At 51.2% G+C, this 115,343-nt stretch carries 100 protein-coding genes, 14 tRNA genes, 4 rRNA genes and 1 other annotated feature (2 of these 119 running past the window's edge); of the genes, 15 read left to right on the top strand and 103 right to left on the bottom strand.

The features are described 5' to 3' along the window. On the top strand, positions 1-477 hold the 3' portion of the coding sequence (locus NST04_RS08070) for a carbohydrate ABC transporter permease (protein ID WP_341183831.1). The gene continues 360 nt to the left of window position 1, outside the view; 477 of the gene's 837 nt are visible here — the last part of the coding sequence; its start codon lies beyond the left edge, outside the window; it ends in the stop codon at positions 475-477. A gap of 124 nt (positions 478-601) precedes the next feature. Beyond that, positions 602-1,918 carry an ABC transporter substrate-binding protein gene (locus tag NST04_RS08065; RefSeq protein WP_341183830.1) on the top strand — a complete coding sequence of 439 codons (1,317 nt, stop codon included), beginning with the start codon at positions 602-604 and terminating at the stop codon, positions 1,916-1,918. A 672-nt stretch (positions 1,919-2,590) separates the two neighbouring features. On the opposite strand, the gene NST04_RS08060 is transcribed toward NST04_RS08065, so the two are convergent. From NST04_RS08060 to NST04_RS08050, 3 genes are all read right to left on the bottom strand, one after another. Next, on the bottom strand, positions 2,591-3,895 hold the full coding sequence (locus NST04_RS08060; protein ID WP_445667908.1) for an Nramp family divalent metal transporter: 1,305 nt from the start codon (positions 3,893-3,895) through the stop codon (positions 2,591-2,593). A 450-nt stretch (positions 3,896-4,345) separates the two neighbouring features. Beyond that, a complete protein-coding gene (locus tag NST04_RS08055) occupies positions 4,346-6,061 on the bottom strand; it encodes a glutamine--tRNA ligase/YqeY domain fusion protein (protein ID WP_341183828.1) in 1,716 nt (571 codons plus the stop codon). Positions 6,062-6,138: 77 nt separating this feature from the next. Beyond that, positions 6,139-6,402 (bottom strand) — a binding site (T-box leader). Positions 6,403-6,474: 72 nt separating this feature from the next. Beyond that, positions 6,475-8,043: a tetratricopeptide repeat protein gene (locus NST04_RS08050; RefSeq protein ID WP_341183827.1), complete on the bottom strand. Its 1,569-nt coding sequence runs from the start codon at positions 8,041-8,043 to the stop codon at positions 6,475-6,477. Between the two features lie 116 nt (positions 8,044-8,159). Between NST04_RS08050 and NST04_RS08045 the strand changes: the two genes are divergently transcribed. Then, positions 8,160-9,362, top strand: coding sequence for an oxalate decarboxylase family bicupin (locus NST04_RS08045; protein ID WP_341183826.1), 1,203 nt, complete (start codon positions 8,160-8,162; stop codon positions 9,360-9,362). 290 nt (positions 9,363-9,652) lie between these two features. Here NST04_RS08045 and NST04_RS08040 read toward each other — a convergent pair whose 3' ends face one another. Continuing rightward, positions 9,653-10,942: an arsenic transporter gene (locus NST04_RS08040; protein WP_341183825.1), complete on the bottom strand. Its 1,290-nt coding sequence runs from the start codon at positions 10,940-10,942 to the stop codon at positions 9,653-9,655. Between the two features lie 956 nt (positions 10,943-11,898). Here NST04_RS08040 and NST04_RS08035 point away from each other — a divergent pair. Continuing rightward, complete coding sequence (locus NST04_RS08035) at positions 11,899-12,969, top strand: LLM class flavin-dependent oxidoreductase (protein ID WP_341183824.1); 1,071 nt, start codon at positions 11,899-11,901, stop codon at positions 12,967-12,969. 132 nt (positions 12,970-13,101) lie between these two features. Here NST04_RS08035 and NST04_RS08030 read toward each other — a convergent pair whose 3' ends face one another. The 6 genes from NST04_RS08030 to NST04_RS08005 form a co-directional block, all read right to left on the bottom strand. Continuing rightward, complete coding sequence (locus NST04_RS08030) at positions 13,102-13,584, bottom strand: cysteine hydrolase family protein (protein WP_341183823.1); 483 nt, start codon at positions 13,582-13,584, stop codon at positions 13,102-13,104. Continuing rightward, positions 13,581-14,102: a GNAT family N-acetyltransferase gene (locus tag NST04_RS08025; RefSeq protein ID WP_341183822.1), complete on the bottom strand. Its 522-nt coding sequence runs from the start codon at positions 14,100-14,102 to the stop codon at positions 13,581-13,583. Before NST04_RS08025 ends, NST04_RS08030 begins: the two co-directional genes overlap by 4 nt. A 151-nt stretch (positions 14,103-14,253) precedes the next feature. Continuing rightward, a complete protein-coding gene (locus NST04_RS08020; protein ID WP_341183821.1) occupies positions 14,254-15,108 on the bottom strand; it encodes a carbohydrate ABC transporter permease in 855 nt (284 codons plus the stop codon). Beyond that, positions 15,098-16,081: a carbohydrate ABC transporter permease gene (locus NST04_RS08015; RefSeq protein ID WP_341183820.1), complete on the bottom strand. Its 984-nt coding sequence runs from the start codon at positions 16,079-16,081 to the stop codon at positions 15,098-15,100. The genes NST04_RS08020 and NST04_RS08015 overlap by 11 nt, the downstream gene beginning before the upstream one ends. A 62-nt stretch (positions 16,082-16,143) precedes the next feature. Further along, positions 16,144-17,562 (bottom strand): ABC transporter substrate-binding protein, encoded by a 1,419-nt coding sequence (locus NST04_RS08010; protein WP_341183819.1) that lies wholly within the window; start codon positions 17,560-17,562, stop codon positions 16,144-16,146. 185 nt (positions 17,563-17,747) lie between these two features. Beyond that, positions 17,748-18,227: a site-2 protease family protein gene (locus NST04_RS08005; protein ID WP_341183818.1), complete on the bottom strand. Its 480-nt coding sequence runs from the start codon at positions 18,225-18,227 to the stop codon at positions 17,748-17,750. 270 nt (positions 18,228-18,497) lie between these two features. Here NST04_RS08005 and NST04_RS08000 point away from each other — a divergent pair, with 270 nt between their 5' ends. After that, positions 18,498-21,152: a cation-translocating P-type ATPase gene (locus tag NST04_RS08000; protein ID WP_341183817.1), complete on the top strand. Its 2,655-nt coding sequence runs from the start codon at positions 18,498-18,500 to the stop codon at positions 21,150-21,152. A gap of 82 nt (positions 21,153-21,234) precedes the next feature. Here NST04_RS08000 and NST04_RS07995 read toward each other — a convergent pair whose 3' ends face one another. The 8 genes from NST04_RS07995 to NST04_RS07960 form a co-directional block, all read right to left on the bottom strand. Next, positions 21,235-23,061 carry an APC family permease gene (locus NST04_RS07995; protein ID WP_341183816.1) on the bottom strand — a complete coding sequence of 609 codons (1,827 nt, stop codon included), beginning with the start codon at positions 23,059-23,061 and terminating at the stop codon, positions 21,235-21,237. Positions 23,062-23,232: 171 nt separating this feature from the next. Then, complete coding sequence (locus tag NST04_RS07990; protein ID WP_341183815.1) at positions 23,233-23,943, bottom strand: DUF4386 domain-containing protein; 711 nt, start codon at positions 23,941-23,943, stop codon at positions 23,233-23,235. Between the two features lie 65 nt (positions 23,944-24,008). Then, the gene (locus NST04_RS07985; RefSeq protein WP_341183814.1) at positions 24,009-26,150 is read right to left on the bottom strand and encodes a LuxR C-terminal-related transcriptional regulator; all 2,142 of its coding nucleotides are present in this window, start codon (positions 26,148-26,150) and stop codon (positions 24,009-24,011) included. Positions 26,151-26,210: 60 nt separating this feature from the next. After that, positions 26,211-27,146: a metal-dependent hydrolase gene (locus tag NST04_RS07980; RefSeq protein WP_341185207.1), complete on the bottom strand. Its 936-nt coding sequence runs from the start codon at positions 27,144-27,146 to the stop codon at positions 26,211-26,213. A gap of 134 nt (positions 27,147-27,280) precedes the next feature. Beyond that, positions 27,281-27,889 (bottom strand): hypothetical protein, encoded by a 609-nt coding sequence (locus tag NST04_RS07975; protein ID WP_341183813.1) that lies wholly within the window; start codon positions 27,887-27,889, stop codon positions 27,281-27,283. Next, a complete protein-coding gene (locus NST04_RS07970) occupies positions 27,886-28,365 on the bottom strand; it encodes a hypothetical protein (protein ID WP_341183812.1) in 480 nt (159 codons plus the stop codon). Before NST04_RS07970 ends, NST04_RS07975 begins: the two co-directional genes overlap by 4 nt. Before the next feature lie 208 nt (positions 28,366-28,573). Further along, positions 28,574-29,320, bottom strand: coding sequence for an SAM-dependent methyltransferase (locus NST04_RS07965; protein WP_341183811.1), 747 nt, complete (start codon positions 29,318-29,320; stop codon positions 28,574-28,576). A 207-nt stretch (positions 29,321-29,527) separates the two neighbouring features. Next, the gene (locus NST04_RS07960; RefSeq protein WP_341183810.1) at positions 29,528-30,193 is read right to left on the bottom strand and encodes a VOC family protein; all 666 of its coding nucleotides are present in this window, start codon (positions 30,191-30,193) and stop codon (positions 29,528-29,530) included. Positions 30,194-30,374: 181 nt separating this feature from the next. On the opposite strand from NST04_RS07960, the gene NST04_RS07955 reads away from it, so the two are divergent. The 3 genes from NST04_RS07955 to NST04_RS07945 all read left to right on the top strand — a co-directional run bounded on the left by NST04_RS07955 (position 30,375) and on the right by NST04_RS07945 (position 34,205). Then, the gene (locus NST04_RS07955; RefSeq protein ID WP_341183809.1) at positions 30,375-31,781 is read left to right on the top strand and encodes a hypothetical protein; all 1,407 of its coding nucleotides are present in this window, start codon (positions 30,375-30,377) and stop codon (positions 31,779-31,781) included. Between the two features lie 263 nt (positions 31,782-32,044). After that, positions 32,045-32,638, top strand: a complete 594-nt coding sequence (locus tag NST04_RS07950; protein ID WP_341183808.1) for an RNA polymerase sigma factor — start codon at positions 32,045-32,047, stop codon at positions 32,636-32,638. Then, positions 32,619-34,205, top strand: a complete 1,587-nt coding sequence (locus NST04_RS07945; protein WP_341183807.1) for a DUF4179 domain-containing protein — start codon at positions 32,619-32,621, stop codon at positions 34,203-34,205. Before NST04_RS07950 ends, NST04_RS07945 begins: the two co-directional genes overlap by 20 nt. A gap of 178 nt (positions 34,206-34,383) precedes the next feature. Here the strand turns inward: NST04_RS07945 and NST04_RS07940 are convergent, their stop codons facing one another. The 12 genes from NST04_RS07940 to NST04_RS07885 all read right to left on the bottom strand — a co-directional run bounded on the left by NST04_RS07940 (position 34,384) and on the right by NST04_RS07885 (position 45,454). Beyond that, a complete protein-coding gene (locus NST04_RS07940) occupies positions 34,384-35,139 on the bottom strand; it encodes a class I SAM-dependent methyltransferase (protein WP_341183806.1) in 756 nt (251 codons plus the stop codon). A 14-nt stretch (positions 35,140-35,153) separates the two neighbouring features. Next, the gene (locus NST04_RS07935) at positions 35,154-35,402 is read right to left on the bottom strand and encodes a hypothetical protein (protein ID WP_341183805.1); all 249 of its coding nucleotides are present in this window, start codon (positions 35,400-35,402) and stop codon (positions 35,154-35,156) included. A gap of 39 nt (positions 35,403-35,441) precedes the next feature. Beyond that, entirely contained in the window at positions 35,442-36,557 is a 1,116-nt protein-coding gene (locus tag NST04_RS07930; protein WP_341183804.1) for a WG repeat-containing protein, read from the bottom strand. A gap of 150 nt (positions 36,558-36,707) precedes the next feature. Then, on the bottom strand, positions 36,708-38,117 hold the full coding sequence (locus tag NST04_RS07925) for a glycoside hydrolase family 1 protein (RefSeq protein WP_341183803.1): 1,410 nt from the start codon (positions 38,115-38,117) through the stop codon (positions 36,708-36,710). Between the two features lie 24 nt (positions 38,118-38,141). Beyond that, positions 38,142-40,016 (bottom strand): beta-glucoside-specific PTS transporter subunit IIABC, encoded by a 1,875-nt coding sequence (locus NST04_RS07920; RefSeq protein ID WP_341183802.1) that lies wholly within the window; start codon positions 40,014-40,016, stop codon positions 38,142-38,144. A gap of 191 nt (positions 40,017-40,207) precedes the next feature. Beyond that, positions 40,208-41,065, bottom strand: coding sequence for a BglG family transcription antiterminator LicT (licT, locus tag NST04_RS07915; protein ID WP_341183801.1), 858 nt, complete (start codon positions 41,063-41,065; stop codon positions 40,208-40,210). A 439-nt stretch (positions 41,066-41,504) separates the two neighbouring features. Beyond that, positions 41,505-42,380, bottom strand: a complete 876-nt coding sequence (locus NST04_RS07910; protein WP_341183800.1) for a stalk domain-containing protein — start codon at positions 42,378-42,380, stop codon at positions 41,505-41,507. A 176-nt stretch (positions 42,381-42,556) separates the two neighbouring features. After that, positions 42,557-42,925: a VOC family protein gene (locus NST04_RS07905; RefSeq protein WP_341183799.1), complete on the bottom strand. Its 369-nt coding sequence runs from the start codon at positions 42,923-42,925 to the stop codon at positions 42,557-42,559. 108 nt (positions 42,926-43,033) lie between these two features. Further along, the gene (locus NST04_RS07900; RefSeq protein WP_341183798.1) at positions 43,034-43,432 is read right to left on the bottom strand and encodes a GNAT family N-acetyltransferase; all 399 of its coding nucleotides are present in this window, start codon (positions 43,430-43,432) and stop codon (positions 43,034-43,036) included. Next, entirely contained in the window at positions 43,429-44,016 is a 588-nt protein-coding gene (locus NST04_RS07895) for a chloramphenicol phosphotransferase CPT family protein (RefSeq protein WP_341183797.1), read from the bottom strand. The genes NST04_RS07900 and NST04_RS07895 overlap by 4 nt, the downstream gene beginning before the upstream one ends. Beyond that, complete coding sequence (locus NST04_RS07890; protein WP_341183796.1) at positions 44,009-44,635, bottom strand: hypothetical protein; 627 nt, start codon at positions 44,633-44,635, stop codon at positions 44,009-44,011. The genes NST04_RS07895 and NST04_RS07890 overlap by 8 nt, the downstream gene beginning before the upstream one ends. A gap of 81 nt (positions 44,636-44,716) precedes the next feature. Beyond that, on the bottom strand, positions 44,717-45,454 hold the full coding sequence (locus NST04_RS07885) for an SDR family oxidoreductase (RefSeq protein WP_341183795.1): 738 nt from the start codon (positions 45,452-45,454) through the stop codon (positions 44,717-44,719). Positions 45,455-45,634: 180 nt separating this feature from the next. Here NST04_RS07885 and NST04_RS07880 point away from each other — a divergent pair, with 180 nt between their 5' ends. Beyond that, on the top strand, positions 45,635-46,543 hold the full coding sequence (locus NST04_RS07880; protein WP_341183794.1) for an AraC family transcriptional regulator: 909 nt from the start codon (positions 45,635-45,637) through the stop codon (positions 46,541-46,543). A 47-nt stretch (positions 46,544-46,590) separates the two neighbouring features. Here the strand turns inward: NST04_RS07880 and NST04_RS07875 are convergent, their stop codons facing one another. The 3 genes from NST04_RS07875 to NST04_RS07865 all read right to left on the bottom strand — a co-directional run bounded on the left by NST04_RS07875 (position 46,591) and on the right by NST04_RS07865 (position 49,852). Then, complete coding sequence (locus NST04_RS07875) at positions 46,591-46,965, bottom strand: hypothetical protein (RefSeq protein ID WP_341183793.1); 375 nt, start codon at positions 46,963-46,965, stop codon at positions 46,591-46,593. 27 nt (positions 46,966-46,992) lie between these two features. Then, positions 46,993-47,361 carry a GNAT family N-acetyltransferase gene (locus NST04_RS07870; protein ID WP_341185206.1) on the bottom strand — a complete coding sequence of 123 codons (369 nt, stop codon included), beginning with the start codon at positions 47,359-47,361 and terminating at the stop codon, positions 46,993-46,995. Between the two features lie 424 nt (positions 47,362-47,785). After that, positions 47,786-49,852: an ATP-binding protein gene (locus NST04_RS07865; RefSeq protein WP_341183792.1), complete on the bottom strand. Its 2,067-nt coding sequence runs from the start codon at positions 49,850-49,852 to the stop codon at positions 47,786-47,788. Positions 49,853-49,966: 114 nt separating this feature from the next. On the opposite strand from NST04_RS07865, the gene NST04_RS07860 reads away from it, so the two are divergent. Next, a complete protein-coding gene (locus tag NST04_RS07860) occupies positions 49,967-53,794 on the top strand; it encodes an S-layer homology domain-containing protein (protein WP_341183791.1) in 3,828 nt (1,275 codons plus the stop codon). A 165-nt stretch (positions 53,795-53,959) separates the two neighbouring features. Here the strand turns inward: NST04_RS07860 and NST04_RS07855 are convergent, their stop codons facing one another. Continuing rightward, on the bottom strand, positions 53,960-55,246 hold the full coding sequence (locus NST04_RS07855) for an adenylosuccinate synthase (protein WP_341185205.1): 1,287 nt from the start codon (positions 55,244-55,246) through the stop codon (positions 53,960-53,962). A gap of 111 nt (positions 55,247-55,357) precedes the next feature. Between NST04_RS07855 and NST04_RS07850 the strand changes: the two genes are divergently transcribed. Further along, positions 55,358-56,236, top strand: coding sequence for a LysR family transcriptional regulator (locus NST04_RS07850; RefSeq protein ID WP_341183790.1), 879 nt, complete (start codon positions 55,358-55,360; stop codon positions 56,234-56,236). A gap of 123 nt (positions 56,237-56,359) precedes the next feature. On the opposite strand, the gene glmS is transcribed toward NST04_RS07850, so the two are convergent. The 31 genes from glmS to NST04_RS07695 form a co-directional block, all read right to left on the bottom strand. Next, complete coding sequence (gene glmS / locus NST04_RS07845; protein WP_341183789.1) at positions 56,360-58,192, bottom strand: glutamine--fructose-6-phosphate transaminase (isomerizing); 1,833 nt, start codon at positions 58,190-58,192, stop codon at positions 56,360-56,362. A 656-nt stretch (positions 58,193-58,848) separates the two neighbouring features. Further along, a complete protein-coding gene (gene glmM / locus NST04_RS07840; RefSeq protein WP_341183788.1) occupies positions 58,849-60,189 on the bottom strand; it encodes a phosphoglucosamine mutase in 1,341 nt (446 codons plus the stop codon). Between the two features lie 111 nt (positions 60,190-60,300). Continuing rightward, complete coding sequence (locus NST04_RS07835) at positions 60,301-61,752, bottom strand: CdaR family protein (protein ID WP_341183787.1); 1,452 nt, start codon at positions 61,750-61,752, stop codon at positions 60,301-60,303. Continuing rightward, on the bottom strand, positions 61,745-62,578 hold the full coding sequence (gene cdaA, locus NST04_RS07830; protein ID WP_341183786.1) for a diadenylate cyclase CdaA: 834 nt from the start codon (positions 62,576-62,578) through the stop codon (positions 61,745-61,747). Before cdaA ends, NST04_RS07835 begins: the two co-directional genes overlap by 8 nt. Positions 62,579-62,788: 210 nt before the next feature. Further along, positions 62,789-63,403 carry an anti-sigma factor family protein gene (locus NST04_RS07825; protein WP_036696243.1) on the bottom strand — a complete coding sequence of 205 codons (615 nt, stop codon included), beginning with the start codon at positions 63,401-63,403 and terminating at the stop codon, positions 62,789-62,791. A gap of 99 nt (positions 63,404-63,502) precedes the next feature. Further along, the gene (sigW, locus tag NST04_RS07820; protein WP_341183785.1) at positions 63,503-64,069 is read right to left on the bottom strand and encodes an RNA polymerase sigma factor SigW; all 567 of its coding nucleotides are present in this window, start codon (positions 64,067-64,069) and stop codon (positions 63,503-63,505) included. A 551-nt stretch (positions 64,070-64,620) separates the two neighbouring features. Further along, positions 64,621-67,413, bottom strand: a complete 2,793-nt coding sequence (gene ppc, locus NST04_RS07815; RefSeq protein WP_341183784.1) for a phosphoenolpyruvate carboxylase — start codon at positions 67,411-67,413, stop codon at positions 64,621-64,623. Between the two features lie 300 nt (positions 67,414-67,713). Next, positions 67,714-67,992: a holin gene (locus tag NST04_RS07810; RefSeq protein WP_341185204.1), complete on the bottom strand. Its 279-nt coding sequence runs from the start codon at positions 67,990-67,992 to the stop codon at positions 67,714-67,716. Continuing rightward, positions 67,992-68,702, bottom strand: a complete 711-nt coding sequence (locus NST04_RS07805) for a M15 family metallopeptidase (protein WP_341183783.1) — start codon at positions 68,700-68,702, stop codon at positions 67,992-67,994. The genes NST04_RS07810 and NST04_RS07805 overlap by 1 nt, the downstream gene beginning before the upstream one ends. Then, positions 68,674-69,066 (bottom strand): hypothetical protein, encoded by a 393-nt coding sequence (locus NST04_RS07800; RefSeq protein WP_341183782.1) that lies wholly within the window; start codon positions 69,064-69,066, stop codon positions 68,674-68,676. The genes NST04_RS07805 and NST04_RS07800 overlap by 29 nt, the downstream gene beginning before the upstream one ends. Next, positions 69,053-69,274 carry a hypothetical protein gene (locus NST04_RS07795; protein ID WP_341183781.1) on the bottom strand — a complete coding sequence of 74 codons (222 nt, stop codon included), beginning with the start codon at positions 69,272-69,274 and terminating at the stop codon, positions 69,053-69,055. The genes NST04_RS07800 and NST04_RS07795 overlap by 14 nt, the downstream gene beginning before the upstream one ends. Then, the gene (locus tag NST04_RS07790) at positions 69,252-69,563 is read right to left on the bottom strand and encodes a hypothetical protein (protein WP_341183780.1); all 312 of its coding nucleotides are present in this window, start codon (positions 69,561-69,563) and stop codon (positions 69,252-69,254) included. The genes NST04_RS07795 and NST04_RS07790 overlap by 23 nt, the downstream gene beginning before the upstream one ends. Positions 69,564-69,795: 232 nt before the next feature. Then, on the bottom strand, positions 69,796-69,927 hold the full coding sequence (locus tag NST04_RS07785; protein ID WP_339220485.1) for a hypothetical protein: 132 nt from the start codon (positions 69,925-69,927) through the stop codon (positions 69,796-69,798). 56 nt (positions 69,928-69,983) lie between these two features. Further along, positions 69,984-70,457 (bottom strand): XkdW family protein, encoded by a 474-nt coding sequence (locus NST04_RS07780; RefSeq protein ID WP_341183779.1) that lies wholly within the window; start codon positions 70,455-70,457, stop codon positions 69,984-69,986. 13 nt (positions 70,458-70,470) lie between these two features. Further along, positions 70,471-71,940, bottom strand: a complete 1,470-nt coding sequence (locus NST04_RS07775; RefSeq protein WP_341183778.1) for a hypothetical protein — start codon at positions 71,938-71,940, stop codon at positions 70,471-70,473. Between the two features lie 11 nt (positions 71,941-71,951). Continuing rightward, entirely contained in the window at positions 71,952-72,563 is a 612-nt protein-coding gene (locus NST04_RS07770) for a YmfQ family protein (protein ID WP_341183777.1), read from the bottom strand. A 2-nt stretch (positions 72,564-72,565) separates the two neighbouring features. After that, the gene (locus NST04_RS07765; protein ID WP_341183776.1) at positions 72,566-72,901 is read right to left on the bottom strand and encodes a hyaluronate lyase N-terminal domain-containing protein; all 336 of its coding nucleotides are present in this window, start codon (positions 72,899-72,901) and stop codon (positions 72,566-72,568) included. Positions 72,902-72,913: 12 nt separating this feature from the next. Beyond that, positions 72,914-73,930: a DUF2793 domain-containing protein gene (locus NST04_RS07760; protein WP_341183775.1), complete on the bottom strand. Its 1,017-nt coding sequence runs from the start codon at positions 73,928-73,930 to the stop codon at positions 72,914-72,916. A gap of 1 nt (position 73,931) precedes the next feature. After that, a complete protein-coding gene (locus NST04_RS07755) occupies positions 73,932-74,345 on the bottom strand; it encodes a phosphoglucomutase (protein ID WP_341183774.1) in 414 nt (137 codons plus the stop codon). Positions 74,346-74,347: 2 nt separating this feature from the next. Continuing rightward, positions 74,348-75,406, bottom strand: coding sequence for a baseplate J/gp47 family protein (locus NST04_RS07750; RefSeq protein ID WP_341183773.1), 1,059 nt, complete (start codon positions 75,404-75,406; stop codon positions 74,348-74,350). After that, on the bottom strand, positions 75,399-75,827 hold the full coding sequence (locus NST04_RS07745; RefSeq protein ID WP_341183772.1) for a DUF2634 domain-containing protein: 429 nt from the start codon (positions 75,825-75,827) through the stop codon (positions 75,399-75,401). The genes NST04_RS07750 and NST04_RS07745 overlap by 8 nt, the downstream gene beginning before the upstream one ends. Then, positions 75,824-76,117, bottom strand: coding sequence for a DUF2577 domain-containing protein (locus NST04_RS07740; protein ID WP_036696221.1), 294 nt, complete (start codon positions 76,115-76,117; stop codon positions 75,824-75,826). The genes NST04_RS07745 and NST04_RS07740 overlap by 4 nt, the downstream gene beginning before the upstream one ends. 5 nt (positions 76,118-76,122) lie before the next feature. Further along, complete coding sequence (locus NST04_RS07735; RefSeq protein ID WP_341183771.1) at positions 76,123-77,085, bottom strand: XkdQ/YqbQ family protein; 963 nt, start codon at positions 77,083-77,085, stop codon at positions 76,123-76,125. Positions 77,086-77,097: 12 nt separating this feature from the next. Continuing rightward, entirely contained in the window at positions 77,098-77,844 is a 747-nt protein-coding gene (locus NST04_RS07730; protein ID WP_341183770.1) for a LysM peptidoglycan-binding domain-containing protein, read from the bottom strand. Between the two features lies 1 nt (position 77,845). Further along, the gene (locus NST04_RS07725) at positions 77,846-79,801 is read right to left on the bottom strand and encodes a hypothetical protein (protein ID WP_341183769.1); all 1,956 of its coding nucleotides are present in this window, start codon (positions 79,799-79,801) and stop codon (positions 77,846-77,848) included. Between the two features lie 192 nt (positions 79,802-79,993). Further along, a complete protein-coding gene (locus NST04_RS07720; RefSeq protein ID WP_036696211.1) occupies positions 79,994-80,416 on the bottom strand; it encodes a phage tail assembly chaperone in 423 nt (140 codons plus the stop codon). Positions 80,417-80,583: 167 nt separating this feature from the next. Next, positions 80,584-81,054 (bottom strand): phage tail tube protein, encoded by a 471-nt coding sequence (locus NST04_RS07715; RefSeq protein ID WP_340937760.1) that lies wholly within the window; start codon positions 81,052-81,054, stop codon positions 80,584-80,586. A gap of 1 nt (position 81,055) precedes the next feature. Further along, entirely contained in the window at positions 81,056-82,378 is a 1,323-nt protein-coding gene (locus NST04_RS07710; RefSeq protein WP_341183768.1) for a phage tail sheath family protein, read from the bottom strand. After that, a complete protein-coding gene (locus tag NST04_RS07705) occupies positions 82,378-82,584 on the bottom strand; it encodes a hypothetical protein (protein WP_341183767.1) in 207 nt (68 codons plus the stop codon). The genes NST04_RS07710 and NST04_RS07705 overlap by 1 nt, the downstream gene beginning before the upstream one ends. After that, positions 82,581-83,003: a phage tail terminator family protein gene (locus tag NST04_RS07700; protein WP_341183766.1), complete on the bottom strand. Its 423-nt coding sequence runs from the start codon at positions 83,001-83,003 to the stop codon at positions 82,581-82,583. The genes NST04_RS07705 and NST04_RS07700 overlap by 4 nt, the downstream gene beginning before the upstream one ends. A 468-nt stretch (positions 83,004-83,471) precedes the next feature. Then, on the bottom strand, positions 83,472-83,960 hold the full coding sequence (locus tag NST04_RS07695; RefSeq protein WP_445667907.1) for an ArpU family phage packaging/lysis transcriptional regulator: 489 nt from the start codon (positions 83,958-83,960) through the stop codon (positions 83,472-83,474). A gap of 301 nt (positions 83,961-84,261) precedes the next feature. Between NST04_RS07695 and NST04_RS07690 the strand changes: the two genes are divergently transcribed. Then, the gene (locus NST04_RS07690) at positions 84,262-84,702 is read left to right on the top strand and encodes a helix-turn-helix domain-containing protein (protein WP_341183765.1); all 441 of its coding nucleotides are present in this window, start codon (positions 84,262-84,264) and stop codon (positions 84,700-84,702) included. Between the two features lie 45 nt (positions 84,703-84,747). After that, positions 84,748-85,161 (top strand): ImmA/IrrE family metallo-endopeptidase, encoded by a 414-nt coding sequence (locus tag NST04_RS07685; protein ID WP_036696270.1) that lies wholly within the window; start codon positions 84,748-84,750, stop codon positions 85,159-85,161. A gap of 79 nt (positions 85,162-85,240) precedes the next feature. Here the strand turns inward: NST04_RS07685 and NST04_RS07680 are convergent. The 20 genes from NST04_RS07680 to NST04_RS07585 form a co-directional block, all read right to left on the bottom strand. Beyond that, a tRNA-Pro gene (locus tag NST04_RS07680) sits at positions 85,241-85,314 on the bottom strand. Positions 85,315-85,331: 17 nt separating this feature from the next. Next, positions 85,332-85,405 (bottom strand) — tRNA-Gly (locus NST04_RS07675). Positions 85,406-85,421: 16 nt separating this feature from the next. Next, positions 85,422-85,495 (bottom strand) — tRNA-Pro (locus tag NST04_RS07670). A gap of 22 nt (positions 85,496-85,517) precedes the next feature. Next, positions 85,518-85,594 (bottom strand) — tRNA-Arg (locus NST04_RS07665). 9 nt (positions 85,595-85,603) lie between these two features. Further along, positions 85,604-85,678 (bottom strand) — tRNA-Gly (locus NST04_RS07660). Between the two features lie 7 nt (positions 85,679-85,685). Further along, positions 85,686-85,769, bottom strand: a tRNA-Leu gene (locus NST04_RS07655). A 15-nt stretch (positions 85,770-85,784) separates the two neighbouring features. Next, positions 85,785-85,857, bottom strand: a tRNA-Lys gene (locus NST04_RS07650). A 5-nt stretch (positions 85,858-85,862) separates the two neighbouring features. After that, positions 85,863-85,936: transfer RNA gene (locus NST04_RS07645), tRNA-Gln, on the bottom strand. Between the two features lie 53 nt (positions 85,937-85,989). Next, a tRNA-Val gene (locus tag NST04_RS07640) sits at positions 85,990-86,065 on the bottom strand. A gap of 140 nt (positions 86,066-86,205) precedes the next feature. Further along, positions 86,206-86,280: transfer RNA gene (locus tag NST04_RS07635), tRNA-Glu, on the bottom strand. A gap of 13 nt (positions 86,281-86,293) precedes the next feature. Then, positions 86,294-86,369, bottom strand: a tRNA-Thr gene (locus NST04_RS07630). 1 nt (position 86,370) lies between these two features. Beyond that, positions 86,371-86,446: transfer RNA gene (locus NST04_RS07625), tRNA-Asn, on the bottom strand. A gap of 9 nt (positions 86,447-86,455) precedes the next feature. Further along, positions 86,456-86,572, bottom strand: a 5S ribosomal RNA gene (gene rrf, locus NST04_RS07620). A gap of 145 nt (positions 86,573-86,717) precedes the next feature. Continuing rightward, positions 86,718-89,644, bottom strand: a 23S ribosomal RNA gene (locus NST04_RS07615). Positions 89,645-89,848: 204 nt separating this feature from the next. Beyond that, a tRNA-Ala gene (locus tag NST04_RS07610) sits at positions 89,849-89,924 on the bottom strand. A gap of 29 nt (positions 89,925-89,953) precedes the next feature. Then, positions 89,954-90,030: transfer RNA gene (locus NST04_RS07605), tRNA-Ile, on the bottom strand. A 47-nt stretch (positions 90,031-90,077) separates the two neighbouring features. Further along, positions 90,078-90,194, bottom strand: a 5S ribosomal RNA gene (gene rrf, locus NST04_RS07600). A 124-nt stretch (positions 90,195-90,318) separates the two neighbouring features. After that, positions 90,319-91,879 (bottom strand): 16S ribosomal RNA (locus tag NST04_RS07595). The 16S, 23S and 5S rRNA genes sit together here with 14 tRNA genes alongside, the layout of an rRNA operon. Positions 91,880-92,226: 347 nt before the next feature. Continuing rightward, on the bottom strand, positions 92,227-92,457 hold the full coding sequence (locus NST04_RS07590) for a hypothetical protein (protein ID WP_036692450.1): 231 nt from the start codon (positions 92,455-92,457) through the stop codon (positions 92,227-92,229). Positions 92,458-92,693: 236 nt separating this feature from the next. Beyond that, positions 92,694-93,290, bottom strand: coding sequence for a stage II sporulation protein M (locus NST04_RS07585; protein ID WP_341183764.1), 597 nt, complete (start codon positions 93,288-93,290; stop codon positions 92,694-92,696). A 133-nt stretch (positions 93,291-93,423) separates the two neighbouring features. On the opposite strand from NST04_RS07585, the gene pdaB reads away from it, so the two are divergent. Then, positions 93,424-94,227 carry a polysaccharide deacetylase family sporulation protein PdaB gene (gene pdaB, locus NST04_RS07580; RefSeq protein WP_341150182.1) on the top strand — a complete coding sequence of 268 codons (804 nt, stop codon included), beginning with the start codon at positions 93,424-93,426 and terminating at the stop codon, positions 94,225-94,227. 21 nt (positions 94,228-94,248) lie between these two features. On the opposite strand, the gene NST04_RS07575 is transcribed toward pdaB, so the two are convergent. Together NST04_RS07575 and NST04_RS07570 are read right to left on the bottom strand one after the other, a co-directional pair. Further along, positions 94,249-95,070, bottom strand: a complete 822-nt coding sequence (locus tag NST04_RS07575; protein ID WP_341183763.1) for a PPK2 family polyphosphate kinase — start codon at positions 95,068-95,070, stop codon at positions 94,249-94,251. A 135-nt stretch (positions 95,071-95,205) separates the two neighbouring features. Further along, entirely contained in the window at positions 95,206-95,796 is a 591-nt protein-coding gene (locus tag NST04_RS07570) for a KinB-signaling pathway activation protein (protein ID WP_341185202.1), read from the bottom strand. A 127-nt stretch (positions 95,797-95,923) separates the two neighbouring features. On the opposite strand from NST04_RS07570, the gene gerD reads away from it, so the two are divergent. After that, complete coding sequence (gerD, locus tag NST04_RS07565; protein ID WP_341183762.1) at positions 95,924-96,631, top strand: spore germination lipoprotein GerD; 708 nt, start codon at positions 95,924-95,926, stop codon at positions 96,629-96,631. A 72-nt stretch (positions 96,632-96,703) separates the two neighbouring features. Here gerD and NST04_RS07560 read toward each other — a convergent pair whose 3' ends face one another. The 16 genes from NST04_RS07560 to NST04_RS07485 form a co-directional block, all read right to left on the bottom strand. Further along, positions 96,704-97,813, bottom strand: coding sequence for an Mrp/NBP35 family ATP-binding protein (locus tag NST04_RS07560; RefSeq protein ID WP_341183761.1), 1,110 nt, complete (start codon positions 97,811-97,813; stop codon positions 96,704-96,706). 96 nt (positions 97,814-97,909) lie between these two features. Further along, positions 97,910-98,656 (bottom strand): N-acetylmuramoyl-L-alanine amidase CwlD, encoded by a 747-nt coding sequence (gene cwlD, locus NST04_RS07555; RefSeq protein WP_341183760.1) that lies wholly within the window; start codon positions 98,654-98,656, stop codon positions 97,910-97,912. A gap of 85 nt (positions 98,657-98,741) precedes the next feature. Continuing rightward, positions 98,742-99,917, bottom strand: a complete 1,176-nt coding sequence (gene sat, locus NST04_RS07550; protein WP_341183759.1) for a sulfate adenylyltransferase — start codon at positions 99,915-99,917, stop codon at positions 98,742-98,744. A gap of 33 nt (positions 99,918-99,950) precedes the next feature. Further along, the gene (locus NST04_RS07545) at positions 99,951-100,643 is read right to left on the bottom strand and encodes a phosphoadenylyl-sulfate reductase (RefSeq protein WP_340937748.1); all 693 of its coding nucleotides are present in this window, start codon (positions 100,641-100,643) and stop codon (positions 99,951-99,953) included. A 458-nt stretch (positions 100,644-101,101) separates the two neighbouring features. Then, complete coding sequence (locus NST04_RS07540) at positions 101,102-101,212, bottom strand: CD1375 family protein (protein WP_268748425.1); 111 nt, start codon at positions 101,210-101,212, stop codon at positions 101,102-101,104. Next, complete coding sequence (locus tag NST04_RS07535; RefSeq protein ID WP_341183758.1) at positions 101,205-101,756, bottom strand: hypothetical protein; 552 nt, start codon at positions 101,754-101,756, stop codon at positions 101,205-101,207. The genes NST04_RS07540 and NST04_RS07535 overlap by 8 nt, the downstream gene beginning before the upstream one ends. Before the next feature lie 76 nt (positions 101,757-101,832). After that, entirely contained in the window at positions 101,833-108,060 is a 6,228-nt protein-coding gene (locus NST04_RS07530) for a phage tail-collar fiber domain-containing protein (RefSeq protein ID WP_341183757.1), read from the bottom strand. Positions 108,061-108,072: 12 nt separating this feature from the next. Then, entirely contained in the window at positions 108,073-108,624 is a 552-nt protein-coding gene (locus tag NST04_RS07525; RefSeq protein WP_341183756.1) for a phage tail protein I, read from the bottom strand. Continuing rightward, positions 108,617-109,744: a baseplate assembly protein gene (locus tag NST04_RS07520; RefSeq protein WP_341183755.1), complete on the bottom strand. Its 1,128-nt coding sequence runs from the start codon at positions 109,742-109,744 to the stop codon at positions 108,617-108,619. Before NST04_RS07520 ends, NST04_RS07525 begins: the two co-directional genes overlap by 8 nt. A gap of 3 nt (positions 109,745-109,747) precedes the next feature. Beyond that, positions 109,748-110,077: a GPW/gp25 family protein gene (locus NST04_RS07515; RefSeq protein WP_341183754.1), complete on the bottom strand. Its 330-nt coding sequence runs from the start codon at positions 110,075-110,077 to the stop codon at positions 109,748-109,750. Next, a complete protein-coding gene (locus tag NST04_RS07510) occupies positions 110,074-110,514 on the bottom strand; it encodes a phage tail protein (RefSeq protein WP_341183753.1) in 441 nt (146 codons plus the stop codon). The genes NST04_RS07515 and NST04_RS07510 overlap by 4 nt, the downstream gene beginning before the upstream one ends. Then, on the bottom strand, positions 110,511-110,924 hold the full coding sequence (locus tag NST04_RS07505; protein WP_341183752.1) for a phage baseplate assembly protein V: 414 nt from the start codon (positions 110,922-110,924) through the stop codon (positions 110,511-110,513). Before NST04_RS07505 ends, NST04_RS07510 begins: the two co-directional genes overlap by 4 nt. 3 nt (positions 110,925-110,927) lie before the next feature. After that, positions 110,928-111,959, bottom strand: coding sequence for a phage late control D family protein (locus tag NST04_RS07500; protein ID WP_341183751.1), 1,032 nt, complete (start codon positions 111,957-111,959; stop codon positions 110,928-110,930). A gap of 5 nt (positions 111,960-111,964) precedes the next feature. After that, the gene (locus NST04_RS07495; RefSeq protein WP_036721798.1) at positions 111,965-112,165 is read right to left on the bottom strand and encodes a tail protein X; all 201 of its coding nucleotides are present in this window, start codon (positions 112,163-112,165) and stop codon (positions 111,965-111,967) included. Next, complete coding sequence (locus tag NST04_RS07490; protein ID WP_341183750.1) at positions 112,162-115,134, bottom strand: phage tail tape measure protein; 2,973 nt, start codon at positions 115,132-115,134, stop codon at positions 112,162-112,164. Before NST04_RS07490 ends, NST04_RS07495 begins: the two co-directional genes overlap by 4 nt. Positions 115,135-115,283: 149 nt before the next feature. Next, positions 115,284-115,343 carry the end of a phage tail assembly protein gene (locus NST04_RS07485; RefSeq protein WP_341183749.1) on the bottom strand. The gene runs 261 nt beyond the window's last position, so the window shows 60 of its 321 coding nt (coding positions 262-321); its start codon lies off the right edge, out of view; it ends in the stop codon at positions 115,284-115,286.

Here is a 115,343-nt window from a genome sequence, read left to right as displayed (position 1 = left end):
TCGCTCATGCTGCAATTAGTCCGGGTGACCAGCCTGCTGGAGCTGCGCGGCGAGCTGTACGGCATTGTGGCCTGTTATCTCGGCTTCGGGATGCCGCTGTCGGTCTTCCTGTTCCACGGGTTCATTAAGACGGTGCCGCTGGAGCTGGAGGAAGCCGCGCGGGTGGACGGCTCGAATCCGTACGGCGTGTTCTTCCGGATCGTCTTCCCGCTGCTGCTGCCGATTATTGTAACCGTCATTATCCTGAATACGCTATGGATCTGGAATGACTATCTGCTGCCTGTCCTGGTGATCGGCGGGAATAAGGATCTGACGACCCTGCCCGTAGCTGTGACCAAGTTCTTCGGACAGTACACCAAGAAGTGGGATCTGGCTCTTGCCGGTCTCGTCATGGCGATTACGCCAATTCTCTTGTTCTTCCTGTCGCTCCAGCGTTATATTGTGGAAGGCGTGACGGCAGGCTCCATTAAGGGATGATCTTAGGATCGGCTTTCCTTTGCAGCAATAATATCCACTTTTTCGAGCAACATATGAAGTGTAAGTCATCTATCAATTCCATTACGCTCTAAGAGCAGGAACCACAGACCAGGGAGGTTATTCTATGAAAAGAAAGTTCGCGTTCATCATGGCAACCGTTTGCACCCTCATTATCGCAGGTTGCGGGAACAGCGGCAATACGAATTCCGCAGGCAATGGAAGCGCCACTATTGCTCCTAACGCGTCAACCGAATCTGCAGCACCGGAAGCCAGCAAAGCGCCTGCCAAGGATGTTACGATCAAGATGTTCCAGTTCAAGGTGGAGATTGCCGAGCAGCTGAATGCACTCGCCGAAGAATATGAGAAGGAGACAGGCGTGAAGGTGGAGGTCGAAACGCACGGCGGCGGTGAGGATTACGGCGCACTGCTGAAGGCGGAGATCGCTTCCGGCTCTGAGCCTGAGATTTTCAATAACGGGGGGTATACAGCCCTTGTTCCTTATATGGACCGCGCCACTGACCTGAGCAATGAGCCTTGGGCCACCCAGCTGATCCCGACCGCCAAGACACCGGCAACCGTAGACGGCAAGCTTTATGGCATGCCTATGAATGTAGAAGGCTACGGGCTGATCTACAACAAGGATCTGTTCGCCAAAGCCGGCATAACGGAAGAGCCCAAGACGCTCCCGCAGCTCAAGGACGCTGTAGCCAAGCTGAAGACTGCTGGCATCACACCGTTTGAAGCCACCAATGAGTGGTGGTCGATGGGGATTCACCTCGTGAACGTAGGAATGGCGCACCAGCCTGATCCGAAGCAGTTCATAGACGATGTGAAGGCGGGCACACAGACCATCAAGGGCAATGCTATCTTCAAGCAATGGCTGGATCTCGTAGATGTGATCTTCGACAATGCCCAGGACAACAAGATGACTACCGATTATGCGACTCAGGTGGCTGAATTCGCCTCCGGTAAAGCTGCCATGATGCTGCAAGGGAACTGGACACAAGGCGATATCGACAAAATCGACCCGGCCCTGAACCTGGGCCTCCTCCCGCTCCCGATTAACGGCGAAGAAGGCACCATCCTGGTAGGCGTGCCTAACAACTATATCGTGAACAGCAAATCCGCACATCCGGAGGAAGCCAAGGCCTTCCTGAACTGGATGGTCAGCTCGGAAACGGGCCAGAAGTATCTGACCAAGGAATTCAAGTTCATCCCGGCGGAAGCGAACATCACCGCAGACGCCGCCGATATCGGCCAGGTCGCCGTTGCCGTGCAGGAGAAATCCGGGAACGCGCTGGGCTGGAACTGGGATATGTTCCCTGACGGCGTCACCCAGGGCTTCGGTGCAGCCATGCAGGAATACCTCGGCGGCCAGCTGAACCATGACCAGCTGCTGGAGAAGCTGGACAAAGCAGTGCAGGATATTGTGAAGCAATAGCAGCTGGCTGATCCTTTAACAGAAAAGAGGTGTCCCAGAAGCCGGCAAACGGCAAATGAGACACCTCTTTTGTTATGCGCATGATTTACGTACGACGCCTGGTAAGCACGCTCCGCAAACGGAATGTTGTTCCAATCGCTCTTATATCCAGATTTTTTTCATTCCCCTAATCGGTGAAAATCCGGATACAAAGGCGAACGCTCCGCTTCTCCGCGGGTCATTCCGCCCGCTCCGCTGTTTAAGAGTGGGAGTTACAAACTCTAATTCAAATGCACATCTGCTCTTCATTTACGTTCGCCTCCCACCTCCGGCGGGTTCAGGTGAACTGTACGTGGCATCCAATGTAGCTTCTTCCTTTCCTGGAGGTGCTCCACCTATCTCCCGCCAATTCCGAGACTTTCCGCTCACGGATCGCTTGTATGGATCGCATTGTTGCACATTTGCAGGATTCCTCTAAAAAAAGTTACGGGCTACGGTAGATTGTTGCATCTTTTGCAGGAATTCTGGTGTTTATAGCAAGTTAGCGCTGAATTTGTTGCATTTCATGCAGGATTTCAGCATAAGTCGCTTCTATGGGGCAGTATTGTTGCACATCTTGCAGGATTCCTCTATAAATGTTACTGGCCGTGGAGCATAGGGCCCACACTTCAAATAATCAATTCCCTGCACAGCTTACACAAACATCTCCACTACCAGGAACAGGTTCAACGCGACCACCAGGGCGGAGATGATCCAGCCGAGGATGGTGGTGATCCGGTGGTTCACCAGCCCCTGCATGATCCGGCGGTTACTGGTGAAGATGACGAGCGGAATCAGGGCGAAGGCAATCCCGAAGGAAAGGACAACCTGGCTCATGACCAGTGCGCTGGTTGCATTAACGCCTAAGGCGATGATGGCAAGCGGCGGAATGATGGTGATCGACCGGCGTAGGTAGAGATTGATCTTTTTATTAATGAAGCCCTGCATGACCACATCACCCGCCATTGTGCCCACCGACGAGCTGGACAGACCTGCAATCAGCAGGGCGAGGCCGAAGGAGATTGCCGTAACAGGCCCCGCCAGATTGCGGAACTGCCCGAAGGCGATATCCAAATCCTCGACCACCAGACCGTTCTTGAAGAACAGTGCGGCTGCTACAATGACCATAGCCATATTTACTGCACCGGCAATCAGCATAGCAATCAGAATGTCGATGAATTCCAACCGGAAGATCTGCTTCTTCTCACGCTCATCAATTCCGATTACACGGCTCTGGGTCAGCGAAGAATGCAGATAAATTGCATGGGGCATGACTGTTGCACCGAGAATTCCGGCAGCCAACAGCACGCTATCCACGCCTTCGAATCTGGGAGTGAACATTCCGGTCAGGACACTTCCTGCATCCGGCTTCGCCATAATGACCTGGAATGCAAAAGCCAGCACAACAATCATCACCATACCGGCGATTCCGGCCTCAAGCGTGCGGTAACCGCGACGCTGCAGCTCCAGAATGGCAAATGACCCTACAGCAGTAATCAGTGCAGCCGGAAGCATCGGTATGCCGAATAACAGATAAAGCCCGAGCGCCGCGCCGATGAATTCAGCAAGATCGGTGGCGATAATGACGATTTCACTCTGAATCCACAGGAAGATCGATACGCCCTTCGGGAATTGCTCCCGCGCGATCTCAGGCAGATTCTTGCCGGTAGCAATGCCAAGCTTGGCGGATAAGGATTGAATTAGTACGGCCATCAGATTCGAGGCGAAAATGACCCAGAGCAGCAGATACCCGTATTTCGAGCCTGCGGTAATATTAGTGGCGAAATTGCCGGGGTCCAGATAAGCTACGGAAGCTATAAATGCCGGGCCCAGAAAAGGAAGAAGTCTCTTCAGTCCTTTGACATCTCCGTTAAGCACCGATTGTGCCGAATGTTTGTTAGTATGAACTGCATGACCCTTTAGGATAGGGGATGATTCTACTGCGGTATTTTGCTCCATCATGTTCTGTCCTCCTCTTGCCCGGAAAAAGTTGTCTATACACACGAAAGTTTCCCTGGTGCAACATTTGATTTGTTTTTATTATAATCCTCAAGATGAGAATTGTAAATGTATTTTCACTGGGTTTTCATACGCTGCCTGAGCTTATGCCTGCACGCCTAATCCTTCACCCATATTATGTGATTCAGCCCTATAAAGTGAGGCTTATGCCTTATGTTATTACCCGCTCCCATTATCGAGTTGACTCCTCTGCTGGAGTGATTGTACTTTGTGCAAATGCAATCTAATGTACAAAGTGCAGGCAGCTTGGCAGACGCATCACGCAAATCAGCGATGCTCCTATAACAGGGGCATCGCTGATTGTGTAACTCTTTAAGCTTTTAATAAATTGCCTTGGCGCAGCCAGTCTGTACAGCGTTCGCAGAATGTGTGAGAAAGGTCTTGTATTTATTACGCTTCAGCTGATGGTGTTGCGTTGCCCTTCCAGGTGTCCTTAAGCGGGACGATTCGGTTAAACACCAGCTTCTGAGCTGTGCTATGCCTGCTGTCGATGCAGAAATAGCCGTGACGCAGGAACTGGTAGGTATCCCCGGGCTGAGGGTTACCCGCAAGCGGCTCCAGCAGGCAATCCTTAAGCAGAGTTACGGAACCCGGATTGATGTATTCCTCCCAGCTCTCGCCTTCCTCCTTCGGCCCGTTGTTATCCGTCAGCAGTTGCTCATACAGGTATACGTCACTCTTCAGCGCATGAGCAGCGGAGACCCATTGCACGGTTCCCTTCACCTTCCGGCCGCTGAGTGCACCGCCGCTTTTGGTCTCCGGGTCGTAGCTGCACCGCAGTTCGAGGACGGCTCCTGTCTGCGCATCCTTAATGACCTCATGGCAGCGGATAATATAACCGCCCTTAAGCCGCACCTCGCCGCCTGGAACCAATCTGCGGAAGCCCTTCACAGGCACCTCCATGAAATCGGCCCGCTCGATATAGAGCGTGCCGGAGAACGGCACCTCTCTTGAACCCATCCCGGTATTCTCAGGATTGTTAGGGATCGGAAGCAGCTCGGAGACCCCGGCTGCGTAATTGGTAAGCACGACCTTCAGCGGGTCAAGCACAGCCATAACAGCCGGCACCCTGGCCTTAAGGTCCTGTCTCAGGCAATGCTCCAGCAGCGAGAAATCCACCATGGCCGTATTCCGGACCATCCCGATCTCCCGGACGAAATCCCTGATGCTCTCCGGCGTGAATCCCCGTCTGCGCAGCCCGCTGAGCGTAGGCAGCCGCGGATCATCCCAGCCGTCTACATAGTTCCCGGCAACCAGCTCCCGGAGATACCGCTTGCTGGTGACCACTCCCGTCAGGTTCACCCGGCCGAATTCTTTTTGCCTCGGGGCTTCCGGGATTTCCAGCTCCCGCAGCACCCACTCATACAGCGGCCGGTGATCCTTGAACTCGATTGAGCACAGTGAATGCGTCACCCCTTCCAGCGCATCCTGAATCGGATGAGCGAAATCATACATGGGATAGATACACCAGGCACTGCCTGTACGGTAATGCTCTGCATGAATAATCCGGTACAGCACCGGATCACGCAGATTCATGTTCGGCGAAGCCATGTCAATCCGCGCCCGCAGCACTTTGGCCCCGCTCGGGTATTCCCCCTTGCGCATCGCCCGGAACAACCGCAGGTTCTCTTCCGGCGTGCGGCTGCGGTAAGGACTATCTGTCCCCGGCCCGGTTAATGTCCCCCGGTAAGCCGTTATCTCTGCTGCCGTCAGATCACAGACATAGGCCTTGCCCTTCAGAATGAGCATCTCTGCCCTGCGGTAGATTTCCTCCGAATAATCGGAGCCGTAGTAGATATGTTCCCCCGGACTGCGGCCGAGCCATTCAAGGTCACGGATGATCGCCTCCACATATTCCATATCCTCCTTGAGCGGGTTCGTGTCATCGAAGCGCAGATGGAAGCGTCCGCCATACTTACGGGCGATCCCCATATTCGTGTGGATGGCAAAAGCACTCCCGATATGCAGATAGCCGTTGGGCTCCGGCGGAAACCGGGTGCAAATCTCCCGGCTGAAGACTCCGGCCTCCACATCCTCTCTAATCAGCTTATCCATATAATTCTCCGGCAGAGCCGGTTCATTCGTATTAACAATATCGTCAGTCATTCGATCTCCTCCTGTAAATGGGTGGTATACTGCCTTCCCGGACAACAAAAAAGAACCTCACCTCCAAGACGTATGGTCTTGGGGACGAAATTCTCGCGGTACCACCCCAGGTTTATTAATATGTCACCATATTAATCTCATCAAGTACGGCGCTGCCGTCCGGCAGGGCTTATACTCTAGCTCTATAACAGGAGCTCCTGTCGTACCATCCCCGGCTGCTGCCTGGTTCCGGTAAGCCGCTCAGAGGCTTGTTTCCATTCAGTCCTCCCTGCTCCTTCACACCAGCCGGAGCTCTCTGTGAGGGAAGAACCTGAATGTACTCTTCTCGTCATCGCGTTTAAATTATTGGATACAGAATATCAAATCTCACGCCGGGTGTAAAGTACTTACGCCGGGCTGCCGGGAGCAGCAGCCTAAGCGTCTGCCGGGTCCAGGCTCAATGCAGCCAGCAGCTCCAGCGCTTCCTCATGCTCCGGCTCGATCAGCAGGGACCTGCGCGTATAATCCAGCGCCGCTTCATCATCCTCCTGCTCATAGCTGCAGATTGCCAGGCAGTACAGCACGGTAATTATCGGCTCCTCCCTACTTGTCGCCAGCGAATGCTCCAGGAAACGGCGGGATTCCCCGTACTGCTCCATCTCGAACAGCAGCAGGCCGCAGTCCAGCGCCAGATCATACTTTTGCGGCATCGGGTAGAAGCCCCTCCACATCCGGTCGATCCCCCGCTGAAGGTCCAGCAGCTCCTCGTCGCTGGCATCCGGCAGCAGCGCTGAGATGCGCTCGGCGCTCTGAATGAACAGCTCCGCGTCATATCCCCCCAGCCGCCAGAAGGCCAGAATCTGCTGCATGCCGATGGTGTCGTAATTCTTGTCGATCCATACCTTCAGGCTGAAGAAATCATCCGGCCCGAACCGCTCGACAAACCGCCGGTAGGCCAGCCGGGTATGCGGATGCAGCATCGGCTCCTCCAGCATCAGGATGCAGCCCACATTGAGATTTTTATAATGATGCTGTGTGAACTGGGAATGTGCGCCCTTCCGCTCAAAATAATGCACCAGCGCATGATAATTCGCCGTAAGCGAGATGCTGCCGTGGTGCATCAGCTTCGGCGGCTCGATAAACTCCCAGTTCTCCAGCCGGTGATCGCCCTTATCGGCAGTGAGCAGCAGGAAGCTTCCCCGGGACAGTGCACCCAGACGCTCCATGCAGGACAAAGCTGCCTCCGGGAACAGCACATGTGAATCCTCCAGCTTGTCCAGATAGAAGGAAATCACTTCATGATACGGATACGAGCTGTCTTCATAGCCCGCTGCGCGCTTGTAATGGTATTCCGGCACCAGATCACGAAGCACCTCGGATGGCCCCATCGTAGCGGACTGCTCAGGATATTTCAGCGAGACCTCGCATTCATAGATCTTGCCTTCATCCACATAGAGCAGCTCCTGCGGGATACTGTCGAAGAAGTAGTTGGCGATCACCATCAGCGGCTGCCCCAGCTCCCCGGGCTTAATCACCAATCCGCTCTGCGTTAAGGAGAGTTCCGTATCCCGGACCGCATCGAAGCGGGCAAAGTCAAGCATTCCCTGCTCTACAAAAGGCTTCAGACCCTCATGCTGCTGCCAGCCCTCAATGTTCTTCCACGGCAGATCGCTCATCACGTAACGGAACGGCGGCAGCAGCACGCCCGCATACTGGATTAGCTCACACAGCTGCTGGAGCACATGGAACGCCAGACGCCCCACTCCTGCACCCAGTTCCAGCACCACTACCGGCTCTGTAGTGAATCCCTTCTGTGCACGGTCCTGAAGAAAGCCGAAGATGATCTCCGCATACGCCGTTCCAATCATCGGATTGCTTGTAATATACTGCGGAACCTGGTCATTGGCCCAAGCCTGGAGGCCCAGCTGTTCATAATAGGTGCGCTGCAATTCCCATATAGGCGCTTCGCTGAAGCGGTAGCGTTCTTGTCCACTTAATGTCATTGGTTCTAACCCTGCTCTCTGATTATCGTACGGATCTTTGTCCGGTAGTCAAATATTATCACATTTGCGCATATATTTTCTTGAAATGCTGTGCGTTCCAGAAAGGAGCCTATGTGATGAATCCTGAGCATCCCCGTTCTCCAGGCCAGCCCGTCATTCCCCAGCCCATACGCAGTGACGGTGCAGGCAATATCGACCTGGGTCCACGTGACATCATGCGCGACCGGGAGAATCCCGATATGTTCGTTCCTCCGGTCACGGACAACGGGCTGATCCCGAATCTGAAATTCTCGTTCTCCGACGCCCATATGCAGCTGAATCATGGCGGCTGGTCCCGTGAAGTGACGGTCAGGGAGCTGCCGGTGGCCACTACACTTGCGGGCGTAAATATGAGTCTGACGCCGGGCGGTGTACGTGAGCTGCACTGGCATCAGCAGGCGGAATGGTCCTACATGCTGCTGGGCAGCGCAAGGATTACAGCTGTAGACCAGAATGGCCGCAACTTCATTGCCGATGTCGGTCCCGGCGATCTGTGGTATTTCCCTCCAGGCATCCCGCATTCCATTCAGGGTCTGGCTGAGGGATGTGAATTCCTGCTTGTGTTCGACGATGGAGGCTTCTCGGATTTGAACACCCTGTCCATCTCCGACTGGTTCGCCCATACGCCGCGCGAAGTCCTGTCCGCGAACTTCGGTGTACCTGAATCTGCATTCGCCTATCTTCCCAAGGAGCAGGTGTATATCTATCAGGATCAGGTGCCAGGCCCGATTGCAAGCCAGCGGATCGAATCGCCTTACGGGGAGATTCCGCTGAGCTTCAAGCACCGGCTGATGGCTCAGCCGCCGCTCAAGACACCGGGAGGCAGTGTGCGGATTGTCGACTCCAGCAATTTTCCCATCTCCCGGAATATCGCCGCAGCCCTGGTAGAGATTGAGCCCGGGGCGATGCGGGAGCTGCACTGGCACCCGAACAATGACGAGTGGCAGTATTACCTCAGCGGGCAAGGACGAATGACCGTCTTTGGAGGGGACGGCGATGCCCGCACCTTCAATGTCAGGGCTGGGGATGTCGGCTATGTGCCTTTTGCACAGGGGCATTATGTTCAGAATACCGGCACAGAGACGCTCTGGTTCCTGGAGATGTTCCGCAGCGACCGGTTCGCCGACGTCTCCCTCAACCAGTGGATGGCGCTCACGCCAGGGGAACTGGTCAGCAGCAATCTGCATGCCGGTCCGGAGCTGATGAACGCCCTGCGCAAGGTGAAGTGGCCTGTGGTGAAGTACCCGGATCAGGAACAGGGGAAGCAGAAGGAAGGATAGGCTTAGATTTCAAAATACCCCCACAAAGTGGGGCTTTAGCGTAGGTGATGACTCAGGTACTTTGCGGGGACCCCAAAACATATAAATTCTACAAGTGGAAACGGCTTTGCCGTCCTTTTGAAAGGACGGTACCGTTTCAGCGAGAAATAGAAGGATAAGTTATCGTGTGCAACATATAAATTCTTATATTTTCAAAAAAAAGAGCGGTCAGACTAAGGTCTGCACCGCTCCTTGTATATTATGAATTGTACACGGGATCGTGGCCCCTTGTTAGCTTATACGGCTCATGATTAGAGCCACTTCAGTTCCAGGTATAGACCCAGCAATGTGATGAACAGTGTGGGAACCGTCAGGATAATCCCAATTTTAAAATAGGTGCCCCAGGAGATCTTCACACCCTTGCCGGACAGCACATGCAGCCACAGCAGGGTAGCCAGTGAACCAATCGGTGTAATCTTTGGCCCCAGATCCGAACCAATAACATTGGCGTAGATCAAAGCCTCCTTCACCAGACCCGCGGCATGTGCGGTATCAATGGCCAGCGATCCGATCAGCACCGTCGGCAGATTATTCATCACCGAGGAGAGCAGCGCAGCCAGGAAGCCCATGCCCATTGTGGCGGCGAACAGCCCGTGCTTCGCAATTCCGCCGATCATCTCTGCAAGCACATCCGTCAGTCCCGCATTACGCAGACCATACACCACTACGTACATGCCAATGGAGAAGAAAACAATCGCCCAAGGCGCCCCCTTGACCACTTCCATCGTCTTCACGTAAGGACTTCTGCGGGCCATCAGCAGGAAACAGATTGCGATTACTCCAGCAACTACGGATACCGGAATGTCCAGGAATTCACTGACGAAATATCCGGCTACCAAAAGCGTGAGTACGAACCAGGATAGCCGGAACATCCGCTGGTCCTTGATAGCATCCCCCGGGAGCTTCATTCCGGCGGTATCATACGCCTTCGGGATGCTGCGGCGGAAGTACAGATACAGAACCAGGATACTCGCACCCAACGAGAATAAAGTCGGCAGCCACATATGGCCCGCATATTGCATGAAGGTAATGCCGAAGAAATCGGCGGAGACAATATTAACCAGATTGCTGACGGTCAGCGGCAGCGAGGTGGTATCGGCAATGAAGCCGCTGGCAATAATAAAAGGAAAGACCTTGCGCTCGTCAAGATTCAGCGCCCGGACCATCGCCAGCACGATCGGTGTCAGAATCAGCGCTGCCCCGTCATTGGCGAACAGCATCGCCACGACTGCACCCAGCACGATCACATAGATAAACATCAGCGTGCCGTTGCCGCGTGCCGCCGCCGCCATATGCAGCGCCGCCCACTCGAAGAAGCCGACACGATCAAGAATTAAGGAAATTAGGATAATCGCTACGAAGGCAAGCGTCGCATTCCATACAATCAGCGTCACATCACGGACATCGCCAAAGCTGACCACTCCTGCCGCAAGCGCGAGAATCGCCCCTCCGCAGGCGGACCAGCCAATCGATAAATTCCGCGGCTGCCAGATCACAAAAACCAAAGTCACAACAAAAATCAGGCAGGCTATCACAACCATAATTCAGCCCCCCATTTGATCTGCAGCATTCCCCGATGCACTCCTTACAGTAGATATAAATATAAGCCAATTTATATATACTAAAGCAGCCTTATCCGAAGTACAAGATAAAAATTGCTGGAAGGATCACCTGCGTTACACAAGGCTGTTCAGAGGCATTGCCGCCCCGCCCGTCAGCCGTCTGCTGCAATAATATTTATATGCTTAAGTACTAAGTGTATGTATGAATACATAGGCTGGATTATGGGGAATAAGCAGCTTCTTGGAGAGGAGACGCAGGTCCGGAAGAGCCATCCTTGTTGAGGGATTGGAGGTTCGGACTACCATGAGTACAGACCAGCTCATCGCACTGCTCGTTCTTGTGATTATGATTGTACAGCTTGCCGTCAAGAAGGATAAATCCTGAATCCTGAAGACAGCAGGCCGCCAAAGAGGCCGGGGCAACCCGGTCTTTTTGGCGTAGGAAGATGCGTAGACCGCAGGTACCAATCCAATTGTAATCGGTTTTTCGATTACATTTGGCCTACACACCGCGTCCGATCCAATTGTAATCGGTTTTTAGATTACATTTCACCTACGCGCCGCACCCGGTCCAATTGTAATCGGTTTTTCGATTACATTTGGCCTACACACCGCGTCCGATCCAATTGTAATCGGTTTTTCGATTACATTTCGCCTACGCGCCGCACCCGGTCCAATTGTAATCGGTTTTTCGATTACATTTGGCCTACACACCGCGTCCGATCCAATTGTAATCGGTTTTTAGATTACATTTCACCTACGCGCCGCGTCCGGTCCAATTGTGTTGGGTTTTTCGCATACATCGCTTCGATCTGCTAAAACTATAGTTTCCCTTACAATAAGAAATTAATAAAAGTCCCCCATTTCACTTACTAAAGTTGAGAAACATTAAAAAGTATAGTAGAATGATGACATGAAGAAAGGGGCGGATTATTATGGCCGAAGATAAGAAGATTATGGAAATTGGGATAAGCACGTTTTTGGAGACTACACCTGACCCGGTGACAGGGCAAACGATCAGCCATGCAGAACGTCTGCGGGAAGCTGTAGAGGAGATTGTGCTCGCTGACCAAGTGGGCCTGGACGTATATGGAATAGGCGAGCATCACCGTAAGGATTATGCAGGGAGTGCCCCGGCTGTAGTCCTCGCCGCAGCGGCAGCAACAACCAAGCGGATTAGACTGACCAGTGCGGTCAGCGTCTTGTCTTCGGATGACCCGGTGCGGGTCTACCAAGATTTCGCTACGCTGGACGGCCTCTCGAACGGCCGGGCAGAGATTATGGCCGGACGCGGCTCGTTCACTGAGTCCTTCCCGCTGTTTGGTTACAGTCTGGAGGATTACGATGAATTGTTCGAGGAGAATCTGGAGCTGCTGCTGGCGATCCGCGCCTCCGAGAAGGTCACCTGGCGCGGCGGGCACCGTCCGGCTATAAATAATCTGCCGGTCTATCCCCGCGCTGTTCAGGACCCGCTTCCGGTCTGGATCGCCAGCGGCGGCAACCCCGAATCTGCCGTGCGGGCCGGAACCTTGGGTCTGCCAATTGCCTTCGCCATTATCGGCGGAATGCCGGAGCGGTTCGCTCCGCTGGTGAACCTGTACAAGGAAGCCGCAGCACGCGCCGGGCATAATCCGGACAAATTGCAGATCGCTACACACTCCCACGGCTTCGTAGGTGAGACTAACGACCAGGCGGCAGCCTTGTTCTACCCGTCCACCCAAGCCCAGATGAATGTCATCGGCCGCGAACGGGGCTGGGGCGGAACCTACAACCGCGCAGCCTTCGACGATGCCCGCAGCTTACGCGGGGCACTCTATGTCGGTGACGCGGAGTATGTCGCCGAGAAGATCATTCTGCTGCGTAAGAATCTCGGCGTGACCCGGTTCTTCCTGCATGTAAATGTCGGCTACATGCCGCACCATGAGGTCCTGCGTGCCATCGAGCTGCTGGGCACCAAGGTGGCCCCTATCGTGCATGCGGAGTTAGCCCGAACTGAGGGAAAATAACTGCGCGCAAGCACAGCAAATCATACCCAAAGCACCTCAAGGCCCACTCTGCGCCTGAGGTGTTTTTTTGTGACGTCATCTGAAGCTTCTTATCTTATCTTCGTATCGTCCGGCGTTCATTCTCAGCCAAGATTACACCAGGGCCTGAATCACAGGATACGAAATCAGATTCCGGTCTCTGTACGCCGCGGTGATTACATCCTGATGCGAGCTTAGAATCCCATTCTGCAGCAGCACCGCCTTAATTCCCCTCTCGGCAGCGCCGTTATAGGTGAACAGAACACAATGCTCAGCGGCATAGCCGGAGAGGATCAGCAGATCGATCCCCTGCTCCCGCACAAGCTTTTCCAGATCCGTCTTCCAAAAGGCATTCGAGTATTCCTTCTTCACGTTGAAATCCGTCTCCTGAACCTCGACTTCGGGGATGATCGCGAACTTCGCTTCCTCCGCCGGCTGCATGCCCTCAATGTCCTGAATATGAATGACGGCATGTCCCTTGGCGCGCAGCAGTCCCGAGACAAAATTGATATACTCGCAGGCGCGGTCAATTTCCTTCTGCTCTACCCCGCTCACATGGACCTCTTGCAGATCGATAATTAACAATCCGATTTTCACTGCTGCTTCCCCCTATCCGTTGATCCTTCCACCTTACCTGATGCCGGATGTTCATTCAACCGCTTCTGCCAATCGATTCTTGTATATGTGGTCTCATACGCTGTACCGTCTTCTTTATAAAAAATCGCTGTTTTCAAATATGGCTCCGTAACCGCCTGATAACCGAGCCTGGTAACCAGTTGTATCATTCTGGGATTCTCCAGCGGATCAACACTGGTAAACAGTTCAGCATAGCCCAGCTTGCGGGCCAGTTCCTCATGGTAACGGATCAGAGCGGAGCCTACACCTTGTCCCCGGCTGGCTTCTTGTACATAGAGGTCACTTAATTTGGCACCGCTCTTTCCATTTAACTTCAGCAGCCCGAACCCGGCAATCCTCCCATCCTTCTCAGCGGCAATAAAGCAGATGTCCCCGTGCTTCTGCTGGTCCAGATACTTGCGGAATAAGCCCTCGTGATTACGGATTGCACATAGACTACCCAGATCGCTCCCGCTGGCGGCTCTTATGTTATATTCCATTGCTGCCTCCTCTCACAGATCTTATCCCTAGAATTGTAGCATCAATTGGCACTGAACCGGAATCTCCCAACACAAAAAACTGCAGTAGAATGATCCACCGGAATGGACCTTCTCTGCAGTATGTTTTGTCTTCACAGCTATCCTGATCCGGTTATTCTTTGACTCCGCCCAGTGCTACACCTGCGATAATATAACGGGACAGCAGGAAGTAGACTACGAACAGCGGCAATGCGGTCAGCGCAAGGCCCATGTAAATCGAGCCGAAGGAGGTCTTGTATATATCCCCCCGGAGCAAGCTGACCATGATCGGCATCGTATACTTCTCCTTCTGAGTAAGGAGGATTAACGGCATGAACAAGTTGTTCCAGTTGCCCACGAAGGCGAAGATGGCCTGCGTTGCAACTGCCGGAACCATCAGCGGCAAGATGATACGGTTAAAGGTTTTGAACTCACCGGACCCGTCCACGCGTGCTGCTTCCACAATCTCTATCGACAGCGTAGCCAGCAGATACTGGCGCATGAAGAACACTACCGCCGGCGCGGCAATTGCAGGAAGAATCAGTGGAAGGAAGCTGTTCGTCCAATGAATTTTATACATAAACTGATAGAAACCAATGGCACTTGCCTGAGAGGGAATCATCATTACACACAAAATAAAGGTAAAGAATGCACCGCGCAGCTTCCAGCTATAAGTCACTAGACCGTACGCCGCAAGGGATGAGAAATAGACAGTCAGTAGAGTGGCCGAAGCCGAGATAATAAATGAATTCATAAACCCCTGAATCGGATCGAAGCTCTTTTCGAGCAGCACCTTCAGGTTGTCCATCATATGGGATGAAGGCAATAGTGAGAGACCGGCTTGAATTTGTGCGGAAGAGCGGGTGGCGTTAACAAACATGATCCAAAACGGTAAAATGCTGAGCACCGCCAGGCTGATACAAACGATATAGATAATCGTTTTATTGATCGTCCGGGTGACATTTCCGCCTTTTTGATTATTGTCCATGTGCTACGCCCCCCTTTTGGCTGCTCTTGGTGGATTTCCGGTGCATTTTTTCGATTTTTTTAAGTCTTGCCGCGTCACGGTCACGCATTAGATAGAACACAAATGCAGACAATATCCCCGAGATCAAGAACATAATCATACTCGCAGCAGCTGCACGGTTGTACAAATAGCTTCCTTTAAAGGCTTGTCCATAAATAAACATCGACGTGGTAAGCGTAGAGTCATCCGGTCCGCCTGCAAGGAAGAGCTGCGGGATATCAAACATGGTCAAGCCACCGACCATCGATGTAATCAGCGTGAATAACATAATGGTACGTAAACTTGGCAGCGTGATCCGGAAGAACGTCTGAACTCCGTTTGCACCGTCAATCGCCGCAGACTCGAAGAGCGCAGGATTGATACCCATAACACCTGCGATAAGGATGATCATGGTATTTCCGTACCACATCCAGAACTGGATGAATGCCACAATGCCCCGCGCTACCGTCTTATCCTGAAGGAAGTAGATTGGAGCGTCGGACCAGCCCATCATTTGAAAAAAGCTGTTTACCGGACCCATCGGATAGCCAAACAGAGTACTGAATAGCAAGGCGATTGTGCCCGCAGTAATAACATTTGGCATATAGAGCAGAACCTTGAAAAAGCCTTGTCCCTTAATTTTAAGACGCTGGTTAGTGAACCATGCAGTGAGTAAGAGCGCCAGAAGGATCTGGGGAACGAAGTTAAGGAACCAGAGCAACCCGGTGTTGATCAGAGATTTCCGGAAAGAGGCGTTACTAAAGAGCAAATCTTTGAAATTCTGAAAAGGATTATCCAAAATATGTATTGGTTTTGGTATTAATCCCTGCAAATCGGTGAACCCGATGAATGCGGTGTATAAAATCGGATAGAGTGAGAAGATCAGAAAAGCCAAAACAAACGGAAACGTAAAAATATAGCCAAATTTAGAGTAGTTCACACCTTTGCGGCGCATGCTCTCACCCCTTTAGTTGATATGAAGGGGCGGGATGACTCCCCCGCCCCTTCGTTTGATTGTTATTCGCTATCGATATTAAGTTGATCTTTGACCTGCTGCTTGAAGGTTTCGATTGCCTTATCACGGGTCTTATTACCTGCAGTATATTCGCGTACTTGATCACGCCAGAGCTTGTTGATCGTTTCGTCGAATGCAGTCAGGTTCTTACCGGAAGCGTTGGCATTCGCCGGAACAAAGATATCGAAGATGTTCTGTCCGCCAACGAGTTCCAAGTCACCTTTTGACTTATCCATTACAACGGAGGAAGCAACGCTGTCCTTCGCGCCTTGCTCGCCCTCATTCAACGTTCCGTTAGCCCAGTAGTACTGGAGTCCGGTTTCGGAGGTGTCGAGTGTTACCCACTTGATAAAGTCCGCAACAGCCTTTTTCTTAGCTTCGTCCTTGACTACATCTTTGTTAGCAAGCAACCAAGTGCCTCCCCAGAAGAATCCTGTTGGGGATTCAGTAACTGCCCAGTCACCCTTTGTATCTTTGGCATGTTCGCTCAACGTATAGTTAATGAGCCAAGCGGGACCGAAGAAACCGAAGACTGGTTTTTCACCAGTGCCGTTCATATCAGCGAACCAGGCTTCTTGCCAATCTGTCGTATCGTTGTAGTAGTTATTGTCTTTAAGCTTCTTGGAGAGATCAAGGAATTCTTCACGCTTCGGATCAATATGCAGCTTGCCATCGACAATCCAGCCTTTATCAGAACTGTTTTCGATCGCGTGCCAGATATCGCCGTCACCGGAAACTGCGGCATATCCTTTAGCTTTCAGCTTTTCTGCTGCACTGAAGAATTTATCCCAGCCGGGTCCAACCTCTGTCTTGATCTTGGCCGGATCATCAGTTCCAAACACATCCTTGGCAAGCGAGCGACGATAGATAAAGGCTCCGCCTGTTGCCTGATAGCCGAGACCCTTCAGCTGTCCGTCAGTGCTGCTGCCGATATCTACAGAATACTGGGCGATGCCTGCATCCTTAACCATTTGATCAGTAAGGCCGAGGTCCGCATAGTTGGCTGCAAAAGTGGATGCATCACCTTGTGTATATTTGAGTACGAATGCGCCTTCAGTAGCATAAATATCAGGTGCATCTTTGCCGCCGGCAGCTAGCGCCTGGTCAAGCGCAGGCTGATATGCGCCGTCTGTAGTTGCTACAATCGTAGTTTTGAACTCCACATTTGCCTCTGGATGGATTTCCAAATACTTCTTAGTCATGTTCGGAATTTCATCGGTGAAGCTCCACAGATTGATCGTTACCTTCTCACCGCTACCTGCATCCGGAGCTTTGGTTGCCTCTGCCGCATTCGATGCCGGAGCCGTTGTTGCAGCTGCGCCGGACGAGTTATTACCCGAGTTCCCGCCGCATCCTGCCAGAGCAGATGACACCACGAGTACTGTTGAGAGTCCCGCTAAAACACGCTTCATACTTTTCATACTTTGCCTCCCCTTTTATATTCATCCTCGGTTTTTTGTAACCGCCTTCATATTATAGTGCCTGTCCCTTTCCGGCATAAGGAACCCTCATTGGGAAAAATACCACTTTTTATGGGTTCTGCTCTAAAAGTACAAAAAAGACGCCTGGGCTATATGCCGAAGCGCCTTAATACGCAGGAGAAGAATCAATCGTGATGGATCTCTCTACTCTTAATGATTCTTGCCAGAAGCAGGCCGTCGCTAAAATAGTATGCCTCATTTCTGGAAATGATAGCTGGATACAGATTGACCGCGATGGTCCATCCATTCAGAATGATGAAAATCAGGGGAAGGAAGTAGTTGTCTTCGTTGCCGATTCCCATTGTAATATAAACCAGAATTATTGCAGCAAGCTGGAACATTACCCCGCCAAGAGCAAATATGGTAGAACGCAGCCTGCTGAATTTTTCACTGCTCCCCATAAGTGTTAACCCGCCGAAGCCATAGCAGAAAATAAATAAAGTTCCGCAAAATGATACACGCCAGAACGGCTTTCGTTCTCCAAGTGTTACTATTGGTACAGGATAGCCCACGAGTTTCCCGGCCAAATAATGCCCAAGTTCATGAATGAACGTGACCAGATATTTTAACAATGTCACCATAACCGTAAGGAACACCGTATTCACCACTGACGGCTCCTTAATGGATAACAGGAGAATAAAGACGATAAACAGCATCACATATGCAAATGTCCGATTCAAGCAGAACCCTACCTTTACGATATATTTTTCACCGTTAACGAATAATTATCTGAATTCATTCTATCTAACTATGGCCCTTTGGGGTATAAGTAATTAGCCGCCCGGGCTGAAAATCTTGAAACTTGTCATACTATATAACGTAAATTTGGACCATACAGACTAAAGAATAACTAACGGGAGAGGAGCTTGTATCTGATGGAGTATTACCGCCGCAATATATCAGACACCTTGAAAGAAGTCGACAGTTCCGCAAGCGGGCTTACGTCTGCTGAAGTAGATAACCGGCTGGCCAAGGAAGGCTACAATGAGTTGAAGGGCAAAGCGAAGGACCCGCTCTGGAAGCTGTTTCTGGAGAATTTCAAAGATCCTATGGTCATTGTGCTGCTCATCGCGGCTACCGTTCAGATCGTAATGGGACATATTATGGAGTCTGTTATCATCTTCGTCGTGCTGATTCTGAATGCTGTAATCAGTGTGGTGCAGACCCGGAAGGCGGAGAGCTCACTGGACACCCTGCGAAAAATGTCCGCACCCGAAGCCAAGGTCATGCGGGACGGGGCCTTACTGTCGATTCCGGCAAGGGAGCTTGTCCGGGGAGACATCGTCTTCCTGGAGGCTGGTGATTATGTGCCTGCGGATGGACGGATTATTGAATCCGGGAGTCTGCGGATTGATGAAGGCATGCTGACCGGCGAATCTGAAGCCGTAGATAAGCATACCGATCCTATCCCGCAGGATGCTCCGCTGGGCGACCGGCGCAATATGGCCTTCAGCGGCTCGCTGGTCGTCTATGGCCGGGGAACCCTGGTCATTACAGGAACGGCGCTCGGTACTGAGCTAGGGAAGATTGCCGGGCTGATCGAGAGTGCCGAAGCCAAGCAGACGCCCCTGCAGCGCAAGCTGGAGAGCTTCGGCAAAAAGCTGGGGATCGCCGTCCTGCTGCTATCCGTGCTGATCTTCTCCATTCAGGCCGCACGCGTCTGGCTCTCGAATGACACGGTGGATACCACCGAAGCCATCCTGAATGCCCTGATGTTCGCTGTAGCAGTAGCCGTCGCCGCTATCCCCGAGGCGTTATCTTCTATCGTAACCATTGTACTCTCCGTGGGCACGAATAAGATGGCCCGGCAGCATGCCATTATCCGTAAGCTGCCCGCTGTAGAGGCACTGGGATCAACGAGCGTCATTTGTACGGACAAGACCGGGACGCTGACCCAGAATAAAATGACGGTTGTCGATTATTTCCTCCCCGGAGGCCCGAAGGAGCAGTTCAAGCTGAAGGCCGATGACTGGTCGGAAGAAGCCCGCAAGCTGCTGCATATCGCCGTACTCTGTAACGACTCCAATATTAATGAAGAAGGCAAGGAACTGGGCGACCCGACCGAGGTAGCACTGATTGCCTTCAGTAATAACAAGGACAGGGATTACCGCGAGATCCGCGATAACTTCCCGCGCGAGGCCGAGCTGCCGTTCGATTCGGAACGCAAGCTGATGACCACACTGCATACGTTCGAAGGACAGAAGGCCCTGCTTACCAAAGGTGGCCCGGATGTTCTGTTCAGCAGATGCTCCCATGTCCTGCTGGAGGGCCAGGAGGTTCCGCTGTCAGAGGAGGTGCTGGAATCCTTCAATGAAGCAAACGAACAGTTCTCCAGCAGAGCTCTGCGCGTGCTTGCTTATGCCTATAAAAACGTGCCGGACACGGTGACTGAGGTGGGCCTTGACGATGAGCATGACATGGTTCTGGTCGGCCTGTCGGCGATGATTGACCCGCCGCGCGAGGCCGTATATGGCTCTATCGCCGAGTCGAACAAAGCAGGCATCCGTACGATTATGATCACCGGGGACCATAAGACCACCGCCCAGGCCATCGGCCGCGACATCGGACTGATGGCGGAGCATGAGATCGCCGTTACCGGCCAGGAGCTGGATGCCATGTCCGACGAAGAGCTGGACAACAGACTGGAACAGATTGGCGTCTACGCCCGCGTCTCCCCGGAGAACAAGATCCGGATCGTCCGGGCCTGGCAGCGCAAGGGCAAAATCACCGCCATGACCGGTGACGGTGTCAATGATGCCCCGGCACTGAAGCAGGCCGATATCGGGGTTGCGATGGGCAGCGGAACCGATGTTGCCAAGGATTCGGCGGCTATGATCCTCACCGATGATAACTTCGTGTCTATTGTCAATGCAGTGGCCGTTGGCCGGACAGTGTTCGATAACATTAAGAAGGCGATCGCCTATCTGTTCGCCGGCAATCTGGGTGCGATTATCGCCATCCTGTTCGCCCTGATCTTCGACTGGATCAATCCGTTCACGGCCATTCAGCTGTTGTTCATTAACCTGGCGAATGACTCCCTCCCGGCGATTGCGCTAGGCATGGAAAAGGCCGAGCCGGATGTAATGAGCCGCAAGCCGCGGGACATCAGCGAGGGTATCTTCGCAGGCGGGATGATGCAGGCAGTGATCACCCGTGGTCTGCTGATCGGGATTGCCGTGATTATCTCCCAGTATATCGGACTGCAGCATTCGGATGAAATGGGGATTGCGATGGCCTTCACCACGCTGATTCTGGCGCGCACCCTGCAGACCTTCGCCGCCCGCTCCAACAGCCAGACCTCTGTGGAAGCCGGATTCTTCAGCAACAAATATGTAATCGGCGCAGTCATGATCTGCTTCGCCTTCTACGGCATTGCGGTCCTGCCTGGTGTCCGTGAGATCTTCTCGATCCCTGCCACGTTCGGCATGAACCACTGGCTGACCGCCACCGGACTCGCCCTAGGCGCAGTCATTGTGATGGAGCTGGCGAAGCTGGTCCGCCGCCTGCTGCCTGCGAAGCAGGCTGCTTAAGCCAGGCTAAGTTAACAAACCTTGATAACAGCAAGAAGCCTGCACGCCCTGTATAGAGGGGTGCAGGCTTTTTTATAATCCATCACTTCTTCAAATGATAAGGCACTGTAGTGACAATCACATCGCTGCGGAACAGCAGACGGGCGCGTATCAGCAGACTCGATTGATTATGAAGGATATTATGCCAGCCTTTCTTCGGAATGAACTGTGGAATGATTACTGTTACCCTATGGTTCAGCTCAGCGGCCTTCCAATTCACTTTATCAATAAACTTGGTCAATGGCTGTACGATGCTTCTATAAGGAGTATATAGGGTTACTAACCTTACGTCCGGCTGCCACTTTCTCCACTTCTCCTCGAACACCGCTTCATCTTCCCGCTCGAAGGGCACGTAGACGGCTATAATCTGCTGCGGAGACAGCGACTTGGCATATTCCAGGGAGTTCATCACGACATGAGTGATCCCGGCCACCGGCACGATAATCACATTGCCTTCAATCTTGATCGTCTCCTCACAGGTCGAAATTCTAAGCTGGTCCGCAATGGCCTCATAATGCTTATGAATCCGGTGGAACACCAGGAGCAGAATCGGCAGGAAGACAAATACCGGCCATACCTGAGTAAACTTGGTCATGAAGAACATCATCGTTACCACGAAGCTGATTAGAGCGCCAACCGTATTGATGATGAACTTTTGCACCCAGCCCGCAGGCTTTTCCCGGAGCCATTTCACCATCATTCCGCTCTGCGACAATGTAAAGGGAATGAACACACCTACAGCATATAAAGGAATCAGCTGCTCCGTTTTCCCCTCAAAGACATATATCAGAACCATGGACAGAACACCCAATATGATAATACCGTTGGAGTATCCCAGCCGGTCCCCCCGCATGGTGAACATTCGCGGAATGAATTTATCCTTGGCAAGGTTCACAGCCAGCAATGGGAAGGCGGAATAACCGGTATTGGCAGCCAGGATCAAGATTAATGCAGTCGTTCCCTGGATAAAATAGTACATCGCATTCCGGCCAAAGGTTTGCTCGGCAATTTGCGATACCACAGTGACGTCAGCACGGGGAGCAATCCCGTAATAATAGGCTAACACCACAATGCCGGAGAACATCACAGCCAATAAAGCCCCCATGGCGATTAAGGTTTTGGAGGCGTTGGACGCTTCCGGGCTTTTGAAATTCGGTATGGCATTGGAGATCGCTTCAACCCCCGTTAACGCAGAGCTCCCGGAAGAAAATGCGCGCAATAATAGAAACAGGCTGATCCCCGCTACCGGAGTCCCCAGTGAGGTATGCAGTTCTGCCGGAACGTTACCTGACAAGATGTTGTACAGACCTGTACCAATCAGGATGAATAAGGCAAGGACGAATAAATAGACCGGATAAGCGAGGACGGAGGCAGATTCCGTGACCCCTCTTAAGTTCAAAATCGTGATCAGCAGCACAAAAGCAATGGCAATCACCACTTTATGCTCATGTAGGCTTGGAAACGCTGAGGTGATGGCATCCGTGCCCGCCGATATACTTACAGCAACCGTTAAAATATAGTCAACCAGCAGCGAACCGCCAGCAATTAACCCCGGATACTTGCCCAGGTTCTCCTTAGACACCACATAGGCGCCCCCGCCGTGGGAATAAGCAAAAATAATCTGCCGGTAGGACAGAATGAGCGCGGTCAGCAGGATCAATACTCCCAGCGCAATCGGGATCGAATACCAGAAGGCGGCTGCCCCAATCGTAACCAGAACAATCAGAATCTGCTCCGGCCCGTAGGCAACGGATGACAGTGCATCAGAAGACAGTATAGCCAGCGCTTTCTTTTTATTTAACTTTTGCTCTCCGAGTTCACTGGACTTTAAGGGCCTGCCAATTAAAAATCGTTTTAAAAATGAAATCACTCAGTTTCACCACTCGCTTGTTATTTGTAGGATCTTGGTTGAACCCCATCTACTCCTGTTCCGGGACACAACAAAAACACCACAGAAGACTATTCTGTGGTGTTCAACATATCATGTCAGGCATTAATATAGCGTTAAGGAATACGCCGAGACATTAAGATTGCATTAAGATTATTCTCTATCCAGAGCATTGGCTGCCCCATGGTCCGGCCCGCGGGCAAGTGAGGATGTCTCTTCACGCAGATTAAATCCCTTAACCAAGAGCCAAAGCGGAAGAACAATTTCAAAGATTGCCCCTGGAATATACAGGATGGTTCCGGTATCACGGCCGCAGATGGCCAGACTACTGCTTGTTAACAACCCGGCATACCCGATGAAGCCGATCACGGACAACCAGCGCGGAATCAGCTCTGAACGGTAGAGAACATAACATAATAACAAGCTGCCCAAGCTCAGCACGATCATAGCCAGTTGAAATAACATCAAATGAGCTTCTACCGCTACATCCGCTATACGCTGGAGGTAAGAATAACCCGAGGCTTCCGCCGTTGCGTGATCTTCGCTTAACGAGATGAGCAGGATTGGCGCGATTAAACTGATTATTAGAAGCACAGACTCAATGATCCGGGAGCTTAAGTACCCTGCCGCAAAGGCCCCGTTATATTTTTGTAGAACAGGATAGAGCAGCATCGCAATTCCCATAACTGCTATAGCGTTGATCAACTCCAGCAATAATCCGGCGGCGGCTCTTGTTCTGTCTGCAAATAAACCCGCGAGAAATTCAGGCCCCTGCAGCATGGGATTCAGCAGCCAGCTCCCTAGCATATAAGCCCCCGTTGAGACCAGAAAGAGTACCCCGGCCACCCTTGCATTCCTGTTCATCCTTATCTCCCCTTAGCTCGTGTTACAAGGATTATAGCTAAGCGGCAGTATAGCCAGTAGACACTTTAGTGTGGTTTCAGCGGGTCTGGAAGCAAATTCAGCTCACGGGCACGCGCGATCGCTTCTGTGCGTCTTTGTACCTGCAGCTTCTCAAAAATCCTGCGGTTGTGCCCTTTGACCGTGTCCACAGCTAAGAAGAGCTTCGCGCCAATGTCCCGGTTGGACAGTCCCTTGGCGATAAGTGCCAGCACTTCAAGCTCTCGTCTGCTGAGCGGCTCGAACAGGTGGCCTTCCTGGCCCGGTTTGCGTTCCCTCTGTACACGCTCCAGACCCGCCTGTGCTTCTTGAACAGCCGGAAGCGGCAGATCACCGGCCAGACGAAGTGCCTCTGCGTAATATTCTCCTGCCGGACCGGGCCGGTTATCCGCTTCCTCCATTTGACCCAGGCCGATCAGAGACAGAACAGCCATCGGTTTATGGCCCATCATATGACTGTACGAAATGACCCCGTTATAGGCCTTCCGGGCTTCGATATAGTCTCCCCGCCGCTGGCAGGCCACACCCAGCATCCAAGCAGCCGATGTCCTGACCGCAAGATTATCCTCACGGAGATATTCTAACGCACGGCTTGACTGGGTAATGACTTCTTCTATCTCTTGGCTTACCCCTGCCCAGATCTCCCTTGCAGGAGCAATCAGCCCGATAAGATCATCGGTCTTATCCTCCTGTTCCGTCATTTGCATGGACGCTTCGGCCGCCAGTAATTTGGGACTGGCTACACCAGGCTTTGCTGCCATCATCAGCGCGGCTACGGCAGCCCGGGTTGCGGCAATAAGTCCGATCAGGTCTCTGATGCGGGCATCCTGCCGGACGCCCTCCAGCGCCGCTTCCGCTGCCCGCAGCTTAGGTTCGATATGTGTCGGCTTGCCGGTGATCAGCATAATTGAACCATATATCACGAGCAGCGCAGGTCTTGCCTCCAGCTCCGCAGCAGGCAACGACTCCAGCCATTTCAGCGCAAAATCTGCCGCTCCGCGAAGATGCAGCGGCTTCCCGTTACCTTCAAGCAGGCGTGCAGCACGGTCAATATCAGCCGATTGGACAGCATGACGAAACGCTTCGATCTCGAAGCCTTGGCTTTCATACCATTCACTTGCCCGTTTATTCATTTCCGCGATACTGCTGTTGTCGTGACTATCCTGCAGCCGTCTTCGCAATGATTCAGCGAACAAGTGGTGATAGCGATACCACTGTCTCTCATGGTCCAAGGGAACGACAAATAAGTTCTGGCGTTCAAGCTCAAGTAACTGCTGTTTGCCCATCATCCCGGTATTAAGCATAATGGCATCGCACAGAGAACCGCACAGGCGGTCAAGGACGGAGGTCCTGAGTAAAAAACGCTGAACGGCTTCCGGTTGCCGTTGCAGAACTTCTTCCACCAAATAGTCCAGTACGAAATGATGGCTGCCGGCGATGGACTGGATGAACCGTCCGGTACCACGATCCCCCTGTATCGAGAGCGCTGCCAGCTGTAAGCCGGCGATCCAGCCTTCGGTACGTGATTCCAATGCGGCTATTTTATCTGCGGGCAGGTTAAGTCCCATGATTCTGTTTAGAAATTCTTCGGCTTCTGCGGAAGTAAACACCAGATCAGAGGCGCGTAGCTCCGTTAACTGGTCTTGAACCCGTAACCGTGCTAATGGAATTTGCGGTTGCTCGCGGGTAATCATCACCAGGCGGACATGCCCGGGAAGATGGTCAAGCAGGAAGGAAACTAACTTGTCGACAGACTGCGATTGGACTACATGATAATCGTCAAGGATGATTATACAAGGAGCCATGGCGGCGAGATCCTTAAGCAGTGCCGGCAGGATTGCCTCCATGGACGGCGGCTCGGGAGACTGCAGCACCGCAAGCAAACTTTCGCCTGTCTTCGGGGCAAGTGTTTGCAGGGAGGAGATCAGGCAGCTCAGAAAACGCGCAGGCTCGCCGTCTCCTTCCTCCAGCGACAGCCATGCGCAAGGCCGCCCGCAAGTAGCGATCCAATCGCCAATCAATGTGGTTTTCCCGTAACCGGCGGGCGCGGAGATCAGGGTCAATTTACGCTGCAGACCCTCTTGAAGCTTATGGATCAACCGTTCACGGGGAACCAATTTGGGCCGAAGCGGCGGAATATTGAATTTGGTATTTAGGATAGGTGTAGGCATAACCACATCTTACCATCCGCCCTGTTTATCATCAATGCGTCTGCCGGTTGCAGGTGATGTCTACTCCTTAGCTTTTTCCTGCCACGTTCCATCCCTATAGATGAAATAACGGGAGTTCCCCTCCCGGTCGCGGGCAACAATCTTCCCTTCCGGCCCCTGTCTGCTCTCCCCGCTCACTTTAAATGAAGCTTCATCTTCAGTAGGAGGCACCCGGTACACGTACTCCAGCCCGTCTTTTCCCGAATTGCTGCGCACAACGTCACCCTTCGTGGCATAGATCAGATTAATGTCTAACTGAACCTCACCGCCCAAGACAGGTAACACCCCAAGCACCCTGCGCTGGGAGTCAATGACGTCAAACCCCATTTTCCAAAAATCACTCAGCTTATGCACCTGATTATCCTCCAGCGGATACACCTGTACAGCAGCCTGTGGAGTGAGCGTGAATTTACGCGGAAGCCCTTGTTCCAGTTGCATCAGCATGGCAAGCTTAAGGCCAAGATAGATCACAATAAACCCAGCACACCCCATACTAAGCACCCGTCTCCTGCGCACAGGCACCGGAAGCACGAAACTCATAACCCCCACCAACATAGGCACCCATAACGTAGGATCACCAAGATAGATCAATGACAGCGTATAAGCTTCACTGGACAGCGGGTAGATCAAATGTACTCCATGTCCCAGGTAGTCCACCAGAATATGCCCCAGCACACTCCCCGCCAGACACAGATATAGCTGGATATACGAATACTTTTTCAATAGAAGCTTGAATATGAACACAATTGGAACCATAACCAGCCCCATGACGACGATGGAATGCGACCACGGAGATACATACCTGTTCCCCAACAGATCCGGCACAATGCCCAGGAATGAGGCCAGTCCGAGCAGAACAACTTTTTCCCTGAAAGAAATCTCGTAGCGCATGAGCACCATCGATACAATGAAGCTGCCCGTAAGCAGATGTGTAGCCATGTGCATAGCCAATATCATAGACACCTGTAATCCCCCCGCTTTGCTTGTTAAGCTTCGTCCATCCCTGAATCGTCAGACGTTCCCCTCAATGTTCAGAGCCTCGACAAGTTATTAACAAATGGAGCGGGGAAAAGGTTCATTCAATTTAATACTCAGTTTAAATATACTTCCCGGGCGTCCTCAAAAATAGCATCTAATCGTTCCCGGGTAGGATTGTCTCCTTTAAACTGTATCTCATCAGCAATGCCCTTAGATTGAATGCCTTCACCCCCAGCAGGTACTTTACCATAAACAACGCCACGGATAATGTATACACCAGAATCAGTGAGGCTCTCTCTCAAAAACAGCAAGTATTCTTCATTCTCATTCATCAACTGATATCCTAATGTGCTGTAAACTCTTAACGAGTCTGCTACTGCATTTTCTTGGACAATGATGGTCTCCCCGCTGGACAACGTGTGGCCGGTGTTATTTTTAAATACATCGCTCAGTACAAATTTAGATAATGTGCGATTGTCAATAACCACTCCGTCCACATCTTCTTTTTTGAGAACTATTTCCTGAGTCCCGGCCTTCGTTCCCTTAACAACAATATCTGTTTGCGCATCCATTTCAGCAAACGTTTGGTAGCTGATGGCCCTATTGTTTGTAATGGCGTAAGGTGTTGTTTTCGTCCCTGCCGTATCTTGAACTGTTAATGGTTCAAGCGAAGCGGCTGCTCTCTCATATTCAGCCTGAAAAAAGGTTTTAGCTGAACTCATTCTGAAATACAGTCCGTCTTCTCAAAGTATAAATACGGTACTTCATTCTCTTTAGCAATCCACTCTCCAGATCCATCTTTAGAAAGCTCAACTTTTTTAGTCGAAGCAATCTCGTTAGTTGGTCTAAGTTCTTCTTTGGATTGAGTGATTGAACCACGAATAAATACAATACGGACTTGATTGTCTTTAACTTCAACACGCTCCATGTAATCATCGCTACCTAAACCTACTGTAGGGATGTAGACTTTATCTAATCCGGCTTTCTTAGCCGCTTCACGAATTTCAATTTTTTGTTCTGCGGTATAAGAGAGTGGCTCTGCTTCTGTCATCCCTTCACTTTCATTATTAGTGGAATTTACATTCTGACTTTGTTCAGTTGCAGGAGTATTTGAAGATAAATTTTCATTCTGACTGCATCCTGCTAATAAAGCACCAAGCAGCAAGCCAATAAACACGACTTTACTTTTGTAGTTCATGGAATATCCTCCACTTGTTGATTTGTCACCTCACCATGATAGACTGAATTGCTCTTCCAAAAGTTGCATAATATTCTCAGCTCAGTTTCTTTTTTGAAACTCTTTTCAGGCCCAGCAAACTAAATCAGATGGGAGCTGATCAAAATAAAGCGGCAGCCCTGTCTCCTTAAGAGTCCCGGCTACCGCTGCTTATTCAACACACTACTGTTTAATTACAGCGGGCTACCATCATAATCTCCATGCTCTCGAGCTGTAAGGGGTGATTCCCGAATTGGCCTGGGTTGCAGCCATATGCGGCCTCTACTGCGAACCCTTCACTCTCCAGAAGCATCTGTAATTCCCGGAAGGTAAAAGCGGTAGTATAAATCAATACCTCTTTGGATTCACCCTCGGGGCTGTGGATCTCTTCTTTATCGATTACGGTGCAGGAATACGGGTCAAATAACGACTCATCCTGTATACGCCGGGCTAAGTTAAGCGCATTAATTACCGTAAGAACACATAGAGAACCCGGCTTCAGCGCCCGATGAACTCCTCTAAGGACCTTCCGGTGATTCTCTTCACTCCCCGCCAGCCCAAAAGCCCCTTCACACAGACAGATCGCACCATCGAACTCCTGCTCAAACGTTAACTCACGGGCATCCGCCACCAAAAATGTTGCCGGCAGCTTGTCCTTCGCAGCTTCCCGATTCGCGTGCCTGATAAATTCCGCAGAAATATCCACGCCTACTGTTCTAATTCCATGCCGGGCCAACTCCAGACCATGCCGCCCCGGACCACAGCCAATATCCAGGATGCGGGTACCCTGCCGAAGATTCATTAACTCCATTAAAAAGTCTGCTTCCTGCAACGTTCCCTGGGCGAAACCGTATTTCAAATACTGCTCCCGCATGAAATCTCCGATGGCTTCATAATAATCCCCACTGTACTCAAAGTCTGCTTGCGTATTCTTCAAAAGCTATCCCTCCGTATCTGTTGTGCCTACACGGAAGTGGATTGGCGTGACAGCTTAACCCCTTCCGTGTCCCGAATGACAACGTTCAGCCTGTCAGCGCTTCTATTCATAAGTTCACTCGCTTTCCTTATTATGTAACTTCAGGGTAGACAATCGGAGCCGGGGAGTCAAAAGAAAGAACCGTTATACTCATTCTGTACGGTTAACTTAACGAAGCTCCCGGACCTTCAACCCCGCTGAAGCATCCAGCATAACCTCACAGACATCTGTTTTAATCGTTAGCGGATGCGGATAAGCTTCCTCCTGGTCAGACATGAACCAGACCCGGCCTTGCTTCACAGCAATAATCAGCCCGTGCTCGTCACCTGCGGCGGCGAACTGGCTACTGTAATCCCGCCAAGGAACGATCCCTACCCGGGATAACTTGAGCAGTGCCTCCTCTGCATCGGGTACAGGCAGACCGATTTCACTTACACATAACAGGCTGGCCGGAGAAAAAACTTCATTGGTGGAATTGTTCAGATTGTGCCGGGCAATCAGCTCTACAATATTACCTGCCGGATCATAGAAATAGATGGAATCGGCATTCCAGGACTCAAAGTGAACGACTTTCTGGCCCTCATTAGGAATGACAGATACCTTCGGAATAACCCACCTCAACGCTTCCTCTATCTGGTTCTCAGGGATGTTGAACGCAAAATGATATTTCGGCTGTCTGCCTGGGTCAGACTCTTTGAAGGTTAGAGTGGAATCACCCACTTGTACACTGAAGGACGCCGGATGTTCCCGGACTACTGTCAGCCCAATAGTATTCTCATAAAAGTCTTTCATTCCTTTCAAGGAATGGGTCTGCATTTCTACTTCTCTTATCATTTCGGATCACCTCTGTTTGTGGCATAACAGCCAGATCTTTGCTTCCATGGTATCCATGCAGAGAATTGAAGTCAAACCCGCATCTGCAACTTCTGCACAGCAACCGCGTCCATAATAATATGGAAAATCTATCTATTCTCTGAAAACAATAGGACAATTGAACACAACAGGAGGTTTATGTATGCGCTTTATGGCAGCAATTGTGCTGGCGGCGGCTCTGCTCTCAGGGTGTCAGGGAGCAGACAAGGAAGCTGTGAACAGCTCCTCTTCATCCCCGTTCACAGCTTCCCCGGCCCCTTCCTCACAGACTGAAGTATCACCCACAGCTACTTCAGCCACACCTTCCGCTCCAGCACCTTCAAGCGAGGAGGAGCCGCTGCTCTATATTGAGCAATTGAGAATTATCGGCGGAGGCGGACAAGTGATACAGGTGAAGTCGAACAGCGATATCGATAAACAATCATTGGAGCAAGCATTGAAAAATAGTCTGCAGACCAGTGATCCCGAAGCAGAATTCCGCTACACACTGGAATGGGAGTCCCCGCGGTTTGTGCAAATCCGCCTGCATCTGGATGAGAGCAGCGCCTGGTCCGGGACATTCAATCTGGATGAAGCCCTCACCGCAGACGGGCGCAAGTATGCCAGCACCGAGCAGCCGTACCGTAACACGGTTGTCGTCAGGGCCCAAGCTGGTCAAGGCAGCCTGCTATTCCAGGGCATCACCTCTGGCACCCGGCGCGTAGTACCTGCCTGGAACACGGGCTGGATCAAGTCCGTTCAGACTACCGAATCCTCCGCTCCCTCCTATCTGTTCTACGGGCAGGAGAAGCATCAATTGGTGCAAGCCCTGAAGGGCGAGGCGCTGGAGATTCCGGCTTGGCCCCAGGAGAAGGATGCCTACGGTAATGACTACGGTTACCATGAGATGTATTCTGACCGCTTCTATTCGGGCTTCACTTATATGATCTCAGGCAATAAAACGCTGTATCGGGTAGACCTGAAGAACTTCACCCGCGAGAAGCTTCATGTGTTCGACAAGCCAGTCTACGGCATGTCCTCCTCACCTGACGGTAAGCGTATCGCTGTATTAACCGCACACGACGAGTTCATTGGCCCTGCGGCAGACTTGACGGTGCTGGATCAGAAGGGGAAAATACTGCATTCCAAGGAGAATGCCTCCTTCATCTCCCACAGTGACGGCTTCCTGTTCGTATATTCTCTGACTTGGGGGGATGATTCGCATCTGCTTCTTCCCGCAGACAGAGGTGAGGAGAACCCTCTCGGCCAAATCCGCTACAATACCGGGAACGGAGACTCTTCGGTTATGCAGGATGAGCGCATCACGGACCAAGTAAAACAGGATATTTCGGAGCATGAGCGGCAGCTGCGAAGTGACTTTCTCTTCACTGAACTCCACTGGTCACTGGACAACCGATTCGCAGCCTTCAAATCCGGCACAGGCGCCATTCAGGTCTACGACACACAAGAGCGGACCTTCACCTTCGTCTCCGCAGGCACACTGCTGGACTGGATGCCGGATGGAACGCTGGCCTGGGCGGATGCCGGGGATCATGTGTATACTTTTTGAGTGAAAGTGACGGACATGCAGAAGATCTGCGAGGGGGATATGACAGAGCTTGTAACAATGGCGCGCTCATGTACATCCACGTTCTTTTATTCTATATCTAATTCGGCAAGATGCCTGCAATCCCGGCTATGGGTTGCAGGCTTTTTATAATCCCTTCTGATGAGGCATCGTTATTCTAAAAAAATATTTTTGTGTAACATAGTGAGAATATTGAATGGTTTTTTGCATCTTAGAAGTAGAACAGCAGGAAAGGAGGATTACAAATGAACGACAGGGAACAGGAGCTTAGCATAATCCACGATGTTTTAAGAGGAAATAAGGCATCCTACACTTTCCTGGTAGACAAATATAAAAACAAGATTTATGGCCTGCTTTTAAAAATGGGAGCCTCTACTGAAGATGCAAAAGATATGACACAGGAAACCTTTATAACAGCTTATCGGAAGCTGGGAAGTCATCGCACAGACCGAAGTTTTGCAGGATGGATATACACAATTTCGATTCATATATTCCAGAATAGATACAGAGGAAAGAAGCACCAGGTTCATCTAGAAATCACCAACGATCTCTTAAGCTCACTACCTAATCCGGAAAGCGAAGCTATACACCAGGAAAACAGAAAAGAACTCTCCGCTCTTGTTAACAAGCTTCCAAGCAAATACAGATTAATGATAGTACTGAGATATACAAATGACCTGACTTATGAAGAGATGGAGCAAATTACAGGGTACAGTATTAATCAAATCAGAAACGGATTGCATCGGGCTAAAAAAAGACTTCATAAATTACTCACAAAGGAAGGAGTGGACTTAAATGAAATGTTGGAGCATTGTGGAGATGGAAGAGTCTCTCATTAGTGGGCGACTGGATGAGTTGGAGAAGCATATTGAAAACTGCCCGGAGTGTTTGGCTCGTTACAATCAGCTCCTGCAAGAACAATCTGAATTCTCTGATGCCCTATTCCCGGATGCATTGCCTTCTTCATTCACAAACAAAATCATGGAAGAAATACAAGAAACCATAATAGATCCTGTCGGAGAGCCCGTGCAAATGAATCTCCCGTCTGGAGCGTCTGCTCACCGGACAAATAAAACCCTACAACGATGGACGGTTGCTGCTGCGACGATTCTCATATTGTGTGGATCCTTAATATTTGCAAGTCCATCTATAGCGGAATTCGTTCGTTCCATGTTTTCATCTGACGCCTCGTTAGACCCTGGACTACTACAATCCAGAGAATTAGGTCTGATTCAAGATCCAGGAATAAATGTTAGTAATCACGGGTACAGAATTCAGATAAATGAAGTTTCAGCAGATGCAGTCAGACTCACCATAGCTCTGAAGATCACTGACCGTTTTGGACAACCGATTAAAGACGGATTTGATCCAGAGAAGCTTATCGTTAAAGATGAGCAAGGTAATGAAGTCGGCTTAGGGAATGGGATTACAGGATATGCTGGTGGTGTATATGTTTATAAATACACTTATAAAGGGGAACTTACTTCATCAACGATTATTGTAGAAAGCCAGATTGATCAGATCAAAGAAACTAAAGGGAACTGGGCATTTTCATTTCCTGTGGATTTGACTATAGCTGCTTCTCTGACTACTGTAAATGAGTTGCATGAGCGCTATGTTACCCCTGAAGGCCTGACAATTCAAATGGAAAGACTGACCCGTACCCCGAGCGGAGTTAAATTGGAGCTCACAACATCACTAAGCCAACAAGCACGAAATAAAGTTCCGGCTGATATGGAAGAAAAGCAGAAGCTGATGTTTCACTTCGAAGATGAACAAGGAAAAATAATATCACAAGTTAATGGACTAGGTTCTTTTAATATGCTGGTGGGAGTTACATCAGAGCATACTGAAAAAGGGGTTCATTGGGCTTATACCTTTATTGATCTGCCTTATGATACCCAACACATAAAAATGGTTTTAGATGGATACTCCATACCCGAGAAGAGCGAGGGTTCCATAGTCATTTATCCAGCAAAACTCAGCAAAGAAAATGCCGTATTTAATAATTCTGGTGATATCGTAAGGTTCAAATCCTTTAAAATCACTCAGGACCCTGATCAACAAGCAGCAATAGCGGCCGGAGTTATCAAGAATCAAGAACCAGAATCGGCGGGAGTTTTTGAAATTAAGGGTGCCTATGTAAATACGGGCAATCCCGATATTGATAAATGGCAAGCCATTGATGATAAAGGCAATAATTATCCTGTAGAATTTCGAGGGAGCACGAGTCTAGAAGAGAAAGAACAAGATGGAATTTTCATCGTTAAAGGATTAAACAGTATACCAATGAGACTCACTTTAATTCGAAGTATTGTCGATCGGTATTATTCAGATGTTCAATGGTCTTTTGATCTTCCAAGAGGCAAACCAATCCCCGGATTGAAAAACAACGAAATCAATTAAGGCAGTAGTGAGAAAACCACATTTTGGCGCTTGTATTGATTTATTCTGAGAAGGAGAAACGCAGAGTTGTTGATTACAACTCTGCGTTCTCAATTATCCATTTATCCGTTTCTCAACCTTCAGCTCGAGTGTTAATGCACTCTCGGTTTACCACATCAATGAACCTATAATTATTTAACTATACTTCTCCCCAAAAAATCTCAGTCTCATATTCGAAGGGAACCACACCGCCCTGATTATGCCTGTCAAATATATTCTGCAGCTCTGTCATCATCGGCTTGTAATTCGGATGCCCCGGAACAGGGCTATAGGAGGAGGATAACAGCCGGCCGCTCAGACCCGCAAAATCGAACTCCTGAGTCATTTCAAACTGGCTTTTATGCATCGTATTCTCTTTGAAAAAAGAGCGAAGTATCGCCGGAGAAATGTTTTTATGATTCACTTGTTCATAGTCGGTTCCGTAGGTGCGAAGCAGTTGATCGTACTCTTCACGAAATGAAGTACCCTGTGTAAGCCGGGAATTCCATAGGAGTATGACTTTCCCGCCAGGCTGTAGTATTCTGCGGAACTCCGTTTGCGCGGCTACCCGGTCAAACCAGTGAAATGCCTGAGCACAGACAATGAACTCAACCGACTGCTCCGGTAACCCGGTAGCTTCCGCAGACCCTGATCTGCTCTGAAAGTTCGGATTGCTGTCTAAGCTTTTCTCTGCGGCTTCACGCATGGCCTGATTGGGCTCAACCGCGATTACATTGCTGCCGCGTTCCAGAAGCAGCTTGGACAGGCTCCCTGTGCCTGAACCGATATCTGCTATTTTACAGTTCGGGCGCAGACCAATATCGTTGTACAAATAATCAATAGCCGCTTGTGGATAGCTTGGGCGGTACTTCACATAGGAATCGACCCGGTTTGTAAACCTTTCACCACTGTTCATCGCTGTTCACTCTCCTATTTTGTTTTCTTCGGAAACCCGTATACGAATAGTATCACACCAATTAACGTAAGGATTGGCACAAAGATATTATCAAAGAAGCCGGCGATATGGATTTTAGGCTGTACATCGTACATTTGCGCTTGGTATAACGCAGAAATTTCATGAACGCGGGCGATCATAGTCCCTACACGTTCGATCGTGTAGATTAACCCGGCAGCAATCAGAAAGGCCGCCCCTAGTTTTCTGTATAAGTTGTTGCCCATGGAATATTATGCCTCCTCTACTCTTGTGGAATGATTTAGTTACGGTTTCACCACTCCGCCCGGAAGCTCGGAAGCCGGCGGCCAGACGATGGTGCCGCTGCGGTTCATGTACCCTCTGATTTCCTCGCGTGTATCCGGAACCAGCATGGTGATTTCCGCCAACTCGCCGTTGAACGAATGAGCCCAATAGAGCTGCGGCTTGACCACGAAGCGGCCGGAGGTATTAATAAAGCCGAACCTCTGTCCCGGGCTGGCCGGAGCCAGACCGCCCTTGAACAAGCCTCCGGCCGTAAAGCCCTGAATGACTTTGGCGCCCTTCTTATTAATATAGAAGGTGACTCCATTACGTTCAACGAATGCCAGTCCTTCCGAGAACGGCTGCGCCATGCTGAACTGCGGCTTGATTAGGTAATTGCCTGTTTTGTCAATGTAGCCGTATTTGCCGTTCACATACACGGCTGCTACTCCGTCGGAGAACGGTGTAGCATAATCATACCGGGGCGTTATGCGAAGCTTGCCGGTGGTGTCGATATAGCCGTATTTGCCGCCAACGGCAAGCGCAACGGCTGCCATGCCATCAGAGAAATCAGACGTTAAGCTATACCGGTACGGAACGATAAGCTCGCCCTTCGTATTAATGTACCCTGAGGCTTTGCCCATATTGACCCGGGCCAGTCCTTCGGAGAATTGAAATGCCCGGACGTAGATTGGCTGTATGGCCACCTTGCCTTGACTGTCGATATACCCGTACCGGGTCGCCGCGGCCCCGCCAGCCGGTTGAACCTTCGCTGTATACAGCGCGCGGTCATTATACAGAATGCCGGCATCTCTCAGCTTATATTCAAACAGCTTGGTACCGGCCGAGCTGAAATAATATTGCTTCTTAGCCGCATGGTCCTCGACATACACCGTCCCTCCAGGTATTCCTGAGTAACCATAACTATCATACACGGCTTCGATGACCACCGTACCTTTGCCGTTGATGAAGCCGTATTTCCCGTTCACTTCAACCGGATATAATTGATCGGCCGTCTTGGCCTGCACAGTACCAGCACCGGCAGCCTGGGCCTTGTCCTGCGATTGCGATGGACCCGCTGCACTTGCACTGAACACCATCGTCGTCATTAGTAGGGTAAAAGCCAGCTTTTTAAACACCTGTGGTTCACTCTCCTCAGAGGCTATTTTCCATTCTTTATGTATAGACGGCGATTGTACCGGTTTTGTTGTGCAATATTTGGAAGAAAAAAATAGGGCTGTCCCAAGCAGCCTCTCATGGCTACCAGGACAACCCTTTTGTAATTACAATCAGCGAACCTCGCCTCTGGAAGCAATCAGCTTCTGATACCAGTAAAAGCTCATCTTGCGGATACGGCGCAGCTCCTTCAGGTCGAACTCTTCGCGGTCAACATAGATGAAGCCGTAGCGTTTGCTGGAGCCCTGATGGGTGCTGACCAGATCGATGGCAGACCAAGGACAGAAGCCGAACACCTCTACCCCATCGGTAAGTGCAAGCTGAATTTGCTCGATATGCTTGCGGAAGAATTCAATCCGGTACGCATCATTTACCGTTCCGTCTTCCTCCAGCTTGTCGAATGCGCCCAGCCCGTTCTCTGTAACAATCAACGGAAGGTGGTAACGGGAATAAATCTGGCGCAGTGTTGTTCTGAAGCCCACCGGATCAATCTCCCAGCCAAACTCTGTGGTCTGGAGGTTAGGGTTCACTGATCCCCGGTACGCTCCCGGCTCGCCGACGATTTCGTGCTGATCGCCTGTGTGGGAGAAGTCGTTGCCGTCATTTTTACTCTCGCCTACGGTCTGGGAAGTATAGTAATTGAAGGCAATGAAGTCCGGGTGGCCTTGCCGGAGGATATCCATATCCCCTTCCTCGATCTTCGGCTCATAGCCCTTCTCCACCAAATAACTCCAGGCAATATGGTTATACCGTCCGTAGACCGCCATATCCAAATAGAGCCAATTGCGGATCGCTGCATAGTTATCTGCGGCCAGCATATCCTCTGGCTTGGAGCTTGCCGGATAGATGACACCGATGTTGGGAGCAGGACCAATCTTCGCATCTGGCAGCATCTGATGGCATAGCACCATAGCCTTCGCCTGCGCAACGAGCATATGGTGGTTCTGCTGGTAGAGCTCTTTTTGCGGATCGGTCATGTTCTCATTCAGGGTTCCGATCGATCCCGGGTGCAGAATCAGCATATTCTGTTCGTTGATGGTCAGCCACCACTTCACACGGTCCCCATAGTTCTCGAACAGCGTCTTGGCATATTGTTCAAAAGCATCGATCGTCGCCCGGCTGGACCACCCTCCCCGCTCTTCCAGCCCGTAAGGCAGGTCGAAATGGTACATGGTAACGATAGGCTCAATACCGTATTTAAGCAGCTCATCAATTAAATTGCTGTAGAATTCAAGCCCCTTCGGATTAACGGCTCCGTCTCCTTGCGGGTAGATCCGGCTCCAGGCGATGGAGAAGCGGTACGCTTTGAAGCCCATTTCCGCCATCAGGGCAACATCCTCTTTGTACATATGGTAGTGGTCACTGGCAACCTTGAAGTCCGTGACCCCTTCCACGTGGTTGGCCAGGTCAATGACAGAAGGCCCTTTGCCGTCCTCATCCCAGGCACCCTCCAGCTGATAAGCTGAAGTGGACCCGCCCCACAAGAAATTCTCTGGAAAAGCGTGAAGTTGTTTGTGCAGCATACCTTATTCCTCCTCTGTCTTCGATTAACCCACTAATGTCAAAATCACTTCGTTCTGCTCAATCTGCTGCTGGTCTGTCTCAAAAACTTCAACCTCTTTGGGTGTTAAAGTGACGATAACCGGCGTAATGGTCTGATACCCGGCTGCCCGGATCTGCTCCAGATCGAACCGGATTAGCAGATCGCCCTGGCTCACCCGGTCGCCTTCCTTGACCATTGGTGTGAAATGCTTGCCTTTTAGCCCGACGGTATTAATGCCGATGTGAATCAGCAGCTCAGTTCCGGCGGCGGACGTGATGCCAATGGCATGGCCTGTCGGGAAGATCGAGGTTACGGTCCCGTCTACAGGAGCAACCGCCTCTCCAATCACCGGATCAATCGCCAGCCCTTTGCCCATCGCTCCGGTAGAGAAGGCCTCATCGGGAACGGTACTGAGCGGGAAGGCTGTGCCCGTAAGCGGGCTGAAGATCAGTTCCTTTTTCAAGTCCACCACTGGTGTTACCAGGTTGTCCGGCTGAATGGGTTCTATAACTGCATCCGGAGCGGAAGCTTCAATCTTCCCCTTACTCTCATATCCGAACAGCCAGGTCAGCAGCAGCCCTGTCCCCATGGACACAACCATCGAGACAATGAAGATCGACATCGGCTGCTCCACCGGAATCGAGAAAATATTATGAAACACATACGCCGTATACAGCACACCGAAGTGTCCGTTAATCGCGCCGCCGAGCGCCCCGGCAATAATGACGATCGGAATCACCCGCTTGTAGCGGAGAATCAGGCCGTACACAATCGGCTCACTGACCCCGGCCAGCAGTCCGGTAATCCCGGAAGAGGCGGCGATACTCCGCAGGTTCCGGTCTTTCTTGGCCCGCAGGAAGATCCCGAAGGCTACCCCGATCTGGGCGAATACCGCTGCTGAAGCCATGGCTTCAATCGGGTCACCGCCGTTCGCAATATTTTGCAGCGTGATGGGAGTGAAGCCCCAGTGAAGTCCGAACACAACCATGAAGGTCATGCCCCCGCCAAGCACGATCCCCGACAGGATGCCGCTTACGCCAATCAGCCAGGTCACGCCGGAAGCGATCCAGTCGCCGACACTTGTACCGAATGGACCGAAGGCAATCACCGACAGCGGAACCATAATCATCAGCGAGAGCATCGGCACCATGAAGATCTGCAGGTCCTTGTGGATAATCTTCTTAAGCAGCTTATCCAGCAAGGCGTAGATGCTAATCGCAATGAAGATCGGGAAGACGCTGGAAGCATAACTGACCATGACCACCGGAATTCCCAAGAAGGAATGACCGCCGTCTCCCTCCAGCATCGCCGTAAAGTTCGGTTCCATCAGCGCTGCCCCGATGGCACCCGCTACGTAAGGGTTCGCTTTTAGCTTAATGCCCAGGGTAATTCCCAGGAAGATCGGCAGGAAGTAGAACACGGCATTACCGGCCGCAGACAGAATCTTGTAGGCATCGCCTGAATCGGACATCCAGCCCGCCAGCGTAAGCACCGTCAACAGCGCCTTCAGCATCCCCGATCCGGCCATTACGGGAATCAGCGGCGAGAAGCTCCCGGAGATAACCTCGAACACCTTCGATACCGCCGAGGTCTTCTGACCCGATTTCTGATTATCGGTGGATGTGTTGGACAGGAAGCTGGTATTCTTGACAATTTCGGCGTAAACATTCGCTACGTTACTGCCAACAACAACCTGGAATTGTCCTCCGCTCTCTACCACGGTAATGACGCCCGGGTGCTTCTCCAGCGTCTCCCGCTCGGCCTTCTTGTTATCCTTGAGGCTGAATCTCAGCCGGGTGGCACAATGGACAAGATCGTTAATATTCTGCTCCCCGCCTACGAGACGGATGATGTCTTCCGACATTTTTTTGTTATCCATGCTGATTCTCCTTTGCTATACTGCCAAAAATGGGCATAAAAAAACCTAAACGAAAGTTGTGAGATCACACCGGTGTGATCCACATCTCGTTTAGGTATCGCCTGCTTCAGCAGTAACAATCCTTAGATTTAAGTTGTGACTCCAATATAGCGGATTAAGTAATCGTTTGCAAGCCTTTTCCGGATTCCATCTTAATCCAAAGGATTCATATCTCTTGAAGTCACCCGCTGAATATGAATCGTCAGATACACCTTCTCGTCGATGGACATGGCGTTCCCGTAGGTCTCTTCCAAGTAATGATTGATCTTATTCGTACATGCAAAAGCCTGCGGAAATTTCACCTTAATCTGATCGTACAGGAAGTTGTCGCCCGATGCCGACCGCTCCTGTTCCCCGCTGATCATACGCTGGAGGAAATACTGGAGATGAGTGAGGAAGCGGGAGTAATTGAACGAATTCTCATTGAGCTTCACCTGATATTCTTCGGCCAGAATCCCGAAGATATCGCTCATCGCCTTGGTCACCTCGACCGTCCGCTGCATCTCCTGGCCATCCTGCCGCGCATTCACGAAATGCATCGCAATGAAGCTCGCCTCATCCTGATCCATCTCGATGTCAAAGTGCTTGCGGATCAGACTCAGTGCATGTACACCAATAGCGAACTCCTTGGGATAGAACCGCTTGATCTGCCAGAACAGCGCGTTCTTCAGATTCATCGACTTCCGGTAGCGGGCAATCGCAAAATGAATATGGTCAATTAACGTGATATATATATTGTCATTGAAGATGTCGCCCATATCGGCCTTGGCATAGGCAATAATCTCATCGGCCAGCGAGAAATATTCAGCCGACGTCTCGCCGATCAGATCAATCAATTTGCGTGGAACCTTCTCGGGCTTCAGCATGAAGGTCTTCTCAATCCGTTCCTCTTCGACCCGCTGGCCCGGCTTCTTCTTAAAGCCTAACCCGTTCCCAATGACAACGTATTCATGTCCGACCTGATCTTCAGCCCGAATGACATTGTTATTGAAAATCTGCCGGATAATCATGGTGCTTCACCTCTTCTGTATGCTCCCTGAAAATATATCCTAAGATAACACAGTGGTGTTAGAAAAGACAAGGGGCGGGGGCTTATGTTCATTTGGAACGTATTGGTACTACAATGGTAGCTACGAATTGAACCAATAGAATCAGAAAAAATACGTTCCAAATGCTCGGAATGGATGCCATTGCCAAGTAGAATGAATAGGGTGCCAGCCAGATCCAAGAAATGGCCATGAACACGCGAAGACCAAGCCAGATTGAAATGGTCATGAAGGCTGAAGGTACTATGAGCATGAGAAGCACAATCACTTGTGTGCTGCTGGATGCCGCCTGATCACTGTATGGGTTAGCAAACAGAAACAGAAAACTTAGTCCAATGCCCAGCAGGGATAAGAAAAAGGCTGACCACTTTATCCCAGGACTCAAATGCCTCACCCCTTTTGTTTACTGAGGATAATAATCAGAGAATCCCGAAATCAGAACTCTAGAACCCTTAGTGACGCTGTCCACCTTCCAAGTTCCGTTCGCGAATATTAGCGAGACTGTCCGATCCTCTGCATATTGATCTTCACCTGTAAGACCATTCGCTACTATTACAGATTGTGAAATTGTGGCAGAATTCTTACTGGTATAAATAGGTGAAGTGACAGGCGTTTCATAAGTACCCGCTGTTTTCAATCCTTTGTTCTGAGTAATAGACTTAATTAATTTATCCGTAAAGTACGGTTTAAAGGTTGAATTTACACTCTTAATTGAAGATACATTTGAGGCTTGATTTAATTTATCAGATAGAAGTTTCAAACGTGCTTCAGAAATTTTATTCTTTTCCGGAATTTGAATAGACGGGGTCTCCATATGAACAACCAATCCTTTGTTGCCCATTGTTACTGTAGCTTGTTTAGACAGTTGGTTCCACATTACCGTTGCCCCTAACGACTGACTAACAAAACGAAGAGGAACATAAGTGGTTCCATTGATGACTTGTGTAGCAGTATCCAAATCGACATATTTCTGTGCTGGTGTATCTGGAGCTTCACTTGAGGGAGCAGATTCAATAATCACACGTTTGAAATTTGCTGCAAGCCATATCGTCGAATTCCCGGTTTTGATTTTAACAACTTTATCTGTTTGAAACCATTCCACGCTTGCGTCAAGATTTTCGGAGACAGCACGTAAGGGGATTAAGACTCGGCCGTTGTTTATTTGACCATTGTTAATCGTTGTAGATGTTTGTGCCTCTGCCGCATAACTAGACCCAGGTGTTAAAGGTAGCATAAGAAATGCTGATGAAATCAATGCGATTGTCCATTTTTTTATCATAATATTTCCTCCTCTTAAATAATTCACCACAAAACACTCTCACGCATCTGATTTCTCTATGCAAATAGAATTCAGTCAAACAAAAACTCCCCATACAGCAACAGGCTTTATTATCTCACCTGTCTACCATATGGGGAGCACATCAGTGCAGAAACACTGTCATCTTATGTTGCGGATTAGCCTTTACTATGCAGAGTAATCAGGTAACCGTCCGGATCAGCAAAGGTAAAGGTACGTCCGAAGGGGCCGTCGATGGGTTCGGATGTAATTTTCACGCCTGCTGCTGCGAGTTTATCGTGAATGTCTTGCGCATCTGGAGCATAGAGCCATAGCGCAACACCAAGTCCAGGCTGAGTCCCCTTACTGAGTTCGACTCCCGGCAGGAGGTCACGAAGTGCAAATGCAATAGGCTTGGTGTCAAAAACCACCGCATGAGGCGGGCCCGCCTGTGAACGGACGAGTCCAAGATAGTGTTGATAGAATTCAGCAGAGCCTTCAAGATCGCTCACCTGAAGTGAGATGAAATCGGGTCCAATGACTGACATAATATAGCCTCCTAATATTCGCGTTTGTAGGTTAATATAGTCTTCATTATACCCACCCTTCCTGACAACGTTATGTCAGTAGCGTTCTATCTGTGCTCCCGGCTTGGTTCAGCCTTGTCTCCTCCAGACGCCTCCTGCACAAGCGGTAAATCCGCATCCGGTGTAAAAGGACGTATGCTTGGTATCGTAGGTCAGGGTTACAATCTCCAACCCGACATGCTCCGCTTCCTGAAGTAATCTCTTTACCAGGGCTTGCCCCAATCCCTTCCTCTGAAATTCAGGATGCACGAGGATGTCCTCCATATAGCCATGCTGCAAGCCCATTCCAGCAACATAACCGAACGCTATTAGCTGCTGGCTCTGTTCATCCCTCACGCCTGCCCAGAAGTTGCAGCGCTCGAATACAGCAGGGTAATCCGCCTGCCTGCCCTCCCACCCCACGAGTTCCCTTAACACTGGTACTTCATGCGGTTCGATCAGGAGATTGATGATGATCTCAAGGTTCATGGGCGGCTCCTTTTACGCAATTTCTGAAACGCCGAATACTCCTTATTGCACTTAATGAAACTTAGTATTGCCTCTGCGCTTTCTGCCGGAGTCTGCTCTTCCGTGTTCACTTCAAGGTCATATTCATCAAAACAATACACGATGTCGAACTGGGCATCCGCCAGTCCAATCTGCCGGTCCCCTCTGGCCTGCTCTCTTCGGATGAGCTCATCCCGGGAGCATAGGACGCCAACAAATAACGTAGTCCGGCCGGCAAAATGATCCAAAAACTCATTAAATCTCTTGTCGTTGTCGAATACGGTATCCACGATGACATTGAATCCCATTTCCGATAACAGCTTAATCGTCGAATAGAACATGGAGCATATAGAATCATCCAAGATTTCAGAGACCACCTGATGGTCGATTTCCCGTACAGGATCATCCGGAAATTTATGATTAATGAAATCATTGTAATTCATGAAAAAATCATCAATCGATACATGATAAAACGGAATCTCTTTCTGCTTTACAACCTCAGCCGAGATGGACGTCTTCCCGGAGCTTGAAGTTCCATTCAGAACAAGCAACATGCCTTTATCCATTCCGCCCCCGCCCTTTCACCGGATAGCCAATTTCCTGAATGTCCTCTGCCAGATCAGCAAAGTCCAATTCTTCGTTAAGCCCCTTCAGCATCTCCTCATCCAGCGGCTCCATGTCGAAGATTCGCTGCACCAGCGAACGGTCCAGTGAGATCTCGTAACATTCCTGAGCCCAAGTATAATAATAATCCGCTTTGCCGGTTAAAAGCCCCAACAGCTCGTAGGCCTCCGCCTCCAGCTCCTTGCCTGCTGACCACGCTTGTCCGCCTTGCTTCCATATGCAAAATGTTGTCGTATCCATCATAAAGGCAGGCTCCTGAAGAAATCCTTCAAATTCGTCAGGCACACCTTGCAGCACATCCTGCGGGCCACACACCCGGCTAAACCGCCGGTCATATCCCTTGATAATCAGCCCCCCTGGCTGAAATAGGGCAAAATAGTGTTCCCCTTCGCCGTCACGCATCGAAGCCATTTGTTCTTTTTCACCCCAATGGGCATTGTACGAATAGTACCGGAATTCCCATTCCGGCATAAGGATTGCCTCCAGCATGGCTGCCGCCTGGAAAATACATCTGCTCTCCTCCACATCTGGAAGCCGGCTGATGAACTGTGAATCCGTCATGAGTTCCCTCTCCTCTATCCCCTCTTTCAAAACACTTCCATTATAAACCATAGGCGATAGAGGGAGGAACTCTCCGCTGGATCAGTTAAACCCGCCGTTGACGCGAATCGTCTGCCCCGTGATCCAGCGGGCTTTGTCACTGACGAGCAGGTCGATCACATTGGCAATATCCTCCGGCTCCCCAAGCCGTCCAAAAGCATTCATCCGCCGGAAGGAATCCACCAGCTCCTCGGATTTCCCGTTCAGGAATAACTCCGTCGATACCTGCCCGGGTGCTACGCAATTCACGACGATATCCTTCACCCCGAATTCCTTCGCTAACTGGCGGGTTAACTGCTCGACTGCCCCTTTGGTTGCGGCGTATACGCTATAGGTCGGCAGCATCGCGCCCGATACAGAGGTCGAGAAGTTGATAATCGTTCCGCCCCGCTCCATATGCTTCATCGCTTGCTGGCAAGCGAAATACGTACCTTTTACATTTACTGCAAAGTGCCGGTCGAACATCTCCTCCGTTACATCTGCGATAGGCACACAGTCCATAATTCCGGCATTATTCACCACAATATCGACACGCCCGAATTGCCCGATTGTCTCCGAGAAAAGCGCTTCGACCTCACTGACCTTACTTACGTCACCTTGAACGGCTACCGCTTCCCCGCCGGACTCCTTAATGATTTGCACGACCTCGTCCGCTTTTCCACGATTAGATGAATAATTAACAGCTACTTTAATCCCTGATCCAGCCAATTGAATGGCGATTTGTCTTCCGATCCCCCGTGATGCACCTGTGACGATGGCTACTTTTCCGTTCTGACTCATTAGGACCACTCTCCTTAAGTTTGCTTAGGCCGGATGATGATCTGTTGGCCTTATGAATTCATTGTAAATCAAGCGAAGAACATCCCGTTATAACAGACCTGTTCACTTCTTGCCTATTTCTCTTCAACTCGTTATGATTAACAACAAACCCCGTGAATACGGAAAAAGGAGGCTTTCAACTTGGACGATTCATTGCGGACCGGGCCACTTTTACAGCAATTGGCTGCGCTGATCCTTCGCCATGCTCCATCGGCAGGCACCCGCCAGACGCTCATTCCTTCCTTGCAGTTGATGCACGCCACAGATGCAGCCGAACCGCTGGAGTCTGTCTATAAGCCATCGATCTGCGTGGTTGCCCAAGGAGCCAAAGCAGCCACCCTGTCGGGTGAGACATTTCATTACGATCCGTCAACGTACCTGGTGACCTCTGTCGAGCTGCCAATTAACGGGAGAATTACCGGGGCTACGTCTGAGCATCCTTTTCTGGGCATCAAGCTAAGCTTCGACCCAGGCACTATCCTCGAAATTGTAAAAGAAATGGCAGACTCCCCCCTTGCTCCGGGTGAAACCTCCCTTGGCATAACGGTTGCCCGCACCTCTGAGCCCTTACTTGAAGCCATCGTACGGCTTATCCAGTTGCTCGACGCGCCTCAGGATATTGCCATTCTGTCCCCGCTCGTGATCCGCGAAATTCTCTATCGCGTTCTTCAAAGTGACCAAGGCGCACACCTGCATCAATTCGCCATCATCGGCAGCCATGCGCACCGGATTGCTGAGGCCATCCAAGTGATCACTAAGCAGTACGATCGATCCCTTGTCGTTGAACAACTGGCTGAGTCTGTAAATATGAGCACCTCCGCCTTCCACAAGCACTTCAAGCGTGTCACCGCCATGAGCCCGCTGCAATACCAGAAGGTCATCCGCTTGCAGGAAGCCCGCCGCCTCATGCTGACCGAATCGCTCCAAGCCTCCGATGCCGCCTTCCGTGTAGGCTATGAGAGCCCCTCCCAATTCAGCCGCGAATACGCCCGCCAGTATGGGAGACCGCCGGTGGCCGATGTTCAGGGGCTGCTGGGCTCAGCGAAATAGCGAAGTGGCAAGTGAAATTATCGGGCTGCAGACGATATTTTTGCCCGCTATGGACAAACAAAAGCAGACATTACGTTCTTCGTGTCGTGGATTTGAATAAACACTCTCCATCTTTTCTTCGAAAATGGCTGATAAAAGAGCCGTTCCAGTTCTTCGAACTGTGCTTCATTCAGATGTAAAAAGAGCGCATGTTTTGCGATTTTGGCGGCAGGCTGGGAAGAAGTTTTCCGTCCTCCGGCCTTTCGTTTGATAGGGATATGAAATTGCAGCAGGTCCTCTAGCTGATCCCAGCCTTCCCAACTCAGCCGGCCTCCGCGTTTCCAGTCAATGGCATAGAGGACATAATAGGCGTGTACTCCTGATTGTTTGGCGGCAATAATCCAGGTGGAAGGAATAAACTTGTCCCGTTGTCTTCGATTCATTGAATTACACCCCTCATTCTAAGGACATCAAGGTCCTTCACGTGTGACATCGAGATACATCCGGTGGGCCGGTCCGCCCTCTGTGTAAGCGAAGCCGTTAGCGATGAATCCGGCGGCTTCGTAAAACTCTATAGCCTGCGGGCCAGCGGTCACCTCTACACGTACATCGCGGAGCGCAATATCTTGGATCAGGGCACTCGCAACACCTTGGCGTATCCATTCAGGATCTGTGAACAGATCCTCTAGCTCAAGGCAGCCGTTGGCAGGGCGTGCTGACACAAAGCCGACGACCCGCCCGTTAACAGCAGCGACACGTGTGAACGGCAACATCTTGTCGTCCCACACGAGCCACTCAGGATGAGCGGCGAAGAGATCCCGGTCAGCCTCAACACTCAGCGAAGCACGGCGATAAATATCGCGAAGCAGGCCGATATCGTCGAAGACTGCGTTTCTAATGATGAAGTTAGACGAGTATAACGGCTTTTTCCTCCCAACTCGACCCCCTTTTTAAAAATTAAAAAATAACGGCTCCATTCTCTGGCCAATTCTAAGAGTTCTCTCTCACCGGCCGCTTGTATAGAGCAGCATTGTTGCACATATTGCAGGATTTCTATATAACTGTTACTGGCTGTGGAGCAATGTTGCATTATTTGCACAAATTCTGGTGGTTAGAGTAAGTTAGCGCTGGATTTGTTGCATTTCGTGCATAATTTCAGCATATTCCGCTTTTATTGGCCAGTATTGCTGCATTTATTGCAGGATTTTGCTAAAAATGTTACTGGCTCATACCGTTTCGGACAGATCGTGGCCGCCTACCCGTTTAGTTTCCGGCCAACACATGGCCCAGATGCTCCAACGCCTGCCGGCTATGGCGGTAAAAGGTCGTTCGGCTCATATGAAAAGCATCTGCAAGTTGAGATTTCCGGTGATTTTTACGCAAATAGCTCTCCCGCAAGATATGCTGCTCCAGTTCTGTGAGCGGATAAGGCGGCGGCTCTGCCGTTAATATGTTCTGCATCAGGTCCCTCATCCCCGCTCCATTCATCCCCGTCGCCACCAGAATCGGCAAAGAACGTAGAAGATTATCGTTATACAGATGCTGAAGAAGGCTTCTCACCTGGTCCCACGGCACGGGAGGGATCTCTGCCGCCAGCTCCTGTTGTTGTTCCTGCTGCAAAATCACCCGCTCCACCCACCGGTCGAAAGACGCCTGCCTGAAGTCCAGCTCCCAAACGACCATACCCGGCTGAAGCCGATCTGGCGGTTGGGGTTGTTTGGGCTGGAAACCGGACAACGGAAGCAACATATGCAGCTGCGGGTCCTCTGTCGCGATAATCGCCCGCCATCCATTTGTTGTCTCGACCATCCATGATTGGAACAGCACGGCGCCTAACTCCTCCGGCCGATAAAAGGACTGATCCACGTTGACCGCGGCCAGCAGCATACACATCGTATCCGCCGCTTCGGATGACAGCGTTCGCAGCTGCTCAGCCTCTTTACCCAGCATTTCGAGATATAGCGGAGCGTACCGTTCCAGCAGCGGCATTGTTTCTTCATGCAGCCACAGCCCGGCAGAGAAAGCCAGCGGAATACCGTCAGTATTTCTGGTGACCAGAATGCTCATTGGACTCAACTCCGCAATATCATCAAGCAGACGGTGATGCTCTCCGGCCTGCACCAGTTCGGATTGCCAGTCGGACCGCGATAAAGATACCTCCAAATAACGGTGCAGATACGGCAAATCCTCCGGACAAAAACCTTGCTTCTGCTCCTGTCCATGAACACCCGAGAAATCAACATACTGATGAGCTGCAGGCAGCTGCTCACGGTACAGCTCCAGCGCATGGGCAGCAAACTGCATTCGGCGCAGCTGGTCTGCGGACGAATATTGCTCGATCAGCAGTTTTAACGCCAGCCGGCGCATTGTATTATATTCTCCGGGATCACGCTGCTTATAGTCGTCTCTCAGGATCCGGCCTACCACCTGATGTAAGGCAAGCCCGGCCGGAACCATCCGGACGCATGACAATTTGCTAAGCGCCGTATATTCCGCTGCCTGGAGCGGATGCTTCATCAGGCGGTTAAGCATTGTCTGATCTGCGGCGGGAAACAGCGACAGCAGCTGCAGAGCCTCATACATGTACGGGTCAGCGGCCTCCCGAAGCAGCTCTGCACTCAGGATTCTAGGCAGTTGTACTGCCTTTTCCATTGGATCCGTTCCTTCGCGCCTCATCAGGTCTGTGGTCAGTGCAAGCAGCAGCGGGTGCCCTTCCGACCTCTGGGCAATATCCTGCTGCAGCCGGTCGGGGAGACCGCTGTCCTGCAGGTATTCATAAATTTGCTCCCGGGTAAACAGCTCCAGCGTAAAGCGCTGAATCCTGTTCGACCACGTAGGGTCCGTATACCAGTGAAGCGGCAGTCCGGTTCTCGACGCCATCACCAGCAGGATCGCAGAATCCTTTAACAGGGGAAACAGCTGTGCCAGCAGCCAGCTCTCGGTCCGGGCCAACGACTCGCAGTTATCCATAATAATAACCGTACGCTCACGATACAATTCCGCTACAACATGGGCAAGCAGCGTATCGTCGGCCTTACGCACCCTGCCGTATTCCGTCTCCAAGCTCATGTCCAGATAAGCCAGAACATCCCTTGGCGTATGCAGACAGAGCTGCCCGTCCACCCACAGCACACGCACTGCCGCCCCGCGGGCCTCCGCCGCCAGCTTTGTAAGCAGTGTTGTTTTGCCGATGCCGCCAATGCCGGATACCGCAAAAATTTGCATACCCTCCCCAGGCGTTTCCAGCCAATCGGACAATGCCCGGATTTCCCGGGTACCTCCAACAATCCGCTGAGAATGTGAACTGGGCCCCGCTGAAGGATTATTCATTACTGCACGCTACTTTCCGTTTGAATTAAATTTGAAACATAATCGGAACAATCTATGAATTTAAATATACTATAATTTGATCTAATCAGCAGCGCTATGAAAGGGGAAAAAGAAGTGAGAATACATAAATCAAAGATAGCCGCCTTGCTTGTGGGCGTGATGCTTATCGGACAGCCGGGACTGTATACAGCGCACGTTTTTTCGGCTGGCTCCGCTGCAGACGGTATAAATGCAGTTGCGGACAGCCTGGAGGCTGTACCGCCAGTGGAGGAAGGCTGGGTGCAATTATCCTCCCCGGAGCATCTGGTCTATATCGATCAGCACCAGGAGCAATATGTAGACAAGAATCTGCGGCTGCTCCAGGACATCGATTTGTCCGGCGTGTCCTGGATTCCTTTTGGCGGTAATGAGTATGCTCCATTTAGCGGAGTTTTTGACGGGCAAGGGCACTCTGTAAAAGGGGTCACCATCGACGGCTACACGCGCGTCTACGCCGGTTTCTTCGGCGAAGCCAACGGCAGCATACGCAACCTTAGTCTGGAGTTGAATATCAGGGGCGGCTCCATTACAGGGGGAGTAGCAGGACTTCTGTCCGGGGGAAGCATCGAGAGAGCCTATACGAAAGGCAGTGTAACCAGTATTCTTCCCCGCAATCCGAATCAGGTTATTTCTGCCGGCGGAATTACAGGGATACTGGAGCGGGCAACCATTGAGCGAAGCTCCTCGGATGCCACTGTCACCGTCGGCCCGGGAGCCAACAGGTACAGCGGCGGGATTGCCGGACATCTTGTCGCTTCCTCCATCATTGACTCCTATTCCAGCGGTCCGGTCCGCAACACAGAGTATGACGGAAGTAGTTTTCTGTTCACCGCCGGAGTTAGCGCCTATTTAATCGGCTTTCCAGAAGATAGAAACACTATAAAACATACTTATTCCCGTGGGATCATAGCTTCTGATTATCCCGGAACTACTTATACAGGCAGAGCGGGCATTGCAGCTTATGTGACACGGACAGATGTATCTAGTTCTTACTTCGATACGAATACTACCGGGATGACTGTCGGGATAGAAAGTTTCTATGAATCGGATATCCGAGAGGCTACCGCAAAAACAACCGCCGAGATGAAGCAGCAAACGACTTACATGGGCTGGGATTTCGGGCACATCTGGAATATGAACTCAAAGGTAAACGATGGATACCCTTACTTCCGCCCCGAAGTCTTAACAGAGACGCTCCCTTATGCCGTGCATAATAAGCCTTATTCCTATGCGCTTGCCGGTTATGACGGCGCACATGCCGGGCTGACCTGGAGCGCTTCAGGGCTTCCCGAGGGCATGAGTTTGAGCGCTTCAGGCGAAATGCAGGGTACCCCGACAGCCGGTTTTCCGGACAATGGCACCTACACTGTTAAAATAACGGCGATGGATGCCGGCGGGGCAACGGCTGTACGCTCGCTCCAGCTTGAGGTAAAAAGACCAGCACCAGAGCTGAATGTAGCGCTCCAGCCAGGTACTGCGATCGGCACGACAGCCATTGAGGTGGTACCGCAGGAGGCTGGCAGCTCCTTTGCATATATGCTGGACCGGGCGGAAAATGATCCTCCTCTGTTGGACAGCTCCCTCCCGGAAGGTGCGGCCCCATATATCCCCGGCTCCGATCTTTCTGGTGTACAGCCGGGAATGACTGTAGATTTGTATGAGATAAACGGACAAGGACACATTCGAGCCTGGCAGCGTTTAGTGCTGGAGACTGCGCATATTCGGCAGGAGATCCCGGTTAGCAGCATCACGCTTGAGCCGTCATCCCTTCTTCTGACAGCCGGCGGAGCGCCGGTAAAGCTTACTCCAATTCTGAAGCCGGACTCCGCCACCCATAAAGAGGTGACCTGGAGATCCACTGATCCTGCAGTAGCGGAGGTAGACGAACTTAGCGGTGAAATACATCCCCTGAGTCCCGGTCAAGCAGTTATTGTCGCCACCGCATCAAACGGTCTGACGGCTGAGGCATCTCTCACCGTCGAATCTGCAACAGGCAGCGTGACAGGCTCAGTGTACAACTCTGAACTTGACCCGATCGCAGGCGCCTCGGTATCGCTTGACGGCACCCTCAAACAGACCGATTTGCAAGGTCATTTCAGACTGGATCATATTGCGGTTGGCACACACATGTTAATGATAGAAGCAGCGGGTTATCACACTTTCACACAGAGCATCGAGATTGTGGAAGGGCAAACAGCAGATACAGGAAGGATTATGCTCACTTCAAGCAAGACGCCTGAGCCGGAACCTTCGCCAACGCCGTCGCCGACACCATCAGCGACACCGGCAACAACACCATCAACGACAGCGACACCGACAACAACACCGTCACCGACACCGTCACCGACACCAACACCAACACCAACAGCGACACCAACAGCGACAGCGACACCGACAGCAACACCAACAGCGACAGCGACACCGTCACCGACAGCAACACCAACACCGTCACAGACAGCAACACCAACACCAACACCAACACCAACACCAACACCAACACCGTCACCGTCACCGTCACCGACAGCATCACCGTCGCCGACACCGACGTCATCGCCGGAACCAACTCCGGACTTTGGTTCGGCTCCGGCTAGCCCCGCAGCCACAGTTGACCCGGCTAAGGTTCTGCTGACCATCAACGGCCAAGGCGTTCTGGTCACGATGTCGCGGGAGATAACCCAAGGCGGGCAGTCGGCGATCCGCTTGAAGCCGGATGCTGCGATATTGGCTCAAGCACTCGCTGCTCAAAATGAAGTTCGTATCGAATTCCAGACGAACAGCTATTCTGCAGTATTTCTTGACCTCCCGGCAGAAGCAGTGCTCAACAGGCTGAAGCTGGCCTCAGCTGCAAGTGTGCCTGCGAACCATTTGGGATCTTCTGCTGCTGCCAAAGAAGGATCCGGCACCGGTCCAGATGACCCAGCCATCACTTTTGCAGTAAACGGAGCCGAGCATGGGTTGCCTCTGCGCCGGCTCAACGGTCTTATGCCTGCGCTGGATTCCGGCTCCATCGTGACCCTGGGCATCTCTTGGCTTACTGCGGCTGAGGAGGAAGCACTAAGCGCCGTCCTTGCGAACCAGGGAGCGGAGCTGACCGGAAGCCCTGTCGCTTTCTCAATGGAGAGAAACGGGAAGCCTGTAGAGAGTCTAAACAACAGATCCACAAATATGTATTTGAATAAGTCGCTGCCGCTTCCCTCCCCCGCTGACCCGCTTCCAGCTGCGGTTGTCAGGGTAGATCAAAACAGCAGTGTCCATTTTGTACCTGCGCTGTTTGGCGCAACTGCGGGTGAAGCGATCATTCATTCACCGCATAACGGCTTGTTTGCGGCAATTGCAACCCGTCGCTCCTTCGCTGATACCGCCGGGCACTGGGCCGAGGAAGATATTCAGCTTTTGGCTAACAAGTGGATTATGCAAGGCGTAAGCCGGGCCACATTCTCACCGGATACCGTCTTGACTCGTGCGGAGCTCACTGCGCTGCTGGTGCGTGCCCTGGGATTGATGGAGTCCGGGGCGGTCCACTCTTTTGCAGATGTCCCTTCCGGTGCCTGGTATGCTGCGGCTGTTGAAACAGCCCTGGAGGCAGGACTCATGACGGGATATGAGGACGGTACATTCCGGCCAAATGCCAGGTTAACGCACGAGCAGTTAGCCGCTGTGATCGCCCGTGCCTTGAACATCGCCGGAAAGATCCCGCAGATAACCGGACTCACTCCAGAAACATTGGCCGGCACAACCGGCCTCGCTCCTTGGGCGGCACAGCCTGTATCGATGCTGCTGGAGGCGGGTCTCCTGAAGTATTCCGAAGCCGTGGACTTTTCATCTAAAGCTCCGGTCACCCGTGCTGAGAGTGCGGTTATGTTGACGCGGATGCTGAAGTATTTGAAATTTATAGATCGTTAGGGGCGAATCCGGCTACATTTCCTTCATTGAAAACGGAATAACTGCAAGTTCATAAAAGACAAATGGCCTATAGATATGCAAAAAGCACAGAGTTTAAACAGACTCTGTGCTTCTTTTTATAGCGGCCGATCCTTAAATTGGCATCCAATTGCTAATTAGAATGTTTTATATGTTCCTCACTATTAACTGTTCACGTCTTGGCCCTACAGAAACGTACGTGATTTTCACATTAATTGCTGATTCAATAAACTCAACATAATGCTTCGCGGCATCTGGCAGGTCATCATAAGATCTTGCATTAGATGTATCACATCTCCAACCTTGAAAATGCTGCAGAATCGGCTTTGCTTTATCTAACTTAGCACTCACTGGAAATTGGTCAGTTATTGTTCCATCTTCTAGTTCATAACCTGTACAGACTGGGATGGTTTCCAAATATCCGAGTACGTCCAGATTCGTTAATGCGACTTCGGTTGCACCTTGTACCATACAGCCGTAACGGGTTGCGACAGCGTCGAACCAACCGACACGACGAGGGCGGCCAGTGGTTGCGCCATACTCCCCCGCATCCCCCCCGAGCTGTCTTAATTCATCTGCCGCCACTCCATCTAATTCGGATACAAAGGGACCCGTGCCAACGCAGCTTGAATACGATTTTACTACTGCCAATACCCTCGTAATCGCAGATGGAGGCAACCCAGCACCTACTGGAGCAAAACCTGCAAGTGTTGAAGAAGATGTAGAAAAAGGATAAATGCCGTGGTCAGGATCTCGAAGTGCCCCCAGTTGACCTTCTAACAGTATGGAATCACCATTTTCGCAGGCTTCGTGGAGCATTGAAGTGGTGTTGCAAACAAATGGCCGAAGTTTTTCTCCTTGGCTTACTAATTCCGGCATCAACTCTTCGGGTTGAACCGGTTGTCGCCCGTACATATGCACTAGCAGCACATTTTTAGTCTCCAGCGATTGTTGTAAGCGTGAAAAGAGCCGCTCCTCATTGTACAAGTCTGACACTTGAATTCCAAGCTTTGCGTATTTATCAGCGTAAAAGGGTGCGATTCCGCGTTTTGTCGACCCAAAACTGCGTGAACCTAGCCGCTCCTCTTCCAGTTCATCAAATAGACGATGGATTGGAAGAACGATTTGGGCTCGATCTGACACACGTAAACAAGGTTCTGGCACACCCCGGGCAAGCAGTTCTTCCCTTTCCCTCATAAAAGACTCTACATCAAGCGCTACTCCAGGGCCAATTACATTCGTGACGTTTGGATAGAAAACCCCCGAAGGCAGCATGTGTAACGCAAATTTTCCGTAATCGTTGATAATCGTATGCCCCGCATTGCTTCCACCTTGATAACGGACCACATAAGATGATTTTGCGGAAAGCACATCCGTCATTTTGCCCTTTCCTTCATCTCCCCAATTCGCTCCTACAATTGCTGTAACCGTCAAATTCATTCGCCTCCACCGCTTGTAATCCCTTACAGCGGTTATTATAATTTGAAAGACAGGCATTAGTAAAATTGAATTTAATAATGACTAACATAAATTGAGGTAATGACTATGGAATTCAATATGGAATGGTATCGCGTTTTTTATTGGACAGCAAAATTAGGGAGTTTGACCAAGGCTGCAGAGAAACTCCATATCACCCAGCCTGCGGTCAGCCATACACTTAAACAGCTAGAAAGGGGCCTCGGCGGGCAACTGTTTTTCCGTACGACAAAAGGGGTTACGCTAACCGCTGAAGGTGAAGTACTCTTTAATTTTGTGGAGCAAGCCATGCATTTTATCGAAATTGGTGAGAAGAAAATTGCGGAGATGCAAGAGTTGTCTTATGGGGAAATTAACATCGGAGCAAGTGATACGCTATGCAAGCATTTTCTGTTGCCGCACCTTGAACAATTCCACAAACAATATCCAGAAGTCAGGATCCGCGTCACTAATCGGACAACACCTGAGACCCTCACACTTTTGAAGGAAGGTAAAATTGACTTCGGAGTTGTGAACTTGCCTGTGTTTGATGCTAAGATCGATTTCCGTACCAGTTCAACACAGCAGGATTGCCTTGTTGGTAATCAAGAGTATGCGGCTTTAGCAGACAAACCATTACCTTTGGAGGAACTTCATCGTTACCCTTTGTTACTGCTTGAACCAGGAGGAAGCACGAGAAATTTTCTGGATGAGTATGCTGCATCTAACGGGATTACGTTAAGTCCTGAGTTTGAATTGGGAAGCCTAGATCTCCTTATCCAATTTGCCCAAAGCGGGTTTGGCCTTACCTTTATCATGCGGGAATACGTTACTAAGGAATTAAATGATGGTAAGCTAATTGAAATTCCTCTAACGCCTCCAATTCCTGAACGCCATGTCGGGATTGCGACACTTAAAAATGTCCCACTTTCTGCTGCTTCGCGACGATTCCTTGAATTTTTGCCATGAAATTTAAACTGGGCTATTTATATCACAAGGTTTAAAAAGAGAGCAGCCTGAAAGAATATTCAGGCTGCTCTTAATTGAGTTTTCTTGGATATTAATTTATACAGCTTTAGTTTCCCCTATCCCCTACTCCACAGTAACACTCTTCGCAAGGTTTCTTGGCTTATCCACATCATGGCCCAGGGCCAGAGACGCATAGTAAGCAAGCAACTGCAGGGTAACTACAGACAGTGCAGCGGTCAGCAGCGGCAGGGTCTGAGGGATCACGAATACCTGATCAACAGAGCGGAGCAGGTCGTCTTTGTGCTCTTCGTGAGTGATGGCCATGACATGGGCGCCACGGGCCTTCACTTCTTTGATGTTGCTGACGGTCTTCTCCAGCACGGATTCCAGAGTAGCCAGAGCGATGACAGGAACGCCTTCTTCGATCAAGGCTAAGGTACCATGCTTCAGTTCACCCGCAGCATAGGCTTCGGAGTGAATGTAGGAGATTTCTTTGAGCTTCAACGAGCCTTCCTGAGCTACAGCGTAATCTACGCCGCGGCCGATGAAGAACAGGTGCTTGTGCTCAGCGATTTGCTCAGCGTAAGCTTTGATCGCGTCTTTTTGACCGAGAATCACTTCTACTTGTTCCGGCAGAGACTGCATAGCAGCCAAAATCTTGGTCACTTCAGATTCAGACTGTGTGCCGCGTACTTCAGCCAGATACAGACCCAGCAAAGTGAATGCGATCAGCTGAGAAGTGTAAGCTTTGGTCGAGGCTACAGCGATCTCTGGACCCGCCAGCGTAACCAGTACACTATCTGCTTCTCGGGCAATCGAGCTGCCTACTACGTTGGTGATCGCCAACACATGGGCTCCATTTGCTTGACCTTCACGAAGAGCAGCCAGAGTATCAGCAGTTTCACCCGATTGGCTCACTACGATCACCAGTGTCTCCGGAGTTACGATTGGCGAACGGTAACGGTATTCAGAAGCGATATCATTCTCTACAGGAATACGCACCAGGGACTCAATCAGGTTACGTCCAACCAGACCGGCATTATAAGCAGTCCCGCAAGCTACCACTTGGATATTGCGGATGTTCTTGATTTGTTCTTCTGTCAGGTTAAGCTCAGGCAGAATAACCTTGTTGCCTTCAGCGTTCATGCGGCCGCGCATCGTATCACGGTAAGCCTTAGGCTGCTCATGGATTTCTTTCAGCATGAAGTGCTCATAACCGCCCTTTTCTGCGGTAACGGCATCCCAATCGACAGTAATCATTTCCCGAGAAATAAAGTTGCCTTCAATCGTCATCAGTTCGACAGCATCCCGTGTCAATACAGCCATTTCGCCGTCGTTCAAAATATATACGTTGCGGGTATATTCCAGCAGTGCAGGAATATCGGACCCGATAAAGTTCTCGCCTTCTCCAAGACCGATAATCAGCGGGCTGGCTTGACGTACAGCGACCAGCTTATCCGGTTCATATTCAGTCAGTACACCCAGAGCAAACGCTCCGCGCATGTAAGAAATCGCCTGTTGTACAGCCTTAACAATATCTCCCTTATACTCACGGGCAATCAGATGGGAGATGACTTCTGTATCTGTCTCCGAGGTGAAGTGGCATCCTCCGGCAATCAGTTCTTCCTTGAGATCCAGATAATTCTCGACAATCCCGTTGTGTACTACCGAGAATTTGTGAGTATTATCTGTGTGCGGATGAGAGTTCTCATCAGATGGCTTGCCGTGTGTTGCCCAGCGGGTGTGGCCGATTCCGGCACTGCCTGTCAGCGGAGTCGCGTCCAGACGAGATTCCAGGTTCGCCATACGTCCCTGTGCTTTTACCACCTGCAGACCATCCTTCGTGAACACAGCAATACCAGCGGAATCATACCCGCGATACTCCAGCTTCTTCAGACCCTCTACCAAGATCCCCTGCGAATTCTGATTACCAATATATCCTACAATACCACACATTATATTTTCCTCCGTCCAATTTATCGTAATTAGGGGCGCATGAGGAAAGAAACGTGCCGTGCGGCATGTTTTGAAGAAAAGCAAATATGATGTTGTCCATTACACTCAACATGATAACCTGTCAATTACATCGTTAGTCACGATTATGCACAGTCTTCTCCTCTGCCGTGGCAGAACCATCTGCGTTCCTGCAAATGCGCATACCCATGATTTGTACATCTTCAATTGGCACCCACAGAAGCGTTGTGTGCAAGGTCGCCCTCGCATTTTCCGCTTCCATTTACGGCTCTGGTGCATCACCGGGAGGTCCCCGCCGAACATTTCGAACACCTCCACCTCGTCAGCTTACATCTGCCGTGATCCGTTCAGACCGTCCTGCACTGTCGGCGCAGCTACCGGTCCTCCCTTCTCTCCCGCGCAAGATCAAGCTCTGGCGCTTGTGTTGCAATAACCTTACGATCCCCGCTTTCCTTCTGGAATGACACTCAGTCTATTATATGCATCTCATACTGTTTTTGCAACGATGTGCCGAAGAAAACCTTTTTCATCCATTTCACACTTTTTCCAAACAGCCATGACCTCATTAATAATTCAGCCGGTGAACGAATCGGATTGATCCATCCACCGGCTACCGTTCCTGCTATTTCAGTGAGTGATTACACCAGCTCGCGCTGAACCACTTCAACAATCTGCCCTACAAAAAGATCCAGCTCCGCCTTATCCGGCCCTTCGGCCATTACACGGATCAGCGGCTCGGTTCCCGAAGGACGCACCAGGACACGCCCGTTGTCGCCCAGCTTGCTTTCCACTTCTATGATCGCGGCCTCAATGGCCGGATTGTTCGGATAATTGGTTTTGTCCTGCACACGCACATTGACCAGTACCTGCGGATATTTAGTCATCATGGACTTCAGTGTGCTTAGCTTTTTGCCGGAGGACTTCATGGTATTCACCAGTTGAATCGCAGTCAGAATTCCGTCACCCGTAGTATTATAGTCCAGGAAAATCACATGGCCGGATTGCTCCCCGCCCAGATTATAGCCGCCGCGGCGCATCTCTTCCATGACATAACGGTCGCCGACCGCGGTCTTCGCCGTATTCAGCGCCAGCTTCTCTGTTGCCTTGTAGAACCCGATGTTGCTCATTACTGTAGATACAATAGTGCCATCCTTCAGCTTCCCTGCACGGTTCATCGCATCCCCGCAAATGCAGAGAATGAAGTCGCCGTCCACCTCGTCGCCGTTCTCATCGATAGCAATCAGGCGGTCCGCATCCCCGTCAAAAGCAAGCCCCAGATCCGCACCATGGCGCAGCACCTCTGCACGCAGAGTCTCCGGGTGTGTGGAGCCGAAGCCGTCATTGATATTAAGCCCGTCCGGCTCTGCCCCAATGGCAATCACTTCCGCACCCAGTTCCTTGAACAGACGCGGTGCCAGCTCATAGGCTGAACCGTGTGCACAGTCGAGCACTACCTTCATCCCCTTGAAGGTCTGGTCGATGGTTGTCTTTAGATACTCCAGATAGAGATATTTCGCTTGATCATCTGCCCGCAGTGTGCCCAGACCAGCTCCCACCGGACGCGGCAGCTCATCCTGCTCGGCATCCATCAGCTCCTCAATGCGCAGCTCTGTTTCGTCTGTCAGCTTGAAGCCGTCTCCGCCGAAGAACTTAATTCCGTTATCTTCCACCGGATTATGTGAAGCAGAGATCATCACTCCGGCATCCGCCTGGAGCAGTCTTGTGATATAAGCAACAGCCGGGGTAGAGACTACACCCAGACGGATTACATCCGCCCCAATGGACAACAATCCGGCAATCAGTGCCGATTCCAGCATCGGACCGGAAATCCGTGTATCCATCCCGATGACCACCTTAGGCTTTTCCACATTTCCTGCCAGCACATACCCCCCGCACCGTCCAATACTGTAGGCCATTTCTGCTGTTAATTCACGGTTAGCCACCCCGCGTACGCCATCTGTTCCGAAATACTTACCCATCTTATTTTCTCCTTTGTGAATACGCTGCTTCAGCTTAATAAATTATAGTATGAATGATTCAATAATTCGTGTATGTCAGGTGCTCATATAGACTCGTACATGACCGGAAAATTACGTTCCGCCCGTACTGTTGGCATTATTCCCGCTTGCGGGCGGCGTCGGTTCAGCCTCCGGCGGAATATGTGTCGGCGTCGGGGTCTCCTCTATAATCTCGACTGTAGGCTCAGGGGTAGGCTCTACGAGCGTCTCATTCCCGGATGCAGGCTCAGCACTGGGCTCCGGGGTAGGCGACGAGGCAGGCGTGCTCTCAGGCGCAGCAGTAGCTGCCGGAGCAGCAGGCGCTACCAGCTCCACCTTCGCAACAAGCTGCGAGGCGGGATTCTGCAGGGTAATGAACCGGGGGAGCGACACCTGCAGCGTGACATCATGAATGCCAGCCGCAAGCCCCCCGACATCTGCAACCACGCTGATACTATCCTGGGCCAGCTGATCCAGCAGCGTTGGCGCACCTGATATGGTCAGATCTATAGAGGTGCTTCCAGGGTCCAGCATACGGGCGGTCAGCCCGCTGCTGACGCCCTCCAGCTTAATCGGTACAGCGGAGAGGGTCCGCTGGGTAATCTCCGCCGCAGAGACCGCTACGTTCATGGCCGCAGGCTCAATCTTGCCGGTGCCCTCCGGCGGCTTAAGCTCCAGCTTCATCTGCTCGGTTCCTGCATTCTTGATCGTGCTCAAATCCAGTACGGCCTCATAGGAGGATAGGGTCTTCAAGGTCTCGGCACTGCCGAATACCGTGACCATATCCTGTTCAGGTGTCACCCTTGACAGCACCAGCGAACCGGGCAGACTGCCGGTGAAGCTGATGTCGAGCGGCAAGGTTTTGGAGGGGAGGGTAACAGGCACTTCCACTGCTGCTGTAGAGGGTTCAATGACCGCATCCTCCAGCTCTTTCCCCTTACTGTCCAGAGCATAGAGCTTCACCCGCTTCTCGCTAAAAGTCTCATCCTGCCCCTCCAGCTCCACCTTCCCCTGTACCTTCGCTACCCGCCCAAGATCACTTGCCGGCAGGGTAACCTCTACAGATACCGGGTCAATTACAGGCTCCCCTACTTCATAGCCTGCTGCCGGCTCTCCCGTAATATTCAGCGAGACGGGAAAAGACTTGGTCGTCCGCGGCTCTATATGCACATTCACCTGATTCGGGACCATAGCTTCCAGGGTGACACCACTCGGAGTCGAATACATCAGCGGAAGCGTGTTATCGCCGGGCTTCACATCCTTCAGATCCAGCCATACCCGATAAGCATCGGAGAACTTATAGGTCAGATCTGACTTTTTGCCCATTACCTCCATCCTGACGCTATCCACATCCTTGGTCAGTACATACTTCTCACTGTCGAAGCCTTCAATCTCCACTTTAACATTCTCAATCGTCTTCGATTCGTTATTAACCGTAGTCTGGTAGGTTGGCGCTGTATCTACATGCACAATGGTCCACAGAATAATGGCGAGTGCAAGGGCAAGGATCTTGTTGAAGTTGTTGTTCTTCATCCATTTATCCATTGTCTTTATTCCCCCTCCGTTTCCAGAAAGCGGAACTCTTCTCCATCAGGGGCGAGCTGGTTGCACTCAGCTCTTGGTGCAGCTTCGAGATCAGGGACTCTTCCTTAATATCCCGGACAATTTGTCCATTAATTGCCAGTGAGATCTGCCCTGTCTCCTCGGAGACGACCACAGATACCGAGTCTGCCACCTCGCTGATGCCGATTGCGGCACGGTGCCGGGTTCCCAGCTCTTTGCTGATGAACGGATTCTCTGAGAGCGGCAGATAACAGGCGGCCGCCGCGATCTGGCTTCCCTGCATAATCAGCGCACCGTCATGCAGCGGCGTATTGGGTATGAAAATATTAATCAGCAACTCCGAGCTGACTTGTGAGCGCATGGCGATCCCGGATTCCGTATATTCATTGAGCCCCGTCGCCCGTTCGAATACGATCAAGGCCCCTATTTTGCGGACAGCCAAATAATTCAGGGCTTTAATCACTTCACCGATTAATTTGCTAATCTCTTCATCGCTCTCCGCATTCCGCCCGAAGAACTTGCCCCGGCCCAGCTGTTCCAGCCCCCGCCGCAGCTCCGGCTGAAAAATAATAAAGACCGCAAATACCCCAAACGTAAACATCTGGTTCATCAGCCATTTCAGCGTGAACAAGTCGAGAAGCGTACTGCCGCCCCAGATCACGACCAGCACCAGAATCCCTTTGAGCAGCTGAACCGCCCGCGTCCCGCGCACCATATTGAGCACTTTATAGATAATGTAGCTGACAATTAGAATATCGATTATATCTTTAATGGATTCTTTCCATGTAAGGTCGGTAAAGTAGCTCATGACCGAAAACCCCCGTCATTTCAAATTAGCTGGGTTTATGTAAATTGTCTGTTAAGTTTGAATCTTATTCTAGGTTATAACGTTCCGCCTCCGGTTGCAAGTTTCGCGGCTGATAAATTGATGAACCTGTACTTTCAGGCAACAAAAAAGCGCCATCTTTCCGGAAAAAGAGGCGCAAATGAGTTATCTGCTACAAGCGACCAACATTAGCTATCGGTAGGCAACTTCAGAGAACATGTTCGTCACTTTATACCAGATCCAGCTTACTGCTTGGTCTATACTTTTGACTTGCCCGGAGATATGGGCGGTTGAAGCCTGATACAGAGAACCGTCGATCACCGTTACGTTCCCGTTGACTTCCCCGTAGACTTGAGTCTTACCGTTCTCCACCGTCAGATCACCGGAGATAATTTTGCCGGAGGGTACAATCACCGTATTCCCCTTGATCACAACCTGGTCGAGGTCTGCCCCTCTAACCACAAGCTGCCGATCCTGATTCCAAAAGGTTACGGAGCTCATCAGCATCACAAGAATGAACATGGACGCCGCCGTCAGAGCCGGATGTCTCTTGATCCAGGTGATGAAGGCTCTTTCCTTCTTGGGTTTCGGTAATGAATCCATAATCCGGCTAACCATATCCTCCGAGGCCACAGGTGCCTGGTGCATCAGGGAAAACATCAGCATATCGGTCTGTTCCAGTTCTTTGAACCTCGCACGGCACTCCGTACAGGATAAAAGATGCTCCTTCAATTCCCTCTGCTGCAGGTCGGGCAAGTCGTCATCCAGGTAGTCGTGCATCATAGAGACGGCCAGTTTGCATTCCATAGGAGCCAATCCTTTCATACGTGCTAATTTAGTGCATAAGACTTGCTTAACTTACATACGTCCCTGCCCTGCAGGAGTTTCATAAAAAATAATCTATTTTTACAATTTGGGTCCTAACTTCTTGCGCAAAAACTCACGCCCCCGGTGCACCCGGGTCTTGATCGTCGTTACGGGCATATCCAGCACATCGCCGATCTCCTGAAGCGACAAATCCTGCAGATACCGCAGAATCATGACCGACCTGTATTTCACGGGCAGGCTGTCGATGGCTTCATAGATGAGTCTCTGTGTCTCCGAGAGGAGCAGTTCCGTCTCCGGGGTCACATTATCGCTCGGAATCATGGAATACCCGTCAATCCCCTCCTGGTCGTTCATCTCGGCATCCAGGGAATAGGTCGGGCGCCGCTTGCGCAGCCGGTCAATGCAGAGGTTCGTGCCAATCCGGTAGATCCATGTTGAGAACTTCTGCTTATCATCATACCTGTCCAAATTTCTGTAGACACGCAAAAAAGTCTCCTGAACAATATCCTCCGCCTCATGGCGGTTATTCAGCATACGGTAAGCCAAATGATAAATTTTGTCTTTATATAAATCCACAAGCTCAGCAAATGCCCTTTGGTCACCCTTCAGGGCGAGCTTTGTCAGTCTGCCTTCCAGATTCTCCACCTGTTAACTCCCCCAGACTTGCCGCCCTTGGACTGTCAGCTCTTCGAAGACCACGGTACAAGCAATTAAATCGTAAATCATGTTTCTTCAAAAATCAAGGTTTGTATTGTTACCTTCTATATATATTGTGCCGGGAAAAGCCTGCTGCCGGGTTGCTGGCGGCTGATTAGTCGGGGGCTGCGCAGAACATTTGGACTTCCGGTCGCTGTTATTGGCAGATTTCCTGATTGGAACCGCAGGCTGCGGTCGAAATCTGCCAATAAAGGCGAACGCTATCGCTCCTACAGTTCCAAATTTCCGCTTCGCCCCCTCCATCAGCCTGGGTTCCCCTACTACCGCTTTTCTTGTTGCCCAAAGTATATCTCAGGCAACAATGGGGTGGGGCATGGGCTCGACCGGGTCTTTGACTCCCGACCTCCCTTGAACGACAAAAACCCCGTCCCTCCTCTAGGTAAGAGGCGAACGGGGTTGAAGAACAACGCCTTCAAAATCTTAAAGCGGCTTCGCCGACTTTTTAGATCAAGATCGTCAGAGCGAGTGCTCACAAAGCATCAGCCGGTATTCCGAAGACCGGCGGCAATACCATTGATCGTGAGCAGCACTTCACGCAGCAGCTCGGCGTCATCCCCCTCAGCATCACGCAGGGCGCGAAGCTCGGCGAGGAGCTGAACCTGCAGGTAGCTGAGCGGATCAACGTATGGATTACGCAAGCGGATCGATTCCTGAATGACCGGAACATTATCCAGAATATCCTGCTGTCCGGTAATCTTAAGAATCAGCTCGGACGTCAGCTTGAACTCGGCCTCAATCTGGCCGAAGATTCGCGCACGCGCCTCCTCGTTCTTGCCCATCCCGGCATATTCCTTGGCGATGACAAGATCCGCTTTCGCAATAGCCATCTGCAGGGTATCGATCAGGGTCGTGAAGAATGAGAAGTTGGCATACATATGCTGCATGATCTTCATATTCTCTTCCTTGCCCTCATAGAAGCTCTGCAGACCCGTTCCGGCGGCATACCATGCTGGAAGCAAATAACGGCTCTGCGTCCAAGCGAATACCCAAGGAATTGCACGCAGGTCCTCGAAGCGCTCGCTGTTCTTCCGCTTCGAAGGGCGTGAGCCGATATTCAGCTCTCCTACCTCCGGCAGCGGGGTTGACTCTTTGAAGTACGTAAGGAAATCCGGATCACGGAAGATCAGATCTTGATATTTGTTCAGGGACACCTCAGAGATGCGGGCAATAATCTCATCCCACTTGGCTTCATACAGATCCGTCTGCGGCGATCTGGCATGAATAGCCGCTGTAATGAGCGCTGATGTTGCCTGCTCCAGACTGCGGTATGCAATACCTTTCATTGAATACCGGGAGGAGATCACCTCTCCCTGCTCGGTAATCTTGATCCCGCCGCCGATGGTGGAAGCCGGCTGGGCCAGAATGCTCCGGTTGAGCGGCATACCGCCGCGTCCGAGGGCACCGCCGCGTCCATGGAAGAACTTCAGCTTAATGCCGAAATCATCGGCAGTCGCTGTGATCTCCTTCAAGGCAACACGCAGCTCCCAGTTCGCTGTAACTACACCGCCGTCTTTATTACTATCGGAATACCCCAGCATGATCTCCTGGAGATCGTTCATCGCTCTGACTGCATCGCGGTAGATCGGCATGCCCAGCAGCGTACGCATAATCTGCGGCGCATCATGAAGGTCGTCAATCGTCTCGAACAGCGGCACTGCCTGCAGAGTACAGACTACCGTACCGTCATTGTCTTTGCGGAACAAGCCGACTTCCTTGGAGAAGACCATTACCTCCAGAATATCACTTGCCGCTTCCGCCATACTAATCAGATAGCTTGTAATACACTGCTTGCCGTACTCCTCCTGTGCCTCATAGACCGCACGGTATACCGCCAGGCACTCCTCTGTCCCTTCACTGTAATTCTGGTAAGGGGAGGTCAGCGGACGCGGATCATTCAGCAGCTTCTCCAGCAGCACAATCTTCTCTTGCTCGGACAGCTTGGAGTAGTCCGGTGTAACATTCATCTTGGCCAGAATCTCGGTCATTGCATTCTCATGCTCCTGGCTGTGCTGGCGGACATCCAGCGTAGCGGTGTGGAAGCCGAACAGCTCCACCTGACGAATCAGCTTCTTAATGTAGGTATCTGCTACATAATCGGCATAGTGATGCCGCAGGCTGCGGTCAATCACGTTCAGATCTGCTATGAATTGCTCCGGGGACGAGTAGCGTTCCGGTGTTCCTTTTTTCTCATCGTCCAGCACATTCTGTGTCTTCGAGATCATATAGCTGAGTTTAATCCGGTAAGGCTCGTTATCATTACGCCAGGCATCGACCCGGTTGAGATTGATAATGTTCCGGTCCGCTTCAATGGATTCCACCAGCTCCGGCGTCACCTTCACAATGCTTGTACTAAAGCTGAGGTACTGCATCAGCTCGCGCATAATCCGCTGGTATTCACGAATAGCCAGCTTGCGCTGCAGACGTAGGGTCTGCAGGGTAACTGCTGCCTTCACCGACGGGTTGCCGTCGCGGTCTCCACCAATCCATGAACCGAAACGCAGATAGGTCGGCACATGCCAGTTCTGCCCCGGATAATATTTGCTCAGACAGCGTTCAAGCTCCTGATAGACATCCGGCAGCACTTCAAAAATCGTCTCATGGAAATAATACATCCCGTTACGCACTTCATCCAGCACCGTAGGCTTGCGGTCACGCAGTTCATCCGTCTGCCATAAGGTAATGACCTCATTCAGCAGCTTCTCACGGAGCTGTTCGCGTTCGCGGAAGGTCAGCGTCGGATTATCCAGCCCCATGACGTCATCGGAGATCCGTTTGTGGATATCGAGAATCGCACGGCGCATAGCTTCCGTAGGGTGAGCGGTCATCACCAGCTCCAGCGACATGCCCTTCATGATCTCATGAACCTCTTCATGCGAGAAATCCCGCTCGCGAAGCTCTTGAATAGCGCTCTCAATCGACCCCGGCTGTACCGTCTCCCCGGCAGAACGTTCGTAATCGCGTTTGCGGCGAATCCGGTGGTTCTGCTCGGCGATGTTCACCAGTTGAAAATAAATAGCGAAGGCACGGATCACCTGATGGCGATTCTCCGGGTCCAGCGAGCTGATCAGCTCTTTAAATTCATTGTGCAGTTCAGGCAAAAACAGTGAGCGCAGCGATTTGCTGGTCTCCCGGATCTTCTCCACGATATCCAGCAGTTCGTTGCCGCCTTGGTGTACCAAGACTTCGCCCAGTATGTTCCCCAGGAACCGTACGTCTCGCCGCAGCAGATTGTTGGAGTTGCTTTTGCTAACGGCAGTCGTAAGTTCGGTCATGCTGCTCCCCCCATCCTCTTCCGGATCAATGCTCTTAACATTGTCTATTTGAAAAGCTTTCCTCATATCATACAATAAAACCGCCCGGAAATCTTCAACTTTATTGCGCGGTAAAGCAGTGCAGTAATTTCGATTATACACTAACCCGGCTGTTTATGCAGTCAAAAATAATTATGTAATTCTTCCTATTAGATTATCTGTTATATATTTGTTTTATGTAGCGGTTATGTAAATTTATATAACGCCAGATGCTAAAAAACCGGCTCCAAGGAGCCGGTCATTTGTGTAACAGGTTACCTTTTATTTCATTGTATGGCCTGCACGGTTGTTGAATGCCAGTTCAAATAATCCGGTAGCCGATAATCCGGCCAATCCGCCTGCCCATAGACGCAAGGTCAACTCCAACTCTGTAAAAGGATACGCCGCCGCTCCGATCAGCAGCCCGATGCCAAGGCCAATAAACGGAATGCTGTTACGCGGCAGTGTGGTGTTATTTTTGATCAGCTGCACCAGGGCAAGAATAAATACGGCCAGGATAGAGGCAAAAGCCAACACATTATCCAGCAGTTCGCGGTTCATCATGAGATACCTCCCTTCTGCGGGATAGTGGTAATCTCAACCGTGTTGACGGCCGGGTGGTAAGCAATCTGAGCGCCCAGCGCTTCCGCAATCTTACGTGCAGGAACATAGGTGACCCCGCCATCCAGCCATCCGTCCGCAATCTTCTTGCCATTGACCTGTACTGCAACTTTCATCTGAGTCTTCACCGCTTGTTCCTCCTTGGGCTTCATCCGTTCAACCACCGCCTCCACGGCCGCAGCCGCAGGCTTCTTCCCCGTCCGCAGCTCCGCCAGGCTTAATCCGAAGCGCATTTGCAAATGCGGGTAATCCTTGAAGCTCGTCCAGTCGCCGCCCCATTCGAACCCGATGGCCTTAGCGTGCTGCACCACCTCCATCCAATCCCGAGTGCCGTTCTGGTTGCCGTCCCTGCTCATATCCCAGGAGACGCTGGAACCATTCGGAAGCAACAGCGCAAAATCCACCGCCAGCCCATAATTGTGATAACTGTACCCGCCGCGCGCATTCGTAACGACTGCACCCGGCTTGGTTCGCCCCTGGGCATAGAGCGCATCCTGTTCGGCCATCGTCCGCAGGCCTTGCGTAATCAGGATGGGAATACCCGAGACATAACTGCGTTCAATCAGTACGGTCGCGGCGGCAAGGACGGCGGGATGAAGCCCGGACAGCCGGGCAGCGGATTTATTCAGAACCTGCGCCAGCGTCAGCATGCGAATCCCCTCCGTCCCTGATTTCAGAGAGGACCACGAACAGATCCCGGCGTCTGGTGTACATGAGCAAGGTCAGGATCACCAGCCCTATGGTGGTTCCTGTCTGGGCAATGGCCCAGGCATCCGATTGCAGCGAGCTTCGTACAGCATCCGTGCCGGGATCGTAACTGAATCTGATCCAGAAGGCCACGGCCATTTTAACGGTATACGCCCCAAGGAAAAAGAACGCTGCCAGCATAAACAGACTGACTACGCGCACCCGGAATCTCCGCCGGAAATACAAAAAAAGCGCAGCCATCAGCAGCAGCGCACAGATAAAGGATATGGAATAGGCCAATAACAACACAATATCAATGCTGCTCATCTTCTGCCCCCCGATCATAGATTAGGAACTCGGCGAACCCGTTGTTCCTGATTTCTTCCTGAATGTCTTTGGATACATTCTTGTACCTGCGGATAGAGAGCGATACTCTATGTCCTGCCAGTGCAAGCTTCCGCTCTCTGTCCCGGTGCAGGGGCGATAGCCGCCTGATCCATTCACTCAGCACGTTATCCCCCCCTGTCTTCTTCATTCGTACTCCCCGTATGGCCGCCTGCGGAATGGTCTATTTTCAATCGCTGCAATACTTCCAGCGTGGGTGCCATGAAGTCTGACCGCTCTTTGTCGAGGATATTCTGCAGCCGGTCCCGGTCTTCCTCGGCACGCTCCAGCAGTTCACGCGGCACCAGATTCCCCTTCACAATTGACCGCAAAAGCACAAGCATAATCATGAGCAGAATCAGAGCGATGATATAAGCCAGTCCATACTTATCCGCAAGCGGCAGCAGCTTCTCCAGATTCGCAACATCGTTGCTGTCCATTGCTTCACTCCCTTCTGTGTGGTTATTAAAATAATTATATAAGACGCACTTAAGCTTTAAACTTGAAGCTTCGTCGTCACTGCGGTGAACATTTGGACTTCCGGCCGCTGCCCGTCCCCAGATTTCATGATTTTGAACCGCTGTTCGCGGGTGAAATCCGCGTGCTTCTTATATAGCCCCCGGACGGGTCCGAGGGCAAAATAAAAACGCCCTGAGCGGCGCCTGTGGCAATCTACTCTTCAGTTACAAGGAACGTAAGTCCGTTCTCCACCAGAATCTGCTTGACCGCAGGCTTCAGCGTAGAGGGGACCTCGCTATACTTCGTCTTCCCCAGCGTAACGCGTTGTGCAAAAAATAAGGCCATTGCTCTCACCACCTTTCTATAATAGAGGTAATGCGCAGGTTAGACCCACTGAACGATTACGTGTAGACTTGCGTGGCCATCTCCGCAATGAGATCCTCAATGAAATCCGCCCGTTCGCTGAGCGCGTTATTCTGCGCCTTTAGCCACAGATTCTCTTGCTGCAACTGCTCCAGCTCTGTCAGTACCGGCGGCTTGTTGGCCTCAGCCTCCTGGTACGCTTCCCACGCTGCCTGCAATTCAGCCTCTGTCGGCTGTGGCGCGTCCAGATTCCAGACGGCGATATGCGGCCCGCGTTCTACGAGATCATAATCCTCGCCTTCGGTCAGCAGATTGTAGTCGATGCCGTGGCGGTAGTGGACGCCTTCTACAGGTTGTTCTCCGATTTCTGGCGGCTTGATCTCGTAGCGTACACGACCTTTGACTTCGGCTCCCGGCCGCAGGACGGGTTCCGGGCCGTTGTCCTGGACGATAAAATCCTTCATGGAATCAGCGTCCGGGTACAGATACATGATTGCTAGTGATATATTCATTCAATTTCCTCCTTTATGAAACTCTAGTAATTTCAAAACAACCGTCCCATCCTGTTGATAAGGAATTTTCCGTTGATGATCTAACATATATCTCTAAATAATCTCCCGCAGACAGCTCTATACATGCCGATCCTTTTAATGCGTAACTAAATCCCGAAGGAATAAAACAATATTCCATTCTACGATACATAGATCCATTCGCATATAAGTTCATTTCTCCTACGGAACCCCCAGTCAAAAGTACAGCAGATGCATTTATTTGATAAACTCCCCTTTGTTTCGCAACGAAACGACTCATACTTGTATCATATTCGTTGAGGTGATCAAGGTTTTCGCTAGGGTATTGCGCTTTTGTCCAAGTATTTGCTGTCAAAATTTGATTACTGCCTCCTGCGGTGGCTCGACTAAACGATCTACTAGCTGTTGTATTATCTCCCCATGGGTTAATAACTCCGTTGCCCTCAACATGAATTGTTCCACCATACGATGTGCTATACATAGAGGTGGCTGTTAGCGTAGATGATTGAATTGCTATCACACCGCCATACGCTGCGGAGAGCCCATTCGTACACCCCGTGCCATATAAGGATTGCACCAGTACTTCTGCGTTTACGTGTGCGTAGATACCCCACAGTCGGTTACTCACTTGACATTCGTTTATATATACCTTAGAACATTCTATGAAAAATCCATATGTCGTTGCAGATGATATCACAACACAGCGATATAACAATATATTTGAACTTCCGGCAATAGAAAAACCCGCCCCCGTAGTCTTTGAAGTATTTAAACCTATCACTTCTACACGGCACAAGCAATCAATCACACCGACATATTGAACAGTTCTAGAGGTGCTTAACATCGAATCGCCGTTTAGTTGGATAACTCCGCGACCTGAAAAACCAGTTATCACGACTTCTTCTGCATACGTCCCTGCTGCCACATTAACAATAACAGTATGATTAACAATTTGCGGTATTGAATTTATAGCTTTTTGTACAGTTTTAAACGCTCCGGCTGCCGTATTAGCAATACCGGAATTACTATCACTTCCATCAATTCGGACGAAGTAAGTAACGGCTGCCGTAGTCTGCTGCGGCGTTGTAACAAGATTCGCCTTGCCATTCCAGGCCGTCTTCTCCGCATCTGTCACGAAGCGGTTGGACGCGTCCTGCGTAATGATCGATGGCGAGTGCGTGGAAGGATGCACATAATTATTAGCCCCCTGTGCTACGCTATCCAGCTTCGACTTATCCGCTGCGGCCATCAGCCCAGCCACTGAGTTAGTGGCAGTTGCCGTAGATGCCTTACCATTCCACGCCGTCCGCTCAGCCGCCGTAATATGCTTCACTGTATCGGCGGCGTGATCCTGCACGGCTTTGACGGCGGTGTCCAGAATATCCATATTGCCGTTCAGGTCGGTGATATCTACTATGTCTGTACCGTCCGGCTTTTTCAGCCCCAGATTACCCGTTGTCTTCATCGCTCACACTCCTATTCATATACTCTTAGTTCGTTCCAGGTCTTGCTGTGCGCACCGTTCCAGGTGAGGGACTTCAAGGAATCCCACCAGGTGTAGCTGTACACGAAGCTATAGTCCAGATGGGCCGGCTTAATCTCTTCCATGATCTGAATCAGCCCCGCCATATTGGCCGGGATGCCCAGTGTGCCGACGAAGCGCACCTCGAAGCTGTACGCTCCGGGCACCTCCACCACCTCCACATCTCCGCCGGAAAAAGCAGACGCCGTCCGCCGGATCATCTCCGGTGTCGTTGTGCCGCTGCCCCGTAGCTTGGCCTTGATCATCTCCCGCCGGGTGGCGTAGGACTTGTTCGGATCTGAGGCCAGTCCCAGCATCCGCTCCCAGCGGGACAGCCCCCAGGTGGCCGACTCCAGCGTCTTCTGCCCATCGCTGTCAGCCATGGCATAAGCCAATTCACCGCAGGCTATACCTGCGCTGGCCTGGACAGCCTCCATCTCAGGCACGCCCTGATAATAATCGGGCAGATACTTCATCAGATCAGGAGCGCTAATCTCCGGCCCTTCTCCCGCTACACCCTCTGCCGAAAACGTCACAAGGCCATATATACTGTCTCCATAAGCCATAGCTACACCCCCTTCAGCTGGTTCCAGGTCAGCGGACCTTTGGGCAGATAATCATGGGTATGTGCAGCCGCCGGATAGACAGAAGGCTTGCCGTCTACACCTGACCAGGGAACTGTATCCGCAGCCTGTGCATAATCGACCTTGCCGTTGTTATTGGTATCGTAGATGCTTTTCAGCATATCGCCTGTGCTTTGCCCTGCCGCCAGCAGCATATTGCTGCTGCCGCTGCCGATGAACAGCTTGCCGCTATCCGTGCAATAGCCCAGCTCGCCTGCGGCCAGCGTACCCAGCGCACTTTCCAGGCCGCGGCGGATTTGAATCAATGTCTTCAGTGCCATGCTTACCGCCCCCTAGAATGTTCCGCCATCGATACTGCCCACCGTCAGCCGGTTGCCTGCGTCATATACAATGCTGCTGCCATCCACATTTGCCGCAACACCGGACGCATCTACGGTAATCCCTTTGCCTGCGGTTACCGCAATCGCATCTGCGCTTACCGTAACCCCATAGCCCGCTCCGATATTCAGCGTTACCGCATCCGCCTGTCCGCCGCCGGTAAGGCCGCTGCCAGCCGTAATGGTCTGTAGCGCCCCACCGGTCCGCACCCAGGCGCTCCCGTTCCAGCTGTAGATTTTCTGCTCATCATCCACGTAGGCGGTCCAGCCAACAGCCGGAACATAATAAGACCAGCTACCTGCGGCATACTCCGCAATCTGATTGGTTTTACCCGCCCAGGCTCCAGTCGCTCCAGCCGGGATAATATACCGGTCTGCCTCCACGGGACTACCCGGCGGAGCCGTCAGGTTCTGATCCTTTACCGAAGCCTGCGGCTCGATATTATGCTTGGCCAGCTCGATTTCGTTTTTGATTTTTTGTGCGGACCACAGATCTGTCATCGCCGAGCCGCCATCGTTGATCACCCTGTGCTTCGAGGCATCGTTGATATGTGCTGCAATCTCTGCTGCCGTCTTCGTATTCGTGCCGTCCGACACTTTATTGGGATGCCCTGCTGTAAGATCTGCCCTCAGCACCTTGGCATACGTGGAACCGTCTGCAACATCGTCCACCGTTCCGGCCAGATCGGTTAATCTCTGCGCATTCACCCGGCGCCAGGCGGCCCCGTCATCGAAATACAGATATCCGTTATTACTCCCGCTGCTCACAACATACAGCCGCCCCACCGAGGCCGCCGCAGGTCGCGAAGCTTCGGGACCGGACAAGGCCCGGCCCACCATGGAGTTAGACGAACCGTCTCCGATATAGATCTCCTTCGTGTCTGTACAGAAGCCCATCTCTCCTGCTCTAAGCGCGCCGTAAGTGATCAGCTCCGCCCGCGTACCGCGTTTGACTTGAATGGTTTGTGCCATTTCACACCTCTCTTCTAAAAGATCCGCCGTCAATCTGCCCGGCCTGTTTGTAACGTTCCAGCTCACGCTGCGTGGCGGTCAGTCCTATCTGTAACTGATTCACATCATCCGCTTCCACGGTGTCCCCAGGTGTCTCGTAAGTCACATACACCTCAGGGACATCGGAATAGATGCTGATAAGCCGCTGCCAAGGGGCCTCATCCGGGAAAGAGACCGAGTAATTCCGCACCTCTGTCCCGCTGAAGCGTGAGCCTGTGTACACGGCCAGCGTCTGATTGTTAATATTGTCGTGGGCCAGCAGTCCGCTGAATGCACCACCTGTAAGCCGAAGCTTCTCCTCTACAACATGACTGCCGCCGTTTGCCTTTTTGTTCAGCTTATCCTGAAAGACATCGATCTGCTCCGGATATCCCATGCCTACACCTCCAGTACGACATTGCCGAACAGCGGCACTTCTGTCTCCAGCAGAGGGATATTTGCCGTTCCGCCGTTCAGCTTAAGTAAGCTATAGTCCACTACGCCCTCCGTATTCAGCAGCAATGCGCCAATGACCGATTGGCTGATATAGGTAGCGGCAAAAGCCTTCTCCTTACGATACTTCTCCAGGAGCGCGGTAAAAGCTTGAATAACCGGCTGCAGCGCATACCCCCCCGCCAACGTGACCTTCGCGGTCACGCTAATCGTGCGGCCCGTGGCCGATTCCACCGTCACCACCGCCCCCACCGGAGCCTGGCCCTCGCCAAGACCCGGCGCAGGATCGATGAACTGCTGCACCTGGGAGACCAGCAGCGGGGAGGCGGGCTGATGCTCCGCATTCACAATGACTACCTTGACCGTCTTCGGTCCGGCCCACAGCGGGAAGACCCGCGCTCCCCCTACGCCTTGAATCTGCTGCGCCCACTCCATATAATGATATTTATTGCCGCTCGTTGCAGGCCGCCGGGCCGAATCGAAGTACCGCTGACGCAATGCTTCATCCGTCTCCGCATCCGTGCCGGGAACCAGCAGGCCCGTAATCTCCCCCCGGGCCAGTCCCGGGATATAATCAATCGGCAGCAGCGCGCCCGTATACTGATTCCCCTCCGCCCCGGCAGTCTCGCTCTCCAGGCGGTACGTCCCCGGAGCCAGCTTCTCCGCCGCACTATAATGAAGCAGTCCCAGGGAGAAGCGGCTGCCCAGCGGAATATCCAGAGGCTGTTCACCGCTGGCATAGAACCTCGCGCCAAGCTGCGCTTTGCCTGCCGGATGACGCTTCAGTCCCGTCCAGGCAATGGTTCGTTCCAGATATTCGCCGTCCGCCGTATCCGGGAAGAACAGATTATTGCTGACCTCAAGCTCAAGATACATCTGGGCCATTTCAGCCGCTGCCGGCGCAAGCGCATCATAGATAATACTTCCCTCGCGCTTATCCAGCCCCTCTGGAACCCGATCCAGCATACGTTCCAGCAGAGCCTCGTACGTCTGATCCTCATACACTGGCCATCTCCTCCTTTCTAAGCTCCAAATCACCGTATACTGTGACAGCCGTACAGCTGAAGCTAACCGTATCTCCTTCAAAAAGAATCTCCACATCCTCAAGCGCCTGAATCCGCTCATCCTGGAGCAGCGCATCGCTGATCAGGCGGCGCAGCTCCGGCCGGGCCAGCAGCCTGTCCTGACCCAGCACCAGCTTCCACTCCGTTCCGTAGTCCGCGCTATAGATCAGGTGCTCATAACGGTTGGTCTGCAGCACCTTGATCGCTGCCTGCTTCACCGCTTCCAGCCCGTCTACCCGCCCGCCGATCCGACCGCGCTCCCAGTCCATCCGGTACGTCAGGCTCGGAGCATTCCCAGGAGCGGTCACATTCCCTTCCAGCGCTCCCGTCACCGGACCCGATCTGCCTATCGCCGGAATCATAGGTCCACCAGCCGATCGAGGACAATATAGCTCTGTCCGCCTTGCATCCGCACGAGCAGCACGCGGTCTCCCGCTTCAAGTCCACGGCGGAGCAGGATCTCCCGGCCTTCGATCACAGCCTTGCTCTCCATCACGGATTCAACCACAACCAGTGCGGCTCCCGTCAGCAGCAGCCGCTGCTCCACCTGAATCTGCAGCGGCTGTGCCAGAACCACCGTTCCATAAGAAAAAGCCACCGGATTCGTATTGGATACGGCCCCGAGGCTTGCCTGTTTAATAATATCGAGCATGTTGTCTACACCACCTTAATGTCTAGGGACATCGTATGCTCCCCTCCGGAAATTTTATGGCTGCATTGATCTACCAGGAACAGCTGTGTCTGGAATTCATCCAGCAGCACATAAATGAAGTTCCCTGCCCTCACCCGTATATCGCCAATAGCCTGCACGGAGAGACTGACCTTCTCGCGGTTATGCTGCTTCAGCAGATTGTCTGCTTTCTCCTGGATCTGCGCGGCATTCGCATTATCGTCCGCCTTCTGGTAGAGATGCAGGATACCCCAGCGCTTTACATTTTCTTTATCTGTGACCGGATAGAACTCGCGTTTGCCGGTCTTTTCGTTGTCCTGGTAGAGCAGAATCGTATTGTACGTATTATCGTCGATACTTCTTTTCAGCGAATAATCATACAGATAATGGCCTGCCCCCAGAATCACCTTAAGCAGCATGGACTGCGGGCTGCGCAGCGTCAGCTTGCCAAAATCATCATAGAACGCCATCAGCTGGCCCTTATACTGCAGCTCACTGCCGACCGCACCCATAATAATATCGAGCAGCTTCTTGCCGTCTTCGATCAGCGAGGGGATCTTGTACTCCGCCGGTTCCAGTAATCCAAGCCGCAAGCCGCGGTCTTTGGCAATGGTACTGATGACCTCAGCCGCAGTAACATCCTGAAGTACATAACTGCCATTGCCCAGCAGATAGCGGATCTGATCGTACGCCGTCAGCTTGATCTCCTGATTTGCACCCGTGTCAATGCTGAAGACGAAGCCGTAGAATACATCGACTCCGTCTCTGCGGAACTGCACTATATCCCCGTTGCTGATCGCGAATTTCTTATGCTGATATATACCGCTGTCCACCAGCGTAAGCTCAAGCGTCGCAGGCTTGCCGGTCCGGGTGGTTTTCCACGTGATATCCGTAACGATTCCGGCAATATTCCAGATGGCGCCTTCCTTATTAATTATGATTAATTCCATCGCCATGGCCTCCTAAGACAGCTTGATCACTCGGCCAATTTTGAGCTTCTTCAGTTCGCTGTCCGAGATATTGTTCAGCTTTTGCAGCGTTTTGAATTTACTGCCGTCACCGAGCAGCTTTTGGGCCACCGACCAGAGCGTATCCCCGGCTTTGAGCGTATAGGTAGCAGGCACTGCCTTCTCGCTTGCCCGTTTCTGCTGCTTCTTCACTTCACCGGTGCTGCCAACCTTCACGGCTAACGCCTGATAGAACACATACTTTTTGAGTCCAAGTGTATAATCGATATCCCCCGAGGACCCCGCACTGAGCTTCCAGGAGAAGTTCTCAATACTGACCGCCATATTAATGCCAATATCCCCGGTAAAAGTCTGCTGCGCCTGCGCCCTGGCCTGCCTCAGCCAATCAGGGGTTTGCGTATTCTGCACGTTCGCCGATTTCAGCCCTGAGAAAACAAACCGGACCGGCCTGCGGCTGAGCATCCATTTGCGGATCAGCTCTACATACTCGTAGGGTTTCAGCAGCTTACCGGCATTCTCCCCGGAGTACACCACAAACGGATAATACTGTGCCGGAAACATGCTCTCAATCGTAATCTCCGTCAGCTTGGGATAAGCGATAGCATTGATTTCACCGAAATCCACGATCGTATAGCTTTTGCCATCGCTGTTCTCCTTGATCTCCAGCGTCTCAGGGTTCACCGGAAGCCGGATCACCTCTTCATAATTATTGAAGCTAAGATAGAATCCATACTCCTCCATGTTACGTGTACACCCCCTGCGCCGTAGAGACGAACTCCTCTTTCAGCTTTTGCCCAATCTTCGTGATGATGGAGTCAATATCGCCCGAATTATTAATATTTCCGGTTGTTACCTGCACCGTTGGAGTCAGCTCGACAAAATTCTGAATCGACTGAATCTCCGCCAGCTCCCGCAGCATATCCAGATCATCACTGGAGATATCGACCTTTTCATTGATCTTGCCTACCTCGCCTACCTTGTTGACGTTGTTCAGGCTGCCGTTTTGGTTGGCGAAAGCGTTAGTTGAACCTCCCGGGATATTCTTAAGAGACTTAGGGTTAGTTAACTCCTTGACTTTATCCTCCGTTTCTTTTCCCTTATCCATAAATTTATTCGTAGCATTCATTCCTGTTTGGTTACCCTTATCATAAGCCGCACTGATATCCTTATAATCTTTCTGCTTGGACATTTCAAAGACAACTTTGTCTGCCGGTTTATACACTTCAAGGCCTTGGCGGTATTTAGCAATAATATTACTGGCACCATGAGGAGTCTCGGGTTCCTCTACATCAATTTTGACCTTGCTGATCCCTAATGTGTCGAAGAATGGAATGCTGCTCAGCATATCAACCAGCGAGTTGAATTTGTCGAGCACCCACTGGATAGCCTTAGCCATTATCTTCATGAATCCTCCGGCGAATCCTTCTGCGCCTACAGCAATACTATACATAACATCCAGTGCACCAGCGGCAAGACCATAAAAGAATCCCTGCACTTTATTGACAGCCCAATTAAATATATAAACTAACCCATCGCCAGCCAAAGTGAAAAAATTCTGGATACCAATCGCTATATTCTGCACAACTGCAGCCAGATAGTAGAACGATCCCACAATAAACCCGACAACCTCACCCGCAGAGACGCCAAGGTGCTGCAGAATCATTAATAAGACTGCTATCACAGCAATGACGATTAAGATAGGCCAGTTCGCCACCAGCCAGGCGGCAGCAAGCATATAGACCTGAACGATCATAGCTGCCAGGAAGACAACGGCAATCGCTTCAAGGATAGGCTTAATAAACGACCAGTTATCCTGAACCACCTGGGCCAGCCATAACAGCCCGTCAACGACCATTGAGATCACATTTGCTATGAAAAGAAACCCGTTAGCCATCGCATCAATAAGCGGCGCTAACTGTCCCGAAGTTAACGCTGTGTTAATCGTATCCATTACCGGCCGCAGAGCGCCCAGTGCCTTAGCACCAATCTGTCCGAGCGCATTGTCAATATTCTCGTTCATCACGTTCCATTTCTCAATATCCTCAGGCTGTGCTGCTTCCTTCACGGCCTTCTCCCCGAACGACTTAATCGCGTTAAACGGCGTTACCACATCAGCCGTTTTGAGGAATTTCATGATCTTGGAATCGCCGCCCGGTGCAGGTGGGACTGGTGGAGGTACCGGCGGCGGCACCGGGTCTTTCTTCAAATTGATCTTCGGCTTCGGCAGGACCTCGGGTACTGGCGGTTTAACATCCTCTTTTTTCACCTCAGGCTTTTTTTCTTCATTTTTCTTTTTTTCTTTAAGCCCTTTCCACCAGTTTACCTTTTTAGCCTCTTCCTCTTTCTTAGGCTCCTCTACAGTAGGCGTGGCGTTAAGCATCCGGACCCCCAACTGCTGGGATTGCGCAGCCCTTTGACTTTGCTGCATCACAATTGTTCTGGACACATCCACTTTGACAGGCAGCCGTTTAAATCCTTCCAACAGCGTATCATTAATCTGTTGCAAGGATTGAATCATCCGATCCTCCGAGCGGATGATTTGTTCACTGGAACGTCTCACAGCCGCCTGAAAACCCTTTACCGACCGGTTAACCATGTCGAGATTATTATTCATCCGCAGGCTTTGTTTGTGGACGGCTTTCCAGATCGTAACCGACCTGCGCGAGATAATGACTGCTTTCGAGCTATCGATTTCCATTCTTTCACCCCCTTCATCGCTTCTTCCCCTTGCTCCGCGCGCGCTCCCGCTTCTCCTTGTCCACGCGGACGGAGATCATGGCATAGATCGCCGCGCGTTCGCGGACGGAGAGCTTCATCAGCTCATGCGGGAGAATATGCAGCTCATGGAGGGCGTAGTAAGCCAGATTCGCCTCACCATCGCCCTCGTTGATTAGTTTTTTACGTCATCTACCAGCTCGTTCATATCGGTGGCGAAGCCGTTCAGGGCCTGTACCCGTTCCCCAAGCGCAGCGAATTCCCCGGGCAGCAGCATTTTGCGCAGCAGTGATTCGGCACCCATTACCCCGTAGGAGCGTTGAAGCTCCGTATTCTTCAGATCCGGATGCACAATGCTTGCCGTCATCAGCTTCGCCATATATTCATTGGGATCAATATCCGTAGTGTAGGTTCCGTTCTTTCCTTTGACCTTGCGGGTAGCCGCCTTGCGGCATTCCTGGTTCTCTTCCTCATTCATACTGCGCAGCTTCCAGACAGCAGGGTTACCTTCCTTGTCCTTGAACCGCAGCGAGACCGCGAATTCCTCTGTTGTATCACAAGCCGCATTTTGCGCAAAAAACAAACTTAATTCACTCATGTTGTTCCTCCCGGATTCTTATTGTGTTAAGGCAGCGAAGAGGCCCGCCACAGAATACCGCCGCACAGCGCAGCAATGGTTTCAATGATCCTCCAGATACTTTGCGGGAGCCCCGAACCTTTTCAGTCTTCTACTCTTTTACAACCTGCGGATAGTCCGCTTATGCTTTATTGGCCGGAATTCGCCGGAGCCGCGAAGGGCTGCACCAATTCCACATCCTCGAAGGTAAAAGCAACCTCTTCCTCCAGTGCATCCGACTCCGTATCCAGCGAAGCCATAATCACACTGTCCAGATTGACATCCTTCAGCATGATACGCTGGGCACCCACGGTTGAAGAAGGATCTTCATTGGTCACGATAATGCTGAAGTATTGGTCAATCCCTGTCTTCATGTACTCCAGCATCATCTGGCGGAAACGGCTCGTCATGTAGAAAATCGTCATCGTACCGCTGCCCGACCAGCCAGTCGCCTTATGCTGCACTCCGCGGCGTCCCAGCGTCTTCACTTCCGCCTTCTGCTTTTCAACCGTGGCTTCCAGGGTTTTGACATAGAACATCTCTTCCGTCTGTCCGTTAATCGTGGCATACGCCCGGCCCTCCTGGCCGGACAGCGTATCGCTGGCTCTCAAGAATGTCATCTTAGACCACCTTCACTTTCATATATACTTTTTCTACCGAATCTACCGGCTTCACCGCTACCTCCAGCACTACGCTGTCACTGTCCGCTCCAGGAGTCACGACAATGTCACTCTGCGCATTGAAGTTTTCAATCGCCCCGAGGTTCTGCAGATCATTCATATAAGTGACGCACTGCGACCAGAACAGCGCGCGCCCGTCCTCATTATTCGGCAATTTGCCAATGAAGTAGCTCTCAAAAATCCGCTTCAAATCACCAGCGATCCCATCCAGCACACGCAGCACGCGGTTCTTGGAGAAGGCCTTGCCTTTGTCTGTAGAGAAGGAGGTGAACGTGTTAATGTCCTGCTCCACTACTGCACGGCCTCCGCTATAGGTGAACAGCAGCTCTCCGTCTGTAAGTGCTTCTACAGTCTCGGAATGGCTGAAACGCACATCCGCATCTACAGCATCGTCATAGGCCTGATAAGTCAGGGATTCGTTCACCGCAGCAGCGGCAGTAGCACCGGCAACCCAAGCCACGGCATGAGCTTTATCCACCACCGTTCCATCACTCAAAATGACACCGTTCGCCACACTGATAATGCCTTCATGATCAGCCGTAGCGTAATCGGACAAGACCGCCTGCACCTTCTTGCCTTCCGTGTTACGCAGACGCTTCACATAGGCGCTATACAGCGACTTCAGCGTGTTATCCTGGGATACCAGACCTACCGTCTGGAAATCCTGAACCTCCAGCGCCGACAAGAACGCACTATGCTCCGCATTCGTCACCACACCATTCGCCCCGCCTGCCAGCGGCAGTCCAGCGCTCACCGTCAGCGCACCGGCTTCATTCGGCTTAAATTCTACATAAGCGTTCGCAGACAGATCAGCAGCAGCGCTTACCGTCTGCTTGTCCACCTCTGCCCCGTCCAGCAGCGTCCGGACATCGAACTTAGTAGCGTCATCGATATTTTTCTCGATCACTACCTTAAGCGCATTCCCGCGCTCCCCGCCATAGAGCGCAGTCGCCTGAATTCCGTTATTGGCCACAGCAGCCTTCACACCCTGATTCAGACGGTAGAGCAGCAGTGTGCCCGCCCGCTTCAGCACCTCTCGCACCGGCAGCAGCTCTACAGCCGTCAGATCGTAGCCCAGCTTTTGCTGGAAATCTTCCTGAGCCGTAAGCTTAAGAATGACTCCCGCAGGCCCCCAAGGCAGTGCAAGCGCCAAAGCTGCCGTACCGCGTTCCCCCATTTTACCTGCCACAATGCCGTTCGAGGCCACATTTACGTATACCCCCGGACGCACCTTGTTTTGTGTTGTCCATGTTCCTCCAGCCATTAGATAACCTCCTTATTTAGATACAGCTCCATTAAATGCTTAGCCTCTTCCAAGGTGTAGCTCCTGTCCTCTTGCAGAACTACCTCCAGTACATCCTTTTCCCGCGGCGCAAACAGAGCGGACTTCATCATCTGCTTCTTTCCAAAAGCATCCGCTCCCCCGCTGCCTCGTTCCCGCTCACTTGCCGTCATTTCCTTAGAACTCATTTCAGCCGCGCCCCTTCTGTGAAGTGTCCCATCAGCTCTGCCTCTTCCTCCGGCTGCTTCTGCTTCTGGAGATAGAGCATATAGTCCACGGTGAACAGCGCCCCCCGTCCCTCTGCTCCGGCCACCCAGGACTGGCGCACCACCCGATAAGCGGGATTAACACTTTCTCTTGCGTCCAGTGCCTCACAGAGCCCGTCAGCCATAGCCTCTGCGTCCAGCAGACTTCCTTGCTCATAGCGGATACCGAAGCGGTAGATCGCCATGTATCTGCCTTCACGCTGCCTGTCGTAGGTTGCCGAGAGCAGCTCCAGCCTGAAGTAGGCTGACTGCGGCTTATCCCCTTCCACATAGACAGGAATATCCGGGAAAAACTGCACCAGCGCAGCAGTAATATTTCCCCGTAGTTGCTCTACCGTCATGATTTCATTCCTCTCATGAATAGATGTGGTAATCCCTCCTGCCTTTCTTGAAGTCAATCGCGGGCCCGATTTAGGAAGAATAGAACCCGTCTTGTACCCGGCAATGACCGAAGGAGCTTTCACCGCGCTGGTCTGCCAGCCTGTCTCAGGCTTCGAGGATGTGGAGCATTCATGCTCCTGCGGTGTCCTTCTGCTTCATTTGCCATGTTATAATCATAGCCCCCCTGAGACCTTGTGCAGGCGCTATTACAGATGAGTTAACGATAACTTCCGGTGGTAAAAGGGATGGTAAATGGTGCTCCCCGCCTTAGCCCCGTCTCTACTGCACGGCCTGCTTCAATGGAAGGATTCAATATACGGCGGGGCCGCCAGAACATATAAGCTCATGCAAAAAAGCCGCATCACCCCGGCGGGCAATACGGCCATGTTGATTACATATGGAAGCTGCATTTTGTGTCCAAAGGATTTCTACCTCTTAGGCAAGTTCCCTTCAGCCGGGGTTTTCGTGAGCGTAGCGAGAGACAGCAGCTGCAGATCAGCGAGCGCCAGCGCCATCTTATAGAACGCCTTCGACCTGATTTTCACATAAGTATCCTTGCTCACCGGAGGATCGAACACATGATTATAGATAGTGTAGTCATAGCTCTCCTCTCTGCGCATGTACCTCTCCCGCACCAGTTGTTGTTCCCTCTGGGTAAGCCGCTCTACAACTGAATCGATTACATCACAATACGCCCGTCTTGCAGCAGGCACATCTACATTATGCGTGGCAATTGCTGCTGTCTGATCGGTAACCGTATTAGTCGCCCCATGGAAACGTTCCGTGTAGGAATAAGTAATCCCGGCCTCTTTAGCCTCGAACGTTACAGACTTGAAAATCCGGTATTTCTCCAACATATTCTCTATAGTGACCTGAGTCCTGCGGCGGTCAAGCTCGGGCAGCGAAGATAGAATCATCAACATTTATACCACTCCTTAGATGTTATACAGATTTAAGAACTTTGTTGCGGACCTTTCCGGCCAAATGTGTTAAAATTCTACTTGTTCGTATAGTGTTCGCTTTTTTTGATAATATACCACTTATCTACCAATTCAGTAAAACCTCATTTTGGCCCGTTTTGCAGCATAAACAAGCTATATGCATGTCCATTCTTACCTTTTGGCAATAATAGACTCTTTATTGTTTACCTATTGGCATAAATAGCTTATAGTAAGTACAACAGCTTTTTAGGTGATTAGGGATAAGGAGTGGTTATCGATGGCAGAGGAATTCGGATACTATCTGAGACAGCTTCGGGAAGGAAAGGGACTGACCATTAATCAGCTGGCAGCGCTTGCCGGTATCAGTGGAGCCCAAATCTCACGGATCGAGAATGGATTACGGGGTGTCCCCAAGCCGGCTACACTGCGTAAGATTGCTGAAGCGACCGATGTGTCTTACGAGGAGCTGATGGGCCATGCCGGTTATTTAACCGAGACTGGAAGCAGCACAGAGAGCTCTGTGCCTGCCTGGGCCACCAGCAAGGATAAGCGGGACTTCCGCCAAATGCTGGAGGATGACGGTGAGCTGATGTTTGACGGGATTCCCTTGAACAAGGAAGATAAACAGCGGATCAAGGACGTGTTAACCGGCCTGTTCTGGGAGGCGAAGCAGATGAACAAGCGGACCAAGCCCAAACAACATCCAGGTAAAGAGTAAGTACCAGGCAATCCAACTACTATTAACATGCTGCGGGTGAAGAATATGGATGAGCTAATCAAGCGTTTGGTCAAAAAATACAATACCAGCAGCCCTTTCGAACTGGCTGAAGCACTCGGGATTCACATCCGGTTTATGCATCTGGGTGACGGCACCAAGGGCCTCTACTACCGTAAGCTAAGAAGAAGGTTCATCGTCATTCATAACCAGCTGCCGCTGGAGTGGCAACGGTTCGTATGCGCCCATGAACTCGCGCATGACCGTCTGCACAAAGGGGTCAACCGTTTCTTTCTGGAGGAGAATTCCTATTTCTCACCAGGCAAGCTGGAGCGGCAGGCTAACCTGTTCGCGGTCAAGCTGCTATCGGTCGGCACTGCCATTGAGCAGGATGAATCCCTACAGAGTTATTATGCAAGGATCGGCATCCCGGCTGAGGTTGTCTTTTTTTTAGACGATTAAAGGAACGTACGTTCCTTTAATGACGCAACAAAAAACTCTTACCGCAGTAAGAGTTGATTGCCAGCCATAAGCTGTTCGATCGGGATGACACGATTTGAACATGCGACCCCCTGGTCCCAAACCAGGTGCTCTACCAAGCTGAGCTACATCCCGAAACTATTAGATTATTATGGAGCGGGTGATGGGAATCGAACCCACGCTATCAGCTTGGAAGGCTGAAGTTCTACCATTGAACTACACCCGCACAGGTGAAATGAATATCGGGATGACACGATTTGAACATGCGACCCCCTGGTCCCAAACCAGGTGCTCTACCAAGCTGAGCTACATCCCGTTAATAATTAATGAAGTAATAATGGCGCGCCCTGAGAGATTCGAACTCCCGGCCTTTTGATTCGTAGTCAAACGCTCTATCCAGCTGAGCTAAGGGCGCAAAAAATATTGGAGCGGACGACGGGAATCGAACCCGCGACCCTCGCCTTGGCAAGGCGATGCTCTACCGCTGAGCCACGTCCGCAAATAAGTGGTGCGCGTGAAGGGACTTGAACCCCCACGTCTTACGACGCCAGATCCTAAGTCTGGTGCGTCTGCCATTCCGCCACACGCGCATGAATCAATAAAAGTGAGCCATGAAGGACTCGAACCTTCGACACCCTGATTAAAAGTCAGGTGCTCTACCAACTGAGCTAATGGCTCATATTTGGCAGGGGATATAGGATTCGAACCTATGATGACGGAGTCAGAGTCCGTTGCCTTACCACTTGGCGAATCCCCTACAATAGATACATATATAATGCCCACAATCTCCCTCAAATATCAAGAACATTATGGTGGAGGCTGAGGGGTTCGAACCCCCGACCCTCTGCTTGTAAGGCAGATGCTCTCCCAGCTGAGCTAAGCCTCCATATGTATGGTGACTAATAAGGGTACTGATTAAAAATGGTGACCCGTATGGGATACTCTTCACTCCGTTACGAGATTGCGAAGTATTCCTTACGATGCCTATGCTTCAACGAACCCAGGGAATTCTCATCCCATAAAAAATGGTGACCCGTATGGGATTCGAACCCATGTTACCTCCGTGAAAGGGAGGTGTCTTAACCCCTTGACCAACGGGCCTTAAGTAAATCTGTGGAGCTCTCAACCGGATTCGAACCGGTGACCTCTTCCTTACCATGGAAGCACTCTACCTGCTGAGCTATGAGAGCATGGCTCCCCGAACAGGACTCGAACCTGTGACAACTCGATTAACAGTCGAGTGCTCTACCAACTGAGCTATCAGGGAATATTGTCCGCTTGGCAACGTCCTACTCTCCCAGGACCCTTCGGTCCAAGTACCATCGGCGCTGGAGGGCTTAACGGTCGTGTTCGGGATGGGTACGTGTGGAACCCCTCCGCTATCGCCACCAAACGGGCATTTACAGCGTAAATGCTTCAGGAATTTGATTCCTGAAAACTGAATCCGAAACGAATTTGTGTTTGCCCTTCTTACGGGGCCCCCGGAAAGTATTCGGAATCGGCTTCGTCAGCCTCTTCTTCACTTTTTGGGGTAGCTTTTGGATAAGCCCTCGACCGATTAGTATTGGTCAGCTCCATGCATTGCTGCACTTCCACCTCCAACCTATCTACCTCGTCGTCTTCAAGGGGTCTTACTAATTGGGAAATCTCATCTTGAGGGGGGCTTCACGCTTAGATGCTTTCAGCGCTTATCCCGTCCGTACGTAGCTACTCAGCCATGCTCCTGGCGGAACAACTGATGCACCAGCGGTACGTCCATCCCGGTCCTCTCGTACTAAGGACAGCTCCTCTCAAATTTCCTGCGCCCACGACAGATAGGGACCGAACTGTCTCACGACGTTCTGAACCCAGCTCGCGTACCGCTTTAATGGGCGAACAGCCCAACCCTTGGGACCTACTTCAGCCCCAGGATGCGATGAGCCGACATCGAGGTGCCAAACCTCCCCGTCGATGTGGACTCTTGGGGGAGATAAGCCTGTTATCCCCAGGGTAGCTTTTATCCGTTGAGCGATGGCCCTTCCATGCGGTACCACCGGATCACTAAGTCCGACTTTCGTCCCTGCTCGACTTGTAGGTCTCGCAGTCAAGCTCCCTTATGCCTTTGCACTCTGCGAATGATTTCCAACCATTCTGAGGGAACCTTTGAACGCCTCCGTTACTCTTTAGGAGGCGACCGCCCCAGTCAAACTGCCCGCCTGACACGGTCCCCGTACCCGATAAGGGCACCAGGTTAGAACCTAGATACGATCAGGGTGGTATCCCAACGGCGCCTCCGCAGAAGCTTGCGCTCCTGCCTCCACGGCTCCCACCTATCCTGTACAGATCGTACCCAAATTCAATATCAAGCTGCAGTAAAGCTCCATGGGGTCTTTCCGTCTTGTCGCGGGTAACCTGCATCTTCACAGGTATTAAAATTTCACCGGATCTCTCGTTGAGACAGCGCCCAAGTCGTTACGCCATTCGTGCGGGTCAGAATTTACCTGACAAGGAATTTCGCTACCTTAGGACCGTTATAGTTACGGCCGCCGTTTACTGGGGCTTCGGTTCACAGCTTCGGACTAAGTCCTAACCGCTCCCCTTAACCTTCCAGCACCGGGCAGGCGTCAGCCCGTATACTTCGCCTTACGGCTTCGCACAGACCTGTGTTTTTGCTAAACAGTCGCTTGGGCCTTTTCACTGCGGCCCCCTCGGGCTATTCACCCTACCGAGGCACCCCTTCTCCCGAAGTTACGGGGTCATTTTGCCGAGTTCCTTAACGAGAGTTCTTCCGCGCGCCTTAGAATTCTCTTCTCGCCTACCTGTGTCGGTTTGCGGTACGGGCACCTTCTCCTGACTAGAGGCTTTTCTTGGCAGTGTGAGATCATGACCTTCGCTACTGTAATTTTCGCTCCCCATCACAGCCCAGCCTTACGGTGTGCGGATTTGCCTACACACCAGCCTCACTGCTTAGACGGACATCCATCAGTCCGCGTCACTACCCTCCTGCGTCACCCCATCGCTCATAGCGGATTACGGTGGTACAGTAATTTCAAACTGTTGTCCTTCGACTACGCCTTTCGGCCTCGCCTTAGGTCCCGACTTACCCTGAGCGGACGAGCCTTCCTCAGGAAACCTTGGGCTTTCGGCGGATCAGATTCTCACTGATCTTTTCGTTACTCATACCGGCATTCTCACTTGTATGCTGTCCAGCGCTCCTTACGGTACACCTTCAACCCACATACAACGCTCCCCTACCCCAGATGCAAAGCATCTAGCCATAGCTTCGGTGGTGTGTTTAGCCCCGTTACATTTTCGGCGCAGAGTCACTCGACCAGTGAGCTATTACGCACTCTTTCAATGGTGGCTGCTTCTAAGCCAACATCCTGGTTGTCTGTGCAACTCCACATCCTTTCCCACTTAACACACACTTGGGGACCTTAGCTGATGGTCTGGGCTGTTTCCCTTTTGACAATGGATCTTAGCACTCACTGTCTGACTCCCGGCAAGAAGTAAATGGCATTCGGAGTTTGACTGAGCTTGGTAACCCTTGCGGGCCCCGCACCCAATCAGTGCTCTACCTCCACCACTCCATTCACCGAGGCTAGCCCTAAAGCTATTTCGGGGAGAACCAGCTATCTCCGAGTTCGATTGGAATTTCTCCGCTACCCCCACCTCATCCCCGCATTTTTCAACATGCGTGGGTTCGGGCCTCCAGTGCGTGTTACCGCACCTTCACCCTGGACAGGGGTAGATCACACGGTTTCGGGTCTACGTCCACATACTCAGTCGCCCTATTCAGACTCGCTTTCGCTGCGGCTCCGGCTTCTCACCTTAACCTTGCATGTTAAACGTAACTCGCCGGTTCATTCTACAAAAGGCACGCCATCACCCATAGAAAGGGCTCTGACTTTTTGTAAGCACACGGTTTCAGGTTCTATTTCACTCCCCTTCCGGGGTGCTTTTCACCTTTCCCTCACGGTACTGTTTCACTATCGGTCGCCAGGTAGTATTTAGCCTTAGCAGATGGTCCTGCTGGATTCATACGGGGTTTCACGTGCCCCGCACTACTCGGGATCCGTCTCGGAGAGAATACCATTTCGGCTACAGGGCTTTTACCTCTATCGCGGGCCTTTCCAGACCTCTTCGCCTACCATATTCCTTTGTAACTCCATGTGAGACGTCCCACAACCCCAAGAGGCAAGCCTCTTGGTTTAGGCTGTTCCGCGTTCGCTCGCCGCTACTGACGGAATCACTATTGTTTTCTCTTCCTCAGGGTACTTAGATGTTTCAGTTCCCCTGGTCTGCCTCTGCGTATCCTATGTATTCAGATACGAGTAACTGCGAATTACCACAGCTGGGTTTCCCCATTCGGACACCCCCGGATCAAAGCTTGCTTACAGCTCCCCGAGGCAGTTTCGTTGTTCGCCACGTCCTTCGTCGGCTCCTGGCGCCTAGGCATCCTCCGTGTGCTCTTAGTAGCTTAACCAATGTGTTTTCCCTGAGGAAAATCACGGTAGCAACTAATAACTATTTCCACTTGCTTACACAAGTTTCAGCTAAAAGATGTTCTAAAACGCAAATTCGTTTCGGTATCCAGTTTTCAAGGATCAAGATGCTGTTATTATGAAACAATCACGGCTGTGATGTTCGGAATAACAGACAATGTGCATATACTTTTGTAAAGAAGTTTTGGTGGAGCCAAGCGGGATCGAACCGCTGACCTCCTGCTTGCAAGGCAGGCGCTCTCCCAGCTGAGCTATGGCCCCAAATAGGTATTCAATTCATAAGTGTTATATGGTGGGCCTTGGTGGACTCGAACCACCGACCTCACCCTTATCAGAGGTGCGCTCTAACCAACTGAGCTAAAAGCCCATATAACAAAACTTTCAGTAGTGAAGCAATCAATGAATTGATTGTTCGCTTGGCGGCGTCCTACTCTCCCAGGACCCTTCGGTCCAAGTACCATCGGCGCTGGAGGGCTTAACGGTCGTGTTCGGGATGGGTACGTGTGGAACCCCTCCGCTATCGCCACCAAACGCATACGAAAGAGACTTGCTCTTTCAAAACTGAACACGAGTGAGTGTCCGAACCCGAAGGTTCTATTGTGGAAGCTGAGCTTCCGATTTGAATGTTTCCGTTGCAGGAAACGATTCTCCATAGAAAGGAGGTGATCCAGCCGCACCTTCCGATACGGCTACCTTGTTACGACTTCACCCCAATCATCTACCCCACCTTCGGCGGCTGGCTCCCTTGCGGGTTACCCCACCGACTTCGGGTGTTGTAAACTCTCGTGGTGTGACGGGCGGTGTGTACAAGACCCGGGAACGTATTCACCGCGGCATGCTGATCCGCGATTACTAGCAATTCCGACTTCATGCAGGCGAGTTGCAGCCTGCAATCCGAACTGAGACCGGCTTTGCTGGGATTGGCTCCACCTCGCGGCTTCGCTTCCCGTTGTACCGGCCATTGTAGTACGTGTGTAGCCCAGGTCATAAGGGGCATGATGATTTGACGTCATCCCCACCTTCCTCCGGTTTGTCACCGGCAGTCACTCTAGAGTGCCCAGCCTTACCTGCTGGCAACTAAAGTCAAGGGTTGCGCTCGTTGCGGGACTTAACCCAACATCTCACGACACGAGCTGACGACAACCATGCACCACCTGTCTCAACTTTCCCCGAAGGGCACCTGATGCATCTCTGCTTCGTTAGTTGGATGTCAAGACCTGGTAAGGTTCTTCGCGTTGCTTCGAATTAAACCACATACTCCACTGCTTGTGCGGGTCCCCGTCAATTCCTTTGAGTTTCAGTCTTGCGACCGTACTCCCCAGGCGGAGTGCTTACTGTGTTAACTTCGGCACCAAGGGTATCGAAACCCCTAACACCTAGCACTCATCGTTTACGGCGTGGACTACCAGGGTATCTAATCCTGTTTGCTCCCCACGCTTTCGCGCCTCAGCGTCAGTTACAGCCCAGAAAGTCGCCTTCGCCACTGGTGTTCCTCCACATATCTACGCATTTCACCGCTACACGTGGAATTCCACTTTCCTCTTCTGTACTCAAGTCACCCAGTTTCCAGTGCGACCTCAGGTTGAGCCCAAGGTTTAAACACCAGACTTAAATAACCGCCTGCGCGCGCTTTACGCCCAATAATTCCGGACAACGCTTGCCCCCTACGTATTACCGCGGCTGCTGGCACGTAGTTAGCCGGGGCTTTCTTCTCAGGTACCGTCACTCCGGTAGCAGTTACTCTACCGGACGTTCTTCCCTGGCAACAGAGCTTTACGATCCGAAAACCTTCATCACTCACGCGGCGTTGCTCCGTCAGGCTTGCGCCCATTGCGGAAGATTCCCTACTGCTGCCTCCCGTAGGAGTCTGGGCCGTGTCTCAGTCCCAGTGTGGCCGTTCACCCTCTCAGGTCGGCTACGCATCGTCGCCTTGGTGGGCCGTTACCCCACCAACTAGCTAATGCGCCGCAGGCCCATCCCCAAGCAGCAGATTGCTCCGCCTTTCATTCTCTCCTCAGGAGAAGAAAGAAATTATCCGGTATTAGCTACCGTTTCCGGTAGTTATCCCAGGCTTGAGGGCAGGTTGCCTACGTGTTACTCACCCGTCCGCCGCTAAGTCTGAAAAGAAGCAAGCTTCCTCTCAAACTCCGCTCGACTTGCATGTATTAGGCACGCCGCCAGCGTTCGTCCTGAGCCAGGATCAAACTCTCCAAATTGGTATTTAGAAAGAGCGATTGCTCATTTTGAAACATCTGACGAGAATTTACATTCTCTAATTTGGATCTCACCGAAGTGATTTCCCACTCACTCGTTGTTCAGTTTTCAAAGATCAATGTCTCATTTTAGCTCTTCACCGCATCTCAGCGGCGACCTTCATAATATATCATAGTGTTTCGTTGTTTGGCAAGCTTTTTTTTGAAAAAGTTATTTTTCATTATTTCTTGCCTGCGCCTTCTCATTAAACATTCAAAAGGAGCGCGAGATATAATGTATCATGTCGGCTCCCTTTTCGTCAAGCTATTCCATTCATTTTATTTATTCCGGTTAACTGCCTACTCCAAACTTAGTGCTTGAACTGAGAAGAACGTCCGCCCCACGCATACTTAGACAGCTCTTTCTGTGGAGCAAATCGTGCATACATACGGAAAACTGTTTTATATCGATTAGCAATTGCATGCCTAATGTTCTGATCTAAACGCTGGTCACTCATATCCAGCAGCATCTCATCCAGCTCTTTGCGCAACACATAGTCCAGCTCCTTGCATTCCTTCTCATTGAATAACATTCCCAGCATATGCTTGGCCTCCTTCATGAAATTCATAGTTATCCAAAATCATCAAACGCCGTTTCATCTCACTCAAAAAGCCATTTGATGCGGGAAGCTCTATTGAAGTGCTTACACTAAATTAACCGGAGTATTGAACCTATAACCATTATCATAAGAAAATCCCATTTATGGACTCTCTTTATCGTACCTGGCAGCAGATCCAAATGTTTCGGCTTTACTGTTATGCACAATTCCCCAGGATTTTATGATAAAAGCCAAAATGTAATTGTGCTCTCGATGATTGCTGCAATAAATAACAGAATCACGATCCAGACTGAAGCGGTGAAGGTCTGCCAGTTCACTGGCTCTCCCCCGCTCCGCTTCATCGCTCCAAAGAGTGCAGAGAGCACCTTACTGCCGAATTTCAGCCCAAAGGCGCAGGCAATGATGATGGCCGGAATCTCTATGATGCCGTGCGGCAGCAGTCCTTTTACAATCAGCGTGAACAGATCCTGTCCCTGTATCGCGGACAAATGAATCAGATAGCCGATAACCGCACCGTTGATGAGCAGGAAGAAGGCCGGCAAGAGACCGAATAGGGCTCCCAGATAAATGATGACAACGCTTTTGATACTATTGTTCAGAAAAATGAATACAAAAAAGCTCCACTGCGGATTGGACGACTCTCTAAGGTTCCCGCTAATCTTACTGATTCCCTCCAATTGCTCGTTGAGCAGCTGCTGCAGACTTCCTGTACCGATCCACCCTAAGAATCCCCCGGCTATAAATAGAACTGCGGCCATTAGGAGCGCGGTGCGAATCGTCCTTAGATCCTTGATAAATGTATTAAAAGATAACATGCGTACCTCCTGATTTAGATTCTGCGGAATTGCAATTCGTATGGAATGATTCATATCTGAGGTCATAAGCGCCCTGTACGAGCATACATTTAGAACAAACAAGCATTTCGCATGGGAGAGGAGCGCTGACATTATGAATTCTTTTTATGTATTTAGCGGCAAAAAGATCAAACGGTTCCTGTACATTTTTGCTGCTGCGCTTCTTACCGCCGGCGTTGTCTATGTGGAGAGGGGCAATATTACCGTATTCTCTGAAGCTGCCCCTTCTGCCATTTACAGTGTGCCGACGGAAAAGAAGCTGATCGCCTTAACCTTCGATATCAGTTGGGGAGAGAAACGCCCTGAGCCGATTCTGAAGGTGCTCGAAGACAAAAAGGTGGATAAAGCGACATTCTTCCTGTCCTCACCTTGGAGCAAAACCCATCCCGAAATCGTGACAAGCATCAAAGACGCCGGGTTCGAGATTGGCAGCCACGGTCACAAGCATGTGAACTACAGTACGTTAAGCAATGATGAAATTCGCACGCAGATTAGTACGGCCCATACAGTATTAACGGAGCTAACCGGTTCGCAGCCCAACCTGATCAGAATGCCTAACGGTGATTTTGACAAAAGAGTCCTGCAGGTGGCTACCGATCTAGGCTACAAAGTCATTCAATGGGACACGGACTCACTGGACTGGAAGAACATAGGTGTGGATAACATCGTTAACCGTGTAACAAGCAAAGCACACCCTGGAGATATTGTACTGCTGCATGCCAGCGACTCCTGCAAACAGACGCATGAAGCCCTGCCTCAGATTATTGATAAGCTCCGCAGCCAGGGGTATGAGTTCGTAACCGTCTCAGAGCTGATCAGCCAAAGCAGTGCCAACGGCAAGGAAGTCCGCGATTCCGCCTTGCTGGATAATAGCCTGGAAGACGCTGCAGGAATGTAACTCCCTTACCTGTGCATGGCATCAGTGGCGCGGTGAGATCAGCTGTGAGATATCCGGCGTCGGTGTATTCAGCTTCGGGTAGCTCAGGTCAAGCCCCTCCAGCGTTTTGACTACAATCTTGAGGGCCAGATAGTTGCGGTACCAGCGGTGATTCGCCGGAATCCAGTACCACGGAGCCTTATCTATACTGCTTTCCTGAAAAACATCCTCGTACGCCTTTTGATAATCGTCCCAGTATTCACGTTCCTGCAGATCACTGGCATCGAATTTCCAGTGCTTCGCCGGATCTTCAAGCCGCTCCTTAATCTTCTCCAGCTGCTTCTCCTTGGAGATATGCAGAAAGAGCTTAATGACCGTCGTTCCCTCTTCCGCCAGCATTTCCTCGAACTGGCGGATGTAGCGGAACCGCCGCTTGGCATCCTCCTTGCTAAGACTGCCATGCACGCGGGGCACCAGCACATCCTCATAATGCGAACGGTTGAAGGCGGCGATATAGCCTTTGGGCGGGGTCTTCATATGGACTCTCCACAGGAAATCGTGGGCTTCCTCCTCCAGTGAGGGCTTCTTGAAGCTGGTTACGATGAACCCTTGCGGATTGACGCCGGAGAATATGTGTTTGACGGTGCCGTCCTTACCGCTTGAATCCATTCCTTGAAGAATAACCAGCAGCGAATGCTTTTTCTGAGCAAAAAGGATATCCTGCAGCTTAACCAGCCGTTCCTTCAGCTTCTCCATTTTGGCTTCGGCTTCTTCTTTGGATTTGAAGTCTCCCCGTTCATCAGGATCGAGGTCCTTCAGGCGTGTTTCACTTGTGTCTTTTATCATATAGCGCTTGATGTTCATATATTCCCTCCTCCACTCTGTTCTTTAAGATTAACCTCTTCATCTTCATTCTAACCGCTCCCGGGTAGGCAATGCCAAAACCCCGTCTCCCTGGTTGTATACAGAGGGGCGGGGTTTTGAGCATGATTGCTATGGTCAGATAGAGGCCGGCTTCAGTACACGGTGCAGCATCAGAATCTGGAAGGCATTACAGGCGACAAGCGGTACAAGAATAAAGATGGTGGCGCTGTCCACGCCGATCCGCAGCACACCGATAATCTCCACTATAGTGATGGCTGTCATGAAGAAAAAGGTCGGGACCCAGGCTGACGCGTTCGTGCTGCGCATTTTGAGCCAAGATACAATTAGAGCAGTAAACAGAATCGCTATGCCTAGCGTCACATCCGTCCGGGCGCTCTGGTCTCCGCCGACAAAGGTGCGCAGGAACATCAGCTCAAACAGTGCCAGCACAGCTAGCACCAGTTGTATGTAGCGCCACGCCTTACGCGGGAACACCCCGATGCCCGTATAGTTGAGGATCAGATACGCAAAAAATCCGAGCTGGGCGTATACGCTTACAAGCACTCCGTAGCCCAAAAGAATCAGGGAGTACAGGAGAAGATCGGCAGTGCCTTTAAACTCTATACCGCCATTCCCTATCTGCAGAGCAAGTCCAGCAATGACAGCCCCGCCTGCACCGATCAAAAGCGTGGTCCAAAACAAATAAAACCATTTTCTCAAGCTCAGCGCTTTCACCTCCCCGTGTCAGATTTATTTTACCAAGGTTACCGTCAAAAAACCATTCCGCTTCAACATAAATGTTCCCTCGCGCGGCATACTACAAGCAGTAATTCTATAAAGGAGGGCAGCGCCAATGAAATGGAGGGCTATCTGGTCTGGAGGCTTGGCACTTGGCTTGTTGATCACCTTGACGGCCTGCGGGGGCGAACAGAGCAGTTCTTCTTCGGGACAAGGCGGATATAAGGAAATGAAGACGATGGTTGTCGATATATTAAAAAGCGATGAAGGGAAAAAGGCTGTAGAGGAGGCCTTGTCTACTCCAAGCTCAGAGGGGAGCAGCGCCGCCAGCGGCTTAAGCATGAAGATGATGCCTATGCAAACGACGGAACAGATTCGGATCGCTGTTAAGGATACCCTCACCGCACCCGAGTATCAGAAGGAAATCGAAAAGATTATGACTGACCCGCAATTTGCCGGGGATTTTGCCAAAGCGATTAATAAAGAGAGCAAAGAACTTCATCTTCAATTGATCAAGGACCCCACTTATCAGAAGTCGGTTGGCGAAATTATGAAGTCGCCCGAAATGACGAAAATGTTCCTCGATCTTACGAAGACACCGGATTACCGCAAGCAGTCCATGACCATTATGCAGGAAGCCATGCAGAACCCGCTATTCCGTATGGAGGTCCTTACGCTTCTCAAATCTGTGGTCCAGGATGAATTGCAGCCTAAGGTTGAGAAAAAGGATGGTGGTAAAGGCGAAAGCGGCGGCGGCGAGGACAAGCAGGGCGGTGACAGCCAGAAGCAGGAAGGCGGAGACGATTCCGGTTCGGGCTCTTAACCGCAATAAGGCCATGCCCCGTGAAGGGACATGGCCTTATTTGTTTACGTGCATGGTAAAGCTAACGGGTGATTATTGCTCGTACTTGGCAATCAGCTTGTCTGCAATGTCTGCGAACAATACTCCGGTAGCCGTATCCGCCTTATATACTGACGGTGAGAAGTCGGGCTCGGAGATATGGTTGTCCGGGGCACCCAGCGGTACCTGAGCCAGCAGCTCTGTATGCAGTGTCTCTGCCAGACGGGCTCCGCCGCCTCTGCCGAAGATGTAATCCTTTTTGCCGCAGGAGGAGCATTCGTAATACGCCATATTCTCAATGACGCCAAGAATCTCATGCTCGGTCTGCAGAGCCATAGAGCCCGCTCTCGCCGCCACAAAGGCAGCCGTAGCATGAGGGGTAGTGACAATGATCTCCTTGCTGTGCGGCAGCATCTGGTGGACATCAAGGGCCACATCGCCCGTACCTGGAGGCAAATCCAGCAGCAGGTAATCCAATTCCCCCCAGCCGACATCACTGAAGAACTGGCGCAGCATTTTGCCAAGCATTGGTCCTCTCCAGATGACTGGACTATTCTCCCTTATGAAGAAGCCCATCGACATGACCTTCACACCGAAGCGCTCTACCGGGATAATCGTTCCTTCTTCCACGATCGGCCCTTCTTCAATGCCCATCATGTCCGGGATACTGAAGCCGTAAATATCTGCATCAATCAGGCCAACTCTCTTACCCTTGCGGGCCAGCGCCACAGCCAGATTCACGGTTACGGTTGATTTCCCGACTCCGCCCTTGCCGCTGGCGATTGCAATGAATTTCACCCCTGAATTCTCATTGATCAGCTCATGCCCCTCAAGACCCGCTGCGTGTCCTTTGAGCTTCCCCTCTTGATCTGAATCCGGCTCGTCCCCGCCGCCTTCTCCGCGAAGCGTAGCCCGTTCATAGTCGGTGGCATCACGCAGGCGGATATGAATCTGTTCTCCTCCGCCCTCTGTAAGCAGGTCGCGCACCTGCTGCTCCAGCTCCATCCGCTTCTTCTCATCCGAATCCAGACATACGATGGATAACGAAATACGGTCCTCCTTGATCATGATATCGCGGATTAACTGTAGTTCGATCAGGCTTTTTCCGGATTCCGGGTCTGTAAGCGGCTGTAAAAGTTCCTGAATTTGTTCCCTGGTCTGCATGGAAAAGCACCTCTGTTCCTATCCGGCGGTAAGCCCCGGTATTTGTACCCATTATAGCATTACCCCCGGAGGGAAGAGTAGTCCCACCCTACGCCGCTATGGCTGCTCGGAGCTGTACCGCAGGATGCCCCTGTAGATGCTGGTTGCCACCTTCCGCTGGTACAGATCATCCCCTAGGAGCAAGGACTCCTGAGGATGTGACAGGAAGCCTACCTCAACAAGCACGGACGGCATTTTTAACACTTTTAACAAATAAATGGTATTCGCTGTCTTCGCCACGCGGTCTGTATTCTCAAGTGTAGCTCTCAGCTCATCCTGTACCAGCCCGGCCAAGGCCTTATTCCCCTCGTTGCTTGGATAATAGAAGGTCTGCGCCCCGCTCCAGCGGTTGGAGGGAATACTGTTCATATGTACACTGACAAACAGGTCGGCTCCCTTCTCTTCAATGCTCCGCACCCGCTGCTTCAGATCCTCCGTCTTGCGCCTGGCGTACCCTTTGGTATTGTCACTGGCCAGATCGTAATCCCCCTCACGGGTCATCACCACAATTGCCCCAGTCTGCTGCAGATAGTCGCGCAAGTACAGAGACACAGAGAGATTGATATCCTTCTCAATCAGGCCTGAGCGGCTTACTGCTCCCCCGTCCGGCCCCCCGTGACCTGCATCAATGGCAATCACCTTGCCGGAGAGCGGCAGGCTCCAATAATTGACCGTCCTCGCAGTCGGCATGTCGTAGGCGATGATTCCGATCATTATAGTGAGCAGTACTGCGCCCAGGATACTTTTTTTGATGCCGCGCCAAGAGATCCAGACCGAGACTTTATGCTTCTGCCCTCCAGACATAACAAAGACCCCCTCGTCCCGATAGATTCTACTCATCTATATGGGACAAGAGGGCCAAATAGTACTGGCTATGCTCCCTATTCGTTTAGGACTTCACAGCGGCTTCCGGTGACATGCCTTCAATCAGGATCTGCGCCACTTCCGGGCGGGTGAACTCTGGAGGCGGACACTGGCCGTCACGCAGCAGCGCCCGTACCTTCGTACCCGAAAGCGTCAAATGCTGCTCAGCCGGATGCGGACAGGTTTTGCTGGAGGCCATATTGCCGCACTTCACACAGAAGAAGCTGTGCTCGAAGAATAGCGGCGTAATCCCAAGTTCCTCGGCGGTGAAGTTAGCAAAGATCTCCTGCGCTTCATACGTACCGTAGTAGTCTCCCACACCTGCATGATCACGCCCGACAATGAAGTGTGTACAGCCGTAATTCTTACGCACCATGGCATGGAAAATGGCTTCACGCGGTCCTGCATAACGCATCGCTGCCGGGAAGACGCCAAGGAAAGTGCGGTTCTCCGGATAATAATTCTCCAGCAAAGCCAGGTAACTCTTCATCCGCACGTTGGCCGGAACATCATCCGACTTGGTCTCCCCTACCAGGGGATTGAGGAACAGAGCGTCTACGACCTCCATAGCGCATTTCTGGATATATTCATGGGCTCGATGTACCGGGTTACGCGTCTGGAAGCCTACAACCGTTCTCCAGCCCTTTTCTGCGAAGATCCGGCGGGTCTCGGCGGGGTCAAAATAGAATTCAGCAAATTTCTCCGGCTGCGGGCGGTTCAGTACCGTTATGGGTCCGCCTACATAGGTCGCCGGCCGGGACAGCAGCTTGCTGACTCCGGGATGTGCGGGGTCGGTTGTTTTGAACACATTATGCGCTTCAACCTGCTGATCGACCGTATAAATACTCTCAATATCCAGCAGACCGTAGATAACACCGTCATCTTCACCGATTAGAGAAACCCTGTCGCCTGTCTTAAGAGTTGCTGCAAGCTCGTCACCGACAGCCAGTGTAACCGGTATACTCCATACCGTACCGTTAGCCAGCCGCATATTGCTTACTACCGAGTGATAATCCTCTTCGTTCAGGAATCCGGTGAGCGGCGAGAAGGCGCCTACCCCAATTAAATCCAAATCCGATAAGGTCCAAGTATTAAGGGCAATCGATTGATGTGATGAAGCTTGCTTCAGCAGTTTTTCTCTCTCTTCTCCGTCTGCGATGCGCCGGATCAGCGTTCCTCCGTGAGGAAGTATTGAAGTCATCCCTGTTCTCTCCTCCTGTGCAATGCTATTATCTTATTTATGCAATCCGCATTCTGTCTTGTCCGAACCGGACCATCTTCCTGCACGCGGATCTTCACCAGGCATAACAGCCCGGGTGCATTGCTCACAGCCGATACTCGGAAAATTGCGGTCATGCAGCGGATTGTACACTACATCATTCTCGCGGATATAATTCCACACATCCTCCGTAGTCCAGTTGGCAATCGGATTGAACTTGACCAGCCCGAACTTATTATCATATTCTATCTTCTTCGCATTGGCCCGGGTAGGGGCCTGGTCCCGGCGAATCCCGGTAATCCAAGCGTCGTATTGTGAGAGAATACGGGTCAACGGTTCCACCTTGCGGATCGCACAGCACTGGTTAGGGTCAGTATTCCATAGCGCCTCCCCATACTGCAAGGCCTGCTCCTCCACCGTAATCTGCGGAGACACCCGGACGAATTCCATCCCGTACTTGTCAGCCATAATATCTCTAGTCTCATAGGTTTCCTTGAAATGATAATCCGTATCTAAATAGAACACATCTGTCGAGGGACTCACCTTCTGAATCATATCCACCAGCACCACATCCTCAGCCCCGAAGCTGCAGGCAAAGGTTATATTAGGAAAGGTCTCCACAGCCCAGCGGATAATCTCCTCCGGAGCCGCATGCTCCAGCTCTTCCGCTTTCACTTTGATTAAATCCTCTTTCTCGAGCAGGTTCATCTTAGTTTCCTCCATCCGGATATCGTCAAGATCGAAACCTACGAGGTTAATCCCGACTAATTCTATAAGATATAGTATATCCGTTTATCCGGCGAAGTCAATGGGTTTTGTTCAATTTGGAATAAAGTATGGAGTGGAATTTAACCCTGATCAAGATTAACTTGGTTTAAGTCAAAAAAAAGACCCCTCCATTTCTGGAGAGGCCGTTGCAATATTTCGAAACTTAAATATTTCATTCAAAGATTTGTTTAGCAAAGGCATCGCTTAACCCTATTGATTTTACTTTTCCATCCTCATTGAACGAAAAAGTTATAACATAAATATTCTTACTGTCTTCCTCGGGACTTTTAACTGAGAATTCTCAATATGTTCTAGAGGAATAAGAAGACCACTGGATATAGCCACCTGATGCAAGTTCAGGGGCAAAATAAAAACGCCCACCTAATGGACGCTATGACTTATTTATTTTCTCTCTCCAACAGAGCGGCCACATCGGCGCGAATGCTCTCAGGCACCTGTACCAACATCTTGATCCCCTTATTGATCAGGTTTGCATATATCTTAGCCATTGTCTGTAACACCTCCCTCTACGGGCGATTCCGGCTGCTGCCCGGCCATTACCAGCTCGTACAACTCAGTGATTGCGACCTGGGCATCAACCGTTTCCTGTTTGGTGACTTGCAGTTCAACCTTTGCAGCCTGAAGCTCCTCATAGCTCTCTGCCAATGCAACCTGTGTATCCATCAGCTGCGCCTCAGTCTCGTTCAGCCGTGATAGTGCATCTTCAAGCTGCTTCGTGGTGTCCACCGCTCCAGCCTCCACAGCAGCCATTCGTCCTTCCAATGGGTTCGGCTCGTTAAGATACGTAAATAATAATTCACCTGTCTCCGGGTCCACCCTGTAGCTGTCGCACTGCGCAAACTCCCGGGAGTACTGGCCGTATTGCAGCTTAACCACGCCGACCGTCTCCCGGACGCGCTTCGCCAGCTCCTTGATGCTGGCGAAGTCCTGGTCTTCCGTGGTCTCAACATAGCCTCGGCCGACGTACTCGCCGGTGTTGTGGATTACATTGCCGGTTGCTTTGTCATAGTAGATTTTCATGCTGATTTGCATAATATATATCCTCCTATTCTATTTCAAAAGAATCATAAGAATAGCCCCCGGGGATCCGAGGGCAATTGCCATTGATTTAAACCAGGACGTAGGAAGTAGTTAAGTTCACTCCTGAACCTATCCACTGTAGAGTACCGCCTAACAATCCTCCAGCAAGTACTGTAAATCGGAAGGATAATGCGCCTGTAGACGATTGGTAGTTCATGTACTGTAAGAACGAAGTTACGGTTCCTCCTCCTATGGCAATCGTAGAGCTGAGTCCTCCTCCTGTATAAGACCAGGAAGCGGATGTGTGTACTCTAAAATTATCAACATTGGAGGATGTTACATAACTGGATGAGCTTGACGAAAGTCCCGTGCTTACGGCAGCTAAAGTTTTTCCTGCCGGAGCTGCTATGGAAATAATCCATTCAATAGCATATCCCGACACAGAAGATGGGGCAACAGCTCCAGTGTTATGATTAAACGCGACAGGAGTCGGTGAAAAGTTCCCTGTTATTCCATAAATGCTTACTCCCGCTTTTATATTGGCTGGAATAAATGCAGGGTCTGCTGACTGAAGCTGCGCAGGCGTGACCTTAATCTCACCTGCTCCTGCCCCTCCTTTGCGGTACCCTTCACGCGGATATACGGCAAGAGCTCCGTCCCCCCACTTGCCTACGCCCTGCGCGGGATCAGCCCCATCGGTAATAACTGGCATCGCCCCTTGAAGTCCAAACATATTAACATCAGCTCTAAAGTAAGCAGGGTTAAATCCTGGATCATCCTTGTATACACCAACTAGTCCGCCCTGATCTGATGTTCCTGTCAAGTACGCTCCCTTTGGAATAGCCAAGTGTATCCGACCAACCCCAGACGGTATTTCCACCGTTGCCTCTCGCCATCCGGGGTAATTCTCGCCTCCTCTTAATGGGATTTCTCCATTAACAAGTCCATTTTCAGTCCCGAATGTTTTACCCGCTAAGACGTCCGCCGCTCCCGCTGTTCCATACTCACCCCCTTCACCCTGTAAGATAAAAGCCGTTCCATCGTACACCACTGTATACACCCCGCCCTGCACCAACGGAGGGTTATTACCATTTGGCTTTTTGATGGACTTAGCTCCCAGGCCGTTGACATTGAGCGTAATCGGGCCGGAGGTGGATGTTAACGCCTTAAAGGACAGCCGCTGCCCAGGTGCAAGCGCCGCAATTGGTGGAGTTGCGGTGCCAGTGAAATTAGGCGAGCTGCCTGCGATGGTGCCAAGGTAGGACAACGAACCCTGAACCACTTCAGCCAAGGTTTTGCCTGCGTGAAGATCAGCATCAAGACCGCTTCCCGCGCCGTCTACTGTGATCAATTTGGAAAGCACATCACTTGCTGTGTATGAGTTGGCTGGTAATGGTACAAAGCCAAGGGTAGCACCCATTACAGGACTGGTGTGTACCCCCACTCCTATTCCCCCAGCTACCACAACAGGAAGGGCAATCTGGACAACATCTCCTGGGGTCGCGTAGATACTCGGCGCACCATTAGAATAGCCAGTACCTCCGCTAATCAGGGTTTCAACATGCATCCAGCCATCAGAAGGCGTTACTTGTAGGTGGGTGGATTGAGCTATCCCATTCTTTTTTAACCTGCTTTCCTTGTTGATAGCTACCTTGGTTCCTGACTTTACCCTAATCCAGAAGGATACTGTAAAGTTCTTACCGACACCCGCAGCGGGGAAGCTGGCGTTAACCGTCATCAGGTATGCACCAGGAACGACCCCGCTAGGATTTTGAGTACCACTACCCATTGTATAAGTTGCTATATGGAACTCAGTACCATATCTCACTGTGGTTCCACCGTACATAGCTAATAGCAAGCTGCTAACATCAGCGGTTAATGCTCCACTCACACCACCGTTTGTGGAGTTGTCATGATAAAACTTTCCAGCACCTGTAACAGTAGTACCATTCCATGAGCTGAAAAATCTGATATTGGCAAAGGTGTTAGAACAGCTGACTTCTGAGGGGTCACTGTTAGTCCCAGCAAACCTACCAGAGTCTCCCAACATGTTTGTGACACTACCAAATGGTAAGTTGTCTACAGATACATTGGATGAGCTGTCTAGTCCAGCGTAACCTCCGGCAACATTTTTCGCTGCTGTTGTTTCAATCTGCTGCCAAGTTGTCCATGCACTTTGGTAATAATTACGAGTAAATATTACTGGCGCTGACGCTGCCATACTGTAGTAAGTCACCGTCTGGTTGCATCCAGTACCGTCAGCACTCACTGTTGTCTTAATGTCCAAATTGAAGCAGTAGCTCCCTCCGACGGGGGGCTGATTCGTAATAGTAGCCGATGAAGCGTTTGAAACCGCGTAGAACTGGCCCTCACTAACCAAGGTGTTCAAATCCATATTGTTAGGCAGTGGAGAAGCTTTCATTTTCAGTTCTCGCCACGATGACCAACTACTTCCGCTATTCCTGCTTTCTCTTGTAAACTTTCTTATGATCGTGATTGTGTTAATCGTTGCAAACACATCAGCCTCTTGAATGATATAGGCGGAATTGTACCGTTTTACAAATACAGATGTTGTAGACCCAGTCACCGGAAGATCCGGACTTGAGAAGGTCAGTGTGTAAATACCCGTGTCAAGCAATGTATTGGGGCTGACGGTGGGATTTCCACCTTTCCCTAAACCAGAATTTCCGGTAAGCTGATACTTTTGGATAGTGTCCGGCAGCACTGTACCATCCGCCACCCCCAGCTTTAGATTGTCGACCTTTCCCTCGATATAATCATCCGCGAAATCTTGTCGGGCATTATCCTGCCGCAGCTCCGCGACACTCTGGACCACCTCACAGACCACGCCACCCAGGCCCGTCCGCCAGGTCGCAGCGGCTTCTGTGACATTGGCAGTCAAGGCGTATTTATCACGGACTATATAGGTGACATAGTAATCTGCTGTTGAATCAAAGCTGCCTGGTAATGTCCGTGCATTAAGTGCACCGAGACCATCCGGCGCAAACACCCAGTTCTGAGTATCGTTTTCCGCATCTTTAAATACGGCGAGAAATTTCTGGGTCGGGCAACTCATAACTGCTTTTCCCCAGTAACTACCACTGCTCTGCGAGATGATATAGTAACTTCCGCTATCCAGCTTCGGCACTACTTTTTCTCGCTGGATAACTCCCGTTTCCACGTTGATCTGATTCCCGCCCGGGTGCAGGGTAATACTTCCTTCAGCATTTGGCACTGGAACTGGCTGTGATGCCAGTGCCAGCATATAGTCCAGAGAAGCCCATGCAATCCAGCCAGGCGCTTTATTAGCTGCGACCCATGCCTCAGTATTTGTCGCCGGGGCGCTACCGTCCAGAATAGACACCCATGCGGTATAGACTCCACCACTGCTGGTCGTGGCCTTCCAACCGTTTGTAAGGCCCTTTATTGCATTCCCATTTGGACTTATACCGTTAACCCAGCCAGAATCGACATTGCTTACTGTGATATATACATTACTGCCTACTGACGAGGGTAACCATGATTGCCCTCCTGATGTTGGGGGGTACGCATGGCTAAGTAATTCTCCTTTATAATTAATAACTCGTTCCCTGTCCGCTACTGCATTTGCCCCAGATGGCAATGCTGCATAAATAGAGGTGAATCCATTTTCGGTATTGCCGAACCTCCCCCATGTCCCAGTTCCGTCAAGAATAACATTTTTCCGCACACGCTCCACATACATCCAGTCGTTCCCCGCGCTAAATACACTGTCCCGCACATCCCCGATCTGCCCGAGCGTGACCGGGAGGATTATGCTCTGCGACTCCGCTGGTGTAAACGGAGTAACCGCGCTGCCAAGTTCTAACTGCCAGTTTTTATAAGTAATTGTCCCGGCGGCAGTATTGCGTGTACGCACAAGGATATAGCTAGTGTTAATGTCTGTGGTCCAAGTAAATGCTGTCACAATCATAGTTGAAGGGGTCTTGATTGGGCTTCCGTCTGTGGCATATTCAGATATTTGGACTCGACCTTCCCCTGAACTCGCCGTAATACTTGCGGAAAAGGTGTACGTCTCCCCCCCTTTTACATTCATCTTTGCAGATATGTCTGAGACTTGGTCTGCTGCTGATGCTGTCAGCGTCATATCATAAGGACCGTTCATTCTTGCATTGGCGTGAAGAGTGTTGGGCGCTCCCGACAGCAGGTTCTTCCCCTTCTTGGTCACTGCAACACCCTGAACATGCTGCTTACCGTCCACATATGGCCAATAGGCATCAACAGCATCGCCTGTGATTGTCGTGCCTATGGCTGTATACTCCGCTGCCGATACCTCATACAGCCGAAGTTCATCAATGTAGGAGACGCCAGCAGATGCTGCTCCTAATCCAAATAATAGCCTAAATCCCGTGCCCACTAGACTATTGCTCGCTGGGATCTTTACATATTTGAATTGCCAAGTACCTAGAGTTGAAACAGATCCGTATGTGGAATATCTAGTAGTCCACGCCCCCGCATCACGCAAAGAAATCTCTGGACTGTTTGAACCCGAAGTGGATTCAACAAATATCCATGCTGCCAAAATGTAATATTTGGTTGTATCCAAAGAGAATGGAAAATCTTTAAAGAGATAACTTGATGATGCTGAAGAAGCCGAAAACTTAACTGAGGATGAGCCTGAACGCTTTTGGTTGGTGGATAATGTAACACTGCCTGACCCAGATACTGACCACCCGTCGAGGCTTTCCCCGCTTCCTAATTTCCCGATCAGATTCGACCGCGTTACTCCCTGAACCACCAAATCCAGCTCCGAGCCATTAGCGTCCGCCATCACTACCGACGTGCCCGGCCCAAGGGTTTGAGTCAGGTCTACCCGGCCTACCTTTGTATCGGTATAGGCAATGGCTGCGGCCTGCGCTGCGTCTGCCTTAGCTTGAGCACCTACAGTTGTTTCAACCTGCTGCCCGCTTTTGGTTTTTGTATCATCTGGGATAACCTGCATCGCTAAAGGCAAGGTAGTGGCTGCGCCTGTGTAGACGCTACCCTGCACCCAATCTTTGGCCCCAAGTGGTCCGTGATGCTTAACGTGGGTAGTGTAGTTGTTCCCTGCGCTAGTTCTTGCTTCCACTGTTACAATCCATTTACCGTCTTTCCAATACACATCTGAGATTGACAACTGCCCTCTAATAGCGCCAGAAACCTCGGTATATTGTGTGCTTTGACGGTTAATGGTGCCCGCAGTGCTACCCATAACGTCCATCCGCTTTGTCAATCTGCCTTCAGATGAAGCGTTACCCCAAGCCCCAGTTACTGTCACCTCAATAAATCCAGACATGACGGCTGGACCAAAACTGTAGTCTATTTTCTGATTAGCGGTACCATTAACGGTTTGGAACGAGAATACCTTTTCGATGTACTGTTCGCTTCCCCCGAGTCTCACCCCTTGACCCACTATCAGCGATGCATTATCTAGTGCCGCCACCCCATTTGCAACATTCCTTTGCGATGATGGGATAGCCCCGGATATTGCCGCCCTATCCGCAGCGTTAAGGTGCCGGGTAGCATCATCCGCATGCGCCTTAGCAGCCTCCAGTGTTGTGGCCGGTGCAGTCCGCCAGGAAGACTTACCTGTAATGGATTTGACCGTGTTCGCCAGCCAACCCAGCAGATTGGTAATGGTGCCGCTGTCTCCTGTTGGTGCTGTAGTATCTAATATCGTCCGGCTGCCGATAACCGTGTCTGTGGCAGAACCGGCCCCGCCTGCTCCCGCAGTGATCCCCGCCAGTTTAGTCTTTTCGGCTGTGGTGTAGTCATTAGCAGACAGTCCCTTGCCGGAAACCTTATCCACTTTGACAGCATCCACTGCGTCCAGTTCAGATTTTTTCGCAAAAACAAGCGACTCATCAATGACTGCGGTAATATTGGCGGCTGTGCCTACCACTACGACACAATCGAACGTCTTCTCGATGATGTCTGATCCGCCGCCTGGCGGAATGTAATCCGCGGTTACTCCGGCATTAGCGTAGGCGTAGAGGATTTCTCCCGCATCCGGGTCTTGTGCGAAGACTCCTACTTCACGCCAGTAGAATCCTGTAGAGACATCCGCGTTCCGCAGCACTGAACCAATAATCGCCTTATTAGGCGGCTGTGTAGTTATTCGTTTAATCGGCAAACTGATCTTTTGCGAAATCAGTCCATTCATCGCCGGAACAGCCTGTCCTGTAAGTGAACCGTCGCCTACAGCAATGCGGGTATAATTCAACTTGCCCCCCGCTTGGGCCTTCCCCTGCAGCACAAGACCTTTGTTGGTCAGTGTCATGCCTCCAAATACTGCCACATGATTCCCTCCCTAAATCTGAATATGTTCCCCGAAATGTAAAAAGCCGCCCATATAAAGAGGCAGCTGCTCTGCTTGTGAAATAGTGACGCTATCGAGTACAGCAGACAACCTCTTAACCGCATCGACAGCGGCAATGAATTCCTGAGCCCGTGCAGCAGTCACATCCGCATTGTTGGTGACCACCCGGAAATGATAAGGGTCTCCTCCATATTGCCACCATTCTTCGACTGCACCCTGGCCAAACAGGATGGAGATCAGATCTTCTACTGCACCGGCAGTCCCTTTGTGTCTGTGAAAAGGAATTGCATTTTGAATCAGCAGCCGTTTCTGTTCAACAGGCAGAGCCGGATCATAATACGGCGGCTTGAATTGCCAGGCCAGCTCATCCGTTTCCGCATCCGTCCATTCCGTTGACCGGCTGAAAATATTCAGACCGGCGATCATAGTGCTTGTCTCTTGCAAATGTATATCTAGCGCAGCCGCAGCCGCGGCCATGGCAGGGTCCTTACGAATGGAAGGCGGGAGCAGATCGCTCAGGCTTAAGGTCTGGATATTAATCATCTGCCAGCCCCCCATAAGTCAGTGCCGTTGTGCCGGATAGCGCCACTTGGGTTGCGGACATTGTTTTATACACGGGCTCTGTCACCATGACCCGCAGCGCCCCGGCAGCCATAATACGGGATATTAGCTCTGACGGGTTGATATCCCTGCCAAGTTTGGAGCGCTGCCAGAGCTGATAAGCAGCAACGGCTGCCGATACTGCCGTCTGGATACCCGGAACCTCAGCAGCCCGGCTACGGCTAATATAATAGGTCAGCGCGGTATTATAACTGACTGGCTGTGGCGCACTCACGGTTACCAGATCTGTCAGCGGCCGGATTCCCCTGTCCTCCAAAGTCTCGGCAATTGAATTCAGAACATCCTCCCCTGGAATTCCCCCTTCTGCGAGTAAGGGTACCACGGTAACACGCCCGGGTGCCGGGGAGTAGGCATGAACATCCTTGATTGCCGAGGATGTGGACTTGGCCCAGAATTCATATGCTCCCTGAGGTCCAGCCGTTGAATATGATTCCGGCGCATGGCGTATGCGTTCCTTGAATGCTTCATCTGTCTCAGCAGCAGCACCGCCGGAGCTGATGGTCAGATTCGTTACAGCCTGGACAAAAGGCAGCGGGTCCATTGGAACATTAATCTGCCCAGGCAAGAATCCGTTCCCGGTTGTCCCCGATTCGGAGCATGTTGCCTTAACCGTTCCCGCTGTCTCTCCCGGGGGAATCTCCAAGTACTCCATGGTTGTAAAATAAATTGAGCCCTTCCCGCCCTGTACTCCGACGCGTGTCCCTGCCGGTATCGGGGCCGCTGAAGCCAGCGGAATGGATAAAGCGAACTGGAGCGTAACGATTGCTGCCGATGCCTCTAACCGCTTTGATCCTTGAAAAGCCCCCATATGATCTAGTAACGTTCCAGAGGCATACCGCAGCAAATTTCCTTTGGCGGTCTGATTGATCAGCACCTTTTGCTGAATAATCACCGCTGCGAGTGAAGACAAAAAAAGCCGCACCGGATCGGCAGGCTGTAAAGTGCGTCCGGCAAGGCCTTCATATACAGTGATGACATTTTGCTGTATGGCTGCTGCATCCTCCTCCAAAAAGCGGATATCCGGTAATTCAGCATATTCCAATTCCTACTCCTCCTCTGCCAGGCTATATTTCAGTACGACGGCCAAGCTGCCTGTAAGCTGCTCTTCTATATTCTTATGAAAAGAAACATCGGCCACTATTGCGCGTGGCTCCTGCTCCGTTATGGCTGTAATGATCGCTGCCGTCAGGCGGGATTCAGCGATGTATGCCGGTTCATCAATAATGGAGTAGTCCAGGCCAATCCCCCGGGCTAATGGTGCGCTGCCAAGCGGAGTAGCAAGGATCATCCTTATATTCTGAGCAACTTCCTCTTCTACCGTTGCCGGGCTAAAATCAATCAGTGTGGGCTGAGTCATATCTACGGTATACATCATTTTACATACTCCTCAAGTGAGATCGTGACCTGTGCATCCAGTACATTGCCAATGCTATCCAGCCTGTTCCAATCCTGTGACAAACTGCTGATGACCCATAGCCCAACCCCCACATTCTTGCGTCCTATGATTAACGGCATCGCCTTGCCGGCACGGTCCAGCTCAGTAAGCCTGTCCAGCTCTTTGCGCGGATTAAGGCCAAGCGCCGCTGAGAATTGAACCGAGAATGAAACGGAGTCTGCCCCCGGTCCCAGAAATTCTTTCTTGGGCTTCTTGCCGATAATATCGTGCTGAGCCCAACGGCTGGAGCTGCTGCGCTTGAATTCATCTATGGTACGAATCGCACCCTCCGCAACGACAAACACTACCGGCCCCAGACTGCCAATCTTATTCATTTTGTAATCTTGCTTCTGCTCTTTTCCGTTCTTATCACTCATCCGGTTCTGCCTCCTCCATCATGAACTGAGCTGGCAGACACCTTGCCGGTAACCGTCAAGTCTCCCTCGATCCGCACCCCGCCGCTTGATTTGACAGTAAGTGTTTGGGCTGTACGGTCATAATAGACATAGCTGCCATCCTCAAACCATACCCCCCGCTGATCCTGGGTACCAGAAGGTTCACCGTCATCTGCAAAATAACTTCCCAGACAGAACCCGGCGGAACGCGCATGATTCAAAAAAGCACACACAACCCGCTCTCCCGGCAACGGTACTGCATTGCCTTTTCCCCAGCCGCCCGGTGTCAGCACCGGCAGCTCGCCGGAAACCATATCATCACGGTCTGCAAAAGTAACCCTGACACTTCCGGCTGCCGGATTAGCTGTCGATACTCTGCCAATAAGTATCACCTTTCACCACCCCAATACTTTACGAATGTCCAGACTGGTTGTATATCCGCTGCTTCCAATTGAGTGCCTTGCCGATTCAATAATGTATTTGCCGTCAAACCGCTTCCAGCCTTTGATATTAATCGTTAGTCCCGCGGCCATCCTTAGATCTCCCATAAGCGAGAGAGTGCCTTTGCCGCCTTCTTTATTCTTTTCCCGGAGCCTTTTACGGGCCAGCCGCATCGCATCTGCCTGCGAGTCGACCTGTTCGTTAATCTTAAGCACGGGACCGCTCTTAGGCGCGCCTTGAGGCGTATACGTGGCCTTTAAGGACTCTTTGCCCTGAGAGGGAGTATACGTCACAGTACATGCCCGGAAAGCTGCATAGGCCGAATTGTAAGCGAAGCTGTAATCCGTTACATTAGTCTCCCCCCGCACGATCGTTGCCACCGCTGCTTTTTGTTCATATTCCTGTTCATCAAAAAGCACCAGGCTTCCAGAAGATACTTTAATGGCGATACCTTCTTGCGTAGCTGTGTTCAGCAAAAAGGCCAAGTCCGACACCTCCGACTGCTCCAGCCGGTCATAAGAGGGGTTGTCCTGTGCCTCATAGATTAATTTTAGCTTTGCGCGTTTGGCCACTTGAGCAGCTACTGTTTTCAGATTGGTTTTCTCCCAGCTGCGCGAGCTGCGCTGCATCCGAACCTCGGAGGTCACGGGAAGCGAGACCGCCTTAATAGAGATCGTATCGGGAGGACCGCTAAAATCAATACTGTCTACCTCAAAGGTGCCCAGCGGCAGCTTCTTAATTTCACCCGGCTTGTCCCAGTTGACCGTCCGGATCGCAGCAACCAATTGATCGCCTTCAACCGGTGACCAAGGCCCCTGCCAATTGCGCTCCCTATCCTCAAGTGTAACTGTAAGATCATCTAATGAACCTGAAGCAGCATCATTATACTGAAAATCTGTCAGCGATTTAGTGATATCCTGCGTAACATCTTTTCCGTTATAGCGCAGCTCCAGTACCGCTCTGCGTGCGTCCTGCATAAGTTCCATGTGCTTCACTCCCTTCGCCAGGGAGGCAGTGAACTGGATATGTCTGTGGGCAGCTCCGGTACATTCAGTACAATATTGCCTGAGAATACACTGACAGCAGCATGTGCCGGATTAGCATTCAAGAGCAGCGTCAGGAAACGGGCATCTCCATAGATTTTAAAAGCAATCCCGTCCCACATATCGCCTTGTACCGTTCTATAGATCATTGGAAGCTCACCCGCCTCTGTTGCAGCAGCATCGACTTGAACCGGCGTTCGAAGCCGTCCTCTGTCTGCTTTAAAGCCTCCCGTACCTGTTCAGCTACAGACTTATCGCCCCCTTGAAGGGTTACACTAGGCGCCCAGGTTACATGTATATCCCCATTGTTAACGGAATTATTATTATATCCCATTAAGTCATTTGCCTTCTCAAGCAAAGACCGGGACCGGGGCTTGCGGTTTAAGGGAATAGCGATTTCAGGGCCAGCCTCACCAAAAATAGAGGGCACGTATGCGATACCGCCTTCAGCGTACCCCTCAAAACCCGGATCATGTCGCGCCAAATAATTCGCTTTTTGGCCAGCTTTAGTACGCGTATTAGGCGTACCATCAGTTTTAATGGACTTGTGAACTTCTCCCCACTCTTCGTCCGTAAGTTTCCAGTTTGGAACCTGTCCGGTTTGCTCCCAAAGGATTTGTACGTTTACTCTCTTATCGGCAGGCAGTTTATCAACCTCAGCGTTAAGATTTATCATATCAGTCATAGCTTGATTAAATTGTGCTTGTTCAGCAGCAGACATATCCTTGTACTTGGCCGCTTGCTCTTGCAAGGTACCGCCGAGATCAAGCTCAATCAATTTCTTTTGGGAGTTGTAGTAGGAAATAAAGCTGTTTTCAGCTTCGGTTATTTCACTTTGAGTTTTCTTAATTTTTTTATTGTCTTTATCAAATGATTTCTCTAGTTCACCAAAATCTTCTTCAAACTGAAGTGTTCCTCCTAAATAATCATAGTCTTTTCCAGTGACTTGAGTAGCTTTTTTAGCAAAATCTGTAAGACGCTCTATCTTCTGATCATTTTCAGGGCTTAATTCTATTTCAGTGTATTCCGCCTGAAGTTGAACATAATCTCTATACTTCACCTTGTTCTTTTCATAAGAAGCCGTTTGTTTCTGGAGGTCCTGAGTCAGTTTGGAATAATTATTCTCCAATTCAGGCAATTTCGCTTGTGCAGTAAGTGCATCATGTTCTAATTCACGACGGCCCATTTCTTCCTTGGCTTTAGCAATATCTCCGACAAGACCTATCTGTTCTTTGAACTTATCATTCTTGGAGCCTTCTGCAGACAAAATATTTGGATTCATATCGATAAGTTCCTGCTCGACTAGCTTCTGCTTTCTTCTAGCTTCTAACAATTCTGCAGCGGGTGTATTTGCATCCTTAATTTTCTTATCCAACCGGTCTTGTTCAGTAATTAGATCCTTGGTTCTAGCACTGGCCTCCTCAATCCCAGCATAATTGGCATAGGACTCATCCAGCGCATCCCCCATATTCAAAAGCTCCTGGCGCGCATCCTCCTGATGCTTTTTGAAGGCGATGACACCGGCTGTGACCAGCCCCACACCGGCAACAGCGAGACCGACGGGATTCGTCAGTAATCCCAGCGCACCCGCAAATCCTCCAGCCGCTCCACTGGCCGCGCTGGCCGCCTTAATGATCGTGGAGAACTCCTGAACAATCTTCACTGTTTTTGTGGCCAGCATCGCAGCAGGAACAGCGAGACCGATAACCATCAGCACTTCTTTGTTGTCTGACGCCCAGCTGGTCAGCCCCTGAAGTGCAGGCATCACACTCTCTCCCAAAGGAACCACAAGACCGGACATCAACTCCCGCCCTATGGCTGCAAACTGCTCGGTTAGCGTATTATCCTTAATCGCAGACACTTCATCCATCGTCTGCCGGGTCATATCAAACTGATGCCGCGTCTGGCCCAGCGACAACACCGCTTTGTTGCCTATCTCCTCAAACTGAGACCCAAATATAGCGCTGGCAAGGGCCGCTTGATGAACCGGATCTTTAATTGCTTTTAGTTTAGCAATCACCTGATTCATGGCATCCTTACCGGTCATAGACCCGTCTGCCAGCCCCTTGAAGATTTCATCCCCATTGCCCATTGTCTTGCGCAGTTGAAGCATGGCCTTGCTCGCCGAATCACCGCCCGCCTTCAAATCCTTGACCAGGGCAACAGCTCCATTCTTTCCGGCCACTTTCACCAATTCGCCGAATTCTTTCGACTTCGTTCCGCCGCTTACAAGTGCAGCACTGAATTGGTTCAGCTGCTCAGGTGCAAACAACTCATAGACAGCGGTCTTTGTGGAATCCGAGCCCTCTTTCACCGTTGAACTGAATTTCTTCACAAGCCCGGCAAGACCCTCAAGGGAATCCCCCCCATTGTCCATGCCAGAGCTCAACAACTCAAACATCTCGTCAGCAGAATATCCCATTTTCTTGAAGTCTTCGCTGTGTTTCTCTACGGCACTTAGAAGCCCACCGGATGTATTCAGCCCCTTCTGTGCGCCTTGGGCCATCAGATTGTACGCCTGTTCTGAAGAAATGCCGAATTTCTGCATCATCGCATCAACAGCTTGTACTGAGTCTGATATATCCCCCTTAAACACATCACGATACGTCATAGCCTTCTGGGTAGTCGTCTCCAGTTCATCTCCGGTTTGGCCAAGAACTTGGTTTACCATCCCAACCGCGTCACCGATATCCTCGAAGTTTTTACCGTAATTCTGACTGTACAGGCTATCGGAGATTTCTTTCATTCCGCTCATTTCAGCGGCGGTTAATCCGGTTGATGCCTGAAGCTGCGCCATTGCCCCGGCAGAATCATTCACAGCCGTCCATACCGCTCTTAGCGGTTCAACCGCTTTAGTCAGCATGGAGAAATCCACTTCTTTGAAAGCAGTCTTAAGTTTGTCACCGAGTTGTTCGGCTTCGTCGCCAGCGTCCTCAGCATCTCCGCGCAGTTGATCAAAGTAGCCCGCCCTAGCCAGCTCTTTAAGCACGTCTTCCAAATCCTTAATTTGCTGTTCCACTTCCTCGACAGAGCGGGGAACATTTGGATTCACCAATACATTCAGCCGGACAATAAGCTCACTGATGCTGCTTGGACTCCCTGAACCTGAACCTGCCATAGGTTACCTCCCTCCTTTAATTCTCGCCACCCGCTCTGCCCAATCCCCCAGTTCCTCGACAGGCAGGTCGAGAAAATAGGGGATTGGAGTATGGGTAAGCATGGCCAAAGAGACGGCGATGTCTTTGATCCCATCGCCGTCTCCGCAGCCTACAGCAGCAAAAAACTTTGTGCCTGTAAGGTAAGTTTTGTGAAATCCTTAGCGGGCAG

The sequence above is a fragment of the Paenibacillus sp. FSL H7-0756 genome, assembly GCF_038006765.1.
Taxonomy (GTDB): Bacteria; Bacillota; Bacilli; order Paenibacillales; family Paenibacillaceae; genus Paenibacillus_AQ.
The sequence above is the reverse complement of the archived record's forward strand: the minus strand, read 5'-3'. Positions and strand labels throughout refer to the sequence as shown.

What these genes read in the sequence shown, in the direction of transcription:
- NST04_RS08065 (WP_341183830.1), top strand. Translation starts at nt 602, where the DNA reads ATGAAAAGAAAGTTCGCGTTCATCATGGCAACCGTTTGCACCCTCATT.
- NST04_RS08060 (WP_445667908.1), bottom strand. Translation starts at nt 3,895, where the DNA reads ATGGAGCAAAATACCGCAGTAGAATCATCCCCTATCCTAAAGGGTCAT.
- NST04_RS08055 (WP_341183828.1), bottom strand. Translation starts at nt 6,061, where the DNA reads ATGACTGACGATATTGTTAATACGAATGAACCGGCTCTGCCGGAGAAT.
- NST04_RS08050 (WP_341183827.1), bottom strand. Translation starts at nt 8,043, where the DNA reads ATGACATTAAGTGGACAAGAACGCTACCGCTTCAGCGAAGCGCCTATA.
- NST04_RS08045 (WP_341183826.1), top strand. Translation starts at nt 8,160, where the DNA reads ATGAATCCTGAGCATCCCCGTTCTCCAGGCCAGCCCGTCATTCCCCAG.
- NST04_RS08040 (WP_341183825.1), bottom strand. Translation starts at nt 10,942, where the DNA reads ATGGTTGTGATAGCCTGCCTGATTTTTGTTGTGACTTTGGTTTTTGTG.
- NST04_RS08035 (WP_341183824.1), top strand. Translation starts at nt 11,899, where the DNA reads ATGGCCGAAGATAAGAAGATTATGGAAATTGGGATAAGCACGTTTTTG.
- NST04_RS08025 (WP_341183822.1), bottom strand. Translation starts at nt 14,102, where the DNA reads ATGGAATATAACATAAGAGCCGCCAGCGGGAGCGATCTGGGTAGTCTA.
- NST04_RS08020 (WP_341183821.1), bottom strand. Translation starts at nt 15,108, where the DNA reads ATGGACAATAATCAAAAAGGCGGAAATGTCACCCGGACGATCAATAAA.
- NST04_RS08015 (WP_341183820.1), bottom strand. Translation starts at nt 16,081, where the DNA reads ATGCGCCGCAAAGGTGTGAACTACTCTAAATTTGGCTATATTTTTACG.
- NST04_RS08010 (WP_341183819.1), bottom strand. Translation starts at nt 17,562, where the DNA reads ATGAAAAGTATGAAGCGTGTTTTAGCGGGACTCTCAACAGTACTCGTG.
- NST04_RS08000 (WP_341183817.1), top strand. Translation starts at nt 18,498, where the DNA reads ATGGAGTATTACCGCCGCAATATATCAGACACCTTGAAAGAAGTCGAC.
- NST04_RS07990 (WP_341183815.1), bottom strand. Translation starts at nt 23,943, where the DNA reads ATGAACAGGAATGCAAGGGTGGCCGGGGTACTCTTTCTGGTCTCAACG.
- NST04_RS07985 (WP_341183814.1), bottom strand. Translation starts at nt 26,150, where the DNA reads ATGCCTACACCTATCCTAAATACCAAATTCAATATTCCGCCGCTTCGG.
- NST04_RS07980 (WP_341185207.1), bottom strand. Translation starts at nt 27,146, where the DNA reads ATGATATTGGCTATGCACATGGCTACACATCTGCTTACGGGCAGCTTC.
- NST04_RS07975 (WP_341183813.1), bottom strand. Translation starts at nt 27,889, where the DNA reads ATGAGTTCAGCTAAAACCTTTTTTCAGGCTGAATATGAGAGAGCAGCC.
- NST04_RS07970 (WP_341183812.1), bottom strand. Translation starts at nt 28,365, where the DNA reads ATGAACTACAAAAGTAAAGTCGTGTTTATTGGCTTGCTGCTTGGTGCT.
- NST04_RS07960 (WP_341183810.1), bottom strand. Translation starts at nt 30,193, where the DNA reads ATGATAAGAGAAGTAGAAATGCAGACCCATTCCTTGAAAGGAATGAAA.
- NST04_RS07955 (WP_341183809.1), top strand. Translation starts at nt 30,375, where the DNA reads ATGCGCTTTATGGCAGCAATTGTGCTGGCGGCGGCTCTGCTCTCAGGG.
- NST04_RS07950 (WP_341183808.1), top strand. Translation starts at nt 32,045, where the DNA reads ATGAACGACAGGGAACAGGAGCTTAGCATAATCCACGATGTTTTAAGA.
- NST04_RS07945 (WP_341183807.1), top strand. Translation starts at nt 32,619, where the DNA reads ATGGAAGAGTCTCTCATTAGTGGGCGACTGGATGAGTTGGAGAAGCAT.
- NST04_RS07940 (WP_341183806.1), bottom strand. Translation starts at nt 35,139, where the DNA reads ATGAACAGTGGTGAAAGGTTTACAAACCGGGTCGATTCCTATGTGAAG.
- NST04_RS07935 (WP_341183805.1), bottom strand. Translation starts at nt 35,402, where the DNA reads ATGGGCAACAACTTATACAGAAAACTAGGGGCGGCCTTTCTGATTGCT.
- NST04_RS07925 (WP_341183803.1), bottom strand. Translation starts at nt 38,117, where the DNA reads ATGCTGCACAAACAACTTCACGCTTTTCCAGAGAATTTCTTGTGGGGC.
- NST04_RS07920 (WP_341183802.1), bottom strand. Translation starts at nt 40,016, where the DNA reads ATGGATAACAAAAAAATGTCGGAAGACATCATCCGTCTCGTAGGCGGG.
- licT (WP_341183801.1), bottom strand. Translation starts at nt 41,065, where the DNA reads ATGATTATCCGGCAGATTTTCAATAACAATGTCATTCGGGCTGAAGAT.
- NST04_RS07910 (WP_341183800.1), bottom strand. Translation starts at nt 42,380, where the DNA reads ATGATAAAAAAATGGACAATCGCATTGATTTCATCAGCATTTCTTATG.
- NST04_RS07905 (WP_341183799.1), bottom strand. Translation starts at nt 42,925, where the DNA reads ATGTCAGTCATTGGACCCGATTTCATCTCACTTCAGGTGAGCGATCTT.
- NST04_RS07900 (WP_341183798.1), bottom strand. Translation starts at nt 43,432, where the DNA reads ATGAACCTTGAGATCATCATCAATCTCCTGATCGAACCGCATGAAGTA.
- NST04_RS07895 (WP_341183797.1), bottom strand. Translation starts at nt 44,016, where the DNA reads ATGGATAAAGGCATGTTGCTTGTTCTGAATGGAACTTCAAGCTCCGGG.
- NST04_RS07890 (WP_341183796.1), bottom strand. Translation starts at nt 44,635, where the DNA reads ATGACGGATTCACAGTTCATCAGCCGGCTTCCAGATGTGGAGGAGAGC.
- NST04_RS07885 (WP_341183795.1), bottom strand. Translation starts at nt 45,454, where the DNA reads ATGAGTCAGAACGGAAAAGTAGCCATCGTCACAGGTGCATCACGGGGG.
- NST04_RS07875 (WP_341183793.1), bottom strand. Translation starts at nt 46,965, where the DNA reads ATGAATCGAAGACAACGGGACAAGTTTATTCCTTCCACCTGGATTATT.
- NST04_RS07865 (WP_341183792.1), bottom strand. Translation starts at nt 49,852, where the DNA reads ATGAATAATCCTTCAGCGGGGCCCAGTTCACATTCTCAGCGGATTGTT.
- NST04_RS07850 (WP_341183790.1), top strand. Translation starts at nt 55,358, where the DNA reads ATGGAATTCAATATGGAATGGTATCGCGTTTTTTATTGGACAGCAAAA.
- glmS (WP_341183789.1), bottom strand. Translation starts at nt 58,192, where the DNA reads ATGTGTGGTATTGTAGGATATATTGGTAATCAGAATTCGCAGGGGATC.
- glmM (WP_341183788.1), bottom strand. Translation starts at nt 60,189, where the DNA reads ATGGGTAAGTATTTCGGAACAGATGGCGTACGCGGGGTGGCTAACCGT.
- NST04_RS07835 (WP_341183787.1), bottom strand. Translation starts at nt 61,752, where the DNA reads ATGGATAAATGGATGAAGAACAACAACTTCAACAAGATCCTTGCCCTT.
- cdaA (WP_341183786.1), bottom strand. Translation starts at nt 62,578, where the DNA reads ATGAGCTACTTTACCGACCTTACATGGAAAGAATCCATTAAAGATATA.
- NST04_RS07825 (WP_036696243.1), bottom strand. Translation starts at nt 63,403, where the DNA reads ATGGAATGCAAACTGGCCGTCTCTATGATGCACGACTACCTGGATGAC.
- ppc (WP_341183784.1), bottom strand. Translation starts at nt 67,413, where the DNA reads ATGACCGAACTTACGACTGCCGTTAGCAAAAGCAACTCCAACAATCTG.
- NST04_RS07810 (WP_341185204.1), bottom strand. Translation starts at nt 67,992, where the DNA reads ATGAACCGCGAACTGCTGGATAATGTGTTGGCTTTTGCCTCTATCCTG.
- NST04_RS07805 (WP_341183783.1), bottom strand. Translation starts at nt 68,702, where the DNA reads ATGCTGACGCTGGCGCAGGTTCTGAATAAATCCGCTGCCCGGCTGTCC.
- NST04_RS07800 (WP_341183782.1), bottom strand. Translation starts at nt 69,066, where the DNA reads ATGAGCAGCATTGATATTGTGTTGTTATTGGCCTATTCCATATCCTTT.
- NST04_RS07795 (WP_341183781.1), bottom strand. Translation starts at nt 69,274, where the DNA reads ATGAAGAAGACAGGGGGGGATAACGTGCTGAGTGAATGGATCAGGCGG.
- NST04_RS07790 (WP_341183780.1), bottom strand. Translation starts at nt 69,563, where the DNA reads ATGGACAGCAACGATGTTGCGAATCTGGAGAAGCTGCTGCCGCTTGCG.
- NST04_RS07785 (WP_339220485.1), bottom strand. Translation starts at nt 69,927, where the DNA reads ATGGCCTTATTTTTTGCACAACGCGTTACGCTGGGGAAGACGAAGTAT.
- NST04_RS07780 (WP_341183779.1), bottom strand. Translation starts at nt 70,457, where the DNA reads ATGAATATATCACTAGCAATCATGTATCTGTACCCGGACGCTGATTCC.
- NST04_RS07775 (WP_341183778.1), bottom strand. Translation starts at nt 71,940, where the DNA reads ATGAAGACAACGGGTAATCTGGGGCTGAAAAAGCCGGACGGTACAGAC.
- NST04_RS07770 (WP_341183777.1), bottom strand. Translation starts at nt 72,563, where the DNA reads ATGGCTTATGGAGACAGTATATATGGCCTTGTGACGTTTTCGGCAGAG.
- NST04_RS07765 (WP_341183776.1), bottom strand. Translation starts at nt 72,901, where the DNA reads ATGGCACTGAAGACATTGATTCAAATCCGCCGCGGCCTGGAAAGTGCG.
- NST04_RS07760 (WP_341183775.1), bottom strand. Translation starts at nt 73,930, where the DNA reads ATGGCACAAACCATTCAAGTCAAACGCGGTACGCGGGCGGAGCTGATC.
- NST04_RS07755 (WP_341183774.1), bottom strand. Translation starts at nt 74,345, where the DNA reads ATGGGATATCCGGAGCAGATCGATGTCTTTCAGGATAAGCTGAACAAA.
- NST04_RS07745 (WP_341183772.1), bottom strand. Translation starts at nt 75,827, where the DNA reads ATGATTCCGGCGATAGGCAGATCGGGTCCGGTGACGGGAGCGCTGGAA.
- NST04_RS07740 (WP_036696221.1), bottom strand. Translation starts at nt 76,117, where the DNA reads ATGCTCGATATTATTAAACAGGCAAGCCTCGGGGCCGTATCCAATACG.
- NST04_RS07735 (WP_341183771.1), bottom strand. Translation starts at nt 77,085, where the DNA reads ATGGAATTAATCATAATTAATAAGGAAGGCGCCATCTGGAATATTGCC.
- NST04_RS07730 (WP_341183770.1), bottom strand. Translation starts at nt 77,844, where the DNA reads ATGGAGGAGTATGGATTCTATCTTAGCTTCAATAATTATGAAGAGGTG.
- NST04_RS07725 (WP_341183769.1), bottom strand. Translation starts at nt 79,801, where the DNA reads ATGGAAATCGATAGCTCGAAAGCAGTCATTATCTCGCGCAGGTCGGTT.
- NST04_RS07720 (WP_036696211.1), bottom strand. Translation starts at nt 80,416, where the DNA reads ATGAGTGAATTAAGTTTGTTTTTTGCGCAAAATGCGGCTTGTGATACA.
- NST04_RS07715 (WP_340937760.1), bottom strand. Translation starts at nt 81,054, where the DNA reads ATGACATTCTTGAGAGCCAGCGATACGCTGTCCGGCCAGGAGGGCCGG.
- NST04_RS07710 (WP_341183768.1), bottom strand. Translation starts at nt 82,378, where the DNA reads ATGGCTGGAGGAACATGGACAACACAAAACAAGGTGCGTCCGGGGGTA.
- NST04_RS07705 (WP_341183767.1), bottom strand. Translation starts at nt 82,584, where the DNA reads ATGAGTTCTAAGGAAATGACGGCAAGTGAGCGGGAACGAGGCAGCGGG.
- NST04_RS07700 (WP_341183766.1), bottom strand. Translation starts at nt 83,003, where the DNA reads ATGACGGTAGAGCAACTACGGGGAAATATTACTGCTGCGCTGGTGCAG.
- NST04_RS07695 (WP_445667907.1), bottom strand. Translation starts at nt 83,960, where the DNA reads ATGATTCTATCTTCGCTGCCCGAGCTTGACCGCCGCAGGACTCAGGTC.
- NST04_RS07690 (WP_341183765.1), top strand. Translation starts at nt 84,262, where the DNA reads ATGGCAGAGGAATTCGGATACTATCTGAGACAGCTTCGGGAAGGAAAG.
- NST04_RS07685 (WP_036696270.1), top strand. Translation starts at nt 84,748, where the DNA reads ATGGATGAGCTAATCAAGCGTTTGGTCAAAAAATACAATACCAGCAGC.
- NST04_RS07590 (WP_036692450.1), bottom strand. Translation starts at nt 92,457, where the DNA reads ATGCTGGGAATGTTATTCAATGAGAAGGAATGCAAGGAGCTGGACTAT.
- NST04_RS07585 (WP_341183764.1), bottom strand. Translation starts at nt 93,290, where the DNA reads ATGTTATCTTTTAATACATTTATCAAGGATCTAAGGACGATTCGCACC.
- pdaB (WP_341150182.1), top strand. Translation starts at nt 93,424, where the DNA reads ATGAATTCTTTTTATGTATTTAGCGGCAAAAAGATCAAACGGTTCCTG.
- NST04_RS07575 (WP_341183763.1), bottom strand. Translation starts at nt 95,070, where the DNA reads ATGAACATCAAGCGCTATATGATAAAAGACACAAGTGAAACACGCCTG.
- gerD (WP_341183762.1), top strand. Translation starts at nt 95,924, where the DNA reads ATGAAATGGAGGGCTATCTGGTCTGGAGGCTTGGCACTTGGCTTGTTG.
- NST04_RS07560 (WP_341183761.1), bottom strand. Translation starts at nt 97,813, where the DNA reads ATGCAGACCAGGGAACAAATTCAGGAACTTTTACAGCCGCTTACAGAC.
- cwlD (WP_341183760.1), bottom strand. Translation starts at nt 98,656, where the DNA reads ATGTCTGGAGGGCAGAAGCATAAAGTCTCGGTCTGGATCTCTTGGCGC.
- sat (WP_341183759.1), bottom strand. Translation starts at nt 99,917, where the DNA reads ATGACTTCAATACTTCCTCACGGAGGAACGCTGATCCGGCGCATCGCA.
- NST04_RS07545 (WP_340937748.1), bottom strand. Translation starts at nt 100,643, where the DNA reads ATGAACCTGCTCGAGAAAGAGGATTTAATCAAAGTGAAAGCGGAAGAG.
- NST04_RS07540 (WP_268748425.1), bottom strand. Translation starts at nt 101,212, where the DNA reads ATGGCTAAGATATATGCAAACCTGATCAATAAGGGGATCAAGATGTTG.
- NST04_RS07535 (WP_341183758.1), bottom strand. Translation starts at nt 101,756, where the DNA reads ATGCAAATCAGCATGAAAATCTACTATGACAAAGCAACCGGCAATGTA.
- NST04_RS07525 (WP_341183756.1), bottom strand. Translation starts at nt 108,624, where the DNA reads ATGATTAATATCCAGACCTTAAGCCTGAGCGATCTGCTCCCGCCTTCC.
- NST04_RS07515 (WP_341183754.1), bottom strand. Translation starts at nt 110,077, where the DNA reads ATGATGTATACCGTAGATATGACTCAGCCCACACTGATTGATTTTAGC.
- NST04_RS07510 (WP_341183753.1), bottom strand. Translation starts at nt 110,514, where the DNA reads ATGAGTGATAAGAACGGAAAAGAGCAGAAGCAAGATTACAAAATGAAT.
- NST04_RS07500 (WP_341183751.1), bottom strand. Translation starts at nt 111,959, where the DNA reads ATGGAACTTATGCAGGACGCACGCAGAGCGGTACTGGAGCTGCGCTAT.
- NST04_RS07495 (WP_036721798.1), bottom strand. Translation starts at nt 112,165, where the DNA reads ATGATCTATAGAACGGTACAAGGCGATATGTGGGACGGGATTGCTTTT.
- NST04_RS07490 (WP_341183750.1), bottom strand. Translation starts at nt 115,134, where the DNA reads ATGGCAGGTTCAGGTTCAGGGAGTCCAAGCAGCATCAGTGAGCTTATT.